Origin of the sequence: Streptomyces sp. NPDC079141 (genome assembly GCF_040686775.1) — a bacterium.
In the GTDB taxonomy this organism is placed as follows: domain Bacteria; phylum Actinomycetota; class Actinomycetes; order Streptomycetales; family Streptomycetaceae; genus Streptomyces.
This window is the reverse complement of sequence record NZ_JBFBLP010000003.1, coordinates 165,761-277,464: the sequence shown is the minus strand read 5'-3', so window position 1 is coordinate 277,464 and position 111,704 is coordinate 165,761. Positions and strand designations below refer to the sequence as shown.

At 71.6% G+C, this 111,704-nt stretch carries 104 protein-coding genes and 1 pseudogene; 57 read left to right on the top strand and 48 right to left on the bottom strand.

Features of this window, described 5'->3' with window-relative positions; translation table 11 throughout:
* Positions 1-44 precede the first annotated feature (44 nt).
* Positions 45-467 (bottom strand): secondary thiamine-phosphate synthase enzyme YjbQ, encoded by a 423-nt coding sequence (locus tag AB0Q90_RS10990; protein ID WP_363165450.1) that lies wholly within the window; start codon positions 465-467, stop codon positions 45-47.
* 123 nt (positions 468-590) lie between these two features.
* Here AB0Q90_RS10990 and AB0Q90_RS10985 point away from each other — a divergent pair, with 123 nt between their 5' ends.
* The 5 genes from AB0Q90_RS10985 (at position 591) to AB0Q90_RS10965 (ending at position 4,513) form a co-directional block, all read left to right on the top strand.
* Positions 591-674, top strand: a complete 84-nt coding sequence (locus AB0Q90_RS10985) for a putative leader peptide (RefSeq protein ID WP_349817350.1) — start codon at positions 591-593, stop codon at positions 672-674.
* A gap of 93 nt (positions 675-767) precedes the next feature.
* Positions 768-1,643, top strand: coding sequence for an ABC transporter permease (locus AB0Q90_RS10980; protein ID WP_363165451.1), 876 nt, complete (start codon positions 768-770; stop codon positions 1,641-1,643).
* Positions 1,616-2,362: an ABC transporter ATP-binding protein gene (locus tag AB0Q90_RS10975; RefSeq protein WP_363165452.1), complete on the top strand. Its 747-nt coding sequence runs from the start codon at positions 1,616-1,618 to the stop codon at positions 2,360-2,362. Before AB0Q90_RS10980 ends, AB0Q90_RS10975 begins: the two co-directional genes overlap by 28 nt.
* A gap of 24 nt (positions 2,363-2,386) precedes the next feature.
* Positions 2,387-3,403 (top strand): ABC transporter substrate-binding protein, encoded by a 1,017-nt coding sequence (locus AB0Q90_RS10970; RefSeq protein ID WP_363165453.1) that lies wholly within the window; start codon positions 2,387-2,389, stop codon positions 3,401-3,403.
* A gap of 39 nt (positions 3,404-3,442) precedes the next feature.
* Positions 3,443-4,513 (top strand): NAD(P)-binding domain-containing protein, encoded by a 1,071-nt coding sequence (locus tag AB0Q90_RS10965; RefSeq protein WP_363165454.1) that lies wholly within the window; start codon positions 3,443-3,445, stop codon positions 4,511-4,513.
* A 12-nt stretch (positions 4,514-4,525) separates the two neighbouring features.
* On the opposite strand, the gene mltG is transcribed toward AB0Q90_RS10965, so the two are convergent.
* The gene (gene mltG, locus AB0Q90_RS10960) at positions 4,526-5,374 is read right to left on the bottom strand and encodes an endolytic transglycosylase MltG (protein WP_363165455.1); all 849 of its coding nucleotides are present in this window, start codon (positions 5,372-5,374) and stop codon (positions 4,526-4,528) included.
* 43 nt (positions 5,375-5,417) lie between these two features.
* Positions 5,418-7,220 carry an ABC transporter ATP-binding protein gene (locus AB0Q90_RS10955; protein WP_363165456.1) on the bottom strand — a complete coding sequence of 601 codons (1,803 nt, stop codon included), beginning with the start codon at positions 7,218-7,220 and terminating at the stop codon, positions 5,418-5,420.
* A gap of 127 nt (positions 7,221-7,347) precedes the next feature.
* Between AB0Q90_RS10955 and AB0Q90_RS10950 the strand changes: the two genes are divergently transcribed.
* On the top strand, positions 7,348-7,791 hold the full coding sequence (locus AB0Q90_RS10950; protein WP_363165457.1) for a MarR family transcriptional regulator: 444 nt from the start codon (positions 7,348-7,350) through the stop codon (positions 7,789-7,791).
* Between the two features lie 3 nt (positions 7,792-7,794).
* Here the strand turns inward: AB0Q90_RS10950 and AB0Q90_RS10945 are convergent, their stop codons facing one another.
* Positions 7,795-8,706 carry an AraC family transcriptional regulator gene (locus tag AB0Q90_RS10945; protein WP_363165459.1) on the bottom strand — a complete coding sequence of 304 codons (912 nt, stop codon included), beginning with the start codon at positions 8,704-8,706 and terminating at the stop codon, positions 7,795-7,797.
* A 151-nt stretch (positions 8,707-8,857) separates the two neighbouring features.
* Here AB0Q90_RS10945 and AB0Q90_RS10940 point away from each other — a divergent pair, with 151 nt between their 5' ends.
* Positions 8,858-9,940, top strand: a complete 1,083-nt coding sequence (locus AB0Q90_RS10940; protein WP_363165460.1) for an aldo/keto reductase — start codon at positions 8,858-8,860, stop codon at positions 9,938-9,940.
* A gap of 70 nt (positions 9,941-10,010) precedes the next feature.
* Here the strand turns inward: AB0Q90_RS10940 and AB0Q90_RS10935 are convergent, their stop codons facing one another.
* Entirely contained in the window at positions 10,011-11,354 is a 1,344-nt protein-coding gene (locus AB0Q90_RS10935; RefSeq protein ID WP_363165461.1) for a cation:dicarboxylase symporter family transporter, read from the bottom strand.
* A 170-nt stretch (positions 11,355-11,524) separates the two neighbouring features.
* Positions 11,525-13,165, bottom strand: a complete 1,641-nt coding sequence (locus AB0Q90_RS10930; protein WP_363165462.1) for a peptide-N4-asparagine amidase — start codon at positions 13,163-13,165, stop codon at positions 11,525-11,527.
* 190 nt (positions 13,166-13,355) lie between these two features.
* Between AB0Q90_RS10930 and AB0Q90_RS10925 the strand changes: the two genes are divergently transcribed.
* The 4 genes from AB0Q90_RS10925 to AB0Q90_RS10910 all read left to right on the top strand — a co-directional run bounded on the left by AB0Q90_RS10925 (position 13,356) and on the right by AB0Q90_RS10910 (position 18,199).
* Positions 13,356-15,149, top strand: a complete 1,794-nt coding sequence (locus AB0Q90_RS10925; protein ID WP_363165463.1) for an ABC transporter ATP-binding protein — start codon at positions 13,356-13,358, stop codon at positions 15,147-15,149.
* The gene (locus tag AB0Q90_RS10920; RefSeq protein WP_363165464.1) at positions 15,146-16,927 is read left to right on the top strand and encodes an ABC transporter ATP-binding protein; all 1,782 of its coding nucleotides are present in this window, start codon (positions 15,146-15,148) and stop codon (positions 16,925-16,927) included. Before AB0Q90_RS10925 ends, AB0Q90_RS10920 begins: the two co-directional genes overlap by 4 nt.
* A 501-nt stretch (positions 16,928-17,428) precedes the next feature.
* The gene (locus AB0Q90_RS10915; RefSeq protein ID WP_363165465.1) at positions 17,429-17,899 is read left to right on the top strand and encodes a DUF5709 domain-containing protein; all 471 of its coding nucleotides are present in this window, start codon (positions 17,429-17,431) and stop codon (positions 17,897-17,899) included.
* 33 nt (positions 17,900-17,932) lie between these two features.
* Positions 17,933-18,199: a type B 50S ribosomal protein L31 gene (locus AB0Q90_RS10910; protein ID WP_363165466.1), complete on the top strand. Its 267-nt coding sequence runs from the start codon at positions 17,933-17,935 to the stop codon at positions 18,197-18,199.
* Positions 18,200-18,303: 104 nt separating this feature from the next.
* Here AB0Q90_RS10910 and AB0Q90_RS10905 read toward each other — a convergent pair whose 3' ends face one another.
* Positions 18,304-19,098 carry a metal-dependent hydrolase gene (locus AB0Q90_RS10905; protein WP_363165467.1) on the bottom strand — a complete coding sequence of 265 codons (795 nt, stop codon included), beginning with the start codon at positions 19,096-19,098 and terminating at the stop codon, positions 18,304-18,306.
* A gap of 145 nt (positions 19,099-19,243) precedes the next feature.
* On the opposite strand from AB0Q90_RS10905, the gene AB0Q90_RS10900 reads away from it, so the two are divergent.
* Both AB0Q90_RS10900 and AB0Q90_RS10895 read left to right on the top strand, forming a co-directional pair.
* The gene (locus AB0Q90_RS10900) at positions 19,244-21,757 is read left to right on the top strand and encodes a DUF3516 domain-containing protein (protein ID WP_363165468.1); all 2,514 of its coding nucleotides are present in this window, start codon (positions 19,244-19,246) and stop codon (positions 21,755-21,757) included.
* A 19-nt stretch (positions 21,758-21,776) separates the two neighbouring features.
* Positions 21,777-22,643, top strand: coding sequence for an acyl-CoA thioesterase II (locus tag AB0Q90_RS10895; protein ID WP_363165469.1), 867 nt, complete (start codon positions 21,777-21,779; stop codon positions 22,641-22,643).
* A 17-nt stretch (positions 22,644-22,660) separates the two neighbouring features.
* Here AB0Q90_RS10895 and AB0Q90_RS10890 read toward each other — a convergent pair whose 3' ends face one another.
* Both AB0Q90_RS10890 and AB0Q90_RS10885 read right to left on the bottom strand, forming a co-directional pair.
* Positions 22,661-23,602: a DUF6397 family protein gene (locus AB0Q90_RS10890; RefSeq protein WP_363165470.1), complete on the bottom strand. Its 942-nt coding sequence runs from the start codon at positions 23,600-23,602 to the stop codon at positions 22,661-22,663.
* Positions 23,603-23,727: 125 nt separating this feature from the next.
* The gene (locus AB0Q90_RS10885; protein ID WP_363165471.1) at positions 23,728-24,141 is read right to left on the bottom strand and encodes a roadblock/LC7 domain-containing protein; all 414 of its coding nucleotides are present in this window, start codon (positions 24,139-24,141) and stop codon (positions 23,728-23,730) included.
* A gap of 96 nt (positions 24,142-24,237) precedes the next feature.
* Here AB0Q90_RS10885 and AB0Q90_RS10880 point away from each other — a divergent pair, with 96 nt between their 5' ends.
* Entirely contained in the window at positions 24,238-24,666 is a 429-nt protein-coding gene (locus tag AB0Q90_RS10880) for a PPOX class F420-dependent oxidoreductase (protein ID WP_363165472.1), read from the top strand.
* Between the two features lie 26 nt (positions 24,667-24,692).
* Here the strand turns inward: AB0Q90_RS10880 and AB0Q90_RS10875 are convergent, their stop codons facing one another.
* The 5 genes from AB0Q90_RS10875 to AB0Q90_RS10855 form a co-directional block, all read right to left on the bottom strand.
* Positions 24,693-25,298, bottom strand: coding sequence for an ATP/GTP-binding protein (locus AB0Q90_RS10875; protein WP_363165473.1), 606 nt, complete (start codon positions 25,296-25,298; stop codon positions 24,693-24,695).
* A 240-nt stretch (positions 25,299-25,538) separates the two neighbouring features.
* On the bottom strand, positions 25,539-25,952 hold the full coding sequence (locus AB0Q90_RS10870; protein WP_363165474.1) for a DUF742 domain-containing protein: 414 nt from the start codon (positions 25,950-25,952) through the stop codon (positions 25,539-25,541).
* A gap of 18 nt (positions 25,953-25,970) precedes the next feature.
* On the bottom strand, positions 25,971-26,408 hold the full coding sequence (locus AB0Q90_RS10865) for a roadblock/LC7 domain-containing protein (RefSeq protein WP_363165475.1): 438 nt from the start codon (positions 26,406-26,408) through the stop codon (positions 25,971-25,973).
* Positions 26,405-28,921, bottom strand: coding sequence for a nitrate- and nitrite sensing domain-containing protein (locus tag AB0Q90_RS10860; RefSeq protein WP_363165477.1), 2,517 nt, complete (start codon positions 28,919-28,921; stop codon positions 26,405-26,407). Before AB0Q90_RS10860 ends, AB0Q90_RS10865 begins: the two co-directional genes overlap by 4 nt.
* Before the next feature lie 46 nt (positions 28,922-28,967).
* Positions 28,968-29,741 carry an MHYT domain-containing protein gene (locus AB0Q90_RS10855; protein ID WP_363165478.1) on the bottom strand — a complete coding sequence of 258 codons (774 nt, stop codon included), beginning with the start codon at positions 29,739-29,741 and terminating at the stop codon, positions 28,968-28,970.
* Positions 29,742-29,905: 164 nt separating this feature from the next.
* Here AB0Q90_RS10855 and AB0Q90_RS10850 point away from each other — a divergent pair, with 164 nt between their 5' ends.
* Complete coding sequence (locus tag AB0Q90_RS10850) at positions 29,906-30,514, top strand: class I SAM-dependent methyltransferase (protein ID WP_363165479.1); 609 nt, start codon at positions 29,906-29,908, stop codon at positions 30,512-30,514.
* Positions 30,515-30,518: 4 nt separating this feature from the next.
* Here the strand turns inward: AB0Q90_RS10850 and AB0Q90_RS10845 are convergent, their stop codons facing one another.
* Positions 30,519-31,274 carry an alpha/beta hydrolase gene (locus AB0Q90_RS10845; RefSeq protein ID WP_363165480.1) on the bottom strand — a complete coding sequence of 252 codons (756 nt, stop codon included), beginning with the start codon at positions 31,272-31,274 and terminating at the stop codon, positions 30,519-30,521.
* A gap of 112 nt (positions 31,275-31,386) precedes the next feature.
* On the opposite strand from AB0Q90_RS10845, the gene AB0Q90_RS10840 reads away from it, so the two are divergent.
* Positions 31,387-31,911 carry a PadR family transcriptional regulator gene (locus tag AB0Q90_RS10840; protein WP_363165481.1) on the top strand — a complete coding sequence of 175 codons (525 nt, stop codon included), beginning with the start codon at positions 31,387-31,389 and terminating at the stop codon, positions 31,909-31,911.
* Here AB0Q90_RS10840 and AB0Q90_RS10835 read toward each other — a convergent pair.
* Positions 31,897-32,793, bottom strand: a complete 897-nt coding sequence (locus AB0Q90_RS10835; protein ID WP_363165482.1) for an oxygenase MpaB family protein — start codon at positions 32,791-32,793, stop codon at positions 31,897-31,899. The genes AB0Q90_RS10840 and AB0Q90_RS10835 overlap by 15 nt on opposite strands.
* Positions 32,794-32,892: 99 nt before the next feature.
* Between AB0Q90_RS10835 and AB0Q90_RS10830 the strand changes: the two genes are divergently transcribed.
* Both AB0Q90_RS10830 and AB0Q90_RS10825 read left to right on the top strand, forming a co-directional pair.
* Positions 32,893-33,189, top strand: a complete 297-nt coding sequence (locus AB0Q90_RS10830; protein WP_363165483.1) for a hypothetical protein — start codon at positions 32,893-32,895, stop codon at positions 33,187-33,189.
* Positions 33,190-33,323: 134 nt separating this feature from the next.
* On the top strand, positions 33,324-34,553 hold the full coding sequence (locus AB0Q90_RS10825; RefSeq protein ID WP_363165484.1) for a hypothetical protein: 1,230 nt from the start codon (positions 33,324-33,326) through the stop codon (positions 34,551-34,553).
* A 168-nt stretch (positions 34,554-34,721) separates the two neighbouring features.
* Here the strand turns inward: AB0Q90_RS10825 and AB0Q90_RS10820 are convergent, their stop codons facing one another.
* Complete coding sequence (locus AB0Q90_RS10820; RefSeq protein WP_363165485.1) at positions 34,722-34,904, bottom strand: hypothetical protein; 183 nt, start codon at positions 34,902-34,904, stop codon at positions 34,722-34,724.
* Positions 34,905-35,289: 385 nt separating this feature from the next.
* Here AB0Q90_RS10820 and AB0Q90_RS10815 point away from each other — a divergent pair, with 385 nt between their 5' ends.
* From AB0Q90_RS10815 to AB0Q90_RS10800, 4 genes are all read left to right on the top strand, one after another.
* Positions 35,290-38,073, top strand: a complete 2,784-nt coding sequence (locus AB0Q90_RS10815; protein WP_363165486.1) for a DEAD/DEAH box helicase — start codon at positions 35,290-35,292, stop codon at positions 38,071-38,073.
* The gene (locus AB0Q90_RS10810) at positions 38,070-39,338 is read left to right on the top strand and encodes an SWF or SNF family helicase (protein WP_363165487.1); all 1,269 of its coding nucleotides are present in this window, start codon (positions 38,070-38,072) and stop codon (positions 39,336-39,338) included. The genes AB0Q90_RS10815 and AB0Q90_RS10810 overlap by 4 nt, the downstream gene beginning before the upstream one ends.
* A 33-nt stretch (positions 39,339-39,371) precedes the next feature.
* Positions 39,372-39,548, top strand: a complete 177-nt coding sequence (locus AB0Q90_RS10805) for a hypothetical protein (RefSeq protein WP_363165488.1) — start codon at positions 39,372-39,374, stop codon at positions 39,546-39,548.
* A gap of 172 nt (positions 39,549-39,720) precedes the next feature.
* On the top strand, positions 39,721-41,061 hold the full coding sequence (locus AB0Q90_RS10800) for an esterase-like activity of phytase family protein (protein ID WP_363165489.1): 1,341 nt from the start codon (positions 39,721-39,723) through the stop codon (positions 41,059-41,061).
* A 33-nt stretch (positions 41,062-41,094) separates the two neighbouring features.
* Here AB0Q90_RS10800 and AB0Q90_RS10795 read toward each other — a convergent pair whose 3' ends face one another.
* Both AB0Q90_RS10795 and xylA read right to left on the bottom strand, forming a co-directional pair.
* Complete coding sequence (locus AB0Q90_RS10795; RefSeq protein ID WP_363165490.1) at positions 41,095-41,529, bottom strand: hypothetical protein; 435 nt, start codon at positions 41,527-41,529, stop codon at positions 41,095-41,097.
* Between the two features lie 171 nt (positions 41,530-41,700).
* Positions 41,701-42,864: a xylose isomerase gene (gene xylA / locus AB0Q90_RS10790; RefSeq protein WP_363165491.1), complete on the bottom strand. Its 1,164-nt coding sequence runs from the start codon at positions 42,862-42,864 to the stop codon at positions 41,701-41,703.
* Positions 42,865-43,022: 158 nt separating this feature from the next.
* Here xylA and xylB point away from each other — a divergent pair, with 158 nt between their 5' ends.
* The 6 genes from xylB (at position 43,023) to adh (ending at position 50,695) form a co-directional block, all read left to right on the top strand.
* Positions 43,023-44,462 (top strand): xylulokinase, encoded by a 1,440-nt coding sequence (gene xylB, locus AB0Q90_RS10785; RefSeq protein WP_363165492.1) that lies wholly within the window; start codon positions 43,023-43,025, stop codon positions 44,460-44,462.
* Positions 44,463-44,507: 45 nt separating this feature from the next.
* Positions 44,508-45,722: an ROK family transcriptional regulator gene (locus AB0Q90_RS10780; RefSeq protein ID WP_363165493.1), complete on the top strand. Its 1,215-nt coding sequence runs from the start codon at positions 44,508-44,510 to the stop codon at positions 45,720-45,722.
* Positions 45,723-45,987: 265 nt separating this feature from the next.
* Positions 45,988-47,001 (top strand): acetamidase/formamidase family protein, encoded by a 1,014-nt coding sequence (locus AB0Q90_RS10775; RefSeq protein WP_363165494.1) that lies wholly within the window; start codon positions 45,988-45,990, stop codon positions 46,999-47,001.
* A gap of 35 nt (positions 47,002-47,036) precedes the next feature.
* Positions 47,037-47,636, top strand: a complete 600-nt coding sequence (locus AB0Q90_RS10770) for an N-acetylmuramoyl-L-alanine amidase (protein ID WP_363165495.1) — start codon at positions 47,037-47,039, stop codon at positions 47,634-47,636.
* 106 nt (positions 47,637-47,742) lie between these two features.
* Positions 47,743-49,008 carry a GAF domain-containing protein gene (locus tag AB0Q90_RS10765; protein ID WP_363165496.1) on the top strand — a complete coding sequence of 422 codons (1,266 nt, stop codon included), beginning with the start codon at positions 47,743-47,745 and terminating at the stop codon, positions 49,006-49,008.
* 163 nt (positions 49,009-49,171) lie between these two features.
* Positions 49,172-50,695 carry an aldehyde dehydrogenase gene (gene adh / locus AB0Q90_RS10760; RefSeq protein WP_363165497.1) on the top strand — a complete coding sequence of 508 codons (1,524 nt, stop codon included), beginning with the start codon at positions 49,172-49,174 and terminating at the stop codon, positions 50,693-50,695.
* A gap of 145 nt (positions 50,696-50,840) precedes the next feature.
* Here adh and AB0Q90_RS10755 read toward each other — a convergent pair whose 3' ends face one another.
* Positions 50,841-51,746, bottom strand: coding sequence for a LysR family transcriptional regulator (locus tag AB0Q90_RS10755; RefSeq protein WP_363165498.1), 906 nt, complete (start codon positions 51,744-51,746; stop codon positions 50,841-50,843).
* A 147-nt stretch (positions 51,747-51,893) separates the two neighbouring features.
* Between AB0Q90_RS10755 and AB0Q90_RS10750 the strand changes: the two genes are divergently transcribed.
* Positions 51,894-53,228: an MFS transporter gene (locus AB0Q90_RS10750; protein WP_363165499.1), complete on the top strand. Its 1,335-nt coding sequence runs from the start codon at positions 51,894-51,896 to the stop codon at positions 53,226-53,228.
* A 94-nt stretch (positions 53,229-53,322) separates the two neighbouring features.
* Positions 53,323-54,975, top strand: coding sequence for an amidohydrolase (locus tag AB0Q90_RS10745; RefSeq protein ID WP_363165500.1), 1,653 nt, complete (start codon positions 53,323-53,325; stop codon positions 54,973-54,975).
* Between the two features lie 167 nt (positions 54,976-55,142).
* Here AB0Q90_RS10745 and AB0Q90_RS10740 read toward each other — a convergent pair whose 3' ends face one another.
* Both AB0Q90_RS10740 and AB0Q90_RS10735 read right to left on the bottom strand, forming a co-directional pair.
* On the bottom strand, positions 55,143-56,510 hold the full coding sequence (locus AB0Q90_RS10740) for an RICIN domain-containing protein (protein ID WP_363165501.1): 1,368 nt from the start codon (positions 56,508-56,510) through the stop codon (positions 55,143-55,145).
* A gap of 30 nt (positions 56,511-56,540) precedes the next feature.
* On the bottom strand, positions 56,541-57,971 hold the full coding sequence (locus AB0Q90_RS10735) for an endo-1,4-beta-xylanase (RefSeq protein WP_363165502.1): 1,431 nt from the start codon (positions 57,969-57,971) through the stop codon (positions 56,541-56,543).
* A 693-nt stretch (positions 57,972-58,664) separates the two neighbouring features.
* On the opposite strand from AB0Q90_RS10735, the gene AB0Q90_RS10730 reads away from it, so the two are divergent.
* Entirely contained in the window at positions 58,665-60,131 is a 1,467-nt protein-coding gene (locus AB0Q90_RS10730) for a non-reducing end alpha-L-arabinofuranosidase family hydrolase (protein ID WP_363165503.1), read from the top strand.
* A gap of 143 nt (positions 60,132-60,274) precedes the next feature.
* Here the strand turns inward: AB0Q90_RS10730 and AB0Q90_RS10725 are convergent, their stop codons facing one another.
* From AB0Q90_RS10725 to AB0Q90_RS10710, 4 genes are all read right to left on the bottom strand, one after another.
* A complete protein-coding gene (locus AB0Q90_RS10725; protein WP_363162293.1) occupies positions 60,275-61,360 on the bottom strand; it encodes an SPFH domain-containing protein in 1,086 nt (361 codons plus the stop codon).
* Between the two features lie 29 nt (positions 61,361-61,389).
* A complete protein-coding gene (locus AB0Q90_RS10720; protein ID WP_363162292.1) occupies positions 61,390-61,827 on the bottom strand; it encodes an NfeD family protein in 438 nt (145 codons plus the stop codon).
* 234 nt (positions 61,828-62,061) lie between these two features.
* The gene (locus tag AB0Q90_RS10715) at positions 62,062-62,922 is read right to left on the bottom strand and encodes a PhzF family phenazine biosynthesis isomerase (RefSeq protein WP_363162291.1); all 861 of its coding nucleotides are present in this window, start codon (positions 62,920-62,922) and stop codon (positions 62,062-62,064) included.
* Positions 62,923-62,961: 39 nt separating this feature from the next.
* Positions 62,962-63,903 (bottom strand): LysR family transcriptional regulator, encoded by a 942-nt coding sequence (locus AB0Q90_RS10710; protein WP_363162290.1) that lies wholly within the window; start codon positions 63,901-63,903, stop codon positions 62,962-62,964.
* Between the two features lie 73 nt (positions 63,904-63,976).
* Between AB0Q90_RS10710 and AB0Q90_RS10705 the strand changes: the two genes are divergently transcribed.
* The gene (locus AB0Q90_RS10705) at positions 63,977-64,432 is read left to right on the top strand and encodes a cupin domain-containing protein (RefSeq protein WP_363162289.1); all 456 of its coding nucleotides are present in this window, start codon (positions 63,977-63,979) and stop codon (positions 64,430-64,432) included.
* Between the two features lie 35 nt (positions 64,433-64,467).
* Here the strand turns inward: AB0Q90_RS10705 and AB0Q90_RS10700 are convergent, their stop codons facing one another.
* Positions 64,468-64,548: a hypothetical protein gene (locus tag AB0Q90_RS10700; RefSeq protein ID WP_363162307.1), complete on the bottom strand. Its 81-nt coding sequence runs from the start codon at positions 64,546-64,548 to the stop codon at positions 64,468-64,470.
* A gap of 291 nt (positions 64,549-64,839) precedes the next feature.
* A pseudogene (locus tag AB0Q90_RS10695) lies at positions 64,840-65,151 on the bottom strand (sugar ABC transporter permease); the annotation flags it as partial.
* A 193-nt stretch (positions 65,152-65,344) separates the two neighbouring features.
* On the opposite strand from AB0Q90_RS10695, the gene AB0Q90_RS10690 reads away from it, so the two are divergent.
* Entirely contained in the window at positions 65,345-66,364 is a 1,020-nt protein-coding gene (locus tag AB0Q90_RS10690) for a DUF389 domain-containing protein (RefSeq protein ID WP_363162288.1), read from the top strand.
* A gap of 29 nt (positions 66,365-66,393) precedes the next feature.
* Here AB0Q90_RS10690 and AB0Q90_RS10685 read toward each other — a convergent pair whose 3' ends face one another.
* From AB0Q90_RS10685 to AB0Q90_RS10660, 6 genes are all read right to left on the bottom strand, one after another.
* Entirely contained in the window at positions 66,394-67,644 is a 1,251-nt protein-coding gene (locus AB0Q90_RS10685) for a phytase (protein WP_363162306.1), read from the bottom strand.
* Positions 67,645-67,799: 155 nt separating this feature from the next.
* Positions 67,800-68,960, bottom strand: a complete 1,161-nt coding sequence (locus AB0Q90_RS10680) for an oxygenase MpaB family protein (protein WP_363162287.1) — start codon at positions 68,958-68,960, stop codon at positions 67,800-67,802.
* A 35-nt stretch (positions 68,961-68,995) separates the two neighbouring features.
* Entirely contained in the window at positions 68,996-70,021 is a 1,026-nt protein-coding gene (locus AB0Q90_RS10675) for a polyprenyl synthetase family protein (protein ID WP_363162286.1), read from the bottom strand.
* On the bottom strand, positions 70,014-70,268 hold the full coding sequence (locus tag AB0Q90_RS10670; protein ID WP_363162285.1) for a polyprenyl synthetase: 255 nt from the start codon (positions 70,266-70,268) through the stop codon (positions 70,014-70,016). Before AB0Q90_RS10670 ends, AB0Q90_RS10675 begins: the two co-directional genes overlap by 8 nt.
* Positions 70,269-70,403: 135 nt before the next feature.
* On the bottom strand, positions 70,404-70,838 hold the full coding sequence (locus tag AB0Q90_RS10665; protein ID WP_363162305.1) for a VOC family protein: 435 nt from the start codon (positions 70,836-70,838) through the stop codon (positions 70,404-70,406).
* 83 nt (positions 70,839-70,921) lie between these two features.
* The gene (locus tag AB0Q90_RS10660; RefSeq protein WP_363162284.1) at positions 70,922-71,833 is read right to left on the bottom strand and encodes an ion transporter; all 912 of its coding nucleotides are present in this window, start codon (positions 71,831-71,833) and stop codon (positions 70,922-70,924) included.
* Between the two features lie 149 nt (positions 71,834-71,982).
* Between AB0Q90_RS10660 and AB0Q90_RS10655 the strand changes: the two genes are divergently transcribed.
* Together AB0Q90_RS10655 and AB0Q90_RS10650 are read left to right on the top strand one after the other, a co-directional pair.
* Positions 71,983-72,342: a DUF779 domain-containing protein gene (locus tag AB0Q90_RS10655; RefSeq protein WP_363162283.1), complete on the top strand. Its 360-nt coding sequence runs from the start codon at positions 71,983-71,985 to the stop codon at positions 72,340-72,342.
* A 75-nt stretch (positions 72,343-72,417) separates the two neighbouring features.
* Complete coding sequence (locus AB0Q90_RS10650) at positions 72,418-73,650, top strand: phosphodiester glycosidase family protein (RefSeq protein WP_363162282.1); 1,233 nt, start codon at positions 72,418-72,420, stop codon at positions 73,648-73,650.
* Between the two features lie 13 nt (positions 73,651-73,663).
* Here AB0Q90_RS10650 and AB0Q90_RS10645 read toward each other — a convergent pair whose 3' ends face one another.
* From AB0Q90_RS10645 to AB0Q90_RS10620, 6 genes are all read right to left on the bottom strand, one after another.
* Positions 73,664-73,858, bottom strand: a complete 195-nt coding sequence (locus AB0Q90_RS10645; protein WP_363162281.1) for a hypothetical protein — start codon at positions 73,856-73,858, stop codon at positions 73,664-73,666.
* A 111-nt stretch (positions 73,859-73,969) separates the two neighbouring features.
* The gene (locus AB0Q90_RS10640; RefSeq protein ID WP_363162280.1) at positions 73,970-74,833 is read right to left on the bottom strand and encodes a phosphatidylinositol-specific phospholipase C/glycerophosphodiester phosphodiesterase family protein; all 864 of its coding nucleotides are present in this window, start codon (positions 74,831-74,833) and stop codon (positions 73,970-73,972) included.
* A 171-nt stretch (positions 74,834-75,004) separates the two neighbouring features.
* Positions 75,005-76,078 carry an acyl-CoA dehydrogenase family protein gene (locus AB0Q90_RS10635; protein ID WP_363162279.1) on the bottom strand — a complete coding sequence of 358 codons (1,074 nt, stop codon included), beginning with the start codon at positions 76,076-76,078 and terminating at the stop codon, positions 75,005-75,007.
* On the bottom strand, positions 76,075-77,256 hold the full coding sequence (locus tag AB0Q90_RS10630) for an acyl-CoA dehydrogenase family protein (RefSeq protein ID WP_363162278.1): 1,182 nt from the start codon (positions 77,254-77,256) through the stop codon (positions 76,075-76,077). The genes AB0Q90_RS10635 and AB0Q90_RS10630 overlap by 4 nt, the downstream gene beginning before the upstream one ends.
* Positions 77,253-78,218 carry an NADPH:quinone oxidoreductase family protein gene (locus AB0Q90_RS10625; protein WP_363162277.1) on the bottom strand — a complete coding sequence of 322 codons (966 nt, stop codon included), beginning with the start codon at positions 78,216-78,218 and terminating at the stop codon, positions 77,253-77,255. Before AB0Q90_RS10625 ends, AB0Q90_RS10630 begins: the two co-directional genes overlap by 4 nt.
* 87 nt (positions 78,219-78,305) lie before the next feature.
* Complete coding sequence (locus AB0Q90_RS10620) at positions 78,306-78,881, bottom strand: XRE family transcriptional regulator (protein WP_363162276.1); 576 nt, start codon at positions 78,879-78,881, stop codon at positions 78,306-78,308.
* Between the two features lie 64 nt (positions 78,882-78,945).
* Between AB0Q90_RS10620 and AB0Q90_RS10615 the strand changes: the two genes are divergently transcribed.
* The 5 genes from AB0Q90_RS10615 to AB0Q90_RS10595 are packed head-to-tail and all read left to right on the top strand — an operon-like array spanning position 78,946 to position 83,598.
* Complete coding sequence (locus tag AB0Q90_RS10615) at positions 78,946-79,869, top strand: NAD(P)/FAD-dependent oxidoreductase (protein ID WP_363162275.1); 924 nt, start codon at positions 78,946-78,948, stop codon at positions 79,867-79,869.
* 30 nt (positions 79,870-79,899) lie between these two features.
* Entirely contained in the window at positions 79,900-81,438 is a 1,539-nt protein-coding gene (locus AB0Q90_RS10610; RefSeq protein ID WP_363162274.1) for an ATP-dependent DNA ligase, read from the top strand.
* A complete protein-coding gene (locus AB0Q90_RS10605) occupies positions 81,435-81,896 on the top strand; it encodes an NUDIX domain-containing protein (protein WP_363162273.1) in 462 nt (153 codons plus the stop codon). The genes AB0Q90_RS10610 and AB0Q90_RS10605 overlap by 4 nt, the downstream gene beginning before the upstream one ends.
* Positions 81,897-81,937: 41 nt before the next feature.
* A complete protein-coding gene (locus tag AB0Q90_RS10600) occupies positions 81,938-83,332 on the top strand; it encodes an NADP-dependent succinic semialdehyde dehydrogenase (protein WP_363162272.1) in 1,395 nt (464 codons plus the stop codon).
* A gap of 26 nt (positions 83,333-83,358) precedes the next feature.
* A complete protein-coding gene (locus tag AB0Q90_RS10595; protein ID WP_363162271.1) occupies positions 83,359-83,598 on the top strand; it encodes a DUF6213 family protein in 240 nt (79 codons plus the stop codon).
* Here AB0Q90_RS10595 and AB0Q90_RS10590 read toward each other — a convergent pair.
* Positions 83,595-84,170 carry a transcriptional regulator gene (locus AB0Q90_RS10590; RefSeq protein WP_363162270.1) on the bottom strand — a complete coding sequence of 192 codons (576 nt, stop codon included), beginning with the start codon at positions 84,168-84,170 and terminating at the stop codon, positions 83,595-83,597. The genes AB0Q90_RS10595 and AB0Q90_RS10590 overlap by 4 nt on opposite strands.
* Positions 84,171-84,292: 122 nt before the next feature.
* On the opposite strand from AB0Q90_RS10590, the gene AB0Q90_RS10585 reads away from it, so the two are divergent.
* From AB0Q90_RS10585 to AB0Q90_RS10575, 3 genes are read left to right on the top strand one after another with little or no spacing between them, the layout of a single operon-like run.
* Positions 84,293-85,381, top strand: coding sequence for a type III polyketide synthase (locus tag AB0Q90_RS10585; RefSeq protein ID WP_363162304.1), 1,089 nt, complete (start codon positions 84,293-84,295; stop codon positions 85,379-85,381).
* Positions 85,378-86,592 carry a cytochrome P450 gene (locus AB0Q90_RS10580; protein ID WP_363162269.1) on the top strand — a complete coding sequence of 405 codons (1,215 nt, stop codon included), beginning with the start codon at positions 85,378-85,380 and terminating at the stop codon, positions 86,590-86,592. The genes AB0Q90_RS10585 and AB0Q90_RS10580 overlap by 4 nt, the downstream gene beginning before the upstream one ends.
* A 7-nt stretch (positions 86,593-86,599) precedes the next feature.
* Positions 86,600-87,121, top strand: coding sequence for a cupin domain-containing protein (locus tag AB0Q90_RS10575; RefSeq protein ID WP_363162268.1), 522 nt, complete (start codon positions 86,600-86,602; stop codon positions 87,119-87,121).
* Here the strand turns inward: AB0Q90_RS10575 and AB0Q90_RS10570 are convergent.
* A complete protein-coding gene (locus AB0Q90_RS10570) occupies positions 87,118-88,347 on the bottom strand; it encodes an acyl-CoA dehydrogenase family protein (RefSeq protein ID WP_363162267.1) in 1,230 nt (409 codons plus the stop codon). The two genes, AB0Q90_RS10575 and AB0Q90_RS10570, sit on opposite strands and share 4 nt — an antisense overlap.
* Positions 88,348-88,519: 172 nt before the next feature.
* Here AB0Q90_RS10570 and AB0Q90_RS10565 point away from each other — a divergent pair, with 172 nt between their 5' ends.
* A complete protein-coding gene (locus tag AB0Q90_RS10565) occupies positions 88,520-89,164 on the top strand; it encodes a TetR family transcriptional regulator (protein WP_363162266.1) in 645 nt (214 codons plus the stop codon).
* A 49-nt stretch (positions 89,165-89,213) separates the two neighbouring features.
* Here the strand turns inward: AB0Q90_RS10565 and def are convergent, their stop codons facing one another.
* Positions 89,214-89,753 (bottom strand): peptide deformylase, encoded by a 540-nt coding sequence (gene def, locus AB0Q90_RS10560; RefSeq protein ID WP_363162265.1) that lies wholly within the window; start codon positions 89,751-89,753, stop codon positions 89,214-89,216.
* A gap of 113 nt (positions 89,754-89,866) precedes the next feature.
* Between def and AB0Q90_RS10555 the strand changes: the two genes are divergently transcribed.
* From AB0Q90_RS10555 to AB0Q90_RS10525, 7 genes are all read left to right on the top strand, one after another.
* Positions 89,867-91,105, top strand: coding sequence for a MurT ligase domain-containing protein (locus AB0Q90_RS10555; RefSeq protein ID WP_363162264.1), 1,239 nt, complete (start codon positions 89,867-89,869; stop codon positions 91,103-91,105).
* A gap of 17 nt (positions 91,106-91,122) precedes the next feature.
* Complete coding sequence (locus AB0Q90_RS10550; RefSeq protein WP_363162263.1) at positions 91,123-91,851, top strand: glutamine amidotransferase; 729 nt, start codon at positions 91,123-91,125, stop codon at positions 91,849-91,851.
* 212 nt (positions 91,852-92,063) lie between these two features.
* On the top strand, positions 92,064-93,089 hold the full coding sequence (locus AB0Q90_RS10545; protein WP_363162262.1) for a 6-phosphofructokinase: 1,026 nt from the start codon (positions 92,064-92,066) through the stop codon (positions 93,087-93,089).
* Positions 93,090-93,202: 113 nt separating this feature from the next.
* Positions 93,203-94,153 (top strand): cytochrome c oxidase assembly protein, encoded by a 951-nt coding sequence (locus AB0Q90_RS10540; RefSeq protein WP_363162261.1) that lies wholly within the window; start codon positions 93,203-93,205, stop codon positions 94,151-94,153.
* Between the two features lie 68 nt (positions 94,154-94,221).
* Positions 94,222-95,568, top strand: coding sequence for a DUF6777 domain-containing protein (locus AB0Q90_RS10535; RefSeq protein WP_363162260.1), 1,347 nt, complete (start codon positions 94,222-94,224; stop codon positions 95,566-95,568).
* A gap of 21 nt (positions 95,569-95,589) precedes the next feature.
* Positions 95,590-97,392 (top strand): protein kinase, encoded by a 1,803-nt coding sequence (locus tag AB0Q90_RS10530; protein ID WP_363162259.1) that lies wholly within the window; start codon positions 95,590-95,592, stop codon positions 97,390-97,392.
* A gap of 13 nt (positions 97,393-97,405) precedes the next feature.
* On the top strand, positions 97,406-97,576 hold the full coding sequence (locus tag AB0Q90_RS10525; RefSeq protein WP_015662072.1) for a hypothetical protein: 171 nt from the start codon (positions 97,406-97,408) through the stop codon (positions 97,574-97,576).
* A gap of 3 nt (positions 97,577-97,579) precedes the next feature.
* On the opposite strand, the gene AB0Q90_RS10520 is transcribed toward AB0Q90_RS10525, so the two are convergent.
* From AB0Q90_RS10520 to AB0Q90_RS10505, 4 genes are all read right to left on the bottom strand, one after another.
* Positions 97,580-98,785: a histidine kinase gene (locus AB0Q90_RS10520; RefSeq protein WP_363162258.1), complete on the bottom strand. Its 1,206-nt coding sequence runs from the start codon at positions 98,783-98,785 to the stop codon at positions 97,580-97,582.
* 130 nt (positions 98,786-98,915) lie between these two features.
* The gene (locus AB0Q90_RS10515; protein ID WP_363162257.1) at positions 98,916-100,625 is read right to left on the bottom strand and encodes a cation acetate symporter; all 1,710 of its coding nucleotides are present in this window, start codon (positions 100,623-100,625) and stop codon (positions 98,916-98,918) included.
* Between the two features lie 6 nt (positions 100,626-100,631).
* Entirely contained in the window at positions 100,632-101,012 is a 381-nt protein-coding gene (locus tag AB0Q90_RS10510; protein ID WP_363162303.1) for a hypothetical protein, read from the bottom strand.
* Entirely contained in the window at positions 101,009-101,758 is a 750-nt protein-coding gene (locus AB0Q90_RS10505; RefSeq protein WP_363162256.1) for a LytTR family DNA-binding domain-containing protein, read from the bottom strand. Before AB0Q90_RS10505 ends, AB0Q90_RS10510 begins: the two co-directional genes overlap by 4 nt.
* A gap of 78 nt (positions 101,759-101,836) precedes the next feature.
* Here AB0Q90_RS10505 and AB0Q90_RS10500 point away from each other — a divergent pair, with 78 nt between their 5' ends.
* The 6 genes from AB0Q90_RS10500 (at position 101,837) to AB0Q90_RS10475 (ending at position 109,687) form a co-directional block, all read left to right on the top strand.
* Complete coding sequence (locus AB0Q90_RS10500) at positions 101,837-102,340, top strand: Lrp/AsnC family transcriptional regulator (RefSeq protein WP_363162255.1); 504 nt, start codon at positions 101,837-101,839, stop codon at positions 102,338-102,340.
* Positions 102,341-102,462: 122 nt separating this feature from the next.
* Complete coding sequence (ddaH, locus tag AB0Q90_RS10495; protein WP_363162254.1) at positions 102,463-103,272, top strand: dimethylargininase; 810 nt, start codon at positions 102,463-102,465, stop codon at positions 103,270-103,272.
* On the top strand, positions 103,272-104,498 hold the full coding sequence (rocD, locus tag AB0Q90_RS10490; RefSeq protein ID WP_363162253.1) for an ornithine--oxo-acid transaminase: 1,227 nt from the start codon (positions 103,272-103,274) through the stop codon (positions 104,496-104,498). Before ddaH ends, rocD begins: the two co-directional genes overlap by 1 nt.
* A 516-nt stretch (positions 104,499-105,014) precedes the next feature.
* Complete coding sequence (locus AB0Q90_RS10485) at positions 105,015-107,510, top strand: SpoIIE family protein phosphatase (protein ID WP_363162252.1); 2,496 nt, start codon at positions 105,015-105,017, stop codon at positions 107,508-107,510.
* A gap of 69 nt (positions 107,511-107,579) precedes the next feature.
* The gene (locus AB0Q90_RS10480) at positions 107,580-108,809 is read left to right on the top strand and encodes a SpoIIE family protein phosphatase (RefSeq protein WP_363162251.1); all 1,230 of its coding nucleotides are present in this window, start codon (positions 107,580-107,582) and stop codon (positions 108,807-108,809) included.
* A gap of 152 nt (positions 108,810-108,961) precedes the next feature.
* Entirely contained in the window at positions 108,962-109,687 is a 726-nt protein-coding gene (locus AB0Q90_RS10475; RefSeq protein ID WP_363162250.1) for a lysophospholipid acyltransferase family protein, read from the top strand.
* A gap of 59 nt (positions 109,688-109,746) precedes the next feature.
* Here the strand turns inward: AB0Q90_RS10475 and AB0Q90_RS10470 are convergent, their stop codons facing one another.
* Positions 109,747-111,342, bottom strand: coding sequence for an alpha/beta hydrolase (locus AB0Q90_RS10470; RefSeq protein ID WP_363162249.1), 1,596 nt, complete (start codon positions 111,340-111,342; stop codon positions 109,747-109,749).
* Between the last annotated feature and the right edge of the window lie 362 nt (positions 111,343-111,704).

Here is a 111,704-nt window from a genome sequence, read left to right as displayed (position 1 = left end):
TCGCTCCCGCCCAGATCCCGGAGGGGCTGCCCTTGACCGTGAGCTCAGCCCAGGAAGCTCAGCCGAACCTGACGGTTGGCATTGTCCTTATTCGTGTCGACCAGACAGACCGACTGCCACGTCCCCAGCTCCAGCCTCCCGCCCACCACCGGCAACGTCGCATGCGGCGGCACGATCGCCGGGAGGACGTGGTCGCGGCCGTGGCCGGGGCTGCCGTGGCGGTGTTGCCAGCGGTCGTCGGCGGGGAGAAGGGTGTGCAGGGCGGCGAGGAGGTCGTCGTCGCTGCCGGCGCCCGTTTCGATGACGGCGATTCCGGCGGTGGCGTGGGGGACGAAGACGTTCAGCAGGCCGTCGCGGTCGGCCGCCACCTCCCGGAGGAAGGCCTCGCAGTCGTGGGTGAGGTCGACGATCTTCTCCGTGCTGCCGGAGGCGATGTGCAGAACTCGGGTGGTGAAGGTGTCTGACATGTCGTCCATCCTCGCCCATCCGGTCGTCGCGGAGGGCGAGCCGGCGCGTGGAGTGTGACGCGCCCATGAACTTCGGCAGAGGGCCGTTGACCAGGGCCGGGGCGGCTCGTTACGTTCGGCGGCATGTTGCGTTCAGCCCTGCTCACCACGCGCGGTCACATCGACCTGCTGCGGGTGGCCTCCGCCGCCTGTCGTCGCGGCTGCTGACGCCCTCCCCACTTCTCTCCCGTGCGCGCTGAGGCGCGTTCCCCCTTCCCGTCGACCCTTCCTGTCGGCCGCTCGCCGCCCCGTGGAGCACCCATGAGCATCAGTCATGCCCCTCCCAGCTCTTCAGAGCCGGAAATATCGACTCAATACGGCTCCGAAAGGCCTGCCGAGCTCGTTTCCCTCCTGCCCGCTTCCTCTCGCCGCGCTCCTCTCCCCCGCTGGTTGCGCCGCACCACCGGACCGCTTCTGCTGCTCGCGCTGTGGCAAGTCCTCAGCGGTACCGGCCTGTTGGCCTCCGACGTTCTCGCCTCGCCGGGGCGTATCGCCGAGGTCGCGGGCGATCTGGTTGCCGACGGGTCGCTGACCTCCGCGATGGGGACCTCGCTTCAGCGGGTCGCTGCCGGGCTGTTGTTCGGCACCCTTGTCGGTACCGGACTCGCCCTGGTCTCGGGGCTGTTCCGGGTCGGTGAGGATCTCGTGGACGCGCCGGTGCAGATGCTGCGGACCGTGCCGTTCGTGGGGCTCATCCCGCTGTTCATCATCTGGTTCGGCATCGGCGAGGCGCCGAAGATCGCCATCATCACCCTCGGGGTGACCTTCCCGCTCTATCTCAACGTCTATGCCGGGATACGCGGTGTGGACGCCCAGTTGATCGAGGCCGGGGAGTCCCTGGGGCTGTCGCGGTGGGGGCTTGTGCGGCATGTCGTTCTGCCGGGTGCGCTGCCCGGTGCCCTGACGGGTCTGCGCTACTCCCTCGGCATCGCCTGGCTCGCCCTCGTCTTCGCCGAGCAGGTGAACGCGGATTCCGGCATCGGCTTCCTCATGGTGCAGGCGCGGGACTTCCTGCGCACCGACGTGATCGTCGTCTGCCTGGTCGTCTACGCCTTCCTCGGCCTGCTCGCCGATCTCGCTGTCCGTACTCTCGAAAGGCTGCTGCTGCAATGGCGACCGACGTTCACCGGCCGGTGACCGGCAAGGCCGCGCAGGCCGTGCATGTCGAGGGGCTGACCCGGTCCTTCGACGGGCGTGACGTGATCGACCGGCTTCAACTCGACATCCAGCCCGGTGAGTTCGTTGCCCTGCTGGGGCGCAGCGGGTGCGGGAAGTCCACCCTGCTGCGCGTCCTCGCCGGGCTCGACCGCGACATCGAGGGCACCGTGCTGGTGCCGCGCCGCCGGGCCGTCGCGTTTCAGGCGCCGCGGCTCATGCCGTGGAAGAAGGTGTGGCGCAATGTCGTGCTCGGGCTGCCCGGCAAGCCCGAACGCGCCCTCGCCGAGAAGGCGCTCGACGAGGTCGGGCTCGGTCACCGGTCGGCCGCCTGGCCCAGGACCCTCTCCGGCGGTGAGGCCCAACGCGCCTCCCTTGCACGGGCGTTGGTGCGTGAGCCCGATCTGCTGCTGCTCGACGAGCCGTTCGGGGCGCTGGACGCGCTCACCCGTATCAAGGCCCAGCGTCTCGTGGGCGAGTTGTGGCAGCGGCGCGGCTGCGCGGTCCTGCTCGTCACGCACGACGTCGAGGAGGCCGTACTCCTGGCCGACCGTGTGCTCGTGATGGACGGCGGTGTCATCGCACACGAGCAGCCGATCGATCTCGACCGTCCCCGCGACATCACCGACCCCCGGTTCGCCGAGCTGCGCGCCGGGCTGCTGGAACGGCTCGGCGTCGACACCGCCGCCGAAGCCGCCTGAACCATCCCCGAGAACGGAACCCTCATGCGACGACGCCTCGCCCCCGCCGCTCTGCTCCTCCCCTTCGCCCTGCTCCTCACCGCGTGCGGCGGGAGTTCGGCCGCCCGGACCACTTCGGACACCGACGGCCAGGGCTCTGTCACCCTCAACGTCGGGGACCAGAAGGGGGGTTCGGAGGCCATCCTGCGTGCCGCGGGAGAGCTGAAGAACCTCGACTACAAGATCAAGTGGTCCACCTTCACCTCCGGCCCGCCGCTCCTGGAGGCGGTCAACGCCAAGGCCGTCGACATCGGCGGCGTGGGCAACACCCCGCCGGTATTCGCGGCGGGCGCCGACTCCAAGATCACGGTGGTGGCCGCCTGGCACGGCACGACCAAGGGCGACGCCATCCTCGTACCGAGCGATTCGTCGCTGAAGGAACCGGCGCAGCTCAAGGGCAAGTCCGTTGCCGTGGCGCAGGGTTCGTCGGCTCATTACCAGTTGGTCGCCTCGCTCAAGAAGGCCGGGCTCTCGCTGGGTGACGTCGAGGTCAAGTATCTTCAGCCGGCCGATGCGCTCGCCGCGTTCACCTCCGGCAAGGTCGACGCGTGGGCGGTGTGGGATCCGTACACCTCGCAGGTGCTCCAGGCGAAGCAGGGGCGGGTGCTGACGACCGGCGAGGGGGTGACCAATGGGCTGACCTTCCAGGTGGCGGCGCCCTCCGCGCTCAAGGACGAGAAGAAGGCCGCGGCGATCGAGGACTATCTGGAGCGGTTGCGGCGCGCCTACGACTGGGTGCACGGGCATCAGGAGGAGTGGGCGAAGGTGTGGGCCGAGGAGACCGGGCTGCCGTACGAGGTGGCGCTGGCGGCGGTGGGGCGTTCCTACGCCTCCCGGGTCCCGGTCGCGGTCGACAGGCCGCTGATCGCCTCCGAGCAGGAGATCGCGGACACGTTCACCGAGCTGGAGCTCATCCCGCGCAAGGTCGACTTCGCCAGGTTCGTCGACCCCTCCTTCAACGGGGGTCTGCCGGCGTCCACGACCGCGCCCCGCAGCTCCTAGGGCGGGAAGATCCACGAACCCGGCGCGGTTAGTAGAAAGGTGAACAACATCGAGGTAGTCGTCATAGGCGCCGGGCAGGCCGGGCTGGCCGCCGCCTATCACCTGCGTCGCACCGGGTTCGAGCCGGAGCGCGACTTCGTCGTGCTCGACCACTCCCCCGGGCCGGGCGGTGCCTGGCAGTTCCGGTGGCCCTCGCTGACGTACGGCAAGGTGCACGGGATGCATGCGCTGCCCGGGATGGAGCTGACCGGCGCCGATCCGGCGCGGCCGTCCTCCGAGGTGATCGCCGAGTACTTCGACACCTACGAACGCACCTTCGACCTGCGGGTGCGGCGGCCGGTGGAGGTGAAGGCCGTGCGGGAGGGTGCGGGCGGGCGGCTGCTCGTGGAGACCTCGGCCGGGGTCTGGGCGACGCGGGCACTGATCAACGCGACCGGCACCTGGGACCGGCCCTTCTGGCCACGCTATCCGGGGCAGGAGACCTTCCGCGGACGGCAGCTGCACACCGCGCAGTACCCCGGGCCCGAGGAGTTCGCCGGACAGCGGGTCGTGGTGGTGGGCGGCGGCGCCTCCGGGACGCAGCATCTGCTGGAGATCGCCCCGTTCGCGGCCGCCACCACCTGGGTCACCCGGCGGCCTCCGGTGTTCCGCGAGGGCCCGTTCGACGAGGACGCGGGCCGGGCGGCGGTCGCGCTCGTCGAGGAGCGGGTGAAGCAGGGGCTGCCGCCGAAGAGCGTGGTGTCGGTGACCGGTCTGCCCCTCAACGACGCGATACGGCAGGGGATCGCGGACGGCGTCCTGGACCGGCGGCCCATGTTCGACCGGATCACTCCGGACGGCGTGGCGTGGGACGACGGCCGCCGGGTGGACGCCGACGTCATCCTGTGGGCGACCGGGTTCCGGGCGGCCATCGACCATCTCGCGCCGCTGCGGCTGCGCGAGCCGGGCGGCGGGATCCGGATCGAGGGGACGCGGGCTGTCGCCGATCCGCGGATCCATCTCGTCGGCTACGGGCCGTCGGCGAGCACCATCGGCGCCAACCGCGCCGGTCGCGCGGCCGTTCGGGACATCAGGCGGCTACTGGCCGAGGAGCAGCCGGTGGCCGCGTGACGTCCCGCCCGGCTACTTGTCCTTCTTCGCGTTCTGCTGGTTGCGGTTGAACTCGGCGACGTTGCGCTGGTGCTCCTCGTAGTTCGCCGTGAAGCGGGTGTCGCCCGGCTTGACGGTGACGAAGTACAGCCAGTCGCCCGGGGTGGGGCTGATCGCGGCGCGCATCGCGTCCTCGCCCGGGTTGTCGATGGGGGTCGGCGGCAGGCCCATGCGCTGGTACGAGTTGTAGGGGCTGTCGATGCGGGTGTCGGCGTCCGTCGTGCGGAGCGTGGAGCGGTTCAGGGCGTAGTTGATGGTGGAGTCCATCTGGAGCGGCATGCCGCGCTCCAGCCGGTTGAAGACGACCCGCGCCACCTTGCCCATGTCGGCCTTGGTGGCGGCCTCGGCCTGGACGATGCTGGCGATGGTGACGGCCTGATAGACGTTCATCGCGTTGCGCTGGGCGCCGGCCGCGATGGGTGCGCCGTTGAACTTCTTGTTGGCGGTGTCGACCATGAACGACAGCAGCGACTCGGGCGTCGCCTTCTTGCCGTTCTGTTCGAGCGGATACGTGGCCGGGAAGAGATAGCCCTCCGGGTTGCCCTCCGCGTCGTTCGGCAGCTTCAGGTTGGCCTTGCCCAGAGACTTCCTGGTCGTGCCCGGGGGCAGGGCGAGGGTCTTGTCCACGGCTTCGTAGACCTGGCCGGCGCGCCAGCCCTCCGGGACGAGCAGGGTGGTGGGCTTCTTCTCCCCCTCGCTCTGCAGGCTCAGCAGCGGCACCGCCACGGCGGTGCCCGCCACGACGGCCCCGGTCGCGATGAGGACGAGACGGCCCCGGCGCGTCAGACGAATCGCGCTCCGTGGCGGAGTGTTCATGTGCATGCGGGCACGGTAACCCGCGAATCACCCTAAACCCGGCATATCGTCATCTTGTCGGCTCCAGTTGGGCGTCCCTGCGGACCAGGGCCGCATACCGCCCGTCCCGCCCCAACAGCTCCTCGTGCGTGCCGCGTTCGACGGCCCGCCCGGAGTCCAGGACCACGATCTGGTCGGCACCCCGAACGGTGGACAGCCGGTGCGCGATGGTGAGCGTGGTGCGGTCGGCCGAGAGCGCGTCGATGGCCTCCTGCACCGCGCGTTCCGTACGGGTGTCCAGGGCGCTGGTCGCCTCGTCGAGGACGAGCACCGGAGGGTCGCGCAGGATGGTGCGGGCGATGGCCAGGCGCTGCTTCTCGCCGCCGGAGAAGCGGTGGCCGCGCTCGCCGACGACCGTGTCGTAGCCGTCGGGCAGGGATGCGATGTGCTCGTGGATCTGGGCCGCCTTCGCCGCCTCGTACAGCTCCTCGTCGGTGGCGTCCGGCTTGGCGAAGCGCAGGTTGTCGGCGACCGAGGCGTGGAAGAGGTACGTCTCCTGCGAGACGACGCCGACCGCGCGGGCGAGGGTGTCGAAGTCGAGGTCGCGGACGTCGACGCCGTCGAGGGTGACACGGCCGCCGGTCACGTCGTACAGGCGCGGAACCAGATGGCCGAGCGTGGACTTGCCCGCGCCGGTCGGGCCGACGAGCGCGAGGCTGCCGCCCGCGGGGACGGTGATGTCGATGCCGTCGAGGATCGGGCCGCTCTTGCCGTCGTAGCGGAACTCGACGTTCTCGAAGCGGACCTCGCCCTTGACCTGGTCCAGGTGGACGGGGTTCTCGCGCTCGGTGATGTCGATCGGCAGGTCGAGGTATTCGAAGATGCGCTGGAAGAGGGCGAGCGAGGCCTGGATCTGGACGCCGGTGCCGAGCAGGCTGACGGCCGGGCGGAACAGGCCCTGCTGGAGCGAGACGAAGGCGACGATCGTGCCGATCGAGACCTGGGGGCCGCCGAACTGCAGGGCCAGGCCCGCGGTCCAGTAGATGACGGCCGGCATCGCGGCCATGACGATCGTGATGACGGCCATCCGCCAGCGGCCCGCCATGTTCGAGCGCACCTCAAGGCCGACGAGCTGCTCGGACTCCGCGGCGAAGGCCCGGGTGAGCGAGTCGGAACGGCCCATCGTGCGGCCGAGCAGGATGCCGCTGACCGAGAGCGACTCCGTCACCGTGGCGGCCATCGCGGCCATCTGCTTCTGGCGCTGGGTGGTGATCTTCCTGCGCTCGTTGCCGACGCGACGGCTGATCCACACGAACACCGGGAGCAGCAGGAGCGAGACGACGGTCAGCCGCCAGTCCAGGGCGATCATCGCGGCGATCGTGGCGACCACGCTGGTGAAGTTGGCGACCAGGGAGGTGGCGGTGGAGGTGACGGTGGCCTGCATGCCGCCGATGTCGTTGGCGATGCGGGACTGGACCTCGCCGGTGCGGGTCCGGGTGAAGAAGGCCAGCGACATGCGCTGGAGGCGGCCGTAGACGGCAGTGCGCAGGTCGTGCATGACGCGCTGGCCGACGGTGGTCGAGATCAGGGTCTGGAGCACGCCGAAGACGCTGGTGAGGACGGCGCCGACGATCATGCCGAGCGCGAGCAGGCTGAGCAGACCGGTGCGGCCCTCAGGGATGGCGACGTCGAGGATCTCCTTCAGCAGGAAGGGCGTCGCGACGGAGACCAGGGAGGAGGCGCCGACCAGCAGGCCGACGACGGCGAGGCGCCCGCGGTAGGGGCGGAACAGACGCAGGATGCGGCGCACCTGCCGGGGCTCTTCCTTGGACTCTTCCGGCGGTGTCCAGTCGGGATTGTGATCGGGATGCATGGGCTCCTACGGGAGGTGAGTGGGCCGAGGGCCTGCGGCATGCAGGCCCTTCGGAGCTGAGGACTGACGGAGCTTAGCTCATTGTTACCTATACTCACAATGAACATCGTCCTGATATTGTTCCCGTATGACCACCCCCGATCCCGACGGCCAGCTCGCCGAGCAACTGCTGCGGTTCACCCGCCGTGTGCACCGCATCCAGAAGCGGCACATCGAGCAGTCCGGCCTCGGCGTCACCCCGGCCCAGTCCCGCCTGCTGCGCACCCTCGCGCACTACGGCTCACCGCCGCGCATGGCCGACCTCGCCGAGCGCCTGGAGGTGGTCCCGCGCGCGGTGACAACGCTGGTCGACGGCCTTGAGGCGAGCGGCAAGGTACGGCGGGTGCCGGATCCGACGAACCGGCGGGTGATCCGCATCGAGCTCACGGATGACGGGCACAAGGCGCTGCGGGCGCTGCACGGGGCACGCCGGTCGGCGGCACAGGAGATCCTGGCGCCGTTGACGGGGGCGCAGCGCGAGGTGCTCGGGGGGCTGCTGGACACTCTGGTCGACGGCGAAGGGCGCTGCTGAGCCTCAGGGCAGCTGTCTCGCCGGCGCCGCCACCGCCCGCAGCCGGGCCGCGTCCTGGCCCGGCGGGGCGCCGAAGAGGCGGCGGTACTCGCGGTTGAACTGCGAGGGGCTGTCGTAACCGACGAGGTGGCCGACGCCGGCGACATCGCCGGGGCGGGCGACCAGCAGGGAGCGGGCTTCCTGGAGGCGGATGCGCTTCTGGAACTGGAGCGGGCTCATGGCCGTGACCGCGCGGAAGGTGCGGTGGAAGGCGGAGGTACTCATCCCGGCCAGCTGGGCGAGGTCCTCAATGCGCATCGGTTCGGCGTAGTTCTCGCGGATCCAGCGGATGGCCCGGACGACGTAGGCGAGTCCGCTGTCGGACAGTCCGATCTGGCGGACCATGGCGCCGTGCGGGCCGGTCAGCAGCCGCCAGATGATCTCCCGCTCGATCAGCGGGGCGAGCACGGGCGCGTCCGCCGGGCGGTCGAGCAGCCGCAGCAGCCGGGCCACGGCGTCGAGCAGGTCGACTCCGGCCTCCCCGGTGGCCAGCGCGGTCGGGCCGGTCGTGGCGCGGGAGCGGGGTCCGGCGGGCGCCTCCAGCAGCAGGGACGCGACGGCGGCCGGGCGCAGCACCAACCCCACGCCGAGCGCCGGCACTTCGCGGCTCGCGCCCAGGAAGTGGCCGGTGACCGGCAGGTCGGCGGTGACCACCAGACACTGACCCGCCCGGTACTCGTGCACCTGGTCGCCGAGCAGGAGACGCTTGCCGCCCTGGGCCATGACGACCAGCAGGGGTTCGGTGAGCGAGTGGTCGGGCTCCGACGTCTCCACCCGCGAGACCAGCAGGCCCGGGATCGCCGACCGCGGGTCCGGGCCGGCGTGGGCCGCGATCAGGCCGCGGATCTCGTCCAGAAGCTCCTGAGAGGTGCGCACACTTCACCTTAGGGCTCGGACAGCTCCGTTCGAGGCGAAGTCAGCAGGATCGTGCAAGAGGCCAAGCGGATCGTTCTACCGCTGACCTGCAACTAGGCGCTTCCATAGTGGTGTCCGTTCGTGTCTGTTCCACCAACGAAGGAGCATGATCATGCCGCTCGACCACTACGTCACCCTGGGCCGCTCCGGCCTTCGCGTCAGCCCCTTCGCCCTCGGCGCGATGACCTTCGGCGAGGATCCCGGGGCCGCCGGATGCAGCGTCGAGGAGTCGGAGAGGATCCTCGCGGCCTACCTCGACCGCGGCGGGAACTTCGTCGACACCGCGAACTTCTACACCAACGGCCACTCGGAGAAGATCCTCGGCGACTGGTTCGCCGCGCACCCCGGACGCCGCGAACACGTCGTACTGGCCTCGAAGTTCTTCGGCAACCTCTTCCCCGGCGACCCCAACGGCGGTGGCGCGGGCCGCGGTTCGATCACCGCCCAGCTCCACGAGACGCTGCGCAGGCTGCGCACCGACCACCTCGATCTGTACTGGCTGCACAACTGGGACCGCCACACCCCGATCGAGGAGACGCTGCGCACCCTGGACGACCTCGTGCGGGCCGGCAAGATCCGCTACATCGGCTTCTCCAACACGCCCGCCTGGCTGACCGCGCAGGCCCAGACGACGGCCCTGCTGAAGGGCTGGACCCCGCTGATCGCGCTCCAGGTCGAGTATTCGCTGCTGGCCCGCACCGTCGAGGGCGAACTCGCCCCGCTCGCCCGCGACCAGGGCATGGCGCTGGTGCCGTGGAGCCCGCTGAAGAACGGCTTCCTGTCCGGCAAGTACCGGCGCGGCACCCAGGTCACCGACTCCGCCCGCGCGGCCTTCGTCGGCGGCCCCGGCGAGCGGGAGTACGAGGTGATCGACGCCGTCGCCGCCATCGCCGACGAACTCGGGACCACCTCCGCGGCGGTCTCGCTGGCCTGGCTGCGCGCCCGCGAGGGCACGGTCGTCCCCATCGTCGGCGCACGGCGCGTGGAACACCTGGAGAGCAACCTCGCAGGGCTGGACGTACGACTCACCCCCGAACACCTCGCCGCGCTCGACAAGGTGTCGGCCCCGGAGCTGAACTACCCGGCACCGATGCACGGTTCGCTGCGCGCGATGCTCCAGTTCGCGGGGGCCACGGTCGACGGGGAAGGGTCGGCGGTGTATCCGCCGCTGCTGCAGAGCGATGTTCGGTACTGACGGGCGCGGCGGGCCGCGGCGATGGGGTTCGCCGCGGCCCGCTCTGACGTCGACTGGCCTCGGAGAGGGTCTAACTGGCGTCGGAGACGGTCTCCTTGACCGGTCGGGCGGGCTCTTCGGCCACGACCGCCCCGCCCAGTACCTTCTTCGCCTTGGCGATGTCCAGCGCGCCCTCCCAGCGCGAGACGGCGAACACGGCGACACAGTTGCCGAGGAGGTTCGTCACGACGCGCATCGAGTCCATGATCCGGTCCACGCCCAGCAGCAGCGCGACCGCGCCGGCCGGGATGGCGCCGAGCGAGGAGGCGGTCGCGGACAGGGCGAGGAACGCCGAACCGGGGATGCCCGCCATGCCCTTGCTGGTCAGCATGAGCACCAGGATCACGGTGATCTGCTGGCCGAGGCTGAGGTCGACGCCGACGGCCTGGGCGATGAACAGGGTGCCGATGGAGAGGTAGAGCGAGGCGCCGTCGAGGTTGAAGGAGTAGCCGGTCGGCAGCACCAGGCCCACCGCGTCGTCGCGGGCTCCGGCCTTGCGCAGCTTCTGCATCACACGCGGCATGACCGACTCGGTGGACGCGGTGCCGAGCGCGAGGAGCATCTCCTCGCGGATGTAGCGCAGGAACTTCCAGAGGCTGAGCCCGGTGAGCAGCTTCAGGGCGACGGCGAGAAGCGCGATGAAGAACGCGGCGGCCGCGTAGCACAGGACGATCAGCTTGGCGTAGGTCTCGATCACGCCGAGGCCGTAGTTGCCGATCAGGACGGCCATCGCGCCGAACACCGCGATCGGGGCCAGGCGCATCACGAAGCCGACGATCGCAAAGATGATCTCCTGGGCCTGCTCGATGGCGGGCAGCACCTGCGGGACCTTGGTGTGGCCGAGGTGCAGCAGCGCGGCGCCCACCAGGCAGGCCAGCAGCAGGACTTGGAGCAGGGAGTTCTCGGCGAAGGCGCCAATGAAACTGGTGGGCAGGGCGTTCAGCACGAACTCGGTCGTCGAGGGTAGCGAACCGCCGCCCGTCTTCTCGTCGACCGCAGCGGTGTCGAGCGTGGCCGGGTCGACGTTCATCCCGGCGCCGGGCTGGACAACGTTGGCGGCGAGGAGCCCGATGAGCAGCGCGAGCGTGCTCGCGACCTCGAACCAGATCAGCGCCTTGAGCCCGATCCGGCCGAAGGCCTTCAGATCACCGGCCTTGGCGATGCCGACGACGACCACGCAGAACACGAGCGGGGAGATGATCGTCTTGATCAGCCGGGTGAAACCGTCGCCGAGCGGCTGAAGGTCCGCGGCGAAGCCGGGCCACAGCTTCCCGACGACGATTCCGAGTACGAGCGCGCAGGCGACCTGCGCGAAGAGAGAGGTACGCAGCAAGCGTGCGACGCGTCGCGGCAGGGACGGGACGGACGGCGGCACGGGCACTCCTTGGAGGGACGGCGGTACACAGAAGCCGGGGACAGGACTTCTGCAATACGGAAAGTTGCTTCCGCGCCGTTCACTCTTCAGGTGCCGTGAATCCCGTACGAGACCGCCGTGTTGCCACCGTGTAAATCACGCCCCGCGTGACGCATCGCACGCCGCCCGCCTCAGCAGCCGCTGCGATCCTGCGTCAACACCCCTTGGGCGGTGGCCAGCTTGCGGTCGTAGCAGCCCTCGGAGCCGTACAGCCGGTAGTTCTCGCTCGATGTGCCGACCGCGTGTCGCTGGTCGCGGGGCACGTTCACCGTCCAGGTCGCGTCGCCCGTGTAACTGTCGTCGAGCCGCGACCAGGCGGTGCGCCGCCCGTCCTGGGTCACGGCGAGCGCGGCCCGGTCGCCCAGGGTCAGCACGGTGCGCAGCCGGTCATCCGCGCCGAGCGTGGTGGTGCCGTCCATCGTGTACGTCCGGTGCGTGCGCGTCGTGCGGGCCGGTCCGCGTCCGTCGACCGTGACCGACTCGTCGTCCCTCCAGGTGGCGTCGAGTGCGTCCGTGGTCTCACCGTCGGTCCACCGGTGGACGGAGTCGTGTGCCAGCGAACGGCGGACGGTCGTCGTCACCCGGCCGTGCGAGGTCTGGACGTATCCGGAGACGGTCAAGCGGTGCGCGCTCTCGGTGAGCACCTCGTGCTGTGTACTCGGCTGATACGTCGAGGAGTTGGTCAGGCCGTCGTCCTGGTGCGCGGTGAGCCCGCCGGTGACGTGCGCGCTGCCCTCGTCCTGCCAGACGAGGATGTTCACGGGGGCGCTCCAGCCGGGCCGCCCCTCGGGCAGGCCGGCGACGGAGACCTCGACGCGGTGCGGGCGGCCGTCGTTGAGGATCCCGGCGAACGGCGTCAGGTCGTATTCGATCGGCTTGACGTCGAAGGCGCGCGGTCCCGGAACGACGTACCAGAGGAAGGGGTTGGACCAGCCGCCCGTCCACACGTGCGGGAACGGTGCGGCAATTCCGGCCAGTTGGCCGTCCACGCGGATCTGCACCTCCCGGTTCGGGCCGCCGGCGGACTGGCAGGAGTACGGGGCGGTGTCCGGCACCGAGAGGTACCAGTACTCCTCGCAGCCGCCGCCGGATCCGGTGGCGTACACCTCGGCGACGATGCGCTCGCTGTTGCGCGGGGTGGTGAGGGCGGCGCCGTCGGCGAGCGGGAGGACCCGGTCGGGGGTGCGGGCGGTGTTGCCCGTGTAGAACGTCAGGGTGACCTTTACGTCGATGACTCCGGTGTAGGTGTCGTTGACGACGTTGCCGATGAGCATCTCGACGTCCTGGCCGGTGCGCAGGGTGTCGCTGTAGCGGGTGACGTCCTTCTCGACCGACCACTCGATGCCGTCGGGCGACGGCTGCGGGGTCGAGGTACGGAAGATCTCCACGCCGCCGACGCTGATGTGACCGAGGCGGTCGTACTGGCGGCCCTTCACCTTGCCGTCGAGCCGCAGCACCACCTTGCTCCAGCTGTCACCGCAGCCGTCGGGGGGTGTGTAGCTGCCCCGGTAGGGCGTGAAGTCGCGGAACTGCGCCTCCGCGAGGGTGACCCGGCAGGAGGGGGTGTCCGGCGCGGTGACGGGCGGGGCGGCGGTGACCGGGTCGTGCCAGTCGCTGCCGAACTCGGCGGGGATCTCGGAGGCGGCTCGGGCCGGGCCTTCGGCGGTGGCGCCGGCGGGACCTTCGGCGGCGCGTGTCGGGCTCGCGCCGAGCAGGGTGCTCGCCAGGAGGGTCGCTCCGGTGAGCATGGACATGATGATCCGGCTTGTCATGCGGGTGTTCTACGGGGAGTTGGCGCCGCCCGCAATGGGGCGTCGGGACACGGGTGGGACGGGCAGCCGGATCCGTTCGCCTGTGCGGAAAACCGTTTGCCTCCGACCACGCTGCGACGCGAACCTGTCACGGTTTGCTGCCGCCGAACGCGGCCCCTTCTACCTTCCTTACACGAGCCACTGGGACGTCATGCAGATTCAAGACCTTCCGTACCCCGACCCGGGCGTGCCGGACGCCCGTTCGGGCCCCCGCTTGCTGTGGTGGCTCTTCCGGAACCAACTGGGCGGACAACTGAAGTCGCTGGCCTGGGGGCTGGTGCACTTCGTGTCCGTCACCGCGCTGCCCTTCTGCGTGGGCCTCGCCATCCAGGCCGTCGTCGACCGCTCCGGCGCCCGACTCGCCCTCGCGGGCGGGCTGATGGCGCTGGCGGGCGCCGGTATCGCGATCGGCGACACCTTCCTGCACCGCGCCGCCGTCACCAACTGGATCACCGCCGCCGCCCGCGTCCAGCAGCTGCTGGCGCGCAAGGCTTCGCAGCTCGGCTCGGCACTGACCCGGCGCGTCGCGGCCGGCGAGGTCGTGGCCGTCTCCACCGGTGACGTCGAGAAGATCGGCTGGTTCGTGGAGGCCGTCTCCCGGTTCACCGCGGCCGCGGTCACCATCGTCCTGGTCTGCATCGGCCTCGTCGTCTACCAGCCCGCGCTCGGCGTGGTCGTCGCCGTGGGCCTGCCGGTCCTGGCCCTTGCCGTACTGCCGATGCTGCCCCGCGCCACCCGGCGCGCCGACTTCCAGCGCGAGAAGGCGGGTCGCGCCACCGAACTGGCCTCGGACACCGTCGCCGGACTGCGCGTACTGCGCGGCATCGGCGGCGAGGAACTCTTCCTCGACCGCTACCGCCGCGCCTCCCAGGAAGTGCGCCACGCGGCCGTGCGCAGCGCCCGCATGTGGGCCCTGATCTCCGCGATCCAGGTCCTGCTTCCGGGCCTGCTGCTGATCACGGTCGTCTGGTACGGCGTCCATCTGGCCCGCCAGGGCCGCATCGAGATCGGCGAACTGGTCACCGTCTACAGCTCGATCATGATCCTCACCTACCCTCTGCGGCACTTCGAAGAGATCGCGATGGCCTACTCCTTCTCGCGGCCCTCGGCCAAACGGGCCGCGGGGGTACTGGCGCTGGAGCGGGCCACCGACACCCGGGGGTCACGCGCCGCGGACCTGTCCTCGGGGGACCTGTACGACCCGGCCACCGGTCTGCTCGCGCCCGCCGGTTGCCTCACCGCCGTGGTGTGCGGCGACCCGGACGCGGCCGGCCGACTGGCCGAACGGCTGGGCGGCCACCCCTCGGAGGCCGGCACCTCGGTGCTGCTCGGCGGGGTGCCGCTGGACGAGCTGCCGCTCGACGCGGCCCGCACGGCCGTCCTCGTCCAGGACAAGGACCCGGTGCTGCTGTCCGGGACGCTGCGCGAGCTGCTCGACGTCCCCATGTCGGGCGATGTCGGCGCCGCCGAGGCGCTGTCGGCCGCGCAGTGCGAGGACGTCCTGGCCGCCCTGGTCCAGGGCTCGCTGGACGCCACCGACCCGATGGACGCCCGTATCACCGAACGCGGCCGCTCCCTGTCCGGCGGCCAACGCCAGCGCCTCGCCCTGGCCCGGTCGCTGGTCACCGACCCGGAGGTGCTCGTCCTCGACGAACCCACCTCCGCCGTCGACTCGCACACGGAGGCACGCATCGCCACCGGACTGCGGGACCTGCGGGCCGGACGCACCACCGTGGTGTTCACCTCCTCGCCGCTCCTCCTGGACCGCGCGGACCGGGTCGTCCTCGTCCACGAGGACGAGGTCGTGGCGGTCGGCGTGCACCGCGAACTGGTGCACAAGGAGCCGCGATACCGGGCGGTCGTGACGCGCGAGACCGAGCAAGAGGCGGCGGTGCGCGACGCCGACCGCCTTGACGAACTGCAAGAAATCGAGGAGACCGCATGATCGGCGTGGCGCCCCCGGCCTACGACCCGGCGGCCCCGACGACGGCGAACACGCTGCCCGTCGGCGCCCCGGCCACCGTACGCGCCTACGCGACCGAGCTGTTGCGCCGGCACCGCCGTGCCTTCCTGCTGCTCGTCGCCGTCAACACCACCGCTGTGGTGGCCTCCATGGCGGGCCCGTGGCTGCTCGGCGGCCTCGTCGAGCGGGTGGCGGACGGCGCACGGGAACTCCATCTGGGGCTGACCGTCACGCTGTTCGTGGTCGCCCTCGCCATCCAGGCGGTGTTCGTCCGCGAGGTCCGGCTGCGCGGCGCGATACTCGGCGAGCGGATGCTGGCCGACCTGCGCGAGGACTTCCTCGTACGGTCCGTCGGACTGCCGCCCGGCGTCCTGGAACGCGCCGGGACCGGCGACCTGCTCTCCCGGATCACCACCGACATCGACCGGCTCGCCAACGCCATGCGCGAGGCCGTGCCCCAGCTGGCGATCGGCGTGGTGTGGGCGGCCCTGCTGCTGGGCGGGCTCGTCGTCACGGCCCCGCCGCTGGGCGCCGCCGTGCTGCTCGCCGTGCCGCTGCTGGTGGTCGGCTGCCGCTGGTACTTCAAGCGGGCCCCCGCCGCCTACCGCTCCGAGGCCGCCGGGTACGCCGCCGTGGCCGCCGCGCTGGCCGAGACCGTCGACGCGGGCCGCACCGTCGAGTCCCACCGACTGGGCGACCGCCGCATCGAGCTGTCCAAGCAGCGGATCAAGGAGTGGACCGCCTGGGAGCGGTACACACTGTGGCTGCGCTCGGTGCTCTTCCCGGTCGTCAGCATCACCCATGTGACCGTGCTCGGCTCGGTCCTGATGCTCGGCGGCACGTTCGTGCTCCAGGGCTGGATCGACGTCGGCCAGCTCACCACGGGCGCGCTGATCGCGCAGATGCTCGTCGACCCGGTGGGGCTCATCCTCAGGTGGTACGACGAGTTGCAGGTGGCCCAGGTGTCGCTGGCCCGGCTGGTCGGAGTACGGGACATCGAACCGGACGCGGGCGATCCCTCGCTCGCCCCCGACGGGCGCGACGTGCACGCCGACCGGGTCCACTTCGGCTACGTCGACGGCGTGGACGTGCTGCGCAAGGTGTCCCTTGAGGTGGCCCCGGGAACCCGGCTGGCGCTGGTCGGACCCTCCGGCGCGGGCAAGTCGACCCTCGGTCGCCTGCTCGCCGGCATCTACGCGCCGCGGGACGGCCACATCGCCCTCGGCGGCGCCGAACTGTCCCGGATGCCTGCCGAGCGCGTCCGCGAGCACGTGGCCCTCGTCAACCAGGAGCACCACGTCTTCGTGGGCTCCCTGCGCGACAACCTGCTGCTCGCCCGCACCAACGCCGCCGACGCCGAGCTGTGGGCGGCCCTCGGGGCGGTCGACGCGGACGGCTGGGCGCGCGCCCTCGACGACGGCCTGGACACGGAGGTCGGCTCGGGCGGCTTCGCGCTCACCCCCGCCCAGGCGCAGCAGATCGCGCTGGCCCGGCTGGTGCTGGCCGACCCGCACACGCTGGTCCTGGACGAGGCGACCTCGCTGCTCGACCCACGCGCGGCACGGCACCTGGAACGCTCCCTGGCCCGCGTTCTGGACGGCCGCACGGTCGTGGCCATCGCCCACCGCCTGCACACCGCCCACGACGCCGACGTCATCGCCGTCGTCGAGAACGGCCGCATCAGCGAGCTGGGCAGCCATGACGAGCTGGTCGCGGCGGACGGCGCGTACGCGGCGCTGTGGCGGTCCTGGCACGGGTGAGACGGGCTCGGGGACCCCGAACCGGGGGCCGGAATGGGGGCCGGGCGATGTGCGTGAGCCGTCGCTCGGGGTACTCGATGGGCGGGTGAGCCGGCTGCTGGTGTGTCGGCAGCCGGCGTGCTGGTTGCGAGTGTGCTGTCGGCCGAGTGGGTGAGCCCGCTCGCCGCAGTAGTGCTCGTGGCAGTCGCGGGCCCCGGCGGTGGGCGCGCTCAGCGCGGCGTGGCCGCGTGCCGTGCCGACCGGTGCCCGCCCGGTCGGCTGTGGGCGTCGTGCAGTGCCCGGTTTCCTCGGCCCGGGGTCGCAGGCCGCAGCGGCGCTGTACGCGGCGTGGACCCGTGCCGTTGCGCGGGGGCGAAAAGGGGTGGAAGGCTGGTTAGCGGCACCGGTTCGGGGAGCAGCCGGGAGCCATGCGGTTCGCGCCGGGCGCAGCCAGTGCCCCACGCGCCGGCCCGCTGCCGATCGCGGTGACAGCGGGCTCGTCCCCACCACCTGGAGGTACCCGTGAACAGCGCCGACGGATGGGGAGACGACGTCTACCAGCCCGATGCGTCCGAGGTCCAGGACGACGCGGGTCTGCTCGACGCTGAAGACACCCTGGTCAACGACGGTGTCGGCGACCCCCTCGACCGCGGTTGGTCCCCGCCGGAGAGACCGTGGGCGGTGGAGCACACCGGTGTGACCGCGGCCGAACGCCAACAGGGCGAGACGCTGGACCAACGACTCGCCGAGGAGATGCCCGACCTCGCCGTGCCGGACGACGACGGCATCGGCGACTGCGACGGCACCGACGGCGAACTCCTGGACAACGAGGTAGGCGCCGCCCGCTCCGGCCGTCTGGTCGCCCCCAACGAGGGAGCGCACGAGGACGAGGAGAGCGGGCTCGTCGCCACGGACGTCGGCATCGACGGTGCCGCGGCCTCGGCCGAGGAGGCCGCCATGCACATCGTCGACGAGGACGCCCTGTCCGGCTGACCCCGCAGTCCCGCCCGCCCGCAAGGAGCCTTCATGCAGCAGGACAAGCACCCCGATTACCACGCGGTCGTCTTCCGGGACCGGGCCGCCGGGTACGCCTTCCTCACCCGGTCCACCGCGACCAGCGGCGAGACCATCGAGTGGGACGACGGCGAGACCTACCCGGTCGTCGACGTGGAGATCTCCTCCGAGAGCCACCCGTTCTACACCGGCAAGGCACGGACGGTGGACTCGGAGGGCCGCGTCGCCCGGTTCGAGCGACGCTACGGCGGGGCGGGGCAGGACTCCGACGGGGCCTGAGCGGACCGGGCGGCCGCGTCGAGCCGGGTCGCCGAGCGGCGCGCGGCCGCTCAGAGGACGTCGGTCGCTCAGCCGAAGTCCGTCGCTCAGGCGAAGTCGCTGGCTCAGATGAAGTTGAGGGCCGCCGCGCAGCCCACTCCCCCGAGCAGCATGAACGCCGGCATGAGCACCTTCAGCTCCACCCAGCTGCCGGCCCGGAACCGCAGGGCCTTCGGCGGCCCCACGGGGTACCAGCGCTTGCGGCCCACCGGGATCGGCCACAGGATCGGGCAGCCCGACACCGTCAGCGAGTCCCCGATGTCGTGGACCAGCGCGCCCAGCACGATCGGCAGCCCCAGCCACAGGTACTCCTGGCCCGGCGCCGTGAACAGCCAGTCCGAACCGTTGCCCGGCTTGTCCAGCACACCGGCGAGGATCCACGCGCTGGTCGCGGCCAGCAGCCAGACCAGGATGTCGCTGCTGGAGCCGCGGGCCGCCCGCCACAGCAGGCCCTCGATGGCCAGCACCATGTGCGCGAAGAGGATGCCCAGCACCGCCCAGCGGCCGCCGGCGATCGCCAGCACCGAGGCTCCGGCGCCGATCAGCACCGCCCACAGCCAGGTGTGCGTGAGCGTGCGGTGCCCGCCGGAGCGGCGCGGGTCGCCCTGCTTCCTCGTGGCCTTGTAGACCGAATAGGAGAGCTTGTCGACGATCTCGCACAGCCCCCGTGAGAGCGGCCCGAAGGCCCGGGAGATGGTGGCGGCCTTGTGGTCGAGGTCCGGGGCCAGAGCGGCGCCGGCGCAGATCAGCGCGCCGACCAGGACGACGGGCCAGGGCATCGGATGTCCGGCCGCGGCGGCCGCCGCCCCGACGCCGAGCCAGGCCGCGGCGCCCGACAGTGAGTGTGCTGGTCCCATCATGGCCGTTGCCCGCCCCATTCCTCGTGTGCCGCTGTCCAGTTGACGGTGTGCGCTGACGTGTTGTCGGCGACACAGCGTAGCGTTCGCGATCTTCGGACCGGGATCCGATTCCCCTGACGGCCCGGTCGCCAGGCAAGATGGGTGGGTGACCCTCATCGATCAGCTGCCGCCGACCGCCGACCCCGACGCCCTCTACGAAGCCTTCGAGTCGTGGGCCGAGGAGCGCGGTCTGACTCTCTACCCCCACCAGGAGGAGGCGCTGATCGAGGTGGTCTCCGGCGCGAACGTGATCGTGTCGACGCCCACCGGCTCCGGCAAGAGCATGATCGCGGCGGCCGCCCACTTCGCCGCGCTGGCCCGCGACGAGGTCACCTTCTACACGGCTCCGATCAAGGCACTGGTCTCGGAGAAGTTCTTCGAGCTGTGCAAGATCTTCGGCACCGAGAACGTCGGCATGCTCACCGGCGACGCCTCCGTCAACGCGGACGCCCCGGTCATCTGCTGCACGGCCGAAGTGCTCGCCTCGATCGCGCTGCGCGACGGCAAGCACGCGGATGTCGGCCAGGTCGTCATGGACGAGTTCCACTTCTACGCAGAGGGGGACCGCGGCTGGGCCTGGCAGATCCCGATCCTGGAGCTTCCCCAGGCGCAGTTCGTCCTGATGTCGGCCACCCTCGGCGACGTCTCGATGTTCGAGAAGGACCTCACCCGGCGCACCGGCCGCCCGACCGCGGTGGTGCGTTCGGCGACGCGTCCGGTGCCGCTTTCCTACGAGTACAAGCTCACCCCGCTCACCGAGACGCTCACCGAGCTGCTGGACACCAAGCAGGCGCCGGTCTACATCGTGCACTTCACCCAGGCGCAGGCCGTGGAGCGGGCGCAGGCGCTGATGAGCATCAACATGTGCACGCGCGAGGAGAAGGACCAGATCGCCGAGCTGATCGGCAACTTCCGCTTCACCACCAAGTTCGGCCGCAACCTCTCCCGGTACGTACGGCACGGCATCGGTGTCCATCACGCCGGCATGCTGCCCAAGTACCGCCGCCTGGTGGAGAAGCTCGCGCAGGCGGGCCTGCTGAAGGTCATCTGCGGCACGGACACGCTCGGTGTGGGCGTCAACGTGCCCATCCGCACCGTGCTGTTCACGGCCCTGACCAAGTACGACGGCAGCCGCGTCCGCACGCTGCGGGCCCGCGAGTTCCACCAGATCGCCGGACGCGCCGGACGGGCGGGCTTCGACACGGCGGGCTTCGTCGTCGCCCAGGGCCCCGAGCACGTCATCGAGAACGAGAAGGCGCTGGCCAAGGCCGGCGACGACCCGAAGAAGCGGCGCAAGGTCGTCCGCAAGAAGGCACCGGAGGGCTTCGTCGGCTGGACGGAGAACACCTTCGAGAAGCTCATCGCCTCCGAGCCGGAGCCGCTGACGTCCCGCTTCCGGGTGACGCACACCATGCTGCTGTCGGTGATCGCGCGTCCCGGCAACGCCTTCGAAGCGATGCGGCACCTGCTGGAGGACAACCACGAGCCGCGCAAGGCGCAGCTGCGGCACATCCGGCGTGCGATCGCGATCTACCGTTCGCTGCTGGACGGCGGCATCGTCGAGAAGCTCGACCAGCCGGACGCCGAGGGTCGCATCGTCCGTCTCACCGTGGATCTCCAGCAGGACTTCGCGCTCAACCAGCCGCTGTCCACGTTCGCGCTGGCCGCCTTCGAGCTGCTGGACCCCGAGTCGCCGTCGTACGCCCTGGACATGGTGTCGGTCGTGGAGTCCACGCTGGACGACCCGCGCCAGATTCTGGTCGCCCAGCTGAACAAGGCGAAGGGCGAGGCCGTCGCGGCGATGAAGGCCGACGGGGTGGAGTACGAGGAGCGCATGGAGCGGCTCCAGGACATCTCGTACCCCAAGCCGCTGGAGGAGCTGCTCTTCCACGCGTACAACACGTACCGCAAGAGCCATCCCTGGGTGGGCGACCATCCGCTGTCGCCGAAGTCCGTCATCCGCGACATGTACGAACGGGCAATGTCCTTCACGGAGTTGGTGTCGTTCTACGAGCTGGCGCGCACCGAGGGCATCGTGCTGCGCTACCTGGCCAGCGCCTACAAGACCCTCGACCACAACATCCCGGACGACCTGAAGTCCGAGGACCTTCAGGACCTGATCGAGTGGCTCGGCGAGATGGTCCGCCAGGTCGACTCCAGCCTGCTGGACGAGTGGGAGCAACTCGCCAACCCCGAGGAGATGACGGCCGAGGAGGCCCAGGAGAAGGCCGACGAGGTCAAGCCGGTCACCACCAACGCGCGCGCCTTCCGGGTGCTGGTCCGCAATGCGCTCTTCCGCCGCGTGGAGCTCGCCGCCCTCGACCAGGTCGAGGAGCTGGGCGAGATGGACGCCGACGCCGGCTGGGACGCGGACGCCTGGGGCGAGGCCATGGACAAGTACTGGGACGAGTACGACGACCTCGGCACCGGCCCCAATGCCCGCGGCCCGAAGCTGCTGCTGATCGAGGAGCAGCCGGAGCACAGCTTGTGGCGCGTTCGCCAGATCTTCGACGACCCGAACGGCGATCATGACTGGGGCATCAGCGCGGAGGTCGATCTCGCGGCCTCCGACGCGGAGGGCCGCGCGGTCGTCCGCGTCACCGACGTCGGCCAGCTGTGAACACAGGAGAATCACACCCATGACGAACCCGGCCGAGAGGCTCGTCGACCTGCTCGACCTGGAGCAGATCGAGGTCAACATCTTCCGCGGACGCAGCCCGCAGGAGTCCCTGCAGCGGGTCTTCGGCGGCCAGGTCGCGGGCCAGGCACTGGTCGCCGCCGGGCGCACCACGGACGGCGAGCGCCCGGTGCACTCGCTGCACGCGTACTTCCTGCGCCCGGGCCGGCCGGGCGTGCCGATCGTGTACCAGGTCGAACGGGTCCGGGACGGGCGGTCGTTCACGACCCGCCGGGTCACCGCCGTGCAGCAGGGCCGCACGATCTTCAATCTCACCGCCTCCTTTCACAAGCCTGAGCAGGGAAGTTTCGAGCACCAGCTGCCGCCGGCCCGCGAGGTGCCGGACCCGGAGGCGCTGCCGACGGTCACGGACGAGATCCGGGAGCATCTCGGCGCGCTGCCCGAGCAGTTGGAGCGGATGGCGCGCCACCAGCCCTTCGACATCCGCTATGTGGACCGGCTGCGCTGGACCCCCGCGGAGGTCAAGGACGCCGAGCCGCGCAGCGCGGTGTGGATGCGCGCGGTCGGGCCGCTCGGCGACGATCCGCTGGTGCACACCTGCGCGTTGACCTACGCCAGCGACATGACCCTCCTGGACGCCGTCCGTATCCCGGTCGAGCCCCTGTGGGGGCAGCGTGGCTTCGACATGGCGTCGCTGGACCACGCGATGTGGTTCCACCGGCCGTTCCGCGCGGACGAGTGGTTCCTGTACGACCAGGAGTCGCCGATCGCGACGGGCGGTCGGGGTCTGGCCCGCGGACGGATCTACGACCTTCAGGGACGGCTGCTGGTGTCCGTCGTCCAGGAAGGGCTGTTCCGGGCGCTGTAGGTGTAGGTCAGGGCAGGTCAGGCGCTTCTGCGGCGCAGCCAGCCGAGGAGTCGGTGCGGGCGCGGGTGCTCGGGGGCCGGGGTGGCGTGGGGCGCCGGGTCGGGCATTGGTGTCGCGTGATGCGCCGGGTCGGGGGGCGGTGTCGAGTGATCCGCCGGGTCCGGGGTCGGTCGCGCCGTGGGGCGTGGGGCGGGACGGTGTTCGCGTGCCTCCTGCACCGACCGTGTCAGGTCGGCCCTCAGCCAGCCGATCTCGTCCGGGTCGTCCGCCGTCATGATCTGCTCGGCCAGGTGGGAGGCGGGCGAGCCCGGTGTTCCGTGCGCGGGCGGCCTCGGCCGGAAGCGGTTGAGATGGGAGCGTTCGTAGGGGTCGGTGACGATCTCCGCGATCTGCACGGGGTCGAGGAAGGCGGCGACGGCGCCGGCCTGTTGCCAGGGGTCGTCGGCCTGCCGCAGCAGGAATCCGAGGTGGCGTCCGCGCCAGTTGCGCGGGCGCAGGTCCAGGCCGGCCTCCAACTGGTCGCGCAGCCCCTCGGGTGTACGCGCCTTCAGCAGCCGGGTGTTCTCCTCGTCGGCCGCGAACTGCCGTAGTTCCTCGGCCAGATAGAGCCAGACGACGGCCCGGTAGCGGTTGAGGTAGAAGTCGACCGGCACGAGCAGGCCCAGGCGGGCGAGGCGGGAGAACCTGCCGGAGGGCACCTGCATGAGGGCCGAGCCTTCCGTGGCGCCCACCGTCCTCACCCGGCCCCGCAAGGCCTCGGGATGCCCCGGGCCGGAGCGCACCCGCTCGATCTCGGTACGGGTGACGCGGCGGCCCCCGCCCCCTTCGTCGGGCACGGTCCGGATGTGCCCGAGGTGGACGGCGAGATCGAACTCGCGTCGTTTGAGGCCCAGTTCCCTGGCGGCGCGGCTGGGCGAAAGGGTGTGGTGGTGCGGGTGGGTGATGGTGTCGCCTGACATGGCCGGTCTCCCCCGTGGAGTCGTCGCTCACGCTGTGTGCGTTCGCCGTGACAGAAAGGTAACCGGTCCGGCGGATCTCGCGGCGAGCCTGTGGATAACTCCACGGGGCAGCGCAGAGATGCAGGTCAGAGCTCTGTGGTCGGGGTGCGCTCGGGCTTGCGCGGGTCCACGCCGAGGTGCTCGCCGACCCGGTTGACGAGGAGCGTCATCTCGTAGGCGATCTGGCCTATGTCGGCCTCCGCGCCGCTGAGCACGCACAGACAGCTGCCGGCGCCCGCGGCGGTGACGAACAGCACGGCGTCGTCGAACTCGACCATCGTCTGGCGCACTCTGCCGGCGCCGAAGTGGTGTCCGGAGCCCTTGGCGAGGCTGTGCAGCCCGGACGAGACGGCGGCAAGATGCTCCGCGTCCTCGCGGCGCAGTCCCGTGCTCGCGCCCGTCACCAGGCCGTCGTTGGACAGGACCAGTGCGTGCCGTACGTGGTCCACACGTTCCGTCAGATCGTCCAGCAGCCAGCCAAGTCCCTGGTTCTGCCCCATGTTCCCGTCTCCCCGTGCGACGTCTCCCCCCTGGCCGGGGGATCTCTTTTGCCAGCCTTCCGGACGACCCGCGCTCCGGGCAAGGAGGATGGGGGCATGGCACAGAAGATGACTGACAGGGAATGGCGGGAGTTCGTCTCGCACGGCACCCGTACTGGGAAGCTGTCGACGGTCCGGGCCGACGGCAGCCCGCACGTGGCGCCGATCTGGTTCCTGCTCGACGGGGACGAGGTGGTGTTCAACACCGGTGGCACGAGCGTGAAGGGGCGCAACATCGCCCGGGACGGCCGGGTCGCGCTGTGCGTGGACGACGACCGACCGCCGTTCGGCTTCGTGGTGTTGCAGGGCAAGGCCCGGATCTCGGAGGATCCCGAGGAACTGCGGCACTGGGCCGGGCGCATCGGGGCGCGGTACATGGGCGAGGACCGCGCCGAGGAGTTCGGGGCCCGTAACGGGGTGCCGGGTGAACTCCTCGTCCGCGTCTCGATCGAGAGGGTGCTGGCACAGAAGGGCGTGTCGGACTGAGGTCGGGCCGCGCCCCTCCGTCCCGCTCAGCCCACCGAGTCGAGCAGCCGGGCGGTGTGCATCCGCCCGGCGTACTCGACGAGCCGGATCAGCACCTCCTTTCCCGAGTCGCGGTCACGGGCGTCACAGAGCACCACCGGGGTTCCCCCGTCGAGGTCGAGGGCGCGGCAGACGTCGCGGGCGCCGTAGGTCCGGGCGCCGGCAAAGCAGTTGACGGCCACCACGAACGGGATGTGCCGGTGCTCGAAGTAGTCGACCGCAGGGAAGCAGTCCTCCAGGCGCCGGGTGTCGGCGAGGACCACGGCGCCGAGGGCTCCCTGGGACAGTTCGTCCCACAGGAACCAGAAACGGTCCTGGCCCGGTGTGCCGAAGAGGTACAGGGAGAGACCGGACCGGATGGTGATGCGCCCGAAGTCCATGGCCACGGTGGTGGTGACCTTCTGGTCCACGCCGTCGGTGTCGTCCACCAGTTGGCCTGCCTCGCTGAGCAGTTCCTCGGTGCGCAGCGGCCTGATCTCGCTGACCGCGCCCACCAGGGTGGTCTTGCCCACGCCGAATCCGCCGGCGACCAGGATCTTCAACGCGAGGGCGGCCGTCTCGCCGCCCTGGTCCTCGGAAGTCTGGGAGACCATCGATCACTTCTCTCGGGAGTGCCGGCCATGGTCGGCGTCGTTGCGTGTGCACCGCGCCCTCACGGAACGTGCGTGCGCGATTCCGGTACGTGTGTGCGAAGTCAGCATCATGACAACTTCGGTGCCCTCTCGAAGGATTCGACCGCTTTTTGTCCGATGTGAGCGACTCGCGGTACTCCGGTGTCCGAGGCGGTGCGCAAGTCGGCACCGTAGGGGACCGGCTGGTTCTTGAACTGTCATCTACAGCGCCCGCAGCCCTTCGATCACTTCGCGCAGAATCCGTTCGTCGGGGAGCTGCGCCGGCGGTACCGGGCGGCTGACGGTGACGCAGCCCAGCTCCAGGAGGTCGCCGAGGAGTACCCGGACCACGCCCACGGGCAGGTCGGCGCCCGCGGCGAGTTCCGCTACCGACTGCGTCTCCGGGCGGCACAGCTCGATCAGGGCCCGGTGCTCCGGACCGAGCGCGGTGTCGTCGTCGGCGCCGGGCGCGCCCGCGTCCAGCGTGACGAGCGCGATCAGGTCGAAGCGGACGCCGCTGGGCCCGGGCCTGGTGCGGCCGCCCGTCATGGCGTACGGGCGGACCAGCGGGCCGGCCTCGTTGTCGTACCACTGGCTGCCCTGTTCCCGCGGGACAGCCCTCATGTCGTCGGTCATGGTGCGGACCTTCTCGCCTCAGCCTGCGGCCGGAGGCCGCGCGGCGACGCGCGGCGGGGTGTAGAGGTGCTCGCCGACACGTTTCACCAGACGGGCCATCTCGTAGGCCACGAGGCCGATGTCGGCGGTCACGGCGGTCAGGACGGCGAGGCAGGAGCCGTCGCCGGCCGCGGCCACGAACAGGAAGCCGTCGTCCATCTCCACCATGGTCTGACGCACCCCGCCGGCCCCGAAGTGGCGGCCCGCACCCTTGGCCAGGCTGTGGAAGCCGGACGCGACCGCCGCGAGGTGTTCGGCGTCCTCACGGCTGAGATCGGTGGAAGCGCCCACGGCCAGCCCGTCGTTGGACAGCACCACGGCATGGCGCACCTCGCTCACGCGCAGCACCAGGTCGTCCAGCAGCCAGTCGAGTTCGCCGGACCGCTGGGCGGCCCTCATGCCTGGGTCCTGGATCATGCGGGGTCTCCTTCGCTGCTGTCGCTGCGCACTGCGGACTCCGGGGCGGTCGCGCGGCCGGGTTGCCGCCCGCCGCCGCGTACCCAGCCGGCGCGGTACGCCGCCATACGGTCCCGAACGAGCTCGGGGGTGCGTGGGTCGTCGCCCTCGGGGGCGGACGTCTGTGCCGGCTCCTCGGCGCGCCGCTCGCGCAGTTGGGGAGCGAGGCTCGCCTGCCGGACGCGGCGGGGGAGGTCGTCGGACCCGTCGGAGTCGTCCGGTGGGCGGTGCAGTCGCAAGGCGGTGACTCCGGGGGGTGGGGTTTCGGTCGTGGTCTTGGCGGCCGTGGGCGCGGAGGCCACCAGGGCGGGCCGGTCGGCCGGTGCCTCGACGGGCTCCTGGCGCGGGGCGGGCACGCGCGCGTGCTCGGGTCCGGGCGGCTCGGGGGTCTCGGCCGACCTGCGGGCTGAACGTTCCGCCGCGCCGCTGTGCAGCAGCGAGGTCGGCAGCAGAACGACCGCGGTGGTGCCGCCGTAGGGCGAGGTGCGCAGGTGCACCTTGATGCCGTGGCGTGCGGCGAGCCTGCTGACCACGAAGAGGCCGAGCCGGTCGCTGTCGAACAGATCGAGCGCCTCGGACTGCTCGATGCGGCGGTTGGCCTCGGCGAGGGTGTCCTTGCCCATGCCCAGTCCGCGGTCCTCGACCTCGACGGCGTAGCCGTTGCCCACGGGTTCGCCGGTGACGCGCACACGCGTGTGGGGCGGCGAGAACTGGGCGGCGTTCTCGACGATCTCTGCCAGCAGGTGAGTGAGGTCGGCGACGGCGGTGCCGACGACGGATGCCTCGGGTAGCTGGCGTACCTCCACGCGCGCGTAGTCCTCGACCTCGGAGACGGCCGCGCGGACCACGTTCGTCAGGGAGACCGGCATCCGCCAGGCACGGCCGGGTGCCGCGCCGGAGAGGATGATGAGGCTCTCCGCGTGGCGCCGCATGCGGGTGGTGAGGTGGTCGAGGCGGAAGAGGTCGCTCAGTTCGTTCGGGTCGTCGGAGCGGCGTTCCATGCTGTCGAGGAGGCTGAGCTGACGGTGGACCAGGACCTGGCTGCGGCGGGCGAGGTTCACGAAGACGCCGGAGATGCCGCTGGCTAGCTCGGCGCGTTCCACGGCGGCCCGCAGCGCGGCGCGATGGACGGTGCCCAGGGCCTCGGCGACCTGTCCGGTCTCGTCCTCCGCCGGCGGTCCGGGAGGGGCTTCCGCGCGGATGTCGATCTCCTCGCCCGCGCGCAGTTTCCGCATCGCCTCGGGGAGTTTGCGGCGGGCGATCTCCAGCGCGCTGTTGCGCAGGCTCACCAGCTCGACGACCAGGCCGCGGCCGATGCGCACGGAGATCACCAGCGAGGCCACGACGGCGGCGAGGCCGAGGAGGACCGCGGCGCCGGCCGGGGTGAGCAGGCCCCGGGTGAACGGGTCGGCCCGCTCCGCCACTCCGCGTCCGGCGTCGGCCTCGATCGTGCGCATCTCGTCCTGCACGCGCGTGTGTGCGCCGTCCCAGAGCGTCTGCGGGGCCGCGGTGACGGCGCGTGCGCCCGGTGCGGCGGTGAGGACCTTGTCCTCCGCAGTGCCCAGCGCGGCGTAGTCGGCGCCGGCGGCGAGTTCCTGCCAGGCGGTGCGTTCGGGGCCGCGCAGGTCGGCGACGGCGGACTCGGTGAGGGCGCGGCGCGTCTCCACGGCGCCGGTGAACAGCCGCAGCCGTTCGCCGTCGAGCCGTCCGGCGAGTCGGGCGCCGACCAGCACCGCGTCCTCCTGGGCCAGCGCCTCGGCCGCGCGGGAGAACTCAAGCAGCACGCGCGCGTCGGAGCCGAGTTCGGCGTCCTGGATCCCGGTGAGCGCGCCGCCCACGGAGAAGGCGGCCGCGATGGTCTTGGTGTACCGCTCGTACGTCTGGTCCCAGCCGGCCCGGTGATCGAGCACGGCGGAGCGCAGCGAGCCGAGTTTCTCGGCGCCGGTGACGAACTCCTCCAGCCGCTGGGCCACTCCGGCCGGCAGCTCCTCGCCGTCGGCCACGGTGTTGCGGTCGCCGAGCCGCAGGGCGGCCACGGCTCCGTCCGTGCGTGTGGCGAGCTTCTTGTACTCGCCGCTCTGCCCGGCGGCGGGGTCGGTGGCCAGGCGCACCGCGGCCGCGCGCTCGGCCTGCAGCGCGCTCACCGCGGCCGCGACGGGGGTGCGGATCTCGGCGTCCACCCGCTGGAGCTGGCGCAGCCGGGAGACGTCCTGCGCGGTGGTGACGGTGGCGTACGCCCACAGGGCCAGGAGGGAGACGACCGGCACCATCAGCAGGCAGACGATCTTGGCTCGGACGGTGGCCGGCCGTATGCGCCAACCACCCGCGCGCGTGGGTGTGCCCTCCGGCGCCGCACCCGTGGACTCGTCGGGGCTTTCGTCGGCCGGCGGTCCGGCGTGTGCGCGGCGGCCGCGCGCGTGCGGTGGGGACGGCGTCTCGACGCCGGGTGCGGTGGTCCTACGGGGTGTGCGCATGGCCTCCTCGCTCGGAAGTGGTTCGTCGGGGCGCCCGGGCCCGCGGCTAGTGGGCGGCGCTCTCGACCGGCCGCTGGGCGGAGGCGGATGCCTGCCGCTCCCCGGTCGTCGGCGACAGGGCGACGAAGGCCGAGGTCAGGAAGAGGTAGGACCCGAGGCCGACGGCGAGGGGGAAGATGAACTGCATCGCCGTGGCCCCGGGAAGGACCTCGCCCGAGGGCGTGACCTGGACGCTGACCGCGAACATTCCGGTGTAGTGCATGCTGCTCACCGCCGCGCCCATGATGAGCGAGGCGACGGTGACGGCGACCGGCGACTTGATGTTGAGCGCCGCCCACAGCGCCGCGGTCGCGGCGACCACGGCGATCAGCACGGAGAGCCCGACGAGCATCGGGTCGTAGTCCACGTCGCCGTGCAGGCGTACCGCCGCCATGCCCAGGTAGTGCATGCTCGCCACGCCGAGCCCGGTGGTGAGTCCGCCGAGGAACAGCGCGCGGGTGCGGTCACGGCTGTAGCCGACGGCGAAGACGCCGGCGCAGACGACGGTCATGGCGACGAGCAGGCTCGCGATGGTGAGCGGCACGTCGTAGCGGATGTCGGTGCCGCTCACGCTGAAGCCCAGCATGGCCACGAAGTGCATGGTCCAGATGCCGGTGCCGATGGCCGAGGCCGCGGTGAGCAGCCAGTTGCGGCGCGAGCGGCCGGTGGCGCCGAGCGCACGGACGGTGCAGCGCAGGCCGAGGGCGGCGCCTATGCAGGCCATCACGTACGACAGCGCGGGGGTAAGCCACCCGAGGGCGGCGTGGTCCAGGTGTCCCATGGCCACGGGACGCTAGTCGGGGCAGGGGCGCACAAAGGGGGCGCATTTCGAAAGGTGTTGGAATATGACGCAGAAACGTATCTGAACGATCGCCTCACGCTCGAACGTGTGCGCCGCTGAGTCGTCCTCCGCGGTGACAGCGTCATCCCTGCCGGTGAGGGATCATGCGGAACATGAGCGACGACCACACACACGTCCAGGAGTTCTTCACCGCCCGCGCCGCCGACTGGGACAGCAGGTTCCCCGACGACGGCCCCGCCTACGAGGCCGCGGTCGCCGACCTCGGGCTGCGCGCGGGCGGTCGGGTGCTCGACGCCGGGTGCGGCACCGGACGCGCCCTGCCGCCTCTGCGTGCGGCCGTGGGGCCCACGGGAGTGGTCATCGGGGCCGACCTCACCCCGGCCATGCTGGAGGCCGCTGTGCGGGCCGGGCGGGACCGCGACGGGCAGCTGCTGCTCGCCGACGTCGCCGCGCTGCCGTTGCGGTCCGAGTCGCTGGACGCCGTGTTCGGGGCGGGGCTCATCGCACACCTGCCCCATCCGGCCGAGAACCTGCGGGAGTTGGCGCGCGTGGTGCGCCCGGGAGGCACCCTGGCGCTGTTCCACCCGATCGGCAGGGCGGCGCTCGCGGCGCGCCAGGGGCGGCAGATCACCCCGGACGACCTGCGCGCCGAGCCCAACCTCCGTCCGCTGCTGGCCGGTTCCGGGTGGCGGATGACGGCGTACGTCGACGAGGACGCCCGGTTCCTGGCGCTTGCCGTACGGGACGCCTGAGCCCTCACCCGCGCCCGGCGACCACCGCCGCGAAGGCGTCGGGGTTGTCGAACATGACGTTGTGACCCGCGCCGGGCACCGTCACCACGCGCACCCCCGCCGCCTCCAGGGCCTGCCTGCCCGCGAGTTCACCGCTGAGTTCGCCCTGCAGGTACACCCGGTCGACCGGGACGGCTTCGAGGATGTCGCGCATGACGGGCTGCGATCCGCGGACGAGTCCGACTGCGGTGCGGTGCAGGGCGCGCGGGTCGGCCAGGCGCATGGTCGCCGCCCACAGCGGCCCGACCCGCTCCAGCACGCGCGCGTGGGCGCCGTCGACGAACTCCCCCTCCTCGTAGGACGCGATGCCGCTGCTCCCGGCCGTGGGCGGCGGGAAGGCGTCGAGATTGGCCTCCGTCAGGACCAGACGGGAGACGAGGCCGGGGCGCCGGTGGGCGAGCACGACGGCGACGGCGCCGCCCATGCTGTGGGCGATCAGTTCGGCGGCGGCCAGACCCGCCGCGTCCAGTGCCGCCGCGAGGGCGTCGGCGTGCTCCTCAAGGGTGTAGCCGAAGTGCCGCGGCCGGTCGCTGATGCCGTGCCCCGGGAGATCGACGAACAGGCTGCGCCGGCCCGCGAGTTCGGGCCGGGACGCGATGTGCGCGTGGTAGACGGACGACATCGACCCCAGTCCGTGCACATACACGCGCGCGGGTTCCTCGCCCGGCGTCTCCGTCCACCGGATGCAGCTTCCCTCACCGTCGAACTCGGCTTGCCTCATCGCGTCCTCCCCGTCCGTCGTCTCGCCCCAGGACTATACATCGGTTACGAGGTATAGAGCATTCGATGTATGCCATGGGTGATGTACAGCGCCGGTGCGCGAGAATGCGGTCATGCTGGAACTCGCCATCCTCGGATTCCTCTACGACACCCCCCTGCACGGCTACGAACTGCGCAAGCGGATCACCGCGCTCACCGGACACGTGCGGCCGATCGCGGAGAGCACCCTGTACCCCGCGATCAAGCGCCTGGAGAAGGCGGGCCTGCTGGAGCGCGCCACGGAACCCGGCGCCGTGGCGGCCCCACGGCACGTCCTGACCCTCACCGCGGAAGGCAGAGGGGAACTGCGCCGCCGGCTCGCCGAACCCGTGCAGCGCGACATCACCGACGAGAACCGCTGGTTCACGGTGCTGGCGTTCCTGCGGCACCTGGAGGACTCCTCCGCCCAGGCGGCCGTGCTGCGCCGCAGACTCGCGTTCCTGGAGGAGCCCGCGAGCTTCTTCTACGAGGGAGACCGGCCGCTGAGCGCCGAGGAGTTCGACGATCCCTTCCGGCGCGGCATCCTGACCATCGCGCGCGCCACCTCCCGGGCCGAACTCGCCTGGCTGCGGGAGACCCTCAACTCACTCGGCGGCTGACACGTCCATGTGCCGCACGGGGCAACCACGCACGCCGGACACCGGGTGCGTGCCCAGCTCGTCCAGGCGGTAGCCGTTCGGGTAGCCCTTGATCTCCCAGTTCTGACGTGCGTAGTGCGGGGCGTTGCGCGGCGGCATCAGGCGGACGACACGCCCGCGCATCCGCACCGCCCGGCGCACGAGCGCGCGCGTGGCGGGACCCGGGGGCGTGTAGCGGAAGGCCCGCAGGAGCGGGTCGTCGAGCAGGGCGAGCGTCGATGTGTGCAACAGGGGCGCGAGGGGGCGCGGGTACCAGGAGGCCATCAGGTCCAGCGTGGCGTCCGACACCCGGCGCGCGTCCTCGTCCCAGTCGAAGTGGGCGGCCTCGTAGGCATCCAGGCAGGCCTCGAACTCCTCGTAGGTCTCCGGGGCGTCCTTGATGCCCATGTGCCGGCCCAGGGTGCGGTAGTGGACGGCGGAGGCGACGGTCTCGTGGCGCGAGAGCCTGCGCCAGCCGTAGGCGTCGATCCACCGCTTGGGCATCACAACGAACGTGCACAGGACGTAGCGCATGTCGTCGTTGCTGATGTCGTAGCTGCGGTGCATCCGGTTGATGCGGCGGATCGCCGTGCGGCCCTGCTCGCTGTCGAAGCCGTGCTCGACGACGGCATCCAGAAGGAGTGACGTGTCGTCATAGCGCTTCTGTGTCCGGTCCGTCAGCTCCGCCGTCTCGGCGAGGAGCCGGCCGATGGCAGGCACGGCATAGGTGCGGTAGAGCGCCAGTTCCAGCGCGCGGGTGAAGTCCCAGGGGAACTCGTACGCGGACATGAGCCGGTAGATCTCCGAGGCGTCCTCGTACGGATCCATCCGCCGAATCTGCTCAAGCCGCTCGAAGCGCTTCACCGCGCCGTCCCCCTTCTGCCGCCGAAGCTCCAACTCTACGTTGAGTAGCAGGAGATGAACGATCAGCCATGGCAACCACGCAGGGGGAAGGTGGTCAGCATGTTCGACAGGTTCCGTGAGTCCTGGACCAGATTCTTGGGCGCCTCGCGCGCGGGGACGAGCTCCGACCAGGACAAGCGCACGCACAATCTGTTCGAAGCGGCCGCCGCGTACGTCTCGGCCTGCGCGGAGGACGACCAGGAGCGCATCGACGAGGCCGCGGGCTGGGTGTCGCCGGAGGCGCTGTCGTTCGGGGTGAACGAGCTCGCGTGCCGGGCCGTCATCGCGCTCGCGCGGGAGCGGGACGAGTCTCCGCGGGCGGTGGCCCGGGCGCTCCTCGGGCTTCCGGCGGCCTGACCGGCCCGCCGACCGACCGATTTCACCCCGTCCAGCCGGAAAACTGCAGCTCCGGGTGTGCTTGGGTGTCGTGACAAGCACCTTCCGGGCGCACTAGGGTGCGCGCCGTTGGACGAACGAATGGGGAGGCTGGGATGGCCGGGACGGACGAGGACGCCGTCGCCGCCGAGGACGACGCGCTCTATGTGCTCACGGCGGTGCTGCTGACGCCGGCGAAGTTCCCTAGCGTGCTTGGCGACGACTATCCGGAGGCCTGCACGGCGCTCGGCCTCGCGCCGCTCGCCGACGGCTATGGCCTGGTGCTCGGCCAGGACGGCGACGGTGCCCGCTGGACGGTCGTCATCGACGACGTCTCGCTGGTCGCGGTGGCCATCGCCTCCTGGGACTGCGGCATGGAGTACGACCTGTCGCCGGACGAGCGCACGGTCGTCGCCGCCCTGCCCGGCTGGCCCCTGGCAGTCGCGGTCGCCGCACCCAACGTGCCCGCGCCGCACGATCCCGGCCCCGACGTCGCCGACGGCCCCCCGCTGGCACCGCCGGACACCTCCGTCTGGGGCCCGGCCCAGCGGCGCCTGGGCGCCGACGAGATCGCGCTCCAGTGGGCACTGTGGCGCGAGCAGATCGACGACGCCGACTTCGCGAGCCCGGCAGGTCCCGCGGACGAGTCCGGGGCGGGCAGTGGGCAGGGGTCGGCATCGGGCGAGCCCGGAGCGGTCGATGGGCATGCGGCGCCCTCGGGCGAGTCCGGGGTGGCTGACGGTCAGGGGTCGGCAGCGGGCGGTTCCGGGACGGCTGACGGTCAGGGGTCGCCAGCGCACGGTTCCGGGACGGCTGACGGCCAGAGGGCGGCCACGGACGGTGCCGGCGCCGCTGACGGTACGAGGGCAGCCGCGGACCGTACCGGAGCAGCCCAGGAGGTGACCGCGGGCGGTTCCGGAGCAGTCCGGGACGCGACCGCGGACGGTTCCGGAGGAGCCCAGGACGCGACCGCCGACGGTTCCGTGGCACCCCAGCAGACGGCAGCGGACGGTTCCGGGGCGCCCAGCAGCCACAAGCCCGCGCCGGAGGCCCCGCAGGGCGCGTCGCGCCCGAAGGGGCACAGCGGGATCCGCCGCGTCCTCGCCGAGGCACGCGCGTACGTGGACACCCCGCCGCCGCTCGGGCGGGTCCGGTCGTCGTTCGCCTCGGGCGACGCACGGACCCTGCGTGCCGACGGGCCCGGTTGGTCCCTCGTGGCCAGGACCGACGACATTGCCTTCGTGCTGCTCGACGACGAGCCCGGCGAGGTGCTGCCGGTCGGCCGCGGGCCGGAGCTGCCGGGCCTGCTGGAGGCTCTCGACAAGATGGCCGTACGCCCGAGCTGAGGTCGCCCGCCGGCCGGTGAACCGACCAGATCCCAGAGCCTGGTGAGCCGTGCCTGCGCGTGAAGCGTGGCGTCACGCCGCCCGTGGACCGTACCGTCGGTTGGCCCGCGGGCGGCGATGTTGTCGACTCCTGTGCACTGCCGGAGGCCTCCTTGGCGCGTCAGCGCCTCAGCGGCCGAGCTCCTTGCGGGTCGCGCGGCGCAGCTTGCGCCGCTGTGAGGGGTCGAGCGCGAGGTAGGCGGCGGCCGGGACTCCCAGGACGATCAGGAGCGCTGCCCACCAGGGCAGCCAGATCAGCAAAATGATCCCGACCGCCACACCTCCTGCGGCGATCTTGGCGTTCTTCGACATGTGTGTCGCCTCCTCCGCGGCCACTGCCGCTCTCTGCTCTGAAAACGGGCCCGCGCTTCCCGCGGTTCCGAACCGCGACCCTGAGACGTCCCTGAGGTGTGCCCCCTACTGGTCCTACAACTACTGGTCCTGGATTCCTCTCGCCCCCGCCCGCCCCGGAGGGCCTCGCCGCCTCTGCGGGCGGCCCTCGTGCGGGGGCACACCCCACCCTCCCACGCAGTGACGCAGAACACAGCCCTGTCATGCCGGGCCGGCCACGACCATGCTGTACCCTCGGCGACTCCGACCGGTAGTCAAGTTTGAGGAATCCATCATCGCTGCACCGAGCACCCCTGCACCCCTCCCCTCCGAGATTTCCGAACTGGCCCACTGCAGCACCGTGTTCATGCCCGGCGATCCTGCCCGCACCGGCCGGGTCGCCTTCTGGCGCCCCGACGGCGAGGTGCCTCCCCAGATCGGCGCGGGCTCGGCCGAGAGCCTGGACGTCGTCCTGCCCGGCGGCCACGGCGTCGAGACGGCGAGCGTCCCTTGCGTCGTGCTGCCCGTGCGCTCGGCGCTGCCGGTCCTCACGCGCGCGCGTGCCGTCACGGACGCGCACCGGGGAGCGGTGTTCTGGGGCTCCGCGGCCGTGCTCGCCCTGCAACTCGTCGCGCGTGGGCTGCTGTTGCCCGGCCTCTCCCCCACCGACCACGACGCCTGGCGCGTCGGCCCGCTGGACGGCAAGGACATCGAACGCGTCCGCCGCCTGGCCGCGGCGATGCCGCCCGAGGCGCACGCGGTGCCGTTGGACACCTCCGGGGCTCTTCGGCTGCCCGACCCGGAACGGCTGCTGCGCGCCTTCCTGGACGCCGTCGCCGACGCGCTGCCCCGCTCCTCCGCCGCTCCCTTCGTGACCGGCGGACCCGCCTACGCGGCACCGGAACCGCGGCAGCTGCCCGGGCACCGCGCGTGGGCGTCCGACATCGCCGCGGGCCACGACGCCGGCGTACGCCTCTCCCTGCGCATCGAGGTCCCCGGTCTGGCCGACGCTGCGCACGACGACACGGCGCTGCCGTTCCGGGCGGTGCTCCAGGTGCACGGCGTGCACGATCCCGCGCTCGTCGCGGACGCCGCCCAGGTGTGGGCCGGGGCCGCCGCCTTCGGCCCGCGCGCGCCGCTGGACGCCCTGCTGGCGCTGCGCCGCGCGGCCCGGGCATGGCCACCGCTGGCTCCGCTGCTCTCGGCGGCCGTGCCGGACGCCGTGGAGTTGGCCGACGAGGAGGTCACCGACCTGTTGGTGGCGGGCGCCCGAGCCCTGGCCGGTGCAGGTGTCGATGTGCACTGGCCCAAGGGCCTGGCCCACAGACTGACCGCCCGCGCAGTCGTCGGCCCGGACGACGAGCCGGAGCCCGGGAAGGCGCTCTCGGACACGCCGTCGTTCCTCTCCGCCGATGCCCTGCTCGCCTTCAACTGGCGGTTCGCGCTGGGCGAGCAGCGTCTGACGCGCGAGGAGCTGGACCGCCTGGCCGAGGCCGGCCGGCCCCTGGTGCGGCTGCGCGACCAGTGGGTCCTGGTCGATCCCGAGGAGGTGCGCCGGGCCCGCGACCGGCAGGACCGGAAGGTGACGCCCGTCGACGCGCTGAGCGCCGCCCTGACAGGCTCGACGGAGGTCGACGGCCGCAGGGTCGAGGTGCAGCCCACGGGGTGGCTGGCGACGCTGCGGGAGCGGCTGGCGGACCCCGAGGGCCAGGAGCCGGTTCCGCAGCCCGAGGCGCTCGCGGCCACCCTGCGCGACTACCAGCGGCGCGGCCTGAGCTGGCTGGCCCGGATGACCTCCCTGGGGCTGGGCTGCTGTCTCGCCGACGACATGGGACTGGGCAAGACGATCACGCTGATCGCGCTGCATCTGCACCGGCAGACCGACGCCGCGTCCGCCGGTCCCACGCTCGTGGTGTGTCCGACGTCCCTGATGGGCAACTGGCAGCGCGAGATCGAGAAGTTCGCCCCGGGCACGCCCGTGCGCCGCTTCCACGGCTCCCGGCGCGGCCTGGACGCCCTGGCCGACGGGGAGTTCGTGCTCACCACGTACGGCACGATGCGCCTGGACGCGCGGCGGCTGGCCGACGTGCCGTGGGGCATGGTCGTGGCGGACGAGGCCCAGCATGTGAAGAACCCGTACTCGGCGACCGCGCGTGAACTGCGTTCCATCGGCGCACGCGCACGCGTGGCGCTCACCGGCACTCCGGTGGAGAACAACCTCTCGGAGCTGTGGGCGATCCTCGACTGGACCACACCCGGGCTGCTCGGCCGGCTCGGCACCTTCCGCAGCCGGTATGCGCAGGCCGTCGAGAGCGGCCGGGATCCGGCCGCCGCCGACCGACTCGCCCGGCTGGTACGCCCGTTCCTGCTGCGCCGCCACAAGTCGGATCCCGGGATCGCGCCGGAGCTGCCTCCGAAGACCGAGACCGACCGCGCGGTGTCGCTCACCAAGGAACAGGCGGGCCTGTACGAGGCCGTGGTGCGCGAGACGCTCACGGAGATCGCCGAGGCCGACAGCATGGCGCGCCGCGGACTGATCGTGAAGCTGCTGACGGGGCTGAAGCAGATCTGCAACCACCCGGCGCAGTACCTCAAGGAGGAGCGGCCGACGATCGCCGGACGCTCCGGGAAGCTGGAGCTCCTGGACGAGCTGCTGGACACCATCCTGTCCGAAGGGGCGGGCGTACTGGTGTTCACGCAGTACGTGCGCATGGGGCACCTCATCGAACAGCACCTGGCGGCCCGCGGCGTGGCCTCGCAGTTCCTGCACGGCGGGACCCCGATCGCCGAGCGCGAGCGGCTCGTGCACCGGTTCCAGAACGGTGAGGTCCCCGTCTTCCTGCTGTCGTTGAAGGCGGCGGGCACGGGCCTGAACCTCACCCGCGCCGAACATGTCGTGCACTACGACCGCTGGTGGAACCCCGCCGTGGAGGCCCAGGCCACCGACCGTGCCTACCGCATCGGTCAGACGCGGCCCGTGCAGGTGCACCGGCTGATCGCCGAGGGAACCGTCGAGGACCGCATCGCCGACATGCTGAGCCGCAAGAAGGAACTGGCCGACGCGGTGCTCGGCTCCGGGGAGGCGGCACTCACCGAGCTGACGGACGCGGAGCTGGCCGATCTGGTGGAGCTGCGAGGGGGCGCGCGATGAACCGATTCGACGCAAACGAGCAGTTGGAGCGCACCTTTGCCGCGCTGCCTCCCGCGCACGGGAGGGGCTTCGCGCAGACGTGGTGGGGCCAGGCGTGGCTGAAGGCGCTGGAGGACACGGCACTGGACTCGAAGCAGCTCAAGGCGGGGCGTCGACTCGCGCGCGCGGGAGGCGTGGGCGCGGTGTCGGTGCGCCCGGGGCGCATCACGGCTGTCGTACAGGACCACGACCGGACGGCGCACCGGGCCGACGTGCTGCTGGCGGAGCTGTCCGACGAGCAGTGGGACGGGTTCGCGGCCATGGCCGTGGAGCGGGCCGGCCACGTCGCGGCGCTGCTGGACCGGGAGATGCCGCCGCACCTGGTCGAGGACGCCGCGGCCACCGGCATCGACCTGCTGCCCGGCCTGGGCGACCTGGAGCCCGAGTGCGACTGCGACGCCTGGGACCACTGCGCGCACACGGCGGCCCTGTGCTACCAGATGGCGCGCCTGCTGGACCAGGATCCGTTCGTGCTGCTGCTGATGCGGGGACGCGGTGAACGAGCCCTGCTCGACGACCTCCAGGCCCGCAGCGCCGCGCCCGCCGAGGAGGTGGTCGAACCGGAGGGAGTGGACGCCGCGGAGGCGTACGCGGCCGGGGACATCCTGCCCTCGCTGCCGGCTCTTCCCGAGCTTCCCGAGGAGCCGGGTGTGCCGCCGTCCCTGGACACGGAGACGCCTGCTCCGGCCGGGACCGACCCCGCCGCCCTGGAGTTCCTCGCTGCCCGCACGGCGGCGGAGGCGCACCGGCTGCTGGCCGAGGCGCTGCTCGCTGGCGCGGAACACCGCGCCTTCGAAGCCGGGTTGGCGCCGGCCGAGGACGCGGTCCGGCTCGCCGCCGGCGGCCCCGTGCCGACGGTGGCCGAGCGACTCGCCGGGGGTTCGGGGCGCAGCCGGGAGCGGCTGGCCCTGGCCGTCCGGGCCTGGGAGGTCGGCGGAGCGGCCGCGCTGTCCGTGCTGGAGGAGGAGTGGCCCGTCGAGGGCGAGGCGGCTGCACGCGCGCGTGCGGCGCTGGAGTCGGCCTGGGACGAGGACGAACGTCCGGCGCTGCGCGCACAGGGCAATCGGTGGACGGTCGTCGGTGCGCCGAGCCAGGTGCGGTTGGGCCGGGACGGGCGCTGGTGGCCGTACCGCAAGGAGCGGGGTCGCTGGGTGCCCGCCGGCGGCCCGGCCCAGGACCCGGCCACGGCACTGGCCTCGGCGGAGCCCGAGCTCGCCCTGGAGTGACGGCACGCCGGTAAGTCCGGTTTCCGGACGGTCGTGGCAAGGTCGGACGACGGTGAGGTGTCCGGCTTCGCCACGGCCTGGACGACTCGGGCGCCGTTCCGCACCGACCGCGCCTCCGGCAAGGTGACGCGGTTCCTCGGCGCCGCCCGGGTTGAGGGGTTTCTGGTCGGCGCCCTTGAGGCGGACGAACTCTTCCTGTCCCCGCGGTGAGCCGACGGGACGTCGGCCCGACGAACCCGGGTGCCCGCAGCGCCTTGTCGGGCCCGAGGCGCGTCGGCCCGACGAGCGCCCGACGTCCCACGTTCACCCGGCCGTCGTACGGCGTTCCGCGCGGGGCCCAAATCTGGCCGCTGTCACCGAACTTGGTCCATCAGGAGGCCCGATGTCCCCGCACGCCACCGGCCGGCGCCGTGTCCACCGTTCCGTCGCAGCGGGCGTGCCCCTCGCCGTGATGGCCGTGCTGGCGGCGACCGGGCCCGCCGTGGGCACCCCGGCGGAGGACGCCCGCGTCATCGGCACCGCGACGCTGGGGGACATACCGCTCGCGGAGTTCAGCAACGCGCTGCTGCCCGGCAGCGTCGCCGACGACCGGGGCGTGGACCTCGGTGGCATCGGCAGTGACATCTACCCGGCGGGCCGCGAGGGCGAGTTCTGGACGGTCACCGACCGCGGGCCCAACGGCCAGATCAAGGTGGACGGCACCAAGCGTCGCACCTTCCCCGTGCCGGGCTTCGACCCGGCCATCGTGAAGATCCGCGTCTCCGGCGACTCCGTACAGGTCCTGGACGCGATCCCCCTGACCACGTCCTCCGGCAAGCCCGTCACCGGGCTGTCCAACCAGGAGGGGCGCGACGAGGCTCCGTACTCCTACGACGCGAGCACGCCGCTGTCGTACAACCCGAACGGACTGGACACCGAGGGCATCGTGCGGGCCAAGGACGGGAGTTTCTGGCTCGTCGACGAGTACGGCCCTTCCCTCGTCCATGTCTCCGCGCGCGGGAAGGTGCTCACGCGTTACGTGCCCGAGGGGCTGCATCTGACCGGCGCCGACTACCCGGTGGTGGAGGCGCTGCCCTCCGTGCTGCTGCACCGCAAGACCAACCGCGGCTTCGAAGGGCTCGCCCAACTGCCATGCGGGGACCTGGTGATGGCCGTGCAGAGCCCGCTGTCCCTTCCGGACGCCGATGCCGGGGAGGCGTCGCGGACCACGCGGCTGCTGCGCTTCTCGCCGAAGAAGAAGGCGGTCACCGCCGAGTACGCGTACCGCTTCGACCCGGTCGACGTGGTGGACCCGGGCGAGGACGACACCTCCGAGCTGAAGATCTCCTCCGTGGTCGCCGTCGGCGGCGACAGGCTGCTGGTCGAGGAGCGCACCGACAAGGCCGCCCGGCTGCACCTCGTACGGCTGGACCGGGAAGCGGACATCCTCGGGGGCGCGTGGGACGACGACACCACGTCGCCGTCGCTGGAGCAGCTCGACGACCCGGCGGCCGCGGGCGTTCCTGTCCTCGCCAAGAGGCTGGTCGTCGACCTGGGGACGGTCGCCGGGGTGCCCGGCAAGATCGAGGGCGTCGCGCGCGTGGACCGCACTACGCTCGTCCTGATCAACGACAACGACTTCGGGATGTCCGACGGGGCGGGCGCGTTCGACGCGCAGGGCCGTCTGGTCGACAGCGGGATCGAGACGAAGGTGATCTACGTCCGACTGCCGCGCGGCGTCTGACGGCACGCGCGCGTGGCCCGTCCGCACCCCGGGTCACGGCAGGTCGACGTTCCCGAGGTCCGGCAGCAGGGACTCGATCTCGCTGGGCAGTTCGCTGGGGAACTCCGACGGCAAGGACGACGGCAGGGACGAGGGCAGCTCGCTCGGCAGTCTGCTGGGCAGCTCGGTCGGGATGCTGAACGACGGCTTGGCCGAGCTGCTCTCCGCGGAGGGCTTCTGGTCGGGCTCGTCGTCGCTGCCCGAGGCCATCAGCACCACGAGGGCGACGGCCCCGACCGCCACGATCACGGCGAGCAGGATGATCAGCGGGTTCCGGCGCCGTCCCGGTCCCCCACCGGGTCCGCCGGGTGGCGGCCCGTCGTACGAGGGCGGTCCGAAACCGTCGGTGGGCGGTCCGAAACCGCCCCCGGCAGGCGGCGTGTTGCCCGGCGGCCCGGGCGGCTGAGGCGGTACGGGCGGGGTGGCCATACCGTCCAGAGTCACCTCGTACCGGGCACGAGGCGAGGCCTTCGGGGAACTTGATACCGCCCCAGGCCATGGACCGTACGATTCCGCGGCATTGCGCCCCGGGGTGCGCCGGAGCGCCCCGCCCGGCACGCCCCCGTGGGGGAGCGCGTCGCGCGGGGCGCTCCGTTGCGGTCAGCGTGCGCCGAGGAGGTGGTCCATGGCGAGCTGGTCGAGCCGCTCGAAGGCCATCCCGCGCGCGGCGGCTGCCTCGACGTCGAAGTCCTCGAAGGCCGTCCGGTCGGCGAGCAGTGCCTTCAGGCCGTCCGCCGCGGTCGGCTGCGCCAGCTGGTCCAGCCGCGCGGCACGCAGGGCCTCCTGCACCTCGGGGTCGGCACGGAAGGCGGTCGCGCGCTCCTTGAGGATCAGGTAGTTGCGCATGCAGCCGGCCGCGGAGGCCCACACGCCGTCCAGGTCCTCGGTGCGCGGCGGCTTGAAGTCGAAGTGCTTCGAGCCCGCGTACCCGGCCGACTCCAGCAGATCGACCAGCCAGAACGCGGAGCGCAGGTCACCGGCGCCGAAGCGCAGGTCCTGGTCGTACTTGATGCCGGACTGGCCGTTGAGGTCGATGTGGAAGAGCTTGCCCGCCCACAGCGCCTGCGCGATGCCGTGCGGGAAGTTCAGGCCCGCCATCTGCTCGTGGCCGACCTCCGGGTTGACGCCGTACAGCTCGGGGCGCTCCAGGCGCTCGATGAACGCCAGCGCGTGGCCCACGGTGGGCAGCAGGATGTCGCCGCGCGGCTCGTTGGGCTTGGGCTCGATGGCGAAGCGCAGGTCGTAGCCCTGCTCGGTGACGTACTCGCCGAGCAGGTCGAAGGCCTCCTTCATGCGGTCCAGGGCGACGCGTACGTCCTTGGCGGCGCCGGACTCCGCGCCTTCCCGGCCGCCCCAGGCGACGTAGGTCTGCGCGCCGAGTTCGACGGCCAGGTCGATGTTGCGGATGGTCTTGCGCAGCGCGTATCGGCGCACGTCGCGGTCGTTGGCGGTGAACGCGCCGTCCTTGAAGACGGGGTGGGCGAAGAGGTTGGTGGTGGCCATCGGGACCTTCATGCCGGTCGCGTCGAGGGCCTCCCGGAAGCGCTTGATGTGCGCCTCGCGCTCGGTGTCCGTGGACCCGAAGGGGATCAGGTCGTCGTCGTGGAACGTGACCCCGTGCGCGCCCAGCTCGGCCAGGCGCTGCACCGTCTCGACGGGGTCGAGGGCGCGGCGCGTGGCGTCGCCGAAGGGGTCCCGTCCCTGCCAGCCGACGGTCCACAGGCCGAAGGTGAACCTGTCCTCGGGGGTGGGCTGGTAGCTCATTCCGCGGCTCCTTGCTCGCTGACGACTGCTCGCTACGACTATTTCGTCATGGCGGTTTACAAATTAGTATGCCCACACGTCTCAGGGAAGAGACAAGGTGTCTCCGGATGGAGACACGCGCCGCAACAGGACACGAGCCGCACACAAGGGAGAGCCCGATGTCAGCAGCCGAGGGACCGCTCGTCGTTGGCGTGGACACATCCACGCAGTCCACGAAGGCGCTGGTCGTCGACGCGGCCACCGGGCACGTCGTCGCGAGCGGCCAGGCCCCGCACTCCGTGTCCACCGGGGCCGGCCGCGAGAGCGACCCGCGTCAGTGGTGGGAGGCGCTGTGCGAGGCGCTGCGCCAGTGCGGCGATGCGGCCCACGAGGCTGCCGCGGTGTCATTCGGCGGACAGCAGCACGGCCTCGTCACGCTGGACGAGCGGGGCGAGCCGGTGCGCCCGGCGCTGTTGTGGAACGACGTGCGCTCGGCGCCGCAGGCCCAGCGGCTGACCGAGGAGCTGGGCGGCGCGAAGTTCTGGGCCGAACGGACCGGCAGCGTCCCCGCCGCCTCCTTCACCGTCACGAAGTGGGCGTGGCTGGCGGAGCACGAGCCGGAGGCCGTTCGCGCCACGAAGGCCGTACGCCTCCCCCACGACTACCTCACCGAGCGCCTGACCGGTCAGGGCACCACCGACCGCGGCGACGCCTCCGGCACCGGCTGGTGGGCGTCGGGGACGGAGTCGTACGACACCGAGATCCTCGGCCATGTGGGGCTCGACCCCACGCTGCTGCCCCGGGTGGTGCGGCCCGGCGAGGTGGCCGGCACCGTGCGCGAACACCATGACCTGCCGTTCTCCAAGGGCACCCTGGTCGCCCCCGGCACCGGCGACAACGCCGCCGCCGCGCTCGGGCTCGGCCTGCGCCCCGGCACCCCGGTCCTCAGCCTCGGTACCTCGGGCACGGTCTACGCCGTGTCGAAGCGGCGCCCCGCCGACCCGACCGGCACGGTGGCGGGCTTCGCCGACGCGCACGGCGACTGGCTGCCCCTGGCCTGCACCCTGAATTGCACGCTCGCCGTCGACCGCGTCGCGGCCCTGCTGAACCTGGACCGCGAGGCCGTGGAGCCCTCCACCGGCGTCACGCTCCTGCCCTTCCTGGACGGCGAGCGCACGCCGAACCTGCCGAACGCCTCCGGCCTGCTGCACGGCCTGCGCCACGACACCACCGCAGGACAGCTCCTGCAGGCCGCCTACGACGGCGCCGTCCACTCCCTGCTCGGCGCGCTCGACCTGGTCCTCGACGAGGACGCGGACCGCTCGACCCCGCTGTTGCTGATCGGCGGCGGCGCACGCGGCACGGCCTGGCAGCAGACCGTACGCCGGCTGTCGGGACGCCCGGTCCAGGTCCCCGAGGCCAAGGAGCTGGTGGCGCTCGGCGCCGCCGCGCAGGCCGCGGGCCTGCTGACCGGCGAGGACCCCGCCGCGGTCGCCCGGCGCTGGAACACGGCCGCCGGGCCGGTGCTCGACGCCGTGGAACGCGACGAGGCGACGCTGGCCCGGATCACCGGGGTACTCTCCGACGCGGCCCCGCTGCTGGAGCGGGGAACCCGGTGACGGCCACCGTCGACCGCCCGACACCGACCGAGGACTGACGGAGGCATGACCGCACCGCTGAACGAAGCCCACCCGGCCGGCCCCGGGCGCGCGCTGCCCGACACCCAGCAGGGCATGCGCCGCCGCAACCTGGCCCGGGTGATGCACACCGTCAGCGCGCAGGGGCCGCTCTCGCGTGCCGCGGTGGCCTCGCGAATCGGTCTGACCCGGGCGGCGGTGTCGACCCTCGTCGACGAGTTGATCCGTTCGGGGCTGATCGAGGAACTGGGTCCGGAACGGCCCGGCAGGGTGGGCCGGCCCGGCTCGGCGCTCGCCGTCAGCGGGCACGGCCCGGCCGGGATCGGCGCGGAGATCGGCGTCGACCACCTCGCTGTCTGCGCCGTCGATCTGCGCGGAGCGGTCCGCGCCCGGGCCGTGCGGTACGGCGCGAACCGCGGGCGCGCCGCCGGTCCGGTGCTCCAGGAACTCACCGAGTTGGTGCACCGCGTCGCCGCCGAGGCACACCAGGAGGGGCTGTGGCCGGCGGGCCTCGCGGTGGCCGTGCCCGGTCTGGTCGCACGCGACGGCCGTACGGTCGTCCGCGCCCCGAACCTCGACTGGCACGAGGCCGATCTCGGAGCCCTGCTGCCCACCGAGTTCCCGCTGACCGTGGGCAACGAGGCCAACTTCGGCGCCCTCGCCGAACTCTGGCTCGGCGAAGACACCCCGCACGACTTCCTGCACGTGTCGGCGGAGATCGGCATCGGTGCCGCCGTCGTCGTGGACGGCCATCTGCTGCGCGGAACGCGCGGTTTCGCGGGCGAGTTGGGACATGTGCCGGTCCGCCCCGAGGGACCGCCGTGTCCCTGCGGCGGGCGCGGATGCCTGGAGCAGTACGCCGGCGAGGAAGCCGTGCTGCGGGCCGCCGGCCTGGAACCGGGCGAGGACCGCGTCGGCCTCCTCGCCCGGCGGGCCGCCGAGGGCGACAAGGACGTACGGCGGGCGCTGCAGGAGGCGGGCACCGCGCTCGGCATCGCGCTGACCGGGGCGGTCAACCTGCTGGATCCCGAGAGCGTGGTGCTGGGCGGTGCGCTGGCCGCGCTCGCGCCCTGGCTGCTGCCCTCGCTGGAGGACGAACTGGACCGGCGCACCGCGGGTCCGGCCTGCCCCGTGGCCGTGTCCCGACTGGGCTCCGAGGGCCCGCTGCTGGGCGCCGCGCACTCGGTGGTGCGGGCGGTGCTGGACGATCCCGCGGCGGTGTCCGGAGCGCGAGGCGCCTGAGCCGACCGCCGGGCGTCGAACTCTGCTGATTTCAGGCTGACTTCACCCTTCCGGGTGATCGAGTTGTCCACAGGCGCGCGGCCGTCCACGGAAACACGGCGTTCGCTTCTGCCCAACTCGTGGGCGCCGTACCGTGATCCACGCAAGGCGCAGCCATCCGGTCGTGACCAGGGACGGCGTGCCGAGCGTCCAGCCGTGCCCGCCCCTGTCCCTGCCCTCGCGGACCTCGCCCGGACCGACCGTCCGAGAACGGAGCTGTGCAGCGATGAGCGACCCCAGGATCCTGACCGTGCGCCCCGAACCCGGCGAGTACGCCTGGACGTTCGGCGGAGCGCCACCGGTGGCGCGCATCGCGCCGGGCACCGTCCTTGACCTGTACACGGAGGACTGCTTCACCGGACGGGTGCGCTCGGAGAAGGACCTGGTGTCCGAGGTGTGCGAGTTCCCCTTCCTCAACCCGCAGACGGGCCCGTTCCACATCGAGGACGCGGAGCCCGGGGACACCGTCGCCGTGCACTTCGTCTCGATCGAACCGGCACGCGACTGGGGAGCGTCCACCACGGTCCCGCTGTTCGGCGCCCTCACCTCGACCCACACCACGGCCACCCTGCAGCCTCCGCTGCCGGAGACGGTCTGGATCTGGCAGCTCGACCGGACCCGGCGCACGGCACTGTTCCGGGCGCACGACAGCGACTTCGAGGCCGAACTGCCGCTCGATCCGATGCACGGCACCGTGGGTGTGGCCCCTGCCAATTTGGAGGTCCGCTCGGCGCTGGTGCCGGACGCGCACGGCGGAAACATGGACACGCCCGAGATGCGGGCGGGCGTCACCTGCTATCTCGGAGTCAATGTCGAGGGAGCACTGCTCAGCCTCGGCGACGGGCACGCCCGGCAGGGCGAGGGCGAGACCTGCGGGGTCGCCGTCGAGTGCGCGATGAACACCGTGGTGATCGTCGAGTTGCTCAAGGGGCTCGCCACACCGTGGCCGCGGCTGGAGTCGGACACCCACATCATCTCGACCGGGTCGGCACGCCCGTTGGAGGACGCGTTCCGAATATCCCAGCTCGACCTGGTGCAGTGGCTGGTGCGCGACTACGGGTTCAGTGAGCTGGACGCGTACCAGTTCGCAACCCAGGCCGTCGAGTCGCCGTTGGCCAACGTGTGCGACACCAACTACACGTGCGTGGCCAAGCTCCGCAAGCAGTGGCTGCCCGAGCGCGCGACGTACCGCGCAGTGCACGCGCGTCTGCGGGAGACCGCCGCGGCACTGTTCGGCTGAGCACGCCGGCCGCCCCTCGTCGAAAGGCACCACCCATGGAACAGGCACGACCGGCCACCAGCAGGCGACGGCTCCTCAAGGGCGCCGCCCTCGCCGCCGTCCCCTACGCACTGCTCCCCGACCCGCGCGCCAATGCGCAGGTCCAGGCCCCCGACCATCCGACGGCCGAGTGGCAGCAGGCGAACACCGCCAACTACACCGCGTCGAACCGGCCCACGGCGTATCCCGTCGACCTCGTGATCATCCATGTCACGCAGACGACCTTCACCACGGCCCTCGACATCTTCCGGAACCCGAAGAAGAGGGTGTCCGCCCACTACGTCGTCCGGTCGGCCGACGGGCACGTCGCGCAGTGCGTGCGGGAGGCGGACGTCGCCTGGCACGCGGGGAACTGGGACTACAACACCCGCAGCGTCGGCATCGAACACGAGGGCTGGGTGGACCGGCCCGCCCATTTCACCGACGCCCTGTACAAGCGGTCGGCCGCGCTCACCGCGGCGATCTGCACCAGACACGGCATCCCCAGGGACCGCACGCACATCATCGGCCACCACGAAGTACCCGGCACCGACCACACCGACCCCGGGCCGCACTGGGACTGGGCACGGTACCTCAGACTCGTCCGTCTCGCCTGATGGCCGGAGCACGCCCTTCAATCGGGTGACCGCGGTCGAAAAGGTTGTCCGCGCGCGTACCCGGAGTGACGATGTCCCCAGCCGCATCGCCGTCGGGGAGGCAAAGTTGACCGATCCGTGGGTGGCCCTGGAGCCGGGGGCCGACCCTGCCGAGCACGCCCGCATGCTGCGTCGCGCTCATGAGACGTTCACCGAGGCGGGCACCGTGCCCAAGCCGGTGCGGGCCGTGGTGGCCGACTCGTGGCGGCGTTCCGCGCGCGCGGGGGTCGGGCCCGACGGCACGGCGAGCGTGGAACTCGTGGACGGCGATCTCGGCGCCTACCGTGCGGAGCATCCGCTGGCGCGGGTGATGCCGCTGGTCCGTGAGCTGATGGGCACGTTCGCGGCCGACGGCGAGCACCTCCTCGCGGTGTGCGACGAGCACGGCCGGCTGCTGTGGGTCGAGGGGCATGCCACGACCCGGCGGCGGGCGGGGCGGATGAACTTCGTGCCGGGGGCCAGGTGGTCGGAGGCCGCGATGGGCACGAACGCTCCGGGCACCGCAGTCGCCGTGGGACGGCCGGTGCAGGTCTTCGCCGCCGAGCACTTCATACGGCAGGTGCAGCCGTGGACCTGTGCGGCGGCGCCGGTGCACGATCCGCGCACCGGGCGAGTGCTGGGGGCCGTGGACATCACCGGCGGCAACGGGCTGGCTCATCCGCACAGCCTGGGTTTCGTCCAGGCCGTGGCCCGGGCGGCCGAGTCGCAGCTGGCCCTGCTCACCCCGGAGCGGCCGGCCGTCGACACGCCCGAGCTGACCGCGCTGGGCCGGGACGAGGCCCACCTGCTCACCGGCGGCCACAGCCTCCGGCTCAGCCGCCGGCACAGCGAGATCCTCGTCCTGCTGGCCCGCCACCCGGAGGGTCTGACCGGCGACGAGCTGCTGTGCGCACTGTACGAGGACGAGTCGGTGACACCGGTGACGTTGCGCGCCGAGCTCGCCCGGCTGCGCCGGATCCTCGGACCCGCGCTGCTGGCCTCGCGGCCCTACCGGCTCACCGTTCCGGTCGAGTCCGACGTCGCCGTCGTGGAGCGACGCCTGGAGACCGGCGCGGTCACGGCGGCGGCGACGGCGTACACCGGCCCGCTGCTGCCGACCTCCCAGGCACCGGCGGTGGTGCGGCTGAGGCGGCGGCTGGCGGACGGGCTCCGTACGGCGTTGATCGCCCGGCGCGATCCCGACCTGCTGGCGGACTGGGCGCACGCCCCGTGGGGCGAGGACGACCTCGACGTATGGAGGGCGCTCGCGGCGGTCCGGCCGACGTCGGCGGTGCGGTCCCGGCTGGCCGCGCTGGAGTCGGAACTGGCGCTGCCCGCCGGGTGGCAGCGGTAACGCTCCCGCACTGTGGCGCCGGTCGCGCAGCTCCCCCGCCCGAGCCCGCCCGCCCACACCACCCCACCCGGCGACCGCAACGTAGCTGCAACCTCCCGCTCCCTAGCCTCGCGCCGAGAGCTGCCCAACGGCGGGCAGCGCTTCTGCAGGGAGGCAGAGCAGCATGACCCGATACGCGGCGCCCGGCACCGAGGGCGCGATCGTCTCCTACCAGGCGCGCTACGACCACTTCATCGGCGGGGAATACGTGCCGCCGATCCGGGGGCAGTACTTCGAGAACCCCTCGCCCGTGAACGGGCAGCCGTTCACCGAGATCGCGCGCGGGACGGCGGAGGACGTGGAGCGGGCGCTAGACGCGGCGCACGCGGCCGCGCCGGCCTGGGGCCGTACGTCGGTGACCGAGCGCTCCGACGTCCTGCTGAAGATCGCCGACCGTATGGAGGCGAACCTGGAGAAGCTGGCGGTCGCCGAGAGCTGGGAGAACGGCAAGCCGGTGCGTGAGACGCTGGCGGCCGACATCCCGCTGGCCATCGACCACTTCCGCTACTTCGCGGGCGCGATCCGCGCGCAGGAGGGTTCGCTCGGCGAGGTCGACGACGACACGGTCGCCTACCACTTCCACGAGCCGCTCGGGGTCGTCGCGCAGATCATCCCGTGGAACTTCCCGATCCTGATGGCGACTTGGAAGCTGGCCCCGGCGTTGGCGGCGGGCAACGCGGTCGTCCTCAAGCCGGCCGAGCAGACCCCGGCGTCCATCCACTACTGGATGAGCCTGGTCGCCGACCTGCTGCCGCCCGGCGTCGTGAACATCGTCAACGGCTTCGGCGTGGAGGCGGGCAAGCCGCTGGCGTCCAGCCCGCGGGTGGCGAAAGTGGCGTTCACCGGTGAGACCACGACCGGCCGGCTGATCATGCAGTACGCCTCGGAGAACATCACCCCGGTCACCCTCGAACTCGGCGGCAAGTCGCCGAACATCTTCTTCGCGGACGTGTGGGGGGCGGACGACGACTTCCGCGACAAGGCGCTCGAAGGCTTCACCATGTTCGCGCTCAACCAGGGCGAGGTGTGCACCTGTCCGTCGCGGGCGCTGGTCCAGCGGGGCCACTACGCGGAGTTCATGGAGGCGGCCGTAGCCCGCACCGAGCAGATCAAGACGGGCCACCCGCTCGACACGGACACGATGATCGGCGCGCAGGCCTCCAACGACCAGCTGGAGAAGATCCTCTCCTACCTGGACATCGGCCGGCAGGAGGGCGCCAAGGTCCTGACCGGCGGTGAACGCATCGAACACGACGGCGAGTTGAAGGGCGGCTACTACGTCCAGCCGACCATCTTCGAGGGCGACAACCGTATGCGGATCTTCCAGGAGGAGATCTTCGGGCCGGTGGTGTCGGTGACGTCGTTCGACGACTTCGACGACGCCATCAAGATCGCCAATGACACGCTGTACGGCCTCGGGGCCGGCGTGTGGACGCGCGACATCAACACCGCGTACCGCGCGGGTCGCGCGATCCAGGCGGGCCGGGTGTGGACGAACTGCTACCACGCCTACCCGGCGCACGCGGCGTTCGGCGGCTACAAGGGCTCGGGCATCGGGCGCGAGACGCACAAAATGATGCTGGAGCACTACCAGCAGACGAAGAATCTGCTGGTCAGCTACTCCCCGAAGAAGCTCGGATTCTTCTGAGTCGACCGGGCCTGCGGTTCTCCCATCGTGTCTCGGCCGCGGCCGTCCCGCTCCGCATCCCCCGCCGGAGCCGGGGCGGCCGCGCTTCCTGTACTTCCCGTTGCCGTTCCTGTCCGCGACGGGCATCCGTCACTCGACGGCCCGCTCACCCTTCGGAGACCGGCGCAAGGAGGCGTCGCGCGTGGCGGTCGCAGTAGGCGCGCAGGCCCTCGACGAGGTCGTGGATGGCGGAGCGGGCGTAGTGGGCGGGGTCCCATCCCGCGTACAGGGGGACGGTCAGCAGGCCGTCGGGGGTGCGCACGGTCAGTTCGGTGAGGTCGAATCGGGTTGCGTCGGAGACCAGGCAGACGCCCCGGCCGGCGGCGGCGAGCGCCTGGGCGAAGGCCGACGAGCCGGTCTCCGTCACGGCCGTGAGCGAGAGGCCCGCACGGACGACCGCCTCGTCGACGACGAGCCGGGTCATGTTGGTGCGGGTCATCAGGATCAGCGGTTCGGTGACCAGCTCGGCGAGGGTGATCTCGGTGCGCCCGCTCCAGGGGTGGCCGCCCGGCACCTGGGCGAGGACCGGCGAGCGCCCGAGGAACGCCGACTCCAGCGGGGCAGGGGCGGGGATGGTGGAGATACCGAGGTCGGCGTCGCTGCGCAGCAAGGTGTCGAAGACCTTGCTGGGCTCCTCCTGGAGGGCGTCACGGAGCGCGGGACCCTCGGGACCGGCGGCGGCCATGAAGGGTGCGAGGAGGTGCGCGACCGTGGTGGGAGACGCGACCGCCGTCAGGGCCACGGGCTCGTCGCGGCCGACGGCGGCCATCGTCTCGGCGGCCTGCTCGGCGCGGCGCACCAGGTCCTGGGCGATGGGGCGGAAACGGCGGCCGGCGGCGTTCAGGGTCAGTGATCCCGGGCGGCGGGTGAAGAGCGAGACTCCCAAGTCCTTTTCCAGGGCGCTCAGTTGGCGGGAGAGGGAGGGCTGGGCGACATGCACCTGCCGGGCGGCGGCGGTGACCGAATCCGCCTCGGCGACGGCGAGGAAATAGCGCAGCACCCGTAGTTCCATGACGTCCTCCTGGCGGCTCGATCGGACCGTCCCATGCCTCGCAGGCATGGAATCGCGATCCATCAAGTATTAGACGGCATGAGTGGCCGAATTCAGACTGTGGCTGTCCCTGATTCACCGTCTGGCTCACAGTCTGCCGGAGGCTCCATGAACGTCATCCACCCCGCCGCCCCGGGTGGAACCCGTGCTTCGCACCAGGCCCGGCGCGCCGGTCTCGCCTCGTTCGTCGGCACGGCCATCGAGTGGTACGACTTCTTCATCTACGGCACGGCCTCCGCGCTGGTCTTCGGAAAGCTGTTCTTCCCCGAGGTGTCGCCGGCGGCAGGCGTGCTGGCCTCCTTCGCGACCTTCTGGGTCGGGTTCCTGGCCCGGCCGCTCGGCGGCGTCATCTTCGGCCACTTCGGTGACCGGATGGGGCGCAAGGGCACGCTGGTCACCACCCTGGTGCTGATGGGCGGGGCCACCTTCCTGGTCGGTGTGCTGCCGACCTACGCGCAGATCGGGGTCGCCGCCCCGCTGCTCCTGGCGCTGCTGCGCGCCGTCCAGGGCATCGCCGTCGGCGGCGAGTGGGGCGGCGCCGTCCTCATGGCCTCGGAGAGCGCGCCGAAGGGCCGCGGCTCCTTCTACGCCATGATGGTGCAGCAGGGCTCCCCGGCGGGAGCGATCCTGTCGACGCTGGTCTTCCTCGCCGTGACCACCCTCGACGATGCCGCCTTCCTGTCCTGGGGCTGGCGCCTGCCGTTCCTGCTGTCGGGTCTGCTCGTCGTGGTCGGCCTCGTGATCCGCCTGAAGGTCGAGGAGTCGAACGACTTCGAGCGGGTCAAGGACAACGGCGAGGTGGTGAAGCTGCCGGTCGCCGAGGTGCTGCGCACCAACTGGCGGACCGTGCTGCTGGGCATCGGCGCCTCGGTCATGGGCATCTCCGCCGCGTACTTCACCAACACGTTCGTGCTGGCCTGGACCACCAACGAGCTCCACATGGACCGGCAGACGATGCTGTACGTCCTGCTCGCCTGCGCCGTCGTGCAGTTTCTCTGGCAGCCGTGCGGCGCGCTGATCGCCGAGCGGGTCGGCGAGACCCGTTTCATGGTCGTCTCGCTGCTCGCCAACATCGTCGTCACGATCCCGATGTTCCTGCTGATCGGCAGCGCGCAGCCGGTGCTCGTGTTCTGCGGGATCGCGCTCGCCGTCGTCTGCGGCGCCGGGTACTACGCCGTCCTCGCCGGCTTCCTCGCCCGCGCCTTCCCCTCCAAGGTCCGCTACACCGGCATCTCGCTCTCGTACCAGCTGTGCTCGACCCTCATCGGCGGTACGACCCCGCTGATCGCCCAGTCCGTACTGACCTCCGGCGGCGGCTCGATCTGGCCCGTGGCCGGGTTCTACACGGTCCTGCTGCTGGTCACCACCGTGTGCGTCGCGGCGCTGGGCCGGGCCGGCGACCGGCGCGAGGCCACGGCGCCGCGCGTCCCCGCGGCGGTCTGATCCCCGCCGCACTCCGACCCCGGCGGCCGCCGCTTCCCTCATCCTCACCGTGGGCGGCGGCCGCCGGTTCCACTCATTTCGAAGGAGTTGCCGCGTGCGCCTCGACGCCGTGTTCCGCAACGGACGATTCACCACCCTCGACCCGGACCGCCCAACGGCCCGCGCCCTGGGCGTTCTCGGCGGCCGGATCGTCGCCCTCGACGAGGACTTGGATGGCTGCACCGCCGACACGGTCGTCGACCTCGGCGGCGCGCACGCCGTCCCGGGCTTCAACGACGCGCACCACCACCTCAGCATGGTCGGCGAGCGACGACGCCAACTGGACGTCTCCGCCGACGCGGCGCCCGACCTCGACGCGCTGTACCGGGCCGTCGCCGAGCGGGCCGCGGCGCTGCCCGCCGACGCCTGGGTGGTGGGCTCCGGTTACGACCAGAACAAGATCGGCGCCCATCCGACGGCCGAGGCGCTGGACCGCGCCGCCCAGGGTCGTCCGGTCTGGCTGGTGCACACCTCGGGCCACATGGCCGTGGCCGGCACGAAGGCGTTCGCCCGGGCCGGATTCCCCGATCTCGCCGCCGTCCCCGACGTGCCCGGCGGCGAAGTCGTACGCGATGCGGACGGGCGCGCGGCGGGCCTGCTGAAGGAGGCCGCGATGCGGCCGGTGGAGCGGGTGCTGCGTCCGTTGCCCGCCGAGGAGTGGATCGCCAACATCGCGGAAGGGTCGCGGGCCGCCCTCGCCGTCGGCCTGACCAGCGTGACCGAGCCCGGCATCGGCGTCGTGGGCCTCATCGGCAACGGGCCCGCCGACCTGGACGCCTTCATGCGGGCGCGGGAGCGGGCGCTGCTCGGCGTACGGATGACGCTCATGCCGTACATCACCGCGCTGCACGACTGCGGCGTCTGCGAGCCCGGCGCCTCCTGGTACGGGCTCGACCTGGGGTTGCGGACGGGCTTCGGCGACGAGTGGCTGCGCATCGGGCCGACGAAGATCCTCTCCGACGGCTCGCTGATCGGCCGCTCGGCCGCGATGTGCTGCGACTACCACGACTCCCCCGGCAACAGCGGCCTGCTCGCCTTCGAGCGCGAGCAGCTGCGCCGGTACATCGTGGAAGCGCACCGCTGCGGCTGGCAGGTCGCCACGCACGCGATCGGCGACGCGGCCCTGGACGTCGTACTTGACGCGTACGAGGAGGCGGGACGGGCACACCCGCGCAGGGACGTTCGCCACCGGATCGAGCACGCGGGCGTGGCGAGCGACGCGCAGGTCGCCCGGATCGCGGAGCTCGGCCTGATCCCGGTGCCTCAGGGCCGGTTCCTGTCGGAGACCGGTGACGGGCTGCTGGCGGCGCTCGGTCCCGAGCGGGGCCGGCTCGCCTACCGCATGCGGTCGTTCCTGGACGCCGGCGTGGTACTGCCCGGCTCCTCGGACGCGCCCGTGGTCGCCTCCGACCCGCTCCTGAGCATCCACGACATGGTGAACCGGCGTACGGCGTCGGGCGCGCCGATCGGTCCGGACGAGGCGGTGACGGCCCGCGATGCCCTGTACGCGTACACCGTCGGTTCGGCGTACGCGGTGCACGAGGAGCGGGTCAAGGGGACCCTCGCCCGCGGCATGCTCGCCGACTTCACCGTTCTGAGCGACGACCTGCTGGGCGTGGCCGCCGAACGCATCGCGGAGCTGACGGTCGGGGCGACTGTCGTCGGCGGTCGTGTCGCCCACGACGCCGGGGCCCTGAAGGTCTCCTGAGCGGCCCGCCTCCCGCTGCGGAGGCCTGACACGCGGACTTTCATCAAACTGGGGCGTGCCGGACCGGCGTTGCTCTCCTGAAGAGGCCTCTCCGTCCTTCGATCCGGGACGGACGTCGACGGAGTGGAGCCAGGATCGTCCTGGCTCCACTCCTTGGTGCGGGGGTGTCACTGGAACTGTGCGAAGAACCTCCAGATCTCTGTCTTGGTCCAGGTGGTGACGCCGCTTTCGCCGGTGGAGCCGTCGACCGGACCGGGTATGTGGCCTCCGTCGAACGCGGCCCACTGGACCGGGTATCCGGCGCGGCAGCCCGAGTAGGTGGTGGTGATGTGCGTTCGGCTGCCCGGCGCGGGCTCGCGCGGGCTCTGGGGCGTGCAGCCGTTGTTGCCGACGAACTTGTCGCGCAGGGACCGTCCTTGCGAGATGTTGAGGACGGAGTCGCTGATGCCGTGGATTCCGAAGTAGGCGATGGGCTGGGTGCCACCGCTGCACCCGCTGATCTGAGCGCCGGACATGACCGCGACGGCCCGGAAGACGTTCGCCCGGCTGCAGGCGAGTGCGTAGCTCATGCCGCCGCCCCAGCTGAATCCCGTGGCGAAACGCTGCGCCGGGTTGACGCAGAGGCCGCTCTCGATGCGCCGGATCATGTCGTCGACGAAGGTGACGTCCTCACCGCCCGAGTTGGCCCAGCCGTTGCCGAGGCCCTGGGGGGCGACAAGGATTGCGCTGTTGTTCGACTGTTCCTGTTGGCCGTAGTAGGACCAGGCGCTCCCACTCGTGCCGCCCGAGGCGACGTCGCCGGCGGTTCCGCCCCGCCAGTGGAACGCGAAGATCAGCCGGTAGGGGTGGTTGTTGTCGTAGTTGGCGGGAACCCTGAGGATGAAGCTGCGGCTCTTGCCGCCGCTCTGAATCGTGTGTGTACCGCTCGCCAGCGTCGGGGCGCTGCCGCATCCGCCGCCGCCACCGGACGACAGCTTGATCATCTGCCATTGCTGGTTGGCGCCGCCCCAGTCGGTGTACTGGACGACGTTGGCGCCGTCGGCGGTGGAGGCGCCCTGCACCTCCACCGCCTTGCTGCTGCGGTTGATCAGCCGGACGTGGCCCGCGTCGGAGTCGGCCAGGCGGAACTGCTGGTTGGCCCCGTTGTGGTCGGCCCACTGCTGGATCGCGGCACCGTCTGCGGTCGAGGCGCCGGCCACGTCCAGCACCTTGTCCGAATGCCGGGCCTTGAGGCGGTAGAAGCCGTCGCCGGAGGCCACGAACTGCCACTGCTGGTTGGCTCCGTCGTGGCGCGTCCACTGGCTGACCCGCGCGCCGTCGGCGGTGGACGCGCCGGAGACGTCCAGCGCCTTGCCGCTGTTGCGATTGACCAGGACGTACCAGGCGTTGGTGTCCACCGTCGCCGCCGCGGCGGGCGTCGGATTCACCACGACGAGCATGCCGATCGCGAGGGTCGCCGCCACCAGGGCGGCAATCCGGGACCACCAGCGATGTCGTCGAGGAGGGGCGGGGGAAGCCGCACCGTAGGTCTTCATCGGCTCACCTTTCGCTCGTGACAGGTCCCATCAGGTGCGGGTCCAGCGCTGGTTGCTGCCGCCCGAGCAGGAGTAGAGCTGGATCAGGGTGCCGTTGGCGGTGCCGGCCGCGGCGGCGTCGAGGCAGAGGCCGGACTGGACGCCGACGATGGATCCGTCGGAGTTGAGGCGCCACTTCTGGTTGTCGCCGCCCCAGCAGCTGTAGATCTGGACCTTGGTGCCGTTGCCTGTGCCGGCGGCGTCCAGGCACTTGTTGCCGTAGACCCTCAGCTCACCGGCGGCGGTGGACGTCCACTGCTGGTTGGTGCCGCTGTGGCAGTCCCACAGCTGGACCTGGGTGCCGTCGGTCGTACTGGCGCTGGGCACGTCCAGGCAGCGGCCCGAACCGACGCCCTTGATCTGCCCGGAACCCGAAGGGGGCGTGGTGGAGCCGCCGTTGAGTGCGTTGAGGACGGCGGTGTAGGCGGGCTTCTTGCTGCCGTCGCCGTTGAACAGCAGCGGCGTCTGCTCCGCTCGCCAGGAGTCGGTGTCGCGCACACCCCAGACGGTGATGCCGAGACAGCGGGGGACGGCCAGGCAGTCGTTGGTCACGTTGGCGTAGGTCGTGGGCGAGGCGCCCTGGATGTCGAGTTCGGTGATGGCCACGTCGACGCCGAGGGCGGCGAAGTTCTGCAGGGTGGTGCGGAAGTTGCTGTTGTAGGGGCTGTCGCTGTTGAAGTGCGACTGGAAGCCGACGCAGTCGATCGGCACGCCGCGCTGCTTGAAGTCGCGGACCATGTTGTACATGGCCTGGGTCTTGGCCCAGGTCCAGTTCTCGACGTTGTAGTCGTTGTAGCAGAGCTTGGCGGCCGGGTCGGCGGCGCGCGCGGTGCGGAAGGCGACCTCGATCCAGTCGTTGCCGGTGCGCTGCAGGTTGGAGTCGCGCCGTGCTCCCGAACTGCCGTCGGCGAAGGCCTCGTTCACGACGTCCCACTGGGCGATCTTGCCCTTGTAGTGGCCCATCACGCCGTTGATGTGGTTGATCATCGCCTGGCGCAGGTCGCTGCCGCTGAGGCTCTGCATCCAGCCGGGCTGCTGGGAGTGCCAGGCCAGGGTGTGGCCGCGCACCTGCTTGCCGTTCTGCACCGCCCAGTTGTAGACGCGGTCACCGGCGGTGAAGTTGAACTGGCCCCGCTGCGGCTCGGTGGCGTCGATCTTCATCTCGTTCTCGGCTGTCACCGAGTTGAACTCACGGCTCGCGATCGTCGTGTACGTCGAGTCGCCCAGCCTGCCCGAGGCGATGGCGGTGCCGAAGTAGCGGCCGCTCTGCGCCGCCGCGGCGCCGAGCGTGCTCTCGGCGGCGTGTGCGCTCGGCGGCGCGACCAGCGCGGCGACCGTACCCAGCACGCCGGCGACCAGCACCAACAGCAGGCCGCGGATCTTCCGGCGAACGTCGAATCTGGGAAGGGCATACGAGCCCATGACTGTGCCTCCAAGGTAGAAATCACGGAAGGACTGAAACGCAGGGGAATGCGTCGCCCGCTCCCACGCGGCAGCACCCGGTCGGGCGTCGGGTGACGTACGGCGGGCTGCGGTGTTTCGACACAGGCATGTTCGACACAGGCATGGGGGTACTCCATCGCGGCTCAGCCGGGGGACCGCCAGGCGGCGTCGTGTACCTCTCCAACTGCACGAAGAGCCAGGATGCGCTGGCGCGAACCTCACCGGAACGAAACGGGGTGGCGCGGGTGCTCTGGTGCGCGGATCTGTCGAGCAGCTGTGCGTGAATCTGCCGTGCGGCACAGATTGCTCAGAGCCAACGCGGTTCGATACCTCGAACCAGGGCCGGTTTCCCAGACACGGATGATTGAGGTGTTGACGGTGGATCGTCAATACTCCTCACAGAAGAAGTTTCGGTTTGTCGCCCGAAACTTTCTGCACGGCGGCTAGCCGGAAGCTGATCCCCCGGCGACGTGACAGCCCGTCAAGCCCAAGAAGGAGGCGCTGTTTACGGACAGATCGGCAACAGGCCTTGACCAGAAGGCCTCACATTCCTAGCTTGTGGCGTCGAAGCATCCGGGAATTCTTCGAAACATTCGAGATTGCTGTCCCCCGGACGTCCGCTCCACGGTTCATCGGAGTCACCTCATCCCCACCCGCAAAGGAGGCCCTCTGATGTGGTTTCGCCACCGGTCCCCGGTCCGTCTGAGACGCTTACTCGCCGTTCTTGCGCCCTTCCTGCTCGTGGCCACCTTCCTCGGCGCCCAGCCCGCCGGCGCGGCGACCATAGATCCCAACGCCTCGTATGTGCTGGTCAACCGCAACAGCGGCAAGGCCCTGGACGTCTACAACCTGGCGACAAACGACGGCGCCCGCATCACCCAGTGGACCAGGAACGATCAGGCCCAGCAGCAGTGGCAGTTCGTCGATTCCGGGGACGGCTACTACCGCATCAAGTCCCGGCACTCGGGCAAGGTGCTGGATGTCCACAACTGGTCCACCGCGAACGGCGGTTCGATCGTCCAGTGGTCCGACCTGAACGGCACCAACCAGCAGTGGCGGCTGGCCGATAGCTCGGACGGCTACGTGAGGCTCATCTCTCGCCACAGCAACAAGGCCCTTGAAGTACAGGGCGCCTCCACCGCCGACAACGCGAACATCGTCCAGTACGACGACTGGGGCGGCGCCAACCAGCAGTGGCAGCTCGTCCAGGTCGGCGGCAGCAACCCCGGCCCGTGCGATCTTCCGTCGACATACCGCTGGACATCAACGGGCGCACTGGCACAGCCCAAGCCCGGGTGGGTCTCGCTCAAGGACTTCACCGTCGCCCCCTACAACGGCAAGCAACTCGTCTACGCGACGACGCACGACGCAGGGACGAGTTGGGGTTCGATGAACTTCGGCCTGTTCACCAATTGGTCGGAGATGGCCTCGGCCAGCCAGAACACGATGTCGTCCTCCACCGTCGCGCCCACGCTCTTCTACTTCGCGCCGAAGAACATCTGGGTGCTCGCCTACCAGTGGGGCGGGACCGCCTTCTCCTACCGGACGTCGAGCGACCCCACCAACCCGAATGGCTGGTCAGCACCGAAGGAGCTCTTCTCCGGAAGCATCTCCGGCTCCGGAACAGGACCCATCGACCAGACGCTCATCGCCGACGGGTCGAACATGTACCTGTTCTTCGCCGGTGACAACGGCAAGATCTACCGGGCCAGTATGCCGATCGGGAACTTCCCGAGCAGTTTCGGCTCCTCGTACACGACGATCATGAGCGATACGACGAACAACCTGTTCGAGGCCCCGCAGGTCTACAAGCTCCAGGGCCAGAACCGCTACCTCATGATCGTCGAGGCGATCGGCTCGCAGGGCCGCTACTTCCGCTCGTTCACGGCCACCAGTCTGAACGGCACTTGGACGCCCCAGGCCGCGACCGAGAGCAATCCCTTCGCAGGCAAGGCCAACAGTGGCGCCACGTGGACCAACGACATCAGCCATGGCGAACTGATCCGCACCAGCGCCGATCAGACCATGACCGTCGATCCCTGCAATCTGCAGTTGCTCTACCAGGGTCGCAGCCCCAACTCCGGCGGCGACTACGGCCTCCTGCCCTACCGTCCGGGTCTGCTGACACTGCAGCCCTGACGGTGTGACAAGAGTCCGGCCCCGATATGGAGCCGGCGCGGCGGGCTCGGCGGAAGGCCGAGCCCGCCCCGGTCGTGCGAGGGCGCGGCTCTCAGCACCGAGGAGTCCCGGTGAGGAGCAAAGCCGGTGGGTCCAACCGGCGTCTACCCCCGGCGCGGCATCTGGGGCGACTTCGCGGCCTCGGCCTCCGCCTTGGCGTCGTTGACCGCGGCGGCGGCCTGCTTTCCTGCCTCGTCGGCGGCCGTGGCGGCGTCGAGCGAGACCATCGAGCCCGCTTCGAGCTCCGGGCTCCGGCCTTCGTCCGACGTGTCGATGGCGGCCGCCTGCTCAGGTTGCGCAGGCTGGGCAGGACCCGCCGTCGACTGGTCACCGAACGCGCTGGTGACCGTCCGGATTGCCTCGGTCAGCTCGCCGGGGATCACCCAGAACGTGTTGTTGTCGCTGCTCGCCAAGTGCGGGAGCGTCTCAAGGTACTTGTAGGCCAGGACCTTCGCGTCGGCGTTGTTGCGATGGACCGCCTGGAAGACGAGCTCCACCGCCTTTGCCTCGCCGTCCGCCCGTAGGATCATGGCTTGTTGGGCGCCCTGTGCCTCCAGGATGTCCTTCTGCTTCGTGCCTTCCGCGGTGAGGATCTTGGCTTGCCGCTCTCCCTCGGCGTGCAGGATGGCCGCGCGCTTGTCGCGTTCGGCCCGCATCTGCTTCTCCATCGCCTCCTTGATGGTGTGCGGCGGGTCGATGGCCTTGATCTCGACGCGGTTGACCCGGATGCCCCACTTGCCGGTGGCGTCGTCGAGGACGGCGCGGAGCCGGGAGTTGATCTCCTCGCGCGAGGTGAGCGTCTCCTCCAGGTCCATGCTGCCGATGACGTTGCGCAGCGTGGTCACGGTGAGCTGATCGATGGCCTGCAGGTAGTCGGCGACCTCGTAGGCCGCCGCCCGTGGGTCCGTGATCTGGTAGTAGAGCACAGTGTCGATGTTCACCACGAGGTTGTCCTCGGTGATCACCGGTCTGGGGTCGGACGAATAGACCTGCTCGCGCACGTCGAGTTTGGTGTTGATCCGGTCCGCCACCGGCAGGACCAGGTTCAGCCCGGGTTGCAGCGTGCGGCGATAGCGGCCGAACCGCTCCACGTTGTAGCGGCGCGCCTGCGGAACGATCCGCACCGAGGAGGCGACGAGGAAGACGACGAAAATGGCCACCACAAGGATGGGGATGACAACTGGATCCACGGTGCCTCCGTCGGTAGGCGTTCAGCCGTTCATGGAAGGAGTTCGCGGGGGTAGACGATGGCCGTGGCGCCCTGGATCTCCATGACCTCCACCAGTGCTCCCACCGGGATGACCTGGCTCTCGTCGAGGGCCCGGGCGGACCACTCCTCGCCGGAGAGTTTGATCAGGCCGCGCGTCGCGGTGACCTCCTGGAGGACCTCGGCCCGCTTGCCGATCAGCGCGTCGCTGCCGTCGCGGGTCAGGGGCTGGTCCGCCATGTAGCGCAGTGCGATGGGGCGGGCGATGACGAGACCCGCTGCCGCTGTCACTCCGACCGCCACGAGCTGGCCGAGCAGGCCGACGCCCACGCCGGCGACCACGGCGGCGACCAGCGCTGCGCCCGCGAACAGGCCGAAGACCAGTGTCAGGGTGAAGAACTCTGCGACGCCAAGCCCCGCGGCGGCGAGCAGCCATACGAACCACGGCATTCGATCGCCCTCCCTCAGGGCCTTCTCCACCAAGCTACCTCTCGGGAACGCCGGGCAGGACAGGCACGACAGCCGTAGTTCCCCCGCACAGCCATCCTGACGTGCTCTTGACGCTCGACGCATTGCCGGGGACCGGCAATCTTCGTGGGTGCTGGGCTGCCGGTCGGGCGACATCAGCAGGTGCAAGTACGCGCCTGACCTGGGCCTTCGCCCATCAGACGCTGCCCGCTCGGCTCACCGGCGCAGAACCTGGGCGGCGCCGCCCAGGCGGATCACCGGGCCCGTGGGGCCTTGCCTCGCGGTGGCGGTGATGGTGGCCGGACTGCCCAGGGAGTCACCCATGTCGACGGTGAGGTCGGTGATGCCGCGGTCGGCCAGGTGAGCGGCGAGGCAGGCGGTGCTGTTGGCGTTGGCGATGTCTTCCGGGACGCCGATCGACGGGGCGAACATACGGGCCGTGACGCGGCCCCGGGCGGTCGGCTCGGAGTAGGCATAGCAGCCCAGGAGGCCGAGGCGGTCGCATGCGGCGCGCAGTCGGTCGAAGTCCGGGGCGAGCGCGGTGACGGCGGCCGGGGACGCCAGGGGGAGCAGCAGCCGGGGCCGACCCACGGAGGCGATACGGGCGCCCGGGGCCAGGGTGCGCGCGGTGATACCGAGGGCGGGCAGGACGAGGTCGTACTCCATCCCGGTGGGGTCGCGCAGGTCGACGGGCCCTGGATCGAACGCGGCACGCAGGCCCGTGGTGTCCCGAGCGGCCCACCCCGTGAAGGTGCGGTTCGCCGTGCGCAGGGTGGTGCGGTACGTGTCGGCGCCGGAGCGTTCGGCGAGGTGGGCCAGTGCGGCGACGGTTCCGTGGCCGCAGGCGGGCAGCTCGCCCTCGGCGGTGAAGAAGCGCAGCAAGGCGGTGGCGGCCCCGTCGCCCCCGGGCGTGGAGACGAAGACGGCGTGCGACGTGCCCGCCAGGACCGGGACGCGCCGGCGTTCGCTGTCGCTGAGCGGCCCGTCGTCCAGTACGGCCGTGGGGCTGCCGCCCGTGCCGTCGCGCAGACAGGCGCGGACGATCGTCACGGGCGGGAGGTGCGCATCGGCTGTCACATGCGGCACCGTACCGACCGGTGCCGTCGCGTGTCCTGGCTAGGGAGCACCTGGCGTGACCTCGCGCAGGGCGGCCAGCAGCTGGCGCACGGCCGGGCTCGGCGGCCCCGGGGGCAGGGCCAGTGACGTGGTGACGGCCGGGCCGGTGAGCGGGCGCAGGGCGATCCGGGGGAACGTCGGCAGGCCGCGCACCTCGTAGAAGACCGTCCATGAGGGCGTGCGGTCGCTGCCGATCGCGGTGAGCGTGGCCCGTAGGTCGCTGAACGGCGGTCCCAGGGCCGGTTCGTGGCCCTCGGCCCGGAGCGCGCCGGTGACGAGGTCGTGGAAGGGCGGGTTGGTCTCGCGGGGTGCGAGCCGCAGCGGCAGGTGGGCCGCCTGTTCAAGGCGGAGCGCCGGTTCGGCCGCGAGCGGATGGTCCTCGGGCAGGGCCGCGTACAGCGGGTCGCTCCACAGCGGCAGCAGTTCGAGACCGGGCGCGGCCGACGCGGCCCGCACCAGTGCCGCGTCCAGTTCCCCGGCGCGTACCGCGGCCAGCCGCTCGGTGACGGGCAGCCGGTGCAGCCGTACCCGCAACCGGGGTGCGCCGACGGCGAGTTCGGACAGGACGCGGTCGATCCGGTCGCCGGGTCCGTGGATGCCGCCGAGCCGCAGGATCCCGTCGTCGCCGGCCGCGATGTCGGCGGCCACGCGCGCCGTGCGGTCGGCCGCCGCGAGCACGGCACGCGCCTCGGGGAGCAGTCGCTCGCCGGCCGCGGAGAGCCGGACCCGTCGGGTGGTGCGTTCGAAGAGCACCAGGCCCAACTCCCGTTCGAGCCGCGCGATCTGCTGGCTGACCGCCGACGGGACGATGGTCAGTCGCGCGGCCGCCCTGCCGAACCCGCCCTCCTCCACCACGGTCACGAAGTACCGCAACTGGCGCAGCTCCATGCCGTCGCCCACCCCTTGCCATTCGTCACGAACGCTGATCACTGTCTTCGCCAACTGCCTGTGGTACGCCGCTTCTTCCCGGGATCGAATGACTGCGTCGACACTCCGACCGGAAGGACCGGGCACGATGACCGAGACGCAGAGGGCGCTGATCGTGCACGCCGAGGAGGCCGAGCGGGTACCGCTCCCCCACGGTGGCGCGTTCCACCTGCTGGCCGACGGCAGCGACACCGGCGGAGCGCTGGGCGCCAACCGCCTCACCCTCGGCCCGGGCGCGGCCGGCGCCCGGACCCACTACCACGCACTGTCGACGGAGCTGTTCCTCGTGCTCGACGGGGTCATGCGGTTCACGCTGGACGGCACCACGACGACCGTCACCGCCGGCGGCCTCGTCGCGGTCCCGCCCGGCCTGCCGCACTCCTTCGGCGCCGCCCCGGGGTCCACCGCCGACCTCCTCGCGGTCCTGACCCCGGGCATCGACCGCTTCGGCTACTTCCGCGCGCTGGGCCGCATCCAGCACGGCCTGGAGCCGTTCGAGGCCCTGCTGCCCGAACAGGACCGCTACGACGTCCACTTCGTGTGAACGAAACGGTCGTCGCCCCGGACGAAGACCTGGGGTCACCGCCCCGTCGTCGGCAGCCACACCCGCATCGTCGACGGCCCGCGGTTGGCCCAGGAGTGGTACGGGACCAGGGTGATCCCCGTGCCGTGCGTAGCCGCCCAGCAGCGAGACGCCGAGGGTCAGGGCGACGGTGAGGGCCGAGACGAGGGTGCTGTTGAGCAGGTAGCGCCACAGGCCGGCGTCGTAGTCCAGCAGGGTGCGGTAGTTGCCGAGGCCGTGGCCGGACTCCTGCGCGGTGCCGGGCTGGGCGCTGACCGAGGCCCAGGCGTTCCACAGCAGCGGGAAGAGGAAGATGACGGCGAGTCCTCCGGCGAGGACGTAGTACGGCGTGCGGCCGAGGGCGCGGGTGAGCACGGCGGGGTCTCCCCTCATGACTCGTCGGCGCGGCGCAGGCCGCGGAACTGGGCGACGTTGAGCAGGAGCAGCGCGGCCAGGACGAGGATCGACAGGGCCGCCGCGGTGCCGAGGTTCAGCCGCTGGAAGGCCTCCCGGTAGATCAACTGCACGACGGTGACGGTGCTGTTGTCCGGGCCGCCCTTGGTGAGGACGAAGAACTGGTCGAAGGCGAGCAGCGATCCGGTCACGCACAGCAGCAGGGACAGGGCGAGGGACGGCTTCAGCAGCGGCAGGGTGATACGGCGGAAGATCTGGCCGCGGCTCGCGCCGTCCATCCGGGCCGCCTAGAAGTTCACCTGCAACGCCGACGGCACCCCGAACTTCGGCACACCGGTGCCCCTGGGCGTTCCGCTGGCGTCGCCGTCGGGCGAGTGAGACGCCGGGGCCGGTTCACCCGATCGGCCCGCCACTGATGGCGCCCCGGCCTTGGTGACGGTGCCCTGGGCACCAGGGCACCGGATCGGCGAGGAGGCACGGGTGGCAGAGGTCGATGCGGTCGCCGCCCGGCGCATGGCCGACACCCTGTTCATCGAGCGGGAGCTGCGCAGCCCGAGCTCGACCCGGTTCTGGGGGCTCCTGGTGCTCGCCGCCGTCATCGCGAGCGCCGGTGTGGTCGGCGACTCCACGGCGACGGTCATCGGCGCGATGATCGTCGCCCCGCTGATGACGCCGATCCTGGGCAGCGCCCTCGCCCTGGTCCTGGCCGACCGCCATCAGGTGCTCCGCTGTGTGCTGCTGGTGCTCGGCGGCGCGCTGGCGGTGGTGGCGATCGGCATGCTGCTCGGCTGGATCGTCTCCCCGCCCGACGCGTTCGCCTCCAACAGCCAGGTGTCCTCACGGATCAGTCCCCGGCTGATCGACCTGCTCGCCGCGCTGGCCACCGGCACGGTCGGCGCCTTCGCGCTGGTGCGCTCCGACATCTCCGACACCCTGCCCGGGGTCGCGATCGCCATCTCCCTGGTGCCGCCGCTGGCGGTCACCGGGCTGTTGATCACCGTGCGCCGCTATCACGACGCCGGCGAGTCGGCGCTGCTGTTCGCCACGAATGTGGCCGCGATCGTGGCCACGGGGACCGTGGTGTTCCTGTGCTACGGGGTCAGGGCGGGGGCCGAGCGCGCGGGGCTGCGGGTCGGGCGGTTCCGCGGCAGAGCGCTGGCCGCCGTGGTGAGTGTGGTGGTGCTCGTCGCCGTCCCCCTCACCGCCGGTACCGTCTCCGTCGCCCGGGACCGCGCGCTCGCCGCGGACGCCCGCCCGGTCGCCGAGCGCTGGGCCGAGGGCCGGAAGTGGCAGATCGCCTCGGTCGAGGCCCGCAACGGCATCGTCGTCATCGGTGTGCTCGGCCTGCCCCCGCAGCCCGCGCCGGCCGCCCTGCGCAGCGCGCTCGACGCCGACGGCATGCGCGACGCCGACCTCGAACTGCACCTGGTCGGCGGGCGCACCCACTGGTGTCCCGCCGAGTCGGACAGCTGCACGGTGCGCGAGAGCGGACTCAGCTGAGCAGAGCAGCCCCGCGAGGAGGCCGTCGGTCAGTCCTCCAGGGCGTCCATCACGTCGCCGAGGTCGACGAACTTGAAGCCGGTGGCTTCGCGGTCCTCGCCCTGCGGGGTCTCGTCGCCGTCCTGGACGACGAGGAGACCGTCGGGGTAGCGGCTGCCGAGCGGGGCGTTGAGGGCCGCGGCCCCGTCGCACTCCTCGGAGCCGTCGAGGGTGTCGGAGGCGGCCGTGACTCGGAAGCCGCCCTCGTACTCGTTGTCGTCGCCGAGCTCGCGGTCGTACGCGGCGAAGGTGTTGTCGCCCTGGCTGGAGGCGAGGAGGTAGCCGTCGCCGTCGGCCTCGGGGATCAGGGTCAGGCCCTCGACGTCCGCGGAGATACGGGTTCCGCCGTAGCCGGGGTCGGCGCCGGGGGTGCACTCCTCGGTGGCCTCGTCGTAGGTGCCGGGTACGCCGTACTCGCGGACCTTGTCGATGAGTTGGGGCGTGCCGGTGAGGTCGGCACGCATCCGCCAGATGCCGATGTCCTCCTGGCCGGCGTAGAGGGTGCCGTTGGCCGGGTCGACCACCATGCCCTCCACCTGGGGCAGTTCGCCGGGCTCCAGGCACGGGGTCCACGAGCTGCCGTCGGGCAGGCGGAAGGCCGACGGCAGGTCGATGGTGCGGATCTTGCGGTAGGTGACCTTGCCGGAGCCGCTCGGGAGGAGTTCCAGGAGCGCGACGCTGGTCGTCTCGCGGCGGCTGACCAGCGCGTAGGAGCGGCCCGTGGCGCGGTCGGTCCAGGTGGCCAGGCCGTACGCGGTGCGCTGCTCGTTGATCTCCTCCTGGTCGGCGGAGAACACGGGCGGTGCGGACGGGTCGGTGACGTCGGTGAGCGGGCCGCCCGCGCGATCGCGGTCGATGCGGTAGAAGCGGAGCCGGTCGTTGCCGCGGTCGCTGGTCACGGCGAGGTCGGCGCGGCCGGTGGACAGCTTCAGGCCGTGCACCAGGTCGACGTTGTTGAAGCGGCCGGGGGCGTCCTCGGAGGTCGGGCCGGCCGGGGCGGCGATCGACTGGATCTCGCGCGCGGCGAGGTCGTAGACGCGCAGGCCGCCCTCCTTGGCGGTCGCGACGACCAGGCTGCGGCCCGGGTCGGCCGCGTTGCGCCAGATCGCCGGGTCGTCCGCGTCGGAGTTGCCGCCCGCCTCGTCGTCGTACAGCGCCGCCGTCTCGGAGCGGGGCGTGATCGCGGGCAGCTCGTCCGAGGCCTGGGCCTGTGCGGGCAGCGTCACGGCGAGGGCCACCATCGTGGCCGTCATCAGCAGGACGTGCGATCGGCGGATACGGGACTGGGGCACGCGGAACGCTCCTTCGGCTCATGATCGGATGCGTTCGCAGCCTGGCGAGGCTGTGTGAAGACTCGGCGTCGGCTGCCTGCCCACGGATGACCGTGGCATGAACACTACATAACAGAAGGGGCCGGCGGGGACCAGCGGCGCGTGCGCGGCACGGCCTGATCGACGCCGAACTCCTTCTTCAACTGCTCCGGGATCGCGTAGTGCATGACGCGTCCGCGGGTGAGCGAGGACAGTTCGAGCACGGTGGTGAGGTGGCCGAGACGGTCCAGGGCCCAGGCGCCGAGCGGGGAGCGGTCCTCGACACTCTCCAGGGCGCCGAGCAGGTGGGGGACTGCCTTGACCACGGTGTCCCAGCCGGTGCGCGGCACCTGAAGCCAGTCGGCGCAGGTGTCGCCGACCAGGTGACGGATCAGGGCGGAGACGATCGGGTCGAAGAAGGTGCCGGGCACGACCTCCTCGTACAGGTCGATCAGCTGGCGGGTGAGATGCGCGCCCTCCTCGGACGGGCCCATGTGCCGCAGCATGTACAAGTCGAGGAAGCGGCGGGCCTGTTCGAGATCCCTGGGCACCGCCTCCTGGTCGACGCCGAGCATCGCGCCGACGACCCGCCAGGCGTAGTAGTACGCCTCCGCGCCCTCGGTGCTCATATGGATGTTCAGCCGGTGCAGGGAGTCCAGGACGAGCATGGAAAAGAACATCTGCCCGCCGATCATGTCCTCCTGACAGATCGGCAGGCCCAACTCATCGGTGTTCCAGCGGTTTTCGCGCTTGAGATGATGACGGATGGAGGCGTGCAGCAACCGGACCTTCTGCGCGGCGGGGATGAAGCGACTGCCGGCCTCGAACGCGTCGGGCTGCATCAGGTAGACCGTGAACTGACCCGTCTCGGCCATCCGTTTGGAGGGGTACGACAGTCCGTGCGTCGCGGACAGCAGTTGCGCCACGTGCGGGACGACATAGCAGGCGGGCATCGCGGCGAAGGACAGCGCGGTGGAGATGTGGACGTTGTTGTCGATGAAGAACAGCCGGGCCTTCTCCATCTCCGCCCAGTCCACCCAGGACGGCGGCGCGCCGGTCGCCTCCAGGTAGTCGCGGGCGACGTCCGGCAGTCCGTCGGGCAGCGGGGCTCCAGCGGTGGAGACGTACCGCATCAGCGTGTTGAACGTGCCGACCTCGCCACGCTCGAACAGCGCGGCCACCGTGGCATCGGCGAGTTCGTCGCCGACCAGCCGCAGGGCGTCCATCGACTCCTCGGTGTACGTCATCACAGGGCTCCTTCGTCTACGGCGAGGCGTCCGGGTCAGTACTGGCGCGCGGTGGCGGAGTGGGCCAGGTCGGCCAGGGCGTGGGCCGCGGGGGCGGGCAGGGCGAGGTCGTCAAGGGCGCCGACGGCCTCCTCGACGCGTTCGGTGATCATCCGCTCGATCCGGTCGGGGGCCTTGAGTCTGCGCATCACCGCGCGGACCTCTTCCAGGTCGGGCCGGTCCAACAGCGCCCGCAGGCGGTCCCGTTCGGCCTCGTCGGCCACCCGCCAGGTCTCCGCGAGGAGGGCGGTGGGGCGGCGGGCGCGCAGGTCGTCGAGGTTGGCCTTGCCGGTGCGGGCCGGGTCCCCGAACAGGCCGAGCAGGTCGTCGCGGAGCTGGAAGGCCTCGCCGAGGGGCAGACCGTACGCCGAGTAGCCCGCGCGCAGCCGCTCGCCGGCGCCGGCCAGGGCGCCGCCGATCAACAGGGGCTGTTCGACGGTGTACTTGGCGGTCTTGTACCGGATCACCTTCAGCGAGGTCGCGGTGTCCGGGGCCGCACCGGTGCGCAGGATCTCCAGGCACTCCCCCGCAATCAGCTCCCTGGCCAGGGCCGCCCACAGGGGGCGGGCCCGGGCCAGGTAGGCGGCGGGCAGACCGCTGGTCGCGAACAACTGCCCGGCGAGGGCCATGAGCAGGTCGCCCACGAGCATCGCCAGGGAGCGGGCCGCGCCCGCGCCGCGTACGGCTTCCTGGAGGGCGATGTGGGCGGTGGGGCGGCCGTGGCGCAGGGGGCTGTCGTCGACGAGGTCGTCGTGGACGACGGCGGCGGCGTGGACCAGCTCCATGGAGGCGGCGGCGCGGACGAGGGCCTCGCTGTCCGGCTGGCCGGCCGCGCGCCAGCCCCAGTAGCAGAACGCCGCGCGCAGCCGCTTGCCGTCGGCGACGGCGATCTCCAACTGCTCGGCCACCGGCCCCAGTTCGGCGTCGATCGCGACCAGCTGGTCGGCCTCCTGGGCCACGAACCGGCCGAGCACCTCGTCGACCCGCGCCTTGAACGCGGCAACCCGGTGGGGCTCAGGCATCGGCGGCGGCCCGACGGGCCAGCGCGTGCCGGGCGAGCACCTCCAGGTGGGCCGGTGGCGCGGCATATCGGTCCAGTACGAGCCGTCCGCGCGCCCGGAGTTCGTCCTCCGTGTCCGCCGCGAGTTCCGCGGCGTCGGAGCGGCGCAGCAGCCCGCGCAGGCCCCCGACGACCGATCCCAGGCTGCTGACCGCCAGATCGGCGAGCCCCGCCGCCAGCAGTAACGCGCGCTCGTCCGTGCCCTTCATATGCTCTCCCCCCATGCGACAGGGGGCGGCGCCGGTCTTGCGCCGCCCCCTGTTTTCAGCTTCCCCGTGCGTCCGCCGGGAGGGAACAAAAATTCACGAACGAGGGATCACTCCGCACACCCGTACGACACGCGGTCAGTTCGCGACTGCCCCGGAGACCTCTTCGGTCACTCCGTTGAGGGGCGAGGCGGGATCGGAGCCGTAGGGGCGGGTGAGGACCTCCAGACCGTGTCCGGCCGGATCCTTGAAGTACACGCCCCGACCGCCGTCGTTGCGGTTGATCCGGCCCGGGAACCGGGCGTGCGGGTCGGCCTGGATGGGCACGCGGCCCGTGACCAGCCGCGCAAGGACCTGGTCGAACTCCTCCTCGGAGACGAGGAACGCGTAGTGCTGCACGGGAATGTCGGTGTCGACGGCCGCGAAGTCCAGCGTGACGCCGTTCGCGGTGACGACGGGCAGGAACGGTCCGGCGGGCTCGCCGACCTCAAGCCCCAGGAGCTCGGCGAGGAAACGGGCGGACTTCTCCCGGTCGTGGGAGAGGACGATGGTGTGATTGAGCTCGACTGACAAGGTGAATGCCTCCGTGGGCATCTCCGCGGAACCTCCATGCCTCACCCGGACGGTGACCGACACGCGATGCCGCGCCGGTGATCCTAGGCACCCCGTCGTCCGCGCGTCGAACGATTTTGCGTCACGTGCTGAAGTCCCGCTTCGAGGTCGTCCAGTGCGCTGCGCGCGGCGGCGATACGCGCCCTCAGCTCGCGCCCGTGATCGCACCCGTCGGCCACCGCGAGCGGTTCGGGCGGGCGCCGCTCGTCGGCCCGCTCCCGTTCCAGCTCCCGGGCCTCCTCCAGGGAGCTGATGACGACGCCGATGAGGACGTTCACCAGCACGAAGGAGGCGATCAGCACATAGGAGACGTAGTAGAGCAGGCTCCAGCGCGATATCTCCAGTCCGGCGTGGACCGCCTCGCCGAGCCCGTCCAGGGTCATCAGCAGGAAGAGGGTGAGCACCGCGCGGCCGATCGAACCGTACTGCTCGGGATCGTGGCCGCCGAAGAAGAGCCAGCCCACCATGGCGTACACGTACAACAGCAGGGCACCGACGAGCAGAAAGCTGACGGTGCCCGGCAGGCTGCGGGCCACCGCGACCATGACGATGCGCAGTTGGGGCAGGAAGCGCGCGGTGCGCAGGACGCGGGCCAGCCGCAGCAGCCGCAGGACGGTCGTGTTCTCCCGCACCAGCGGCAGGAACGCGCAGACCACGACGGCCAGATCGAACAGGTTCCACGGATCGCGGAAGAACTCCCGCGGCCGGTCCGCATGAGCACACACCCGCACCACGATCTCGACCGTGAAGGCCACCAGACAGACCTGCTCGGCAACGCGCAACCCCTGCCGCCACTCCTCCGCCAGCCCCTGGTACGTCTCCGCCCCGAGCAGAGCGGCGTTGCCAAGAATCAGCACCAGAACGGCGACGGCGAACCAGCGGGCCTCAGCAACGCCCCGGGCCCACTCCGCCAACACTCGGCGAGCGGGCCCCGGCACGGATTCCGTGAAGGTCATCCTGCTGTATCTGCTCCGGCGGACGGGGGGATATTCCCGGCCACCGGAGCCGTGGGATGGGAGCAGGTGTGCGAGGTCAGCGCACGGCACCCTCCCCTACCTCGGACCGTGCAACCCTCTCGCAACCTCCCCCGTGCTGCCGTGGACCCATGTATGAGGAGATCCCGCGCGTCGAACTCACCCCCGCCGCCGCTGATCTGGTCCGGCAGCTGTACGCGGCGCACGGTCCGCTGATGTTCCACCAGTCCGGCGGCTGCTGCGACGGCAGCGCGCCGATGTGCTACCCGGAGGGCGAGTTCCGCACCGGCGGCTCGGACGTGCTGCTCGCGGAGCTGTATGTCGCCGGGGTGGCGGAGCCGGTGACGTTCTGGATGGCCCGCAGCCAGTACGAGGCGTGGAGCCACACCCGGCTGATCGTGGACGTCGTCGAGGGCCGGGGCAGCGGCTTCTCGCTGGAGGCACCCGAGGGGGTGCGTTTTCTCACCCGTTCTCGCGTCGTCGGCGCATAGCCATCCCGCGGTCCCCCTCCGTCTGGTGCACTTCCCCTGAGTCCTGGGACAGTTGACGAGACCTCAGGGGGAACTGTGACGCATCGTCAAAGACGGTTCGGCAGAACGGTACTGACGTTTCTCACGGCACTCGGAGCGCTGGCCGGTGCGGCCCTGGTGGGGGCGGCACCGGCCGGCGCCGTCCCGAGCGGCACGCAGTTGGCGCCGGGTGTGGTGTACGAACAGTTCGACATCCCGGCCGCGGCCGGACTCGCCCACGGCCATGTGCTGCGCGTCGACCTCAACGATCCGCGCGTCACCCTGAATCTGCTGTACCCGGGGGCGGTGGCCGCGCGGGCGACCGTCTCCGGTCTTGCCGACGCCCAGGGCGCCGTGGCGGGTGTCAACGGCGACTTCTTCAACATCACCGAGACCCAGCACCCGGGCGTCGAGGCCACCGGCGCGAGCGTCGGACCGGCGATCGCGGCCGGCCGGACGCTCAAGGCGGCGGTGCCCGACGGCCAGCGCTTCGGCCCCGCCCTGCCGCCCGGCACCGACACTGAGGACGTCATCGGCCTGGGCTTCGACCGCCGGGCCCGGCTGGACGGTCTGGCGCTGGACGGCTCGATCCGTACCGCCGACGGCTTCCTCGAACTCGGCGGGCTCAACCAGTACGCGCTGCCGGTGGGCTCCATCGGGGCGTTCACCTCCGCGTGGGGCGCGGCCTCCCGGGTGCGCGCCACCTGCGGCACCGACACCGACCGGGCCGCCCCGTGCAGCACCGACACCCACGAGGTGACGATCCGCGACGGCCGTGTGGTGGCGTCGGCCGACACCCCGGGCGGCGGCGCCGTCGCGCCGGGCACGACCGTGCTGGTGGGCCGCGAGGCGGGCGCGCAGGAGCTGCGGAAGTTCAGCCTGGGGCAGCGGGTGGCGGTACGGCACCGGCTGGTGGCCGAGGCCTCCCGGGTGCCCTACCGGTTCGCGGTCGGCGGATACCCGGTGCTGACCGGCGGAGAGCCGCTGGCCGGCCTGGACGACAGGACGTCGGCCGTGCGCACCGCCGTGGGCATCGCGGACGGCGGGCGGCAGGTGCTGCTGTTCACGCTGGACGGCGCCCCCGAGTACCGCCGTGGCCTGACAATCGCCGAAGTGGCAAGGACCATGCGGTCGTTGGGCGCGGTCGACGCGTTCAGCCTGGACGGCGGCGGCTCCTCCACGCTGGTGGCCCGCGAGCCGGGCGGCTCCGCCGTCACGGTGCGCAACCACCCGTCGGGCGGCGCCGAACGCCCGGTCCCGAACGGCATCGGGGTCTTCACCATCCCGTGAGGCCCGTCGCGCCTCACGGTCTCAGGCCGCTGACGATGTCCGCCGTCGCCGTGAGGCCGCTGTGGATGGTGGGCGCGATGCTCGTGCTGGCCAGATAGAAGCCGAGCAACGCGCACACCAGGGCGTGGGAGACCTTCAGCCCGCCGTTGCGCAGGAAGATCACCGCCAGGATCAGGAGCAGCATCACCACAGAGATGGAAATGGCCATCGTCAATCTCCTCCGCCACGCCGTCACGTCCGGTTCACGGCGTTCGGCCGCAAGTGTGGCGTAGCGGAGGGTTCGTCCGTGCGGCTGACCTGTCCGCCGAACGTGTGGTGTCTACGCCGACCGGTGGGCGTCCAGGAATGCTTCGAGTCCGGCGAGGTCGTCGGTGTTGAGGTGGTCCACGTCGGCGGCGATCAGCTCGGTCCACAAGGCGTCCCGCTCCGGGCCCGGCAGGTCCGGGGTGGCCCAGAACCGCACCCGCTGCCCGCGCGTGTGCGCCGCGTGGACGATGGCGTGCAGCTTCTGCCGCTCGGCGTCGGGGAAGGCGCCCGCCCCCAGCCAGGTGAAGTTCCGGGTCCAGTTGTCGCTGATCAACGGGATGAAGGAGGCGGGGGCCGCGCTGCCGAGGTCGGCGAGCCGGCCGTCGTAGAAGGCCCGGCGCACGGTCTGCGCCTCCATCGGGACGCGGGCGGCGCGGTCGCCGGAGATGACGGCGGTGACGGGGCCGGGGAAGACGCGTCCGTGGGCGTAGGTCGTGAACAGGTGCTTGTAGCGCTTCAGATGCCGGTCGAGTTCGAGGTAGGTCGAGGAGCCCTCGGTCTTGATGTCGATGAGGAGCTGGAGGGGCTTGCGGTAACCGCGGTACACGGAGCCGTGGTTGGCCCTGACACGCGCGGCGAGCGGGTCGAGGTAGAGGGACTCCAGGGTGCGGGAGGGGTCGAGGTCCTCCGGGTCGTGGGCGACGAGGAGTTGGTCGCCGACGAGGAAGATGTCGGACTCGACGCTGCCGAAGCGGTGGTCGAGGGCGTCGAGGAGGGGGCGCGGGTGCTCGTAGTCGTTGTGGGCGTGGGCGCGCCACAACGGGCGCGGGCGGGGCTTGTGTTCACCGGCCACCGCCTGCGTGGCGGGCAGCGCGACGGCGCCCGCGAGCGCGGCGCCGACCGTGGTGAGGGCTCTGCGACGAGTGATGAGGGCCATGTCCTGCCTCCCTGTGGGTCCGGTCCGAACCACAGGGAGTATGCGGCCGTCGGGGCCTCAAGGAACCTGTACATGCCAGGAGTTGGCCGGACTGCCTCCGCTTGTTCACTCCTTCCGTCGGGGCGCACGAAAAAGCCCGCCCCAGGTGGGGCGGGCTTTGCCGGGTGAACGTCAGGGGGCCTGGAGGTCGACCAGTTCGGCCAACGCCGCCCGGTGGCCGCCGGCCGTTCCGTAGACGATGGCGTCGGCCTTGGCCCGCTTCAGATACAGATGGACCGGGTGCTCCCAGGTCATACCGATACCGCCGTGCAGTTGCAGCGCCTCCTCGGCGGCGTGGACGGCGACGGGCGCCGCGTAGGCCTGGGCGACGGCGACCGCCACATCGGCGTCCTCGCCGGTGGCCAGGGCGTCGGCCGCGTTGCGCGCGGCGGCGCGCAGGCTGACCACCTCCAGCCACAGCTGGGCGAGCCGATGCTTGAGCGCCTGGAAGCCGCCGACGGGCCGGTTGAACTGCTTGCGCTCCTTCAGGTAGCGCACGGTTTCCGTCAACGTCCAGTCCGCGAGCCCGAGTTGCTCGGAAGCGAGCAGCCCGGCCCCGGCCCGCAGGGCTCGTCGTACGGCGGGTTCGGCGTCGCCGGTGCGACGCGCGGGCGCCCCGTCCAGGGTGACGGTCGCGAGCGGCCGGGTCAGGTCGAGGGACACCTGCGGGGTGACGGTGACGGCGTCCGCCTCGACGGCGTACAGCCCTCCGTCGTCCGCGGGCACCAGCAGCACGTCGGCGACGGCGGCGTCCGCGATGCCGGTCAACTCCCCGTGCAGGGCACCGTTTTCCACGCGTACGGCCTTGTAGGCGCCGCCCGGAGCGACGTTCAGGGCGACCGCGAGGACGCCGATGCGCCGACCGGAGGCCAGCTCGGCGAGGAGGTCGTCGGCGTCCCCGGCGAGCAGTACCTCGGTGGCGACCACGGCGCTGGTCAGGTACGGCACGGGTGCGACGGCGCGCCCCAACTCCTCAAGGACCACGGCGGCTTCGCGGTGGGTGGCGCCCTGGCCACCCCGGTCCTCGGGCACCAGCAGGCCCGCGAGCCCCATGCCGTCGGCGAGCGCCTTCCACAGGGCGAGGTCGTGCGGCTGGCCGGACTCGGTGCGTGCGATCACGCCGGGCGCGTCGCAGTGGTCGCCGAGCAGGTCGCGGACGGCCGCGCGGAGGGCCTCTTCCTCCTCCGAGTAGAGAAGATCGGTCATCGGGCCAGGTCCTTCCAGGCGACGTCCTTGTCGGTGCGCGGTTCGGTGGGCAGACCGAGGACGCGCTCGGCGACGATGTTCAGCAGGACCTCGCTGGTCCCGCCCTCGATGCTGTTGCCCTTGGAGCGCAGATAGCGGTAGCCGGCGTCGCGGCCGGTGAAGTCGACCAGCTCGGGGCGGCGCATGGTCCAGTCCTCGTACAACAGGCCTTCCTCACCGAGGAGTTCGACCTCAAGGCCGCTGATCTCCTGGTTGAGGCGGGCGAAGCCGAGCTTCATGCCGGCGCCCTCGGGGCCGGGCTGTCCGGCGACGAGCTGCTGGCGCAGGCGTTCGCCGGTGAGCCGGGCGACCTCGGCGTCGACCCACAGCTTGAGCAGCCGCTGGTGCAGGTCGTGCGTGCGCAGTTCCGGGCGCTCGCGCCAGGTCTTGGAGACCGGGCCGATCATGCCGCCCTCGCGGGGGATGCGCATGCCGCCGATGGCGACGCGTTCGTTGTTCAGCGTGGTCTGCGCGACCCGCCAGCCGTCGCCGACCTCGCCGAGGCGGCGGGCGTCGGGGATACGGACGTCGGTGAGGAACACCTCGTTGAACTCGGCCTCGCCGGTGATCTGGCGCAGCGGCCGCACCTCGACGCCGGGGTCGGTCATGTCGCAGACGAAGTACGTGATGCCCGCGTGCTTGGGCACGTCCGGGTCGGTGCGGGCGATGAGGATGGCCCAGCGGGCGAGATGGGCGCTGGAGGTCCACACCTTCTGCCCGTTGACCACCCAGTCGTCGCCCTCCCGGACGGCACGGGTGCCGAGCGCGGCGAGGTCGGACCCGGCGCCGGGCTCGCTGAACAGCTGGCACCACACCTCCTCGCCGGTCCACAGGGGCCTGAGGAAGCTCTGCTTCTGTTCCTCGGTGCCGTATTGGAGGAGGGTCGGCGCGGCCATGCCGAGGCCGATGCCGATGCGGCGCGGGTCGTTGTCGGGGGCGCCCGCGGCCTCCAACTCGGCGTCGACGACGGCCTGGAGGGTGCGCGGGGCGCCAAGGCCGCCCAGGCCTTCGGGGTAGTGGACCCAGGCCAGGCCCGCGTCGAAGCGGGCCCGCAGGAAGTCCAGCCGGTCGGTCGTGGCCGGCGGGTGCGCGGCCAGGAACTCCTGGGTGAGGCGGCGCAGTTCGGCGGCGTCGGTCATGCTGCTCCCTCCGTCATGACGGCGATCCGGCCGGTCGACAGACCGTCGGCCACCTTCTGCACGGCGGCCGCGGCCCCGCCCAGCGGAACGCGCTCGCTGACCAGCGGCTTGATCGCGCCTCGGGCGGCCAGCTCGGTGAGCCGCTCGTGGCAGTGCTGGACCAGCTTGGGGTTCTTGGTGTTGTACAGGCCCCAGTGCAGACCGAGGATCGAGTAGTTCTTCACCAGGGCGTGGTTGAGCCCCGGGCTGGGGATCGTGCCGCTGGCGAAGCCGACGACGACGATCCGGCCCTCGAAGGCGACTACCTTGGTGGACTGGGTGTAGGCCTCGCCGCCCACGGGGTCGTAGATCACGTCGGCGCCCCGGCCGCCGGTGGCCTCCTTCACCGCGGCGACGACGTCCTCGGTGCGCCGGTCGACGACCACGTCGCAGCCCAGTTCGCGGGCGACGGCCGCCTTCTCGGCGCCGCCGACGACCCCGATGACGGTGGCCCCGGCGGCCTTGCCGAGCTGCACGGCCGCGCTGCCGACCCCGCCGGCGGCGGCGTGCACGAGCAGCGTCTCGCCGGCCTCCAGGCGGGCCCGCCGGTGCAGTCCGAACCAGCCCGTCTGGTAGCCGATGTGCAGGGCGGCGGCCTCGGCGTCGTCCAGCGCCTCGGGGGCGGGCAGGAGAGCGGCGGCGTCCGCGATGGCGTACTCGGCGAAACCGCCGTACGGCAGCGCGGGGTTGGCGATGACGCGGCGGCCGTCCTCGGTCTCGCCGCAGATCTCCACGCCCGGGGTGAACGGCAGCGGCGGGCGCACCTGGTAGTGGCCCCGGCACATCAGCACGTCCGGGAAGTTGATGTTGGCGGCACGCACCTTCAGCAGGACCTGGCCGTCACCGGGCGTGGGCCGCTCGACGTCCCCGAGCCGCATCACCTCGCCCGGCTCGCCGTTCTCGTGCACTTGCCATGCCTGCATAACGGGCCTCCACGCGACTGCTCTGTCCGACCGGGGTCGATCCGCATACTAAGCGGTCGCTTGCCGATCAGGGAACAGTCGCGTGAGTCACGCCTGCCGAGGCTTCGCCCGTACGTGCATCCGCTCCCCCTGCGGCCCGAACAGGCTGAGGAACTCCACCGGCCCCTCCCCCGTCGACCCGAACCAGTGCGGCACCCGGGTGTCGAACTCGGCGGCCTCCCCGGCCGTGAGCACCACGTCGTGCTCGCCGAGCACCATCCGCAGCTTCCCGGAGAGCACATACAGCCACTCATAGCCCTCGTGCGTACGCGGATCGGGCTCCAGCCTGCGCTGCGGTTCGAGCACCTTGAACGCCTGAAGACCCCCGGGCTGACGGGTCAGCGGCCAGTGCGTACGGCCGTAGCGCACGATCGGCTTGCCGGCCCGCACCCGCGGATCACCGACCGCCGGGGCGCCGACCAGCTCGTCCAGCGGCACCTGATGGGCCTGCGCGATGGGCAGCAGCAGCTCCAGGCTGGGCTTGCGCAGCCCGGACTCCAGCCGGGAGAGCGTGCTCACCGAGATGCCGGTCGCCTCGGACAGCGTGGCGAGCGTCACCTCCCGCTCCTTGCGCATCTGCCGCAGCCTCGGACCGACACCTGCCAGAACCTCTTCGGTACTCATCCCCGTATTGCAGATTCGGCAAAGTTGTTTGTCAATCCCGCACCTGCGGAGCGACCGTGGCGACATGACCGAGACATACGAAGTGATCGTGATCGGCGGCGGCGCCGCGGGCCTGTCCGCGGCCCTCGTCCTGGGCCGCGCCCGGCGCAGCACACTGGTCGTCGACGGCGGCGAGCCGCGCAACGCACCCTCCGCCCACATGCAGGGCTACCTGTCCCGGGACGGCATGTCACCGGCCGAGTTCCTGGCGATCGGGCGCGAGGAGATCGCCCGGTACGGCGTCGAGCTGGTCCGGGACCGGGCGGTGGACGTGACGGAGGGCTTCGAGGTGACCCTCGCGAGCGGGCGGACCGTACGGGCCCGCCGCCTGGTGATCGCCACCGGCCTGAAGGACGAGCTGCCGCCGGTGCCCGGCGTCGCCGAGCGCTTCGGCCGGGACGTGCTGCACTGCCCGTACTGCCACGGCTGGGAGGTGCGCGACCAGGCCTTCGGGGTGCTCGCGACGAGCCCGATGAGCGTGCATCAGGCGCTGATGGTCTCCCAGTGGTCCAAGGACGTGACCCTCTTCCTGCACGAGGTCGACGACAGCCAGCTGTCCGACGACGATCTGCGCAGGCTGGCGGCGGCCGGGGTGAAGGTCGTCCCCGGCACGGTTGCCGCCCTGGTCACCGAGGACGACCGGCTCACCGGTGTGCGGCTCGCCGACGGCACCACGCACGACCGCCAGGTCCTGTTCGTCGCGCCCCGCGCCGTCCCGCAGACCGGCCTGCTCGAACAACTGGGCGCCGAGCTCAACGAGACCCCGTTCGGCGCCTACCCCGTCGTCGACGCGACGGGCCTGACGAGCGTGCCCGGCGTGTGGGCGGTCGGCAACGCGATGGGCTTCGCCGAGCAGGTCGTGAACGCGGCCGCCGGCGGCTACCGGGCCGGCGCCACGATCAACGGCGAGCTGCTGATGACGGACCTGGACGCGGCCGTGCGGGTGTAGACCGACCGCCCCGGGTGCACCATGGGCTGCATGCTGCTGGACCGGCTGGCCCGTGTGTCCCAGGAGGTCGCCGCTACCTCGGCCCGGTCCCGGAAGGTCGCCCTGCTGGCGGAGCTGTTCCGGGACGCCGAGGCCGCGGACGTGCCGATCGTCATCCCCTATCTGGCGGGACGGCTGCCGCAGGGCAGGCTCGGCATCGGCTGGAAGGTGCTGAGCCGCCCGGTGGCCCCGGCCGCCGAACCGACACTGACCGTGGCCGCGGTGGACGCCCGCTTCAGCGAGCTGGGCACGGTCTCGGGCGCCGGATCGCAGGCCGAACGCGCCAGGCTGGTCGGGGAGTTGATGGGCGCGGCCACCGCGGACGAGCAGCGGTTCCTGTTCGGGCTGATCACCGGCGAGGTCCGGCAGGGCGCCCTGGACGCGGTCGCCGTGGAGGGGCTGGCGCAGGCCGTCGAGGCACCCGCGGCGGACGTACGGCGGGCGGTGATGCTCGCCGGTTCGCTCCGGACGGTGGCCGAGGCCCTGCTCTCCGACGGCCCCGCCGCCCTGGACCGCTTCCGGCTCACCGTCGGCCGCCCGGTCCTGCCGATGCTGGCGCACAGCGCCTCCGCGGTGGCCGAGGCGGTCGACAAGCTCGGCGCCTGCGCGGTCGAGGAGAAGCTGGACGGCATCCGCGTCCAGCTCCACCGGGACGGCGACACGGTACGGCTCTACACCCGCACCCTCGACGACATCACCGACCGCCTGCCCGAACTCGCCTCCGCCGCCCTGGAGTTGAGCGGCGAGCGGTTCATCCTGGACGGCGAGGTCATCGCCTTCGACGAGGCCGGACGCCCCCGCTCCTTCCAGGAGATCGCCGGGCGCGTCGGCTCGCGCGTGGACGTGGCGACGGCCGCGCGGGCGGTCCCCGTCTCCCCCGTCTTCTTCGACGCGCTGTCCGTGGACGACCGCGATCTGCTCGACCTGCCGTTCGTCGAGCGGCACGCGGAGCTGGCCCGGCTCGTGCCGGAGCCGATGCGGGTCCGGCGCACCCTCGTGGCCGGCCCCGAGGACCTCCAGCAGGCGGAGGACTTCCTCGCCGAGACGCTGAAACGCGGCCACGAGGGCGTGGTCGTGAAGGCCCTGGACGCCGCCTACAGCGCGGGCCGGCGCGGCGCGTCCTGGCTCAAGGTCAAGCCCGTCCACACCCTCGACCTGGTCGTCCTCGCCGCCGAATGGGGTCACGGCCGCCGCACCGGCAAGCTCTCCAACCTGCACCTCGGCGCCCGCACCGCCGACGGCTCCTTCGCCATGCTCGGCAAGACCTTCAAGGGCATGACCGACACCCTCCTGACCTGGCAGACCGAACGCCTCCAGGAGCTGGCCGTCGACACCGACGGCCACGTCGTGACCGTACGCCCCGAACTCGTCGTCGAGATCGCCTACGACGGCCTCCAGCGCTCCACCCGCTACCCGGCCGGGGTCACCCTGCGCTTCGCCCGCGTGGTCCGCTACCGCGAGGACAAGCGGGCCGAGGACGCGGACACGGTGGAGACACTGCTCGCGGCCCATCCCGAGGTGACACCGTGAAGTACAGCGCGGGCCTGCTGCTGTTCCGCCGCACGGACGACGGCGTTCGGGTGCTGCTCGGCCACATGGGCGGACCGTTCTTCGCCCGGCGCGACGCGGGGGCGTGGACCGTGCCGAAGGGCGAGTACGAACCGGAGACCGAGTCGGCGTGGGACGCGGCCCGGCGCGAGTTCCGGGAGGAACTCGGACTGCCGCCGCCGGACGGCGAGGCCGTCCCCCTCGGCGAGGTCCGCCAGTCCGGCGGCAAGCTCGTCACCGTGTGGGCGATCGAGGCCGACCTCGACCCGGCATCCGTCACCCCCGGCACCTTCACCATGGAGTGGCCGCCGAGGTCGGGGCTGACCGAGACGTTCCCCGAACTGGACCGGGTGGCCTGGTTCGCCCCGGCCCGGGCCCGCGAGGTGATCGTCAAGGCGCAGAGCGCGTTTCTCGACCGGCTGGCGGAGCACCCGGGGTGATGCGAAGGTCGAGACAGAGTTAGCTCTCTGGGAGGTCACTCATGCCCATCGCGACGGTGAACCCGGCGACCGGCGAGACGCTCAAGACGTACGAGGCCATGGGCGCCGAGGAGATCGAGCGCCGCCTCCAGCTCGCCGAGGCCACGTTCCGCACGTACCGCACCACGACGTTCGCCGAGCGCGCCCGCCTGCTGAACCGGGCCGCCGACCTCCTGGAGGAGGACCAGCGGGACATCGCGCGCGTGCTGACCACCGAGATGGGCAAACCCATCCAGCAGGCCCGCGCCGAGGCCGCCAAGTGCGCCAAGGCGATGCGCTGGTACGCCGGGCACGCCGAGGAGCTGCTCGCCGACGAGGAGCCCGCCGACGCGGACGTGAAGGACTCCGGCGCCTCCCGCGTCCGGGTGCGCTACCGCCCGCTCGGCCCGGTGCTCGCGGTGATGCCGTGGAACTTCCCGCTGTGGCAGGTCGTGCGCTTCGCCGCGCCCGCGCTGATGGCGGGCAACGTCGGCCTGCTCAAGCACGCCTCCAACGTGCCGCAGACCGCGCTGTACCTGGAGGACCTCTTCCACCGGGCGGGCTTCGCCGAGGGCACCTTCCAGACGCTGCTGATCGGCTCCGGCGCGGTGGAGGAGATCCTGCGCGACGAGCGGGTGAAGGCCGCCACCCTCACCGGCAGCGAGCCCGCGGGCCGCGCGGTCGCCTCGGTCTGCGGGGACATGGTGAAGAAGACGGTGCTGGAACTGGGCGGCAGCGACCCCTACGTCGTCATGCCGTCCGCCGACCTCGACCGGGCCGCGCAGATCGCGGTCACCGCACGGGTGCAGAACAACGGGCAGTCGTGCATCGCCGCCAAGCGGTTCATCGTGCACACGGACGTCTACGAGGCCTTCGCCGAGCGGTTCGTCGCGGGCATGAAGGCGCTGAAGGTCGGCGACCCGATGGACGAGGAGACCGACGTCGGGCCGCTCTCCAGCGAACAGGGACGGGCGGACCTGGAGGAGCTGGTCGACGACGCCACGCGCAGCGGCGCGACCGTGCTGTGCGGCGGTCACCGGCTGCGGCGGCCGGAGCTGCCCGGCTGGTACTACCCGCCGACCGTCCTGGCCGACATCACCCGCCGGATGCGCATCCACCGCGAGGAGGCCTTCGGCCCGGTCGCCACGCTGTACCGCGTGGGCGATCTGGACGAGGCGGTGCTCCTCGCCAACGACACCCCGTTCGGACTGAGTTCGAACGTCTGGACCCGGGACGAGGCCGAGGTCGACCGGTTCACCCGCGACCTGGAGGCGGGCAGCGTGTACGTCAACGGGATGACCGCCTCCCATCCGGCGTTCCCCTTCGGCGGGGTCAAGCGCTCCGGGTTCGGGCGTGAGCTGTCCGGGCACGGAATCCGCGAGTTCTGCAACATCACGACCGTTTGGCAAGGTGCGTGACGCCGCCGCGGCTACGATCCCGTTTTGTGAACCGCGAAGTGACTCTGCCTCTGATCGTCGATGACCGCGGGACCTTGCAGGTGGCCGCGGCCGATGTGAGCAAGTTGTTGCGCACGGTGGGCGGCCGTTGGCTGCATCTGGTGGAGGCCGGGGAGGACGGCCTCGACGAGGACACGGTGGCCGCGCTGACGATCGAACTGGCAAAGCTCGCCGACCGGATCGACGTGGCGTGCATCGCGCACAGCAGCGGAGGGACGGGGGTCTAGGCGAACTCCAGCAACGTCCGCCAGAACATGCCCTCGTACTCCCGCAGCAAGCGGCTGTAACGCCGCGCGAGCGCGTCGTCCGGCCGTCCCGCCCGCGCCGCAGCGCCCGCTGCCCGGTCCAGTTCCGGTGACGGCTCGGCGAAGAAGTCGAAGAACGCGCAGGCCTCGTCCGTGAAGCCGTAGTGGTCCCGCAGGGCCCGGGCGACGGTCGCGCAGTAGCCGCCCCACTCGGCGAAGTTGGCGGTCAGCGCCACCAGCACGTCGCCGGGCGCGCCGTTCAGCGCCAGCCAGGCCACGTACGCGGGGTAGGCCTGGCAGCCCGCGAGGGGCTCGCCGGCTCCGTCGCCGCAGGCCTCGGCGAACGCCTCCAGGTGCCCGGCTGCCAGGGTCTCGCCCTCCGCCAGCAGGGCGAAGAACGCGGCCGTCTCCGGTTGGTCCGCCGCGCGTTGCGCCAGATGCAGGAACGAGCGCCGGTCCGCGGCGATGACCCAGCGCTGCTGCCGGGCCAGTGCGCCGAGTACGGCCCGGTCCGCCTTCCCCTGGGCGATCAGCGGCACAAGTGGGTTGGTCATCGCGGCGTCCTCCGTCGGTCCGGGTGCACGGATGCTCCTACGACCCTGGCACGGGTCCCCGATACGGAGTAGTCCGGCGCGAGATCGGCGCCCCCGCGGGTGATCGTGGACTGGACCACCCTCTGAGGCGAAAGCAGGCACGGTTCATGGCGACTTTGTGCAGACCCTCGGTGTCCGTTCCGGAGCATGTGATCACGATGGAGGAGACGCTGGAGCTGGCGGCCTCCCGCCACGCCGACCACCCCCAACTGCCGCTGGCGCTCCGGCTGATCGAGAACACGGGCGTACGCACCCGGCACATCGTGCAGCCCATCGAGGAGACCCTGAAGCACCCCGGCTTCGAGGACCGCAACAAGATCTACGCGGCCGAGGCCAAGGCCCGGGTCCCGTCCGTCGTCCAGCGCGCGCTCGACGACGCGGAGCTGCTCACCAGCGACATCGACGTGATCATCTACGTGTCGTGCACGGGCTTCATGATGCCCTCGCTGACGGCGTGGCTGATCAACGAGATGGACTTCGACGCCACCACCCGCCAGATACCCATAGCCCAGCTGGGCTGTGCGGCCGGCGGCGCGGCGATCAACCGGGCGCACGACTTCTGCACGGCCTACCCGGAGGCCAACGCGCTCATCGTGGCCTGCGAGTTCTGCTCGCTGTGCTACCAGCCCACCGACCTGGGCATCGGCTCGCTGCTCTCCAACGGCCTGTTCGGCGACGGCATCGCGGCCGCCGTGGTGCGCGGCCGCGGCGGCGAGGGCATCGCCCTGGAGCGCAACGGCTCGTACCTGATCCCCAAGACCGAAGAGTGGATCATGTACGACGTCCGGGCCACCGGCTTCCACTTCCTGCTGGACAAGCGGGTGCCGGCCACCATGGAGCCGCTCGCCCCGGCGCTCCAGGACCTCGCGTGCCTGCACGGCTGGGACGCGGCCGACCTGGACTTCTACATCGTCCACGCCGGAGGTCCCCGCATACTCGACGACCTCAGCAAGTTCCTCCAGGTCGACCCGCACGCCTTCCGGTTCAGCCGGGCCACGCTCACCGAGTACGGCAACATCGCCAGCGCCGTCGTCCTGGACGCGCTGCGCCGGCTGTTCGACGAGGGTGGCGCCCGGCACCGGGCGCGCGGGCTGCTCGCCGGGTTCGGGCCCGGCATCACCGCCGAGATGAGTCTCGGTCGCTGGCACCGCATGGACGAAGAGGCGGCATGACCGAAGAGACCCTCACCGAGATCCTCCCCCCGATCCGCTCCTGGCCCGCGCTCGATCTGAACGGCGTGGACTTCGATCCCGTCCTCACCGAGCTGATGCGCGAGGGCCCGATCACCCGCATCCAGCTGCCCAACGGCGAGGGCTGGGCGTGGCTGGTCACCCGCTACGACGATGTGCGCATGGTGACCAACGACCCCCGATTCAGCCGCGAGGCGGTCATGGACCGGCCGGTCACCCGGCTCGCCCCGCACTTCATCCCGGCCCGGGGCGCGGTCGGCTTCCTCGACCCGCCCGACCACACCCGGCTGCGCCGCTCGGTGGCCGCCGCGTTCACGGCCAAGGGCGTGGAGCGCATCCGGGAGAAGTCCCGCCGCATGCTCGACGAGCTGGTCGAAGAACTCCTCCAGGACGGCCCGCCCGCCGACCTCACCGCGACGGTCCTCACCCCCTTCCCCATCGCGGTGATCTGCGAGCTGATGGGCGTACCGGCCGCCGACCACCACGTCATGCACGCCTGGACCCAGCTGATCCTGTCCTCCGCGCACGGCGCCGACGTCAGCGAGAAGGCCAAGAACGAGATGGGCGCCTACTTCGCCGATCTCATCGGCCTGCGGGAGGGCGCCTCCGGCGAGGACGTCACCTCCCTGCTCGGCGCCGCCGTGGGCCGGGGCGAGGTCACGCTGGAGGAGGCCGTGGGTCTCGCGGTGCTCCTGCAGATCGGCGGCGAGGCGGTCACCAACAACAGCGGGCAGCTGTTCTACCTCCTGCTGACCCGCCCGGACCTGGCCGAACGTCTGCGCGCCGAGCCGGAGATCCGCCCCCAGGCCATCGACGAACTGCTGCGCTACATCCCGCACCGCAACGCGGTGGGCCTGTCCAGGATCGCGACGGAGGACGTGGGAATCAGAGGCGTGCGCATCCGCGAGGGAGACGCGATCTACGTCTCCTACCTGGCCGCCAATCGCGACCCGGACGTCTTCCCGTACCCGGAGACGATCGACTTCTCGCGCAGCCCGAACCCGCATGTGTCCTTCGGCTTCGGACCGCACTACTGTCCCGGCGGCATGCTGGCGCGTCTGGAGTCGCAGCTCCTGGTCGACGCGCTGCTGGACCGGATCCCGGGGCTGAGGCTGGCCGTGCCGCCGGAGAAGGTGCCGTTCAAGAAGGGCGCGCTGATCCGCGGGCCCGAGGCCCTGCCGGTGACGTGGTGAGCGGACGGTGACGGCGTCCGAAGGGCTGCTGGTGCCACCGGGTCAGGGCCGGGTCGTCCAGACCCCGGCCCAGCATGTGACCTTCAAGGTCACCGGCTCGCACTCCCGCATGGCGTCCACCTTCGAGGTGATCGTGCCGCCCGGCTTCGACGTGGGCGCCCATGTGCACACCCGCAGCGAGGAGCTGTTCTACGTGCTCGAAGGCGAGCTGGACGTGCTCGCCTTCGAGCCGAGGGTGCGGACCCCCGACAACTGGCAGCGCTGGGAGTCGAGTTCGGGCAACCGGGTGGTACGCGCGACACCGGGCACGGTGATCGTCGTACCGCCCGGCTGCCCGCACGCGTTCGCGAACCCGACGGGCGAACCGGCGAAGATGTTCTTCCAGGCGAGCCCGCCGCCGGATCACGAGCGCTACTTCGACGAGCTGCTGGAGATCCTGGGCAGCGGGGGCCCACCGGACCACGCGGCGATCGAGGAGCTGCGACGCCGGTACGACATCGAGCAGTTGACGCCGCTGAGGCATCGCTAGCGGATCGGCATCCCCGAGAGGGTACGGGCGATCACCAGCCGCTGGATCTCGCTGGTGCCTTCGAAGATGGTGTAGATCGCGGCGTCCCGGTGCATCCGCTCCACCGGGTACTCCCGCGTGTATCCGTTGCCGCCCAGGATCTGGATCGCCTGGGCGGTGACCTTCTTGGCCGTCTCACTGGCGAACAGCTTGGACATCGAGCCCTCGGCCGCGGTGAACGGCTTGCCGCTGATCGCCATCCAGGACGCCCGCCACACCAGCAGCCGCGCCGCGTCGATCGACGTCCGCATGTCGGCGAGCTGGAAGGCGACACCCTGGTTGTCGATGATCGGTCGGCCGAACTGCTCACGCGTCGTGGCGTAGTCGAGGGCGACCTCGTACGCGGCCCGGGCCGTACCGACGGCCATGGCGCCCACGGCCGGCCGCGAGGCCTCGAACGTGGCCATCGCCGCGTTCTTCACCCGCTCACCGGCGGAGGCCTTCGCCCGCTCACGGGCCCGGGCCAGACGCTCGTCCAGCTTCTCCTTGCCGCCGAGCAGGCAGGAGCCGGGGACGCGGACGTTCTCCAGGACGACCTCGGCGGTGTGCGAGGCGCGGATGCCGTGCTTCTTGAACTTCTGCCCCTGGGACAGCCCCGGCGTGTTCGGCGGGACGATGAAGGACGCGTGGCCCTTGGAGCCGAGCTCGGGGTCGACGACCGCGACGACGACATGGACGTTGGCGATGCCGCCGTTGGTCGCCCAGGTCTTCGTCCCGTTGAGGACCCACTCGTCCTTGGCCTCGTCGTACACGGCACGCGTGCGCATGGAGGCCACGTCGGAACCCGCGTCGGGCTCGGAGGAGCAGAACGCGGCGACCTTGACGTCGTTCGCGTCGCCGTACATCTGGGGGATCCAGGTGCCGATCTGCTCCTCGGTGCCGTTGGCGAGGACGCCGACGGCGGCGAGGCCGGTGCCGACGATGGACAGGGCGATGCCCGCGTCGCCCCAGAACAGCTCCTCCATGGCCATCGGAATGCCGAGGCCCGTCGGGTCGAAGTACTGCTGGGCGTAGAAGTCCAGGGAGTAGATGCCGACCTTGGCGGCCTCCTGGATGACCGGCCAGGGAGTCTCCTCACGCTCGTCCCATTCGGCGGCCGCGGGGCGGATGACATCGGCGGCGAAGCCGTGCAGCCAGTCCCGCACCTCCTTCTGTTCGTCGTTGAGCTCCATGGTGAACTCGGCCATGTCCCCTCCAGCGGCGGCGCACGTGCGTGTTACTTGCGGTAACCGCAGTCTGTTACCGGTGGGTAGGAAAAGTCAACTCCCGATGACGGCTCGGCAGCCCGTTCGATACGGGGACGCTGTTGAGTGTTAGTTTGCGCAGGCGTCACCGAAACAGCACGGGTGGGGAGAGCACATGGACACCACACAGCGGACCGAGCAGCAACGGTCCGCGGATCGCCGTCGGCGCGAGCTGCTGGAAGCCGCCGACAGGGTGGTGCTGCGCGACGGCCCGCAGGCCTCGATGAACGCCATCGCGGCGGAGGCCGGCATCACCAAGCCGATCCTCTACCGGCACTTCGGCGACAAGGGCGGGCTTTACGCGGCCTTGGCCAAGCGGCACACGGACGCCCTGTTGGACTCACTCCGGGCCGCGCTGGACGCTCCCGCGGAGAGACGCGAGCGGGTGGAGTCCACCCTGGACACCTACCTCGCCGCCATCGAGGCACGGCCTCAGGTCTACCGCTTCCTGATGCATCCGGCGGAGGGTACGCAGACGGGGGACCACGGCTTCGACGTCGGCAAGCACAGCGCGCCGCTGCTCCGCAGGATGGGCGAGGAGTTGGCCCAGGTCATCGAGGAGCGGCTGGACCTCGGGCCCGGGAGCCAGCAGCTGGCTCGGGTGTGGGGGCATGGGATCGTCGGGATGATGCATGCGGCCGGGGACTGGTGGCTCGGTGAACGCCCGTGCTCCCGCGCAGAGTTGGTCCGCAGCCTGGCCGACCTGCTGTGGGGCCGCCTGGCGGCAGCGGGCGACAAGATCGGTGGCCCCGGGTTCTGAAACCCGCCTGGGGAACGGCGCGACCAACCCCCCACTCACCCGCAGCCGCTCATCGCCCCCACGGCGCCCGCGCGGCCTGCCGCAGAACCCTTCGCTTTCGCCACCCCGTGAGGTGATCGACGTACACCCGGCCCTCAAGGTGGTCGCACTCGTGCTGCAGGCACCGCGCGAAGAACCCCGTCCCGTGCACCGTCACCGGCTCCCCCGTCATCGTGAACCCCTCGACCACGGCATGGTCGTACCGTTCCGTTCCCGCCTCCAGGCCCGGCAGGGACAGACAGCCCTCCGGACCGCGGATGACCACCCCGTCGGCCTCCACCAGCCGCGGGTTCACCACATGCCCGACATGCCGGAGGTCCTCGTCGTCGGGACAGTCGTAGACGAACACCCGCAGCGGCTCGCCGACTTGATTCGCCGCCAGGCCCACGCCCTGCGCCGCGTACATCGTCGCGAACAGATCCTCGACGAGCGTGACGAGTTCGGGGCCGAAGTCGCTGACGTTCTTGCAGGGTGCATGCAGGAGCGGGTCACCGAGCAGGGTGAGGGGCCGGACACGCCCGTGGGCGCCCGGAATGGAGCCGTGTCGCATGGCGGCAAGGTTACGGCCGATTCGGGAGTGCGAATGGATCTCGATAGGCTGACCACCTACCACGTTGCCGTCAGGCAGAGGCGCGGCGCGTACGCAAGGAGGATCGAGGACTGATGGCAGGCAACTCGGACCCGCTCACGCCGCGGGCCAAGATCGCCGTGACCGCGGGCAAGGCGGTCGCGGCGGCATCGCGCGCAGCGGGGCGCGGCAGCGGTTCGGTGATCGGCGGCCGGGTGGCGCTCAAGCTCGACCCCGACCTTCTCGCCCGGCTCGCCCAGAACCTGGACGTCGTCCTGGTGTCGGCCACCAACGGCAAGACCACGACCACCCGGCTGATCGCGGAGGCGCTGCGGGCCGCGGGCCCGGTCGTGTCGAACGCGCTCGGCGCCAACATGCCGGCCGGCATCACCTCCGCCCTTGCGGGCGGTTCCGAGGCCCGCTACGGCGTCATCGAGGTCGACGAGAAGTACCTCGCCGGGGTCGCCCGGGACACCGATCCCAAGTGCATCGCGCTGCTGAACCTCTCCCGCGACCAGCTGGACCGCGCGGCCGAGACCCGCATGCTCGCGGAGAACTGGCGCGAGGGACTCGCCGGGTCCAAGGCCGTGGTCGTCGCCAACGCCGACGACCCGCTGGTCGTGTGGGCCGCCTCGTCCTCCCCCAATGTGATCTGGGTCGCCGCCGGGCAGATGTGGAAGGACGACGCCTGGTCCTGCCCGTCCTGCGGCGGTGTGATGCAGCGTCCGGGCGACGACTGGTTCTGCGGCGAGTGCGGCTTCCGCCGGCCCACCCCGAGCTGGGCGCTCTCCGGCGACCACGTTCTCGACCCGCACGGCTCCGCCTGGCCCATCCACCTCCAGCTGCCGGGACGCGCCAACAAGGCCAACGCCGCCTCCTCGGCCGCCGTGGCCGCCGTGTTCGGGGTGCCGCCGCAGGTCGCCCTGGAGCGCATGTACCAGGTGCAGGCCGTCGCCGGCCGCTACGACGTCGTCCAGTTCCAGGGCCGCGACCTCCGGCTGCTGCTCGCGAAGAACCCGGCGGGCTGGCTCGAAACGTTCAGCCTGATCGATCCGCCGCCCACCCCGGTGATCCTCTCGGTGAACGCGCGCGGCGCCGACGGCACCGACACCTCCTGGCTGTGGGACGTCGACTACACGCGTCTGACCGGCCACCCGATCTGCGTCATCGGCGACCGGAAGCTGGACCTCGCGGTGCGTCTGGAGGTCGCGAACCAGCAGTTCCAGGTCTGCGAGAACCTCGACCAGGCGGTGCAGCTGTGCCCGCCCGGCCGGATCGAGGTCATCGCCAACTACACCGCCTTCCAGGACCTGCGCCGCCGCGTCGGCAACTGACACCTCAGAGGACTTTCGTGAGCGACAACCAACTGCGGGTCGTCTGGATCTACCCGGACCTGCTCAGCACATACGGCGACCAGGGCAACGTGCTCGTCGTGGAGCGCCGGGCGCGGCAGCGCGGCCTGGACGTGGCCCGGCTCGACGTACGCAGCGACCAGCCGATCCCCACCTCCGGGGACATCTATCTGATCGGCGGCGGCGAGGACCGCCCGCAGCGGCTCGCGGCCGAGCGGCTGCGCCGGGACGGCGGTCTGGAGCGGGCCGTCGGCAACGGCGCGATCGTCTTCTCGGTGTGCGCCGGCTACCAGATCCTCGGCCACGAGTTCATCAACGACCTCGGCCAGCGCGAGCCCGGCCTCGGGCTGCTGGACGTGGTCTCGGTGCGCGGCGAGGGCGAGCGGTGCGTCGGTGACGTGCTCGGCGACATCGACCCGCGGCTCGGGCTGCCCCCGCTGACCGGCTTCGAGAACCACCAGGGCGTCACCCACCTCGGCCCCACCGCCCGCCCGCTCGCCCAGGTCCGCCTCGGCAACGGCAACGGCACCGGCGACGGCACCGAGGGCGCGTACAACGACACGGTCTTCGGCACCTACATGCACGGACCCGTGCTCGCCCGGAACCCGCTGATCGCCGACCTGCTGCTGAAGCTGGCGCTAGACGTGAACGCGCTGCCGCCGACCGACGACCGCTGGTACGAGGCGCTGCGCAACGAGCGCATCTCGGCCGCCGAGCAGCCTGCGTAACGCGCCTTCCAGGGGTTCTGAAGCCGCCTTCCAGCGCGTCCTGCCACCCTGCCCTCCGGGCCCGCCTGACGGGGTGTCCGCTCACATGTGCGGGCACGTCCAGCAGGCGGACGCCCGGTACGGTGCCACCCCCTCACGCCGGTAGGGTGGCCGGGATCAGTCCGGACAACGTGGTCCGGTCCCCGGCCCACGTTGAGAAGGTATTTCGGGCTATGCGCATTGGTGTCCTCACGTCCGGCGGCGACTGCCCCGGCCTGAACGCCGTCATCCGGTCCGTCGTGCACCGTGCCGTCGTCGACCACGGCGACGAGGTCATCGGTTTCCGGGACGGCTGGAAGGGCCTCCTGGAGTGCGACTACCTCAAGCTCGACCTGGACGCGGTGGGCGGCATCCTCGCCCGCGGCGGCACCATCCTCGGCTCCTCCCGGGTCCAGCCCTCGCATCTGCGGGACGGCGTGGAGCGGGCCAAGGGCCATGTAGCCGAGCTCGGCCTCGACGCGATCATCCCGATCGGCGGCGAGGGCACGCTGAAGGCGGCCCGGCTGATGTCGGACGCCGGCCTGCCCGTGGTGGGCGTGCCGAAGACCATCGACAACGACATCGCGGTCACCGACGTCACGTTCGGCTTCGACACGGCCGTCGGTGTCGCCACCGAGGCGCTCGACCGCCTCAAGACCACCGCCGAGTCCCACCAGCGCGTGCTGGTCGTGGAGGTCATGGGCCGCCACACCGGCTGGATCGCGCTGCACTCCGGCATGGCGGCCGGCGCGCACGCCATCGTCGTACCGGAGCGGCCCTTCGACATCGAGGAGTTGGCCGCGCGCGTGGGCGCGCGGTTCGACCAGGGCAAGCGGTTCGCGATCGTCGTCGCGGCGGAGGGCGCCAAGCCGAAGGCCGGGTCCATGGCGTTCGACGAGGGCGGCAAGGACATCTACGGGCACGAGCGCTTCGCCGGGATCGCGCGCCAGCTGTCGATCGAGCTGGAGGAGCGGCTGGGGAAGGAAGCCCGGCCGGTGATCCTCGGGCATGTGCAGCGCGGCGGTACGCCCACCGCGTACGACCGGGTGCTCGCCACGCGGTTCGGATGGCATGCGGTGGAGGCCGTGCACCGCGGGGAGTTCGGGCACATGACCGCGCTGCGGGGGACGGACATCGTGATGGTGCCGCTCGCGGAGGCCGTCGAGACGCTGAAGACGGTGCCGGCGGAGCGGTACGAGGAAGCCGAGTGCGTCCTGTAGACCACTTCGTACAGAACTGAAGTGACTGCCCCCGGCCGCAGCTGCGGCCGGGGGCAGTTCTAGTCTGTGTGCGGACAGACTTGCACAACCCCCATGAAACAGGAGCCGGCGGAATGGATCACAGCGGGCACGGTATGACCATGGATCTGCCGCCCTTCACGTTGGGGCGGGGGCTTCAGTGGTCGCCGGACCCGTTCTTCCTCGTCGCCTGTGTGCTGGGGATCGCCCTGTATGCGTGGGGGGTCGTGCGGCTGCGGAGGCGCGGGGACGCCTGGTCCGCCGGGCGGACGGTCGCGTTCGTCGTCGGTGTGCTGACCATCGCACTGGTGATGTGCACCCAGCTCAACGACTACGGCATGGTCATGTTCAGCGTGCACATGGTGCAGCACATGGTGATCAGCATGCTGTCGCCCATCCTGATCCTGATGGGCGCCCCGATCACCCTGGCGCTGCGCGCGCTGCCCGTCGCCGGCCGGGGCCGCAAGGGGCCGCGCGAACTGCTGCTCATGTTGCTGCACAGCCACTACATGCGGATCATCACGCACCCCGTGTTCACGATCCCGCTGTTCATCGCGAGCCTGTACGCGCTGTACTTCACCCCGCTCTTCGACTTCCTGATGGGCTCCAGGACGGGGCACACCGCGATGATGGTGCACTTCCTCGCCGTCGGCGTGGTGTTCTTCTGGCCGATCATGGGCGTGGACCCGGGGCCGCACCGGCCGGGCTATCTGATGCGGATGCTGGAGCTGTTCGCGGGCATGCCGTTCCACGCGTTCTTCGGTATCGCGTTGATGATGGCCTCGGCGCCGATGGTGGAGACGTACAAGAACCCGCCCGCCTCGCTCGGCATCGACGCGCTGTCCGACCAGAACGCCGCCGGCGGTATCGCGTGGGCGTTCAGCGAGATCCCCTCCGTGCTGGTGCTGATCGCACTGCTGTTCCAGTGGTACGGCTCGGAGCAGCGGCAGGCCAAGCGCAAGGACCGGGCCGCCGACCGGGACGGGGACAAGGAACTTGAGGCGTACAACGCCTATTTGGCCTCACTGAACGCACGAGGAAACTGAACGACCCTGAACGGCTTTTCCGTTCGGTAGCCTGAAACGCGTCGGGGGAACCGCCGGGGGGAGCGGTGATGACACTTCGCGCGTTGATGCACAGGATCGCCGTTCTGGCGGTTTTCGTTCTGGTGTTGAGCGGCTGCGACAGAGAACACCTGCTCGTGGTGAAGGCGGTCGCCGTCGGGGTGCCCGCTCTCGCACCTTTCTTCGACGAGAACAGCGGGCTGGGCAAGGACGCCACCGTCCGGTCGCAGCCCGTCCAGGGCGGTCTCCAGCAGGGCGACACGCCCGGCCTGTACGGGGGCAGCAAGCAGCCGACCATCTGTGACGTCCCGAGACTCGAACAGTTCCTCACCGATCCCGGGAACCACAAAAAGGCCCGGGCATGGGCCGAGGCACTGAACATCGGCACCGCCGAGATACCGGAATATCTCGATCGGCTCACACCGGTTCTGCTGCGTCACGACACCCTCGTCAAGAATCACGACTACAAGAAGGAAAAGGCCGTCCCGTACCACTCCTTGCTCCAGGCGGGAATCGCGATTCTCGTCGATGAGCAAGGACTTCCGGCGGTGAAGTGCTCGTGCGGAAATCCGCTGCGGCCGTTCGAAGGCGACACGAGCCGGATTTCCGTCGAGTTCGAGAACGGGAACGAGAAATGGAAGGGATACGAGCGCGCCTCCGTCGTGGCGGTGCGGCCCGCGCCGCGGAAACTGGAGCGGCTCGCCCTCGTCGACGTCCAGGAGCCCTCGCGGGGCATCAACCGGCCCGTCGGCACCACCGGTGAGAACGACTCCGTCTTCAACACCCGCAAGCTGCGCCCCGTGCCCGACCTCGCGGGGACGACGTTCGGGCAGGCGAGCCGGCAGCTGGCAGACGCGGGCCTGGCGGCCGGCTACGCCGGGAAGGGCCTGCCGCCCGACGACGCCCGGGTCACGGCGTCCGATCCACCGGCGGGGGCGAAGCTGGCGTTCGGGGAGTACGTGACGCTGAGCGTGGCCGAGACCTCCTCGGGCGGGGCGGGCGACTCCACTCCCCCGACGCCGGGACCGGCGTCCTCGAAGCCGCCGTCGTCCGCACCACCCTCGTCCGCGCCTCCCTCCTCGTCGGGGTCCACGAGCGAAGCGCCGCCGTCCTCGAAGCCTCCGCCCTCCTCGCCCCCGCCGCCGTCGTCCGAGCCGCCCCCGTCCAGCAGGGAACCCGCGACCAGCTCGCCGCCGCCGTCGACCAGTGCGCCGCCGGAGACCACGAGCACGCCCCCGGAGACCACCAGCGCACCGGCTTCCACCAGCGCACCGGCTTCCACGAGCGCCCCCGCCTCCACCAGCGCACCGGCCTCCACCAGCGCACCGCCGCCCGAGACCACCGCCCCCGCAAGCGCCGAGCCCAGCACCTCGGCTGCGGTTCAGCGGCACGCTTAGCGAGAACCCGGGAGTCACCGGATGCCCTCAGGATCATCGACGTCGGGAGTGGGCCGGGTCATCGCCGGCCGCTATCTGCTGCTGCACCGGCTCGGCAGCGGCGGCATGGGCCATGTGTGGCTCGCCCACGACCAGAGACTCGCCTGCGAGGTCGCGCTCAAGGAGATCGTGTTCCGGGACCCCGCCGAGGCCGGGCACGAGCGTGAGGCCCGGGTCGCCCGCGCCCGCGCCGAGGCCCGCCACGCGGCCGGTCTGCGCAGCCATCCGCACGTGGTGACCGTGCACGACGTGCTGGAGCACGAGGGGCTGCCGTGGATCGTGATGGAGTACGTGGCGGGCGCCGTCGACCTGCGGGACCTGGTCGCGCAGCGCGGCCCGCTGGCACCCGCGGAGTGCGCCCGCGTCGGGCTCGCCGTGCTCGACGCACTGACCGCCGGGCACGACCGGGGCGTCCTGCACCGGGATGTGAAACCGGCGAACATCCTGCTCGCGCCGGACCGCACAGGAGCGCCGTACGGCCGGGTGCTGCTCACCGACTACGGCATCTCCGTGCAGCCCGACACCGGGGAGACGCGGTACACGCTGGCGTCCGGGCTGGTGGGGACGGCCGGGTATCTGGCGCCGGAGCGGGCCACGGGCGGGGCGCCGACCCCGGCGTCGGACCTGTTCTCGCTGGGCTGCACGCTCTATTTCGGCGTCGAGGGCCACGGGCCGTTCGAGCGCGAGTCACCGCTCGCGGAGCTCACCGCGGTGGTGGCGGAGGAGCCGCGGCCCGCGGTGCGCGCCGGTGCGCTGGGGCCCGTACTGGCGGCGCTGCTGGCGAAGGATCCGGCGCGGCGGCCGGCGGCGGCCCAGGCGGAGGGGGCGCTGTCGCGGATCGTCGTGCCGCACGCGGGCACGTACTCGCGGACGCAGACCGATCTCGGGTCCCAGCCGCAGTGGGCGGCGCCGGTCCCTGCCCCGCCCCCACCCGCGCCGCAGGGCTTCGGGCCGCCGGGCGACAGACGGCGTCCCCGCCGCCGGATCCTGCACTCCGTGCTGGCCGGTCTGCTCGGGCTGGCGCTGTCCGCTGGCGGCGTCTGGTACGCCATGGCCGACCGGTCCGAGGGCGGGAGCGGGCCGCCGTACGGGAAGGGCGTCGGGCTCGGCCGGGCGCTGAAGGACGGGGACTGCGTGCTGGCCGACTGGCCGGGCGCGGCCCGCTTCCAGGGCACGCCGCGGCTGACGGTGGATCCGGGTTGCGGAAAGGCGCCCGACGGGCAGGTCATGGCGTTCGTCCCGGCCGCGTCCGCGGACCGGGCGCGGGCCGAGGGGGCCGCACGGTGCGAGGAGCGGACGCAGGAGCTGCGCGGGAAGCTCGCGGACGTCCGCAGCTTCGCCGTCCTGCCGACCGAGGCGGGCTTCGGGGCGGCCGGGCGGCGCGTGGCCTGTCTGGTCCTGGGCGCGCACGGGCCGGTCTACGGGCCGCTCGGCAGGCACCGCGAGCCGGGCGCGGCCTTCGCGGACACGGCGACCATGCAGCGCCGGGACTGTCTGGACGTACGGTCGAACCGGGACGCCCGTCTTGTGCCCTGCGCGGGCCCGCACGACGAGCAGGTGCTCGGATTCACCCGACTGGGCGAGGACGTCACGCTCGCCGAGGCCCGCACCGAGTCGGACACGGCCTGCGCCCGTAAGGTGCCGCCGCGCGACTACGGCTTCGACCCGTCGGTCTACACGGCCGGCTCCTGGACGAGCGGTGGGCCCTGGAAGTCGGGCACACATTTTGTCGTGTGCACCGTCCGGAAGCAGAACGGGGGCACCATGGAGGGGGACGAACCATGAGGAGGGTGTTGCGATGCCCGGTTCTACGGACGGTTCTACGCGGACGATGGGGGTGCTCACCGTCGGCGGACTCGTCGTGGTGACGGCCTACACGGTGGCGCTCGGCAGCAACGGCTGGCTGTGGTTCGGCTGGGTCGTGCTCGGGCTGATCACCCTCGGCATGGTGGTCACACGCAGTACGTGACCTTCATGCGCCGGTCAGCCGGCCCGCCGAGTGCACCCCCGGCTGGTACTTGGGCAGCCGGGCGGTGACCTTCATCCCCGCTCCGACGGCGGTCTCGATGACGAGGCCGTAGTCGTCTCCGTAGACCTGACGGAGCCGGTCGTCGACATTGGACAGTCCGATGCCGCCGGACGGGCTTACCTCGCCGGCCAGGATGCGGCGCAGTACGGCGGGGTCCATTCCGGCGCCGTCGTCCTCGATGACCACGAGGGCCTCGGCGCCGGCGTCCTGTGCGGTGATGCTGATGCGGCACTTGTCGCTCCTGCCCTCCAGGCCGTGCTTGACGGCGTTCTCCACGAGCGGCTGGAGGCAGAGGAAGGGCAGGGCGACGGGGAGCACCTCCGGGGCGATCTGGAGGGTGACGGAGAGGCGGTCGCCGAAGCGTGCCCGTACGAGCGCCAAGTAGTGGTCGATGGCGTGGAGTTCGTCGGCCAGGGTGGTGAAATCGCCGTGCCGGCGGAACGAGTAGCGGGTGAAGTCGGCGAACTCCAGGAGCAGTTCGCGGGCGCGCTCGGGGTCGGTGCGCACGAACGAGGCGATCACCGCGAGCGAGTTGAAGATGAAGTGCGGGGAGATCTGGGCGCGCAGGGCCTTGATCTCGGCCTCGATGAGACGGGTGCGGGACTGGTCGAGGTCGGCGAGCTCCAGCTGGACGCTCACCCAGCGGGCGACCTCTCCGGCTGCGCGGACGAGGACGGCCGACTCGCGGGGCGCGCAGGCGACGAGCGCGCCGTGGACGCGGTCGTCGACGGTGAGCGGGGCGACGACCGCCCAGCGCACCGGGCAGTCGGGGGTCTCGCAGGTCAGCGGGAAGGCCTCGCCGCGGCCGGACTCCAGCGGCCCGGCGAGCCGTTCCATGATCTCGGCGCGGTGGTGGCCGCCGACGCCGTCCCAGGCCAGGACGTCCTTCTGATCGGTCAGGCACAGCGCGTCGGTGCCGAGCAGGGAGCGCAGCCTGCGCGCCGACTTACGGGCGGTCTCCTCGGTCAGCCCGGCCCGCAGCGGGGGTGCGGCCAGGGAGGCGGTGTGCAGGGTCTCGAAGGTGGCGTGCTCGACGGGCGTGCCGAGGCCGCCCTGGCTCTCGGGCCGCGCGGTGCGCCGCCCGAGCCAGAAGCCGGCGGCCAGCAGCGGCAGGATCGCCACGCACAGTCCGGCGATGAATCCGCTCATGCGGGGCGCTCCGCTGAAAGTGCCGTCACAGGTCGTCGGCCGACCGCGGCGCCGTTGTGGCCGGTCGCGCCCACGCGGCGGAGCCGCACATGACACAGCCCCGCGCCCCTTCGGGGCACTGCTGAACCACTCATGCCTTCACCTCCGCCAGTTCCTCCGGCAGGTGGAACCGTGCCAGGATCGCCGCCGTCCCGGCCGGGACCCTGCCCGGCGTCGCCAGCGACACGAGAATCATGGTGAAGAAGCCCAGCGGCACCGACCAGAGGGCGGGCCAGGCGAGCAGGGCGTGCAGGGCGCCGGTGCCGGGGAAGCCGGACATCGTCGCGGCGACGGCGAGCAGTGCGGAGCCGCCGCCCACCAGCATCCCGGCGGCCGCTCCCGGCGGGGTGAGCCTCCGCCACCAGATGCCGAGCACGAGGAGCGGGCAGAAGGAGGAGGCGGAGACGGCGAACGCGAGGCCCACCGCGTCGGCGACCGGCAACCCGCCGACCAGGGCACTCGCCGCGAGCGGCACCGCCATCGCGAGGACCGTGCCGAGTCTGAAGTGCCGTACCCCGCGCGAGGGGAGCACGTCCTGGGTGAGCACGCCGGCGACGGCCATGGTCAGGCCGGAGGCGGTGGACAGGAACGCCGCGAAGGCGCCGCCGGCGACCAGCGCGCCGAGCAGGTCGCCGCCCAGGCCGCCGATCATGCGCTCGGGCAGCAGCAGGACGGCGGCGTCCGCGTTGCCGGTGAGGGTGAGTTCGGGGGCGTACAGGCGGCCGAGGGCGCCGTAGACGGGGGGCAGCAGGTAGAAGGCGCCGATCAGGCCGAGGACGGCGACGGTGGTGCGGCGGGCGGCGACGCCGTGCGGGCTGGTGTAGAAGCGCACGACGACGTGCGGCAGGCCCATGGTGCCGAGGAAGGTGGCGAGGATCAGTCCGTACGTGGCGTACAGCGGGCGTTCGCCGCGGGTCTCGGCCTGGGACGGGGACAGACCGGTGTCGCCGCCCCGCTCGGCCTCGGGGACGGCGGTGCCCTCGGCGAAGGTCAGCCGGGTGCCGGCCTCGATCCGGTGGGTGCCGGCGGGGAGTTCAAGCTTGTCGTCGTCGTGGGCGCGGCCGTCGACGGTGCCGCTGACGGTGACGGCCAGGGGGCGCTCCAGGCGCAGGTCGATGCGGTCGTCGACGCGGACGGCGCGCTGTTCGCGGAAGGCGGCCGGTTCGTCGAAGGCGTGGTCGGGGGCGCCGTCCTGCTGCCAGGCGAGGGCCAGGAAGAGGACGGGGACCAGCAGGGCGGTGAGCTTGAGCCAGTACTGGAAGGCCTGGACGAAGGTGATGCTGCGCATGCCGCCCGCGGCGACGATGGCGACCACCACAACCGCGACGATGACCCCGCCGAGCCAGTCGGGCGCCCCGGTGAGCACCGTCAACGTCAGTCCGGCGCCCTGGAGTTGGGGCAGCAGATAGAGCCAGCCGACGCCGACGACGAACGCCCCGGCCAGGCGCCGCACGGCCGGGGAGGCGAGGCGGGCCTCGGCGAAGTCGGGGAGCGTGTAGGCGCCGGAGCGACGCAGCGGGGCGGCGACGAAGAGCAGCAGGACCAGATAGCCGGCCGTGTAGCCGACCGGGTACCAGAGCATGTCGGGGCCCTGGACCAGGACGAGTCCGGCGATGCCGAGGAAGGAGGCGGCGGAGAGGTACTCGCCGCTGATGGCGGCCGCGTTGAGGCGGGGGCCGACGGTGCGGGAGGCGACGTAGAAGTCGGAGGTGGTGCGGGAGATGCGCAGGCCGAAGGCGCCGACGAGGACGGTCGCGGCGACGACCAGGGCGACGGCGGGGACGGCGAAGTTCTCGTTCACGGTCGGTCAGCGTTCCTGGTCCTGGTCCTCGACGAGGCGGACGAAGTCGCGCTCGTTGCGTTCGGCGCGCCGCACGTACCAGCCGGCGAGCAGCACGAGCGGGACGTAGAGGCAGAAGCCGAGGATCGCCCATTCGAAGCGGGCGGCGTCCGGGATGGCCGCGAACAGCACCGGCAGCGGCAGGACGAGGAGGCCGAGGACGGCGACCACGGCGAGGGCGGCGCGCAGTTGGGAGCGCATCAGGGAACGGACGTAGGTGTGGCCGAGGGTGGTCTGTTCGTCGATCTCGGTGCGCGGCCGGTAGTAGCCGGAGGTGCGGCGGGTGCGGCGGGGCGGGCCGGTGACGACGACGCGGCGTTCGACGGGGTCCTGGCTGGGCACGGTCAGGGCCTCCTCATCAGCAGGTCGCGCAGCTCGCGCGCGTGACGGCGGCTGACCTGGAGCTCCTCGTCGCCGACCAGGACGCTGACCGTGCCCGCGTCCAGGCGCAGTTCGCCGATGTGCCGCAGGGCGACGAGGTGGCGGCGGTGGATGCGGACGAAGCCGCGGGCGCGCCAGCGCTCCTCCAGGGTGGACAGCGGGATGCGTACGAGGTGGCTGCCCTTGTCGGTGTGCAGGCGGGCGTAGTCGCCCTGGGCCTCGACGTGGGTGATGTCGTCGACGGGGACGAAGCGGGTCACGCCGCCGAGCTCGACGGGTATCTGGTCGGGGTCGGGCTCGTGCACGGGTATGCGCGGGCCGGTGTCGATGAGCTCGGCGGCCCGGCGGACGGCCTCGGCGAGGCGTTCCTTGCGGACGGGCTTGAGCACGTAGTCGACGGCCTTGAGGTCGAAGGCCTGGACGGCGAAGTCCTCGTGGGCGGTGACGAACACGACCAGCGGCGGCTTGGCGAACCCGCTCAGCAGCCGGGCGAGGTCGAGGCCGTCGAGCCCGGGCATGTTGATGTCGAGGAAGACGACGTCGATCGCCTCCGGCCCGGCGGGCCCCGACTCCAGCGCGCGGTTGATGCGGCGCAGCGCCTCGGTCGCGTCGCCGGCGCCCTCCGCGCTGCCGATGCGGGGGTCGGCGTTCAGGAGGTAGAGCAACTCCTCCAGCGAGGGGCGTTCGTCGTCGACAGCCAGGGCGCGCAGCATGAACGTGGAGTGTAGGAGCAATTCGTACGCCTGGACATGTGCCGAGGTGCGGACGTTTCCGCTGGGTAGGGTGCCGCCATGAACAGCAGGCCCACGCCGTTCGACGAACTCGACCGGAAGATCATCACCGCCCTGATGGCGAACGCCAGGACCAGTTTCGCCGAGATCGGCACGGACGTCGGACTGTCTTCCACGGCCGTGAAGCGGCGGGTGGACCGGCTGCGGGAGGCCGGGGTGATCACCGGGTTCACGGCCACGGTGCGGCCGTCGGCGCTGGGCTGGCGCACCGAGGCGTACGTCGAGGTGTACTGCGAGGGCGCGGCCCCGCCGCGGCGGCTGGCGGAGGTGGTGCGCAACCATCCGGAGATCGCGGCGGCGATGACCGTGACCGGGGGCGCGGACGCGCTGCTTCATGTGCGGGCGCGGGATGTGGAGCACTTCGAGGAGGTCCTGGAGCGGATCCGCGCGGAGCCGTTCATCCGGAAGACGATCAGCGTGATGGTGCTGTCCCACCTCCTCCCGGAAAGCCCGGAAGCGGGCGCGAGCCATGCCGCGCCCGACGACGCAGCAGACCTGCGCTGATCCACTCGACAACGCAGCATTCCTGCGCGAACACGCAGCTCTTGTTTCTTGTCGCGCGTGGGCGTCAGTTCCTACCGTGGTGTCAACCCCGTTGACACCGCAGGAAGCGGAGGAACCCCTCTGTGCCCGACAACCGTGTGCCGCGCCGGCGGCGCTATCTCGTCTGCGAACCCAGACATTTCGCCGTGCAGTACGCGATCAATCCCTGGATGCATCCCGACGTCCGGGTGGACGTCGATCTGGCCCAGGAGCAGTGGCAGGCGCTGATCCGCACCTACCGCTCCCACGGCCACGCGATCGAGGCCGTGGAGCCGGTCCCCGGCCTCCCGGACATGGTCTTCGCCGCGAACTCGGCGGTCGTCGTGGACGGCCGCGTCTTCGGCTCGCTCTTCCACGCGCCCGAGCGCCGCCCCGAGTCCAGTCACTACGACACCTGGTTCAAGCAGGCGGGCTACGACGTCCACCGGCCCGAGTCGGTCTGCGAGGGCGAGGGCGATCTCGTCTGGACGGGCCGGTACGTGCTGGCCGGCACCGGGTTCCGGACGACCCGGGAGGCGCACCGCGAGGTGCAGGAGTTCTTCGGCCACCCGGTGATCAGCCTGACGCTGGTGGACCCGCACTTCTACCACCTGGACACCGCGCTGTTCGTCCTGGACGACGACAACATCGTGTACTTCCCGGAGGCGTTCTCGCCCGGGAGCCGCGAGGTGCTCGCGCGGCTGTACCCCGACGCGGTGCTCGCGACCCGCGAGGACGCGATGGCGTTCGGGCTGAACTCCGTCTCCGACGGGCGTCACGTCTTCATCGCGCCGCAGGCCGAGACGCTCGCCGCGCGCCTCGACGACCACGGCTACGTCCCTGTCCCCGTCGACCTCTCCGAGCTCCACAAGGCCGGCGGCGGCATCAAGTGCTGCACCCAGGAGATCCGCTGATGACCGCACCCGCGCACGCCCGTTCCTCCGCCGATCTGATCCGCGCGGAGGAGCCCGTCCTCGCGCACAACTACCACCCCCTGCCCGTCGTCGTCGCCCGCGCCGAGGGCACCTGGGTGGAGGACGTGGAGGGCCGCCGCTACCTCGACATGCTGGCCGGCTACTCCGCCCTCAACTTCGGCCACCGCCACCCGGCCCTGATCGAGGCGGCCCACCGTCAGCTCGACCGCCTCACGCTCACCTCGCGTGCCTTCCACAACGACAGGCTCGCCGAGTTCGCCGAGCGGCTCGCGGAGCTGACCGGCCTGGACATGGTGCTGCCGATGAACACGGGCGCCGAGGCGGTCGAGAGCGGCATCAAGGTGGCCCGCAAGTGGGCGTACGACGTGAAGGGCGTCCCGGCCGACCGGGCGACGATCGTGGTCGCCGCGGAGAACTTCCACGGCCGGACGACCACGATCGTGTCCTTCTCCACGGACGAGACCGCCCGCGCCGGCTTCGGCCCGTTCACGCCCGGCTTCCGGATCGTGCCGTACAACGACCTGGCGGCGCTGGAGGAGGCGGTCGACGAGACCACGGCCGCGGTGCTGCTGGAGCCCATCCAGGGCGAGGCGGGCGTGATCATCCCGGACGAGGGCTACCTGGCCGGCGTACGCGAGCTCACCCGCCGCAAGGGCTGTCTGTTCATCGCCGACGAGATCCAGTCGGGCCTCGGACGCACCGGCCGCACCCTCGCCGTGGAGCACGAGGGCGTCGTCCCGGACGTGCTGCTGCTGGGCAAGGCGCTGGGCGGCGGCATCGTGCCGGTCTCCGCGGTGGTCGCCCGACGGGACGTGCTGGGCGTGCTGCGGCCCGGCGAGCACGGCTCGACCTTCGGCGGCAACCCGCTCGCAGCCGCGGTCGGCACCGCCGTGGTCGAGCTGCTGGAGTCGGGCGAGTTCCAGCAGCGCGCGGCCGACCTGGGCGGCGTCCTGCGGGACGGCCTGGCGGAGCTGGTCGGCAAGGGCGTCGTCGGCTTCCGCGCGCGCGGCCTGTGGGCAGGCGTCGACATCGACCCGGCCATCGGCACCGGCCGCGAGGTCAGCAGCCGCCTGATGCACGAGGGAATCCTGGTCAAGGACACCCACGGCTCCACAATCCGCCTGGCCCCGCCCCTGACAATCACCGGCGAGGAACTGCACTCGGCCCTCGCCACGCTGGAGAAGGTGCTGACACAGGGGGCGTGACCGGGCCAGAGGCCGGGAGCCCCGCTCGGCTCTCCGTGCGCCGGAGAAGCTCCTGGCGCACGGGGCCGCCCGAGCCACCGGGCGGGAGGCCCGCCCGGTCCTCCGTGCGCCGAAGAAGTTCCCGGCACACGGGGCTGCCCGGACCACGAACCGGCAACCCCGCCCGGTCCCCCCGGACACGGGAGCAGCTCCCGACGCACGGGCCTGATGCGCCACAGGTCGCCAACCCCGCCCGGCCCTCCGAACACGGGAGAAGTCCCCGACGCACGGGCCCGACCACGCCACAGGCCGACAACCCCGCCCGATCCCTGGACACACGACAAGCTCCCGACGCACGGGCCCGACGCACCACAGGCCGCCAACCCCGCCTGACCGAGCCACGAGCCGGCACCCCACCCGTCCACCGGCCGCCGGAGAGGCCCCCCGCCCCACAGCCCCGACCGAGGCCGAACCCCCGTGAGGGTGAACACTGGGGTCAGAGGTGGTAGACCACTCTCAGCGACAGAGAGGTCAGCCGTGGCCGCACATGAGGAGCGGGGTGTTGGCCGGCATCGGTTCGACGTGGCCGATGCCGCGCCCGTGCTGCTCGATGCCCGGGGCGTGGTGACCGGCTGGACCAGTGGGGCGCAGCGGCTGCTGGCGTACGCGGCCGCCGATGTGGTGGGCACGCCGGTGGCCGGGCTGCTGTCCGGGCAGGACGCGGCGCGTCTGCCCGAGCTGGCGGATCGCTGTCGCCGGGACGGCGGCTGGTCGGGGCTGCTCACCGCGCGCGCCAGGGACGGCCGGGCGGTCAGGGTGATGGTGCGGATCGTCGCGGCGCCGGAGCCGGGCGGCAGGGCGCGCTGGCTGGCACTGCTCTCGGAGATGGCCGAGGCGCCTGGCTGGGACATGAGCCGCGCGGTGCTGGAGCAGATGGTCTCCCGTTCGCCCGTCGGCATAGCGATCGTGGACGCCGACCTGCGGTTCGTGTGGTCGAACGCGGCGCTGGCGCAGTTCGGCGGCGGACCCGCGCACGAACGGCTGGGGCGCCGGCTCGCCGACATCCAGCCGGGTCTGGACGCCGCGGCCGTGGAGACGCAGATGCGGCGCGTGCTGGAGACCGGCGTTCCGGTGGTCGGCTACGAGCACGTGGGCCACGTCCGCTCGGCGCCGCACCGCGAGACGGCGCACATGATGTCGTTCACCCGCCTCGACGACGACCGGGGCCATCCGATGGGCGTGTACTACACGGTCGTCGACATCACCGAGCGGCACCGCACCCGGCAGCGCCTCGATCTGCTGGACCGGGCCGGCCGGCACATCGGCCGGACGCTGGACGTCGTGCAGACCGCCCAGGAACTGGCCGACGCGGCCGTACCGGAGTTCGCGGACTTCGTCGCCGTGGACCTGCTGGAGTCGGTGCTGCACGGCGGTGAGCCCGTGCCGGGACCGCTGAGCGACACCGACGCGGTACGGCTGCGGCGGGCCGGCCACCAGTCGGTGGAGACGGGTGTCCCGGAGGCCGTGGTCGGCGTCGGCCAGGGCGCCACGTACCTGGCCGGGTCGCCGCCCATCCGCGCTCTGACCACGGGCCGGTCCTGGCACGAGGCGCGGCTCGACCCGCTCGCCCGGACCTGGGCGACGGACGCCCCCGGCGGCCGGCAGGCCACCTTCCTGGAGCTGGGGCTGCACAGCGTGATGATCGTGCCGGTCCGCGCGCGGGGCGTCACCCTGGGCGTCACGGCCTTCTTCCGGCGGCGCCGCCAGGAGTCCTTCGACGAGGACGACCTGCGGCTGGCCGAGGACCTGGTGTCCCGGGCGGCCGTCTGCATGGACAACGCCCGGCGCTACACCCGCGAGCGCGAGGCCGCCCTGGTGCTCCAGCGCAGCCTGCTCCCCCACCGGCTGCCCGAGCAGGACGCGGTGGAGGTCGCCGCCTGCTACCGGCCCGCCGACGAGCTGACCGGCATCGGCGGCGACTGGTACGACGTGGTGCCGCTGTCCGGGGCCCGCGTCGCCCTGGTGGTGGGCGAGGTGCCCGGTCACGGCATCGGCGCCGCCGCGGCCATGGGCCGGCTGCGCACCGCCGTACGGACGCTGGCGGCGCTGGACCTGCCGCCCGAGGAGGTGCTCGCGCATCTCGACGACCTGGTGGCGCGGTCGGCGCGGGACGAGGGCGTCGCGCCGGACGCCGAGGGCGTCGACCGTACGCAGTCGGTGGGCTCGGGGTGTGTGTACGTGGTGTACGACCCGGTCGACGGCCGGTGCACCATGGCCGCCGCGGGTCATCCCACGCCCTCCGTCGTCCTGCCCGACGGCGCCGTCACCTTCGTCGACGTGCCGCAGGGACCGCCGCTCGGCGTGGGCGGCCCGCCGTTCGAGTCGGTCGAGGTGATGCTGGCGGAGGGCAGCACCCTGGCCCTGCACACGGACGGCCTGCTGGCCCGCGACGGCGACCACTGGGCCGTGGACGCGGGCCGGGACCGGCTGAAGCCGGCCCTGGAGCGCTCCCCCACTCTCGAACAGCCTCGCGCGGGGGGACCCCCGTCGGACTCGCTGACGCTGCGCTGCCGGGCGGTGGTGGACGCACTGGTCCCGGACCGGCCGCACGACGACGTCGCGCTGCTGATGGCCCGCACCCGGCTCCTCGGCGCCGAACGGGTGGCGGTCTGGGAGCTGCCGAACGACCCCGCCGTGGTGTCCGACGCCCGCAAGGAGGCCGCCCGCCGGCTGACCGAGTGGGGTCTTGAGCACCTGACCTTCGCCACCGAGCTGGTCGTCAGTGAGCTGGTCACCAACGCCATCCGGTACGCCACCGGCCCCATCCGGCTCCGGCTGATCCGGGAACGCACCCTGTTCTGCGAGGTCTTCGACGGCGGCGCCACCGCACCCCATCTGCGCCATCCCCGCACCACGGACGAGGGCGGACGCGGGCTGCTGCTGGTCTCCCAGCTCACCCAGCGGTGGGGCACCCGCTTCACCCCCGAAGGGAAGATCATCTGGGCTGAGCAGTCGCTCGCCGATCCGGACTGACACCCGATCCCGGCACATATGCCGCACACCGTGCCAAACTGGTGGGGTTCCGGTGGTGAGGCGGAAGCCATGAGCGATACGGCGATCGACTACGCGGCGGTCTTCCGGGCCCTGCCCGGCATGGTGGCGCTGCTGACGCCCGAATTCGTCTTCGCGGACGTCAATGAGGAATTCCTCCAGCAGGCCGGGCGGGGCCGTCAGGACCTCCTCGGCCACTATCTGTTCGACGTCTTCCCCGACAACCCGAGCGACCCCGCCGCCACCGGCATGCGCAACCTCGCGGCCTCGCTGCGGCGCGTGGTGGCCACCGGCGAGCGCGACGCCATGGCCCTCCAGCGCTACGACGTGGAGTCGGCCGAGCGGCCCGGGCAGTGGGAGGAACGCTACTGGAGCCCGGTCAACGCCCCGGTGCTCGGCCCGAACGGCAAGGTCGTGCTGCTGGTGCACCGGGTCGAGGAGGTCACCGAGCTGATCCGGGCCCGCGGCGGCCGGAGCGGCAGCCGCGCCCGGGTGCTGGAGGCCGAGCTGTACACGCGCGCCCGTGAGCTCCAGGAGCTCAACGACCGGCTGCGCCATGCGCACGCCCGCGAACGTGAGGTGGCCCTCGCCCTCCAGGAGGCGATGCTGCCCGCCTCCCGCCAGGTGGGACGCCACGGGGCCGCGGTGCGCTACCGGCCCGCGGTCGGCTCGCTGAACGTGTGCGGCGACTGGTACGACGTGGTCGACCTGGTCGGCGGCAACCGCATCGGGGTCTCCGTGGGCGACGTGGTCGGACACGGCCTTGAGGCGGCCGGCGTCATGGGCCAGCTGCGCAGCGCGCTCACCGCCACCTCGCGCGTCGCCGACGGGCCCGCCCAGGCGCTCGACGTCCTCGGCCGGTACGCGCATGTGGTGGACGGTGCGGAATCGGCCACCGCGGTCACCACGTTCGTCGACTTCGACCGCCACTGCATCACCTACAGCAGCGCCGGCCACCTGCCCCCCGCACTGCTCCACCCCGACGGCCGCGTGGAGTTCCTCGACCGCGCCACCGACCCCCCGCTCGACGCCCGCCCCGACCCGGTCCCCCGACCGCAGGCGGAGGCGGAGTTCACCGCCGGCGCCACCCTCGTGCTGTACACCGACGGGCTGGTGGAGCGCAGAGGGGAGGACATCTACGCCGGCCTGGACCGGCTCGCCGACTCCCTCGTCAGCCACTGCCGCGACGAACCGGACGCGCTCGCGGACGCGGTCCTGCTCGAACTGCTGCCGCCGGGCGGCGCCACCGACGACACCGCGCTGGTGGTCGTACGGCTGTGAGTCTCCTGTCAAGAACGTCGTCCACGTCAGTCGCGGCTGACCCGGTTCCGGGCACCTGCCCGTGCGCCTACACTGACAGACCCCACAACACGCCGGTTGACCTGCCCCAACAAGGCAGTTGAGCCGTTCCGCCGGAGTAGAGGAGCGACCTCTTGTTCTACTACCTGCTCAAGTACGTGTTGTTGGGCCCTCTGTTGAGACTTGTCTTCCGGCCCCGAATAGAGGGCCTCGAACACGTGCCGCCGACCGGCGCCGCGATCGTCGCCGGGAACCATCTGTCCTTCTCGGACCACTTCCTGATGCCCGCCATCATCAAACGGCGCATCACCTTCCTCGCGAAGGCCGAGTACTTCACCGGCCCCGGCCTCAAGGGGCGGCTCACCGCGTTCTTCTTCCGCAGCGCCGGGCAGATCCCGGTCGACCGCTCCGGCAAGGAGGCAGGACAGGCCGCGATCCGCGAAGGACTCGGGGTGCTGCGCAAGAACGAACTGCTCGGCATCTATCCCGAGGGCACCCGCTCGCACGACGGCCGGCTGTACAAGGGCAAGGTCGGGGTCGCGGTGATGGCGCTCAAGGCGCAGGTGCCGGTGATCCCGTGCGCGATGATCGGCACCTTCGAGGCCCAGCCGCCGGGCAAGGTCATCCCCAACATCCGCCCCGTGGGCATCCGTTTCGGCGCGCCCCTCGACTTCTCCCGCTATGCCGGCATGGAGAACGAGAAGGCGATCCTGCGCGCGGTCACCGACGAGATCATGTACGCGATCCTGTCGCTGTCCGAGCAGGAGTACGTCGACCAGTACGCGGCCGTCGCCAAGGCCGAGCAGGCCGCGGCGGGCGAGCAGAGGGAACGCAGGTTCCCGAAGATGCCGCTCGGCTGAGCACTGCACGAAGGGGGCGACCGATGTCCTCGGTCGCCCCCTTGCTCCTGCTACTGCCCCTACGGCTTCGGCGTGGCGTGCGGTGTGCAGGTCACGTCGGTGGCGTCCAGGGAGCCGGTGAGCAGGTAGGCGTCCACCCGCTCGTTGATGCACGGGTTGACCAGGCCGGTCACACCGTGGGAGCCCGCGTCCTTCTCGGTGATCAGGCGGGAGCCCTTGAAGCGCTGGTGCAGTTCGACGGCGCCCCCGTACGGGGTGGCCGCGTCACGCTCGGCCTGCACGATCAGCACCGGCGGCAGTCCCTTGCCGGTCCGCACGTCCACCGGGGTCTGCTGCTTGGCCGGCCAGGTCGCGCAGGGCAGGTTCAGCCAGGCGTTGGCCCAGGTGAGGAACGGGTAGTCCTGGTGCAGCCGGGAGTTGTCGCGGTCCCAGCGCTGCCAGCTGGTGGGCCACTTGGCGTCGGTGCACTCCACGGCCGTGTAGACGGCGTTGCCGTTCTCGGAGGCGGCGTTGCCCGCGGTGTCGGTCGGGTCCGGGGCGGCCGCGTCGATGACGGCCTGGACGTCACCGGCGGCGTACTTGCTGAGCACGGTGGCGGCCGGCACCCACGCGGAGTCGTAGTACGGGGCGCTCTGGAAGAAGCCGATCAGCTCGGCCGGGCCGACGACCCCGCCCAGGGGGGCCTTCTTCGCGGCGGCACGCAGGTCGAGCCAGACCGCCTGGACCTCGGCGCGGGTGTCACCCAGGTGGAACGTGGCGTCGTTCGCGGCCACCCAGTCCTGCCAGTCCTCCCAGCGCATCTCGAAGGCGACGTCCTGGTCGAGGTTGGCCTGGTACCAGATCTTCTCCCGGGACGGGTTGACCACGCTGTCGACGATCATCCGGCGCACATGCCCCGGGAACAGCGTGCCGTAGACGGCGCCGAGGTAGGTGCCGTAGGAGACGCCGAGGAAGTTGAGCTTCCGCTCGCCGAGCGCGGCGCGGATGACGTCGAGGTCGCGCGCGGTGTTCGGCGTGGTCATGTACGGCAGCATCTCGCCGCTGCGCTCGGCGCAGCCCTCGGCGTACTCGCGGGCGAGCTTGCGCTGGGCCAGCTTGTCGGCCTCGGAGTCGGGCACCGGGTCCATCTTGGGCGCCTTGACGAACTCCTGCGGGTCGATGCAGGAGATGGGCGCGGACTTGCCGACGCCGCGCGGGTCGAAGCCCACGAAGTCGTACGCCTTGGCCGCCTTCGCCCAGACCGGGTTCTTGGTGGTCACCCGGCGCGGGAAGCGCAGGCCGGAGCCGCCCGGACCGCCCGGGTTGTAGACCAGCGCGCCCTGCCGCTCGTCCGCGGTGCCGGTGTTGCCGATGCGGTCCACGGCGAGCTTGATCTGCTTGCCGTTCGGCTTCGCGTAGTCGAGCGGCACGGTCACCCAGCCGCACTGGATGGGCTTCTCCAGCCCCCACTCGGCGGGGCAGTCCTGCCAGTCGACCCCGGCCTTCGCGGCCCGCGCCGCGGCAACGGCGGCCCCCCGCGCCTCACGGTCCTGACCGTGCCGGTCCTCCGCACTCGCCGTGGGCGCCGCGACCGCGCCGGCTATCAGCGCGGCGGTGACGAACACCCCGGCCGAACCGAGCGCCGCCACCCGCCCCTTACGTCTCGAATCCCTCAACTGAGGCCTCCCCCTGCATCGTTGTCATGAGCAGAGGGATCCTCCCGACTGTGCGGGTGCCGTGAACAGATGCGGGAGGGGTTCTTTGCCAATCCGATAAACGGATCGATACGTTCGCTTGGCGGGATGGGTGGGGGGAGTGCCTGCGGGCGGGGGGCGAGTGTGGGCAGTGGGCGGCCGCGACAGGGCAGCGCGTCCCGGTGACACGGAGGCCACCAGGGGGCGGGCGGAGGTTATCCGAGCGAAGCGAGTGCCTCGTCCGGTAGGTGGCGTAGCACCAGGGCGGCGGGGCCGGGCAGGGGGACGAGGGTGGCGAACTCCGGGCGGGCGACGGCGAGTTAGCAGACGGCACGGTGTCCGGC

What these genes read in the sequence shown, in the direction of transcription:
- AB0Q90_RS10545 (WP_363162262.1), top strand. Translation starts at nt 92,064, where the DNA reads ATGCGCATTGGTGTCCTCACGTCCGGCGGCGACTGCCCCGGCCTGAAC.
- AB0Q90_RS10810 (WP_363165487.1), top strand. Translation starts at nt 38,070, where the DNA reads ATGAACCGATTCGACGCAAACGAGCAGTTGGAGCGCACCTTTGCCGCG.
- AB0Q90_RS10950 (WP_363165457.1), top strand. Translation starts at nt 7,348, where the DNA reads ATGACCACCCCCGATCCCGACGGCCAGCTCGCCGAGCAACTGCTGCGG.
- AB0Q90_RS10640 (WP_363162280.1), bottom strand. Translation starts at nt 74,833, where the DNA reads ATGGCCCTCATCACTCGTCGCAGAGCCCTCACCACGGTCGGCGCCGCG.
- AB0Q90_RS10520 (WP_363162258.1), bottom strand. Translation starts at nt 98,785, where the DNA reads ATGAGCGGATTCATCGCCGGACTGTGCGTGGCGATCCTGCCGCTGCTG.
- AB0Q90_RS10740 (WP_363165501.1), bottom strand. Translation starts at nt 56,510, where the DNA reads ATGAAGACCTACGGTGCGGCTTCCCCCGCCCCTCCTCGACGACATCGC.
- AB0Q90_RS10955 (WP_363165456.1), bottom strand. Translation starts at nt 7,220, where the DNA reads ATGCATCCCGATCACAATCCCGACTGGACACCGCCGGAAGAGTCCAAG.
- AB0Q90_RS10780 (WP_363165493.1), top strand. Translation starts at nt 44,508, where the DNA reads ATGACCGCACCGCTGAACGAAGCCCACCCGGCCGGCCCCGGGCGCGCG.
- AB0Q90_RS10795 (WP_363165490.1), bottom strand. Translation starts at nt 41,529, where the DNA reads ATGGCCACCCCGCCCGTACCGCCTCAGCCGCCCGGGCCGCCGGGCAAC.
- AB0Q90_RS10655 (WP_363162283.1), top strand. Translation starts at nt 71,983, where the DNA reads ATGTATGAGGAGATCCCGCGCGTCGAACTCACCCCCGCCGCCGCTGAT.
- AB0Q90_RS10600 (WP_363162272.1), top strand. Translation starts at nt 81,938, where the DNA reads ATGCCCATCGCGACGGTGAACCCGGCGACCGGCGAGACGCTCAAGACG.
- AB0Q90_RS10815 (WP_363165486.1), top strand. Translation starts at nt 35,290, where the DNA reads ATGCCCGGCGATCCTGCCCGCACCGGCCGGGTCGCCTTCTGGCGCCCC.
- AB0Q90_RS10565 (WP_363162266.1), top strand. Translation starts at nt 88,520, where the DNA reads ATGGACACCACACAGCGGACCGAGCAGCAACGGTCCGCGGATCGCCGT.
- AB0Q90_RS10615 (WP_363162275.1), top strand. Translation starts at nt 78,946, where the DNA reads ATGACCGAGACATACGAAGTGATCGTGATCGGCGGCGGCGCCGCGGGC.
- AB0Q90_RS10755 (WP_363165498.1), bottom strand. Translation starts at nt 51,746, where the DNA reads ATGGAACTACGGGTGCTGCGCTATTTCCTCGCCGTCGCCGAGGCGGAT.
- AB0Q90_RS10845 (WP_363165480.1), bottom strand. Translation starts at nt 31,274, where the DNA reads ATGAGGCAAGCCGAGTTCGACGGTGAGGGAAGCTGCATCCGGTGGACG.
- AB0Q90_RS10885 (WP_363165471.1), bottom strand. Translation starts at nt 24,141, where the DNA reads ATGGGGCAGAACCAGGGACTTGGCTGGCTGCTGGACGATCTGACGGAA.
- AB0Q90_RS10555 (WP_363162264.1), top strand. Translation starts at nt 89,867, where the DNA reads ATGGCAGGCAACTCGGACCCGCTCACGCCGCGGGCCAAGATCGCCGTG.
- AB0Q90_RS10825 (WP_363165484.1), top strand. Translation starts at nt 33,324, where the DNA reads ATGGCCGGGACGGACGAGGACGCCGTCGCCGCCGAGGACGACGCGCTC.
- rocD (WP_363162253.1), top strand. Translation starts at nt 103,272, where the DNA reads ATGACCGCACCCGCGCACGCCCGTTCCTCCGCCGATCTGATCCGCGCG.
- def (WP_363162265.1), bottom strand. Translation starts at nt 89,753, where the DNA reads ATGCGACACGGCTCCATTCCGGGCGCCCACGGGCGTGTCCGGCCCCTC.
- AB0Q90_RS10920 (WP_363165464.1), top strand. Translation starts at nt 15,146, where the DNA reads ATGATCGGCGTGGCGCCCCCGGCCTACGACCCGGCGGCCCCGACGACG.
- AB0Q90_RS10940 (WP_363165460.1), top strand. Translation starts at nt 8,858, where the DNA reads ATGCCGCTCGACCACTACGTCACCCTGGGCCGCTCCGGCCTTCGCGTC.
- AB0Q90_RS10730 (WP_363165503.1), top strand. Translation starts at nt 58,665, where the DNA reads ATGTGGTTTCGCCACCGGTCCCCGGTCCGTCTGAGACGCTTACTCGCC.
- adh (WP_363165497.1), top strand. Translation starts at nt 49,172, where the DNA reads ATGACCCGATACGCGGCGCCCGGCACCGAGGGCGCGATCGTCTCCTAC.
- xylB (WP_363165492.1), top strand. Translation starts at nt 43,023, where the DNA reads ATGTCAGCAGCCGAGGGACCGCTCGTCGTTGGCGTGGACACATCCACG.
- AB0Q90_RS10930 (WP_363165462.1), bottom strand. Translation starts at nt 13,165, where the DNA reads ATGACAAGCCGGATCATCATGTCCATGCTCACCGGAGCGACCCTCCTG.
- AB0Q90_RS10705 (WP_363162289.1), top strand. Translation starts at nt 63,977, where the DNA reads ATGACCGAGACGCAGAGGGCGCTGATCGTGCACGCCGAGGAGGCCGAG.
- AB0Q90_RS10480 (WP_363162251.1), top strand. Translation starts at nt 107,580, where the DNA reads ATGAGCGATACGGCGATCGACTACGCGGCGGTCTTCCGGGCCCTGCCC.
- AB0Q90_RS10530 (WP_363162259.1), top strand. Translation starts at nt 95,590, where the DNA reads ATGCCCTCAGGATCATCGACGTCGGGAGTGGGCCGGGTCATCGCCGGC.
- mltG (WP_363165455.1), bottom strand. Translation starts at nt 5,374, where the DNA reads ATGCACATGAACACTCCGCCACGGAGCGCGATTCGTCTGACGCGCCGG.
- AB0Q90_RS10675 (WP_363162286.1), bottom strand. Translation starts at nt 70,021, where the DNA reads ATGCCTGAGCCCCACCGGGTTGCCGCGTTCAAGGCGCGGGTCGACGAG.
- AB0Q90_RS10635 (WP_363162279.1), bottom strand. Translation starts at nt 76,078, where the DNA reads ATGACCGATCTTCTCTACTCGGAGGAGGAAGAGGCCCTCCGCGCGGCC.
- AB0Q90_RS10750 (WP_363165499.1), top strand. Translation starts at nt 51,894, where the DNA reads ATGAACGTCATCCACCCCGCCGCCCCGGGTGGAACCCGTGCTTCGCAC.
- AB0Q90_RS10505 (WP_363162256.1), bottom strand. Translation starts at nt 101,758, where the DNA reads ATGCTGCGCGCCCTGGCTGTCGACGACGAACGCCCCTCGCTGGAGGAG.
- AB0Q90_RS10625 (WP_363162277.1), bottom strand. Translation starts at nt 78,218, where the DNA reads ATGCAGGCATGGCAAGTGCACGAGAACGGCGAGCCGGGCGAGGTGATG.
- AB0Q90_RS10580 (WP_363162269.1), top strand. Translation starts at nt 85,378, where the DNA reads ATGACCGAAGAGACCCTCACCGAGATCCTCCCCCCGATCCGCTCCTGG.
- AB0Q90_RS10860 (WP_363165477.1), bottom strand. Translation starts at nt 28,921, where the DNA reads ATGCGCACACCCCGTAGGACCACCGCACCCGGCGTCGAGACGCCGTCC.
- AB0Q90_RS10980 (WP_363165451.1), top strand. Translation starts at nt 768, where the DNA reads ATGAGCATCAGTCATGCCCCTCCCAGCTCTTCAGAGCCGGAAATATCG.
- AB0Q90_RS10985 (WP_349817350.1), top strand. Translation starts at nt 591, where the DNA reads ATGTTGCGTTCAGCCCTGCTCACCACGCGCGGTCACATCGACCTGCTG.
- AB0Q90_RS10680 (WP_363162287.1), bottom strand. Translation starts at nt 68,960, where the DNA reads ATGACGTACACCGAGGAGTCGATGGACGCCCTGCGGCTGGTCGGCGAC.
- AB0Q90_RS10890 (WP_363165470.1), bottom strand. Translation starts at nt 23,602, where the DNA reads ATGTCAGGCGACACCATCACCCACCCGCACCACCACACCCTTTCGCCC.
- AB0Q90_RS10590 (WP_363162270.1), bottom strand. Translation starts at nt 84,170, where the DNA reads ATGACCAACCCACTTGTGCCGCTGATCGCCCAGGGGAAGGCGGACCGG.
- xylA (WP_363165491.1), bottom strand. Translation starts at nt 42,864, where the DNA reads ATGAGCTACCAGCCCACCCCCGAGGACAGGTTCACCTTCGGCCTGTGG.
- AB0Q90_RS10905 (WP_363165467.1), bottom strand. Translation starts at nt 19,098, where the DNA reads ATGATGGGACCAGCACACTCACTGTCGGGCGCCGCGGCCTGGCTCGGC.
- AB0Q90_RS10870 (WP_363165474.1), bottom strand. Translation starts at nt 25,952, where the DNA reads ATGACCGACGACATGAGGGCTGTCCCGCGGGAACAGGGCAGCCAGTGG.
- AB0Q90_RS10830 (WP_363165483.1), top strand. Translation starts at nt 32,893, where the DNA reads ATGTTCGACAGGTTCCGTGAGTCCTGGACCAGATTCTTGGGCGCCTCG.
- AB0Q90_RS10820 (WP_363165485.1), bottom strand. Translation starts at nt 34,904, where the DNA reads ATGTCGAAGAACGCCAAGATCGCCGCAGGAGGTGTGGCGGTCGGGATC.
- AB0Q90_RS10645 (WP_363162281.1), bottom strand. Translation starts at nt 73,858, where the DNA reads ATGGCCATTTCCATCTCTGTGGTGATGCTGCTCCTGATCCTGGCGGTG.
- AB0Q90_RS10895 (WP_363165469.1), top strand. Translation starts at nt 21,777, where the DNA reads ATGACGAACCCGGCCGAGAGGCTCGTCGACCTGCTCGACCTGGAGCAG.
- AB0Q90_RS10500 (WP_363162255.1), top strand. Translation starts at nt 101,837, where the DNA reads ATGAACAGCAGGCCCACGCCGTTCGACGAACTCGACCGGAAGATCATC.
- AB0Q90_RS10720 (WP_363162292.1), bottom strand. Translation starts at nt 61,827, where the DNA reads ATGCCGTGGTTCGTATGGCTGCTCGCCGCCGCGGGGCTTGGCGTCGCA.
- AB0Q90_RS10610 (WP_363162274.1), top strand. Translation starts at nt 79,900, where the DNA reads ATGCTGCTGGACCGGCTGGCCCGTGTGTCCCAGGAGGTCGCCGCTACC.
- AB0Q90_RS10800 (WP_363165489.1), top strand. Translation starts at nt 39,721, where the DNA reads ATGTCCCCGCACGCCACCGGCCGGCGCCGTGTCCACCGTTCCGTCGCA.
- AB0Q90_RS10525 (WP_015662072.1), top strand. Translation starts at nt 97,406, where the DNA reads ATGCCCGGTTCTACGGACGGTTCTACGCGGACGATGGGGGTGCTCACC.
- AB0Q90_RS10630 (WP_363162278.1), bottom strand. Translation starts at nt 77,256, where the DNA reads ATGACCGACGCCGCCGAACTGCGCCGCCTCACCCAGGAGTTCCTGGCC.
- AB0Q90_RS10910 (WP_363165466.1), top strand. Translation starts at nt 17,933, where the DNA reads ATGCAGCAGGACAAGCACCCCGATTACCACGCGGTCGTCTTCCGGGAC.
- AB0Q90_RS10855 (WP_363165478.1), bottom strand. Translation starts at nt 29,741, where the DNA reads ATGGGACACCTGGACCACGCCGCCCTCGGGTGGCTTACCCCCGCGCTG.
- AB0Q90_RS10880 (WP_363165472.1), top strand. Translation starts at nt 24,238, where the DNA reads ATGGCACAGAAGATGACTGACAGGGAATGGCGGGAGTTCGTCTCGCAC.
- AB0Q90_RS10670 (WP_363162285.1), bottom strand. Translation starts at nt 70,268, where the DNA reads ATGAAGGGCACGGACGAGCGCGCGTTACTGCTGGCGGCGGGGCTCGCC.
- AB0Q90_RS10865 (WP_363165475.1), bottom strand. Translation starts at nt 26,408, where the DNA reads ATGATCCAGGACCCAGGCATGAGGGCCGCCCAGCGGTCCGGCGAACTC.
- AB0Q90_RS10620 (WP_363162276.1), bottom strand. Translation starts at nt 78,881, where the DNA reads ATGAGTACCGAAGAGGTTCTGGCAGGTGTCGGTCCGAGGCTGCGGCAG.
- AB0Q90_RS10540 (WP_363162261.1), top strand. Translation starts at nt 93,203, where the DNA reads ATGGATCACAGCGGGCACGGTATGACCATGGATCTGCCGCCCTTCACG.
- AB0Q90_RS10975 (WP_363165452.1), top strand. Translation starts at nt 1,616, where the DNA reads ATGGCGACCGACGTTCACCGGCCGGTGACCGGCAAGGCCGCGCAGGCC.
- AB0Q90_RS10775 (WP_363165494.1), top strand. Translation starts at nt 45,988, where the DNA reads ATGAGCGACCCCAGGATCCTGACCGTGCGCCCCGAACCCGGCGAGTAC.
- AB0Q90_RS10770 (WP_363165495.1), top strand. Translation starts at nt 47,037, where the DNA reads ATGGAACAGGCACGACCGGCCACCAGCAGGCGACGGCTCCTCAAGGGC.
- AB0Q90_RS10840 (WP_363165481.1), top strand. Translation starts at nt 31,387, where the DNA reads ATGCTGGAACTCGCCATCCTCGGATTCCTCTACGACACCCCCCTGCAC.
- AB0Q90_RS10660 (WP_363162284.1), bottom strand. Translation starts at nt 71,833, where the DNA reads ATGACCTTCACGGAATCCGTGCCGGGGCCCGCTCGCCGAGTGTTGGCG.
- AB0Q90_RS10850 (WP_363165479.1), top strand. Translation starts at nt 29,906, where the DNA reads ATGCGGAACATGAGCGACGACCACACACACGTCCAGGAGTTCTTCACC.
- AB0Q90_RS10875 (WP_363165473.1), bottom strand. Translation starts at nt 25,298, where the DNA reads ATGGTCTCCCAGACTTCCGAGGACCAGGGCGGCGAGACGGCCGCCCTC.
- AB0Q90_RS10570 (WP_363162267.1), bottom strand. Translation starts at nt 88,347, where the DNA reads ATGGCCGAGTTCACCATGGAGCTCAACGACGAACAGAAGGAGGTGCGG.
- AB0Q90_RS10535 (WP_363162260.1), top strand. Translation starts at nt 94,222, where the DNA reads ATGACACTTCGCGCGTTGATGCACAGGATCGCCGTTCTGGCGGTTTTC.
- AB0Q90_RS10970 (WP_363165453.1), top strand. Translation starts at nt 2,387, where the DNA reads ATGCGACGACGCCTCGCCCCCGCCGCTCTGCTCCTCCCCTTCGCCCTG.
- AB0Q90_RS10925 (WP_363165463.1), top strand. Translation starts at nt 13,356, where the DNA reads ATGCAGATTCAAGACCTTCCGTACCCCGACCCGGGCGTGCCGGACGCC.
- AB0Q90_RS10735 (WP_363165502.1), bottom strand. Translation starts at nt 57,971, where the DNA reads ATGGGCTCGTATGCCCTTCCCAGATTCGACGTTCGCCGGAAGATCCGC.
- AB0Q90_RS10990 (WP_363165450.1), bottom strand. Translation starts at nt 467, where the DNA reads ATGTCAGACACCTTCACCACCCGAGTTCTGCACATCGCCTCCGGCAGC.
- AB0Q90_RS10685 (WP_363162306.1), bottom strand. Translation starts at nt 67,644, where the DNA reads ATGGTGGCCCTCGCCGTGACGCTGCCCGCACAGGCCCAGGCCTCGGAC.